The following is a 115,343-nucleotide window of genomic DNA, read 5'->3' on the forward strand; positions in this document are numbered from 1 at the left end:
ACGTTGATCATGACCAACAGGTGCTGTGCGAATTGGCAGAATTGCCTGTCATTGTCGTCGGAATCCACTTCCATCTGGATGGATATGATGCGAGTCAGCGAGTTTGCGGGATCCGAGAATCGATCCGCTGGATCCAGCGTCTTCGAGACTTGGGGCACTCGCCCTCTTTCATCGACATGGGGGGCGGTTTTCCAATCAGCTATCTGCAGTCTCAACGACAGTGGAATGATTTCTGGCAACAACACCAGCGGGCACTGCTTGGGCAACGGGACCCAGTCACCTATCGCAATCATCCCTTGGGGCGACATGTGTCGGGGAAAACCGTTGTCGGGAAACCCAACAGCTATCCCTACTACCAAACGCCAGTGCGTCAGGATTGGCTGGCCTCGATTCTAGACGCGGAGACCGACCATCGCACGATCGCGGATCAACTGCGTGAGTCCAAGATTCAGCTGCGGTGCGAGCCGGGGCGCAGTTTGATGGATGGCTGCGGCATGACGGTGGCCCGAGTCGAATTTCGCAAACAGAACGCCAACCGGGATTGGTTGATTGGCCTGTCGATGAACCGAACTCAATGCCGCACGTCTAGCGATGACTTTTTGGTCGACCCGATCGTCGTGCCGATGGAAACCTCCGAAACATCGGATCCGATCAGTGGCTATTTCGTAGGCGCGTACTGTACCGAGTCCGAACTGTTGTCGCTGCGTCGAATGGAGTTCCCCGGCGGCATCCGGCGAGGTGACCTGGTGGTGTTTCCGAACACCGCCGGATATCTGATGCACTTTCTAGAGAGCCGTTCGCATCAGTTCCCATTGGCCAAGAACGTTGTGGTTTCCGATGACGGTGAGGGGCGATTCGACCTGGACGGCATCGACCGTTGATGGATCGCGTGAGTGCATTTGCACTTCAAAGAACTGACGCTCCAACTTTCTTGTTCGCGTTGCCGATGGACGTCGCTGCGGACATTTCACGACCATGCTGGTCGACCATCGATCGCGCCGCGTCGGTGCCAGGAAGCTGGTGCACCCTTCCGAAAGGCGGCAAACCCAACGCCGCGAGGGCGAAGCTGAAACGAGTTTCCGTCAAAAGCGATTGATGGCGCAGGGATTGCGTATTCAGTTCTTGACGAAGCCTAGTAGCACCTCGACAGGAGTTGGACATGTTTGTTCTGGAAACCATTTTGACCGACGGGATCGCTCAGTTGTCGTACTTGGTGGGCGACACGGAGAGCTGCCGAGCCGCGGTGATTGATCCACGAACGGATGTATGTGTCTATTCGGATTTAGCGCGGAAGCACGGCTTATCGATCACGCACATTTTTGAAACGCATATTCATGCGGATTTCGTATCGGGTAGCCGTTCGCTGGCCGATCGTTTGGGCACTGCTGCGATCTACCTGAGCGACCACGACGCCAACTACGAATTTGACGGGAAACCGGTCCGCGATTCCGACGAATTCGACTTTGGCAGTTTTTCGCTCACCGCGCGGCACACTCCTGGTCATACACCCGAACACCTTTCCTATGAAATCTGCGAGAGGAAGAACCCCGGGTCACCTTTCGCGGTCTTCAGTGGCGATTCTTTGTTCGTCGGATCGGCGGGGCGACCTGATCTACTCGGTGACGATCAGGCGGAATCGCTTAGCGAGGCTCTGTACGAGACTCTATACGACTACTATTTGAAACTGGACGACTACGTCACGATCCACCCAGGCCACGGTGCCGGTTCCGCTTGTGGAGCGGATATCGGCGACAGACTTTCCAGCACGATTGGATACGAGCGTCGGACGAATTCGTTCTTGCGGTTTCCCGACCTGCAGGCTTTCCAAGAGTTTGTGGTCGGCGATGCCCCTCCGGTTCCGTGGCACTATCCGGAATTGAAGAAGGTCAATGCTGCGGGACCCGACATCGTGAATCGGTTGCCTACGATTGCAGCGTTGCCACCGGAAGACTTTCGCAAGGCAATGCTTCAGCCGCGTGTGACCACCATCGATACCCGGTCGATGTTGGCATTCGGTGGCGGTCACGTGCCGGGGGCGATCAATATCGGCGACCGACCCGAAATGTCTGCCTGGGTCGGGCAACTGTTCGATCTGGACCAAAAACTTCTGTTGATTGTCGATGACGATACAGATATCCAACGCGTGCAACGGTTGATCGTTCGCACCGGTCATTCCAATCATCTGGGCTATTTGGCAGGCGGGATGCGATCGTGGCAGGATGCGGGGTTGCCGCTGGATACGATCCCGCAGATCCCTGTTCAAGATCTGCAAAAACGGTTGGTCCATGATCCCGAGCTGCAGGTTCTGGATGTGCGTTCGCCCGATGAATGGATGGGCGGGCATATCCCCGGGGCACAGCATCATTTCATCGCCGATATGCGTGACCGTATCCGCGGGCTGGATAAGACACACGCTTACGTCGCCTATTGTGCCAGCGGCTATCGAGCCAGCATTGCATCTAGCTTGATGAAGGCTCGGGGATTCCAGGACGTATCCAACGTGCCCGGCAGTTGGTCGGCGTGGACCACCATGGGTTACGACATTGAACAAACGGTGGAGGCCCAGGCATGATCATGGAATCACGTGACGCCGCGTTGTTAGCCGCGGTGGACCCATTGCAGTACGCGGGGCCGGCCTGGTCGCCGTACGTCGTCGGCGCTCTGATCGGAGTGTTGTCGATGTTCACTTTCTATTTCTCGAACAAGCCGCTTGGGGCATCCACGGCGTACGCACGCATCGCTGGCATGCTCGGCGACGTGGTCGCACCCAGGCATACTCGTTCGCTGAAATACTTTAAGGACAACCCGCCCAAGATCGGCTGGGAATTGATGTTGGTGTGCGGTGTCGTTCTTGGTGCCTTCGCAGCCGCATGGACCGGTGGGGAATGGACCGGACAGTTGTTGCCGGCGATGTGGCAGGATCGGTTTGGACCCGATAGCGGATTGCTTCGCGTGATTGTCGCCTTTGCAGGGGGCTGTCTGATGGCATTCGGGGCCCGGATGGCAGGTGGCTGCACCAGCGGACATGGTATCAGTGGAACGCTGCAGTTGGCTGTCGGTTCTTGGGTGTCCGCGATCTGTTTTTTCATTGGCGGCATCGTCGTCGCAATGTTGATGTACGCCGTTTAACCGTATTGCTATCAGGTCCGCAGAGGATTCATCATGACTACGACTCTCGATCAACCGCAACCGGAGAATGTTCGCGTGCATCCGCCGGCGAAGACGGATGCTGTGTCCATGAAGACTTTGACCTTGGGGTTGGTCTTTGGCATGGTCTTCGGCTTCTTACTGCAGAAAGGTGGTGTCGCCAAATTTCATGTCTTGATCGGCCAGTTGATGCTGCAGGACTTCACGGTCGTCAAAGTGATGTTGTCGGCGGTGATTGTCGGCACCTTGGGCATTCATTGGATGCATTACCGAAGACTCGTCGAACTACATATCAAGCCCACGCGAATTGCGTCCAATGTCATCGGCGGCTTGTTGTTCGGAGCTGGTTTCGCTCTGTCGGCTTATTGTCCCGGCACAGGTGCCGCAGCGTTGGGGCAGGGGAACTTCGACGCACTTGCGATGGTGGCCGGTATGATCGTCGGTTCTTATTTCTTTGCAGAGATGTCGGGATGGATCCATCGGAATATAGATCCCATTGGCGATCTAGGAAAACGCACTCTTCATGATTTGCTGCCGGTCAATCGTGCAGTGTTGGTGCTTAGCAGTGCGGCAATCTTGGTGGTGGTCTTGCTGGTCATCGAATTCAATACCGTCCGTTGATCATCTTCTTCCTCGCGACTTCGCCGGCCCTTTGGTGGTGCGGCGACATTCACTGCATGAAACGTAAACCTTCTGCCACAGGCAAGATCCCACATGCGCGCCTATGAATGCCAGTGCGGCGGGCCGTTGTTCTTTCACAGCACTCAGTGCGAAGGTTGCGGTCAGACGGTCGGAATGTGCGCATCGTGCCTGCAGGTGACCGCGATGCGTTCCACCGCCGGTGGGCATTGGCAATGCGTTTGCTGCAACAGCGAATGGAACCTGTGCGATAATCGGTGCAATCACGGTGTCTGCAACGGTGTTGTTTCGGTTGCGAATCTGCCCGCTGAAACCACGCCATCTCAGTCGATGCAGATGGCACCCAAGCTGGTCAGCGCTGACGCCAACCTTTGCTGGTTCTGCTCACTGAACCGAGTCATCCCCGACCTTTCAATTGTCGGGAACTTACAGAAGTGGCGGCGGCTGGAATTCGCCAAGCATCGTGTTCTGCATGGTGTGCATCAGATCGGGCTGCCGATTTTTGCCGACAGCGATTCGGTACAGCCTCGTTTGACGTTCGATTTCAAGTCCTCCGAAGTCGAGTCGGTTTCGACAGGTCATCAAAACGGCGTGATCACGATCGACATTGACGAAGCGGACAGCGTTCAACGCGAGAGGATTCGCGTCAAGTTCGGCGAGCCGCAGCGGACCCTTGTGGGGCACTTTCGACACGAACTTGGTCACTACTTTTGGGATGTGTGTGTCAATCCACGGCGCCTTGACGACTACCGTCAGCTATTCGGCGACCACGTCCATCCGAACTACACCGATGCGCAGCAAGCATATTACGCCGGTGGTCCACCGATCGATTGGCAGGATCGTTTCATCAGCGAATATGCGACGATGCATCCTTGGGAAGACTTCGCTGAAACGTTCAACGCCTACCTGGATATGGCCGCGATCGTCAGCACGTCGACTCACTTCAACAAGTTAACCGTCAACGTCGACGGACACGACTTTGACCAACTGCTCGACGCTTATCAGGGCATCGGGATCGCTGTTAACGAATTGAACCGTGACATCGGGCTGTTGGATTTGGTCCCCGAGGTGTTCAACCCGTCGGTTGTCCAAAAACTTCGCTTTGTCCACTCGCTCGCCAACGGCTGTTGAACGGATCAGGCGTGCTTGGTTGCGTGCGGCGGATACTCCATGATTTCATCATCGGCGATCAGCCACAGGCGGTCCGTCTGCTTCGTTTGGATCGCGTGCGTGCCGGTGAATTCGCCGATTGCTGGAAAGACAAGGCAACCGGACGAATACCAGAAACAGGGCAGTTTTCCGAACGATTCTCGGCCCTTGCCGATTCGAACGGCCGGGTGCAAATGACCGCAAAGCAGCAGATCGGCCCCGTCGGGGACGGGGGCCGGATGGTGTCCCAACGCGAGTCCCGCTATACGCTCCCCGGGCGACACCACTTCAATCGGCCACTGGGGCGGCAGGGATCCGACGTGCGCATCGTGATTACCGCGGATCAGTGTGAATTCTAGTGATGGATGATTCCCCAAGAATTTCTCGACGGATTCGAGTGTTTCCTTGGAAAGGGATGACTTGGCGTGAAACATATCACCCAAAATGACCAGTCGATTCGCTTTCGTTTTGGTTAGGAGGCCAGAGATCGTTTGCATTGTCCCGGCACTGCTTCCCGTTGGAACCGGCAATCCGTGACGGCGAAACGTTGCGTCCTTCCCGAGATGCGTATCGGCGACGAACAAGGTTCGATGCGTCGCGCTGAAGGCGGCTCGCTGTGCGAACAGTTGAAGTTCGATTCCTGCGATCGTTGTATGGATGGAATGGGTCACTCTTTCGATTCCGCCGCCAATTCGAGGTCTTCTTGCATCCGCCGCACCCGATCGGCCAGCGTTTCGCTACTGACCCGTTCTCGCAGTTTGTCGACCAGCAGACCGAACGACAGCGGAGTGACACTCTTCGGTTCGTTCAGAATCAAGCGGCTGGATTCGATTCGGCCAAGTGCAGCTCGCATCCGGGTTGATTCAAGCTGTTGCTCTAACACTTCGCGTCGACTTTGTTCCAACAACATGTTTTCGGGATCGTATTGGCAGAATACATCGAAGAACAAATTGCTGCTGGCTTGCAGATGGCTAGCGCTTTTGCGTCGACCGGGTAGACCTGGATGGATCAGTCCGGCAACGCGAGCGATTTGGCGGAACTGACGTTTTGCCATTTCAGTGGAATTCATGCTCTCTAGAATCTCTGTGGTCAGATCGCCGATTGCGAACACCCCTGCGGTCACCGCCTGTTCAACCTGGATGACGGTCGGCGACTGCAGGACGATTCCGTGGTCATTGCACGCCATCGAAAAAGATTGCTTTCGCAGCTTGGACATGCGGTGGGCGAATAGTGCCGCCATGCCTTCGTGGACCAAACGCCCTTCGAATGGAAACAGAAACAGATGGTGCCCGCGTCGGGATTTGATCTTTTCCATCAGCAGTTCGTCACTGCGTGGTAGGGAACTCCACTTTTCTTGCAACTGGAATAGAGGTTTCAGCGACGTCATTTCGCGGCCGATGTACTTGCCCTCGGACGCTTGCTCGATTCGTCGCCTCAGCGCTTCGCTCAATTCGCTCGACAGCGGCATCCGTCCGCCCATCCACCGCGGTACAGTGTCTGGTTTGCCGGTTGCCCGCCGCACATACGCGGCATTGTCTTTCACACGAACCAGTTGAACCAAGCGGCCTGCGAACAGGAATTTGTCGCCGGGGTTCAGCTTCGACACGAAGCTCTCCTCTGCGGTTCCCAGCGTTCGACCTTTCAGGAATTTTACCTGCATCGACGCATCCGCGACGATCGTGCCAATGTTGATACGGTGATTCGTGATCGTACGCCGCTCGGTGACCTGATATCGACCGTCTTGGATTTCGACACGATGGAAGTCGGGGTAGGCTTCCAGCGATTCGCCACCGTGAACGACAAAGTTCAGCACCCATTGCCATTCGGCATCGGTCAGCGATCGATAGGCATAGGCCGTGCGCACTTCTTTCAGCAAGGCATCGCTGGTGAATCCGCCGCCGATTGCGATCGTCACAACGTGTTGGGCCAGCACATCCAGTGGTCTCTGCAACATGGGACGAGCTTCCAGACGGCCGCCACGAATCGCGTCCTGTGCGGCAGCCAGTTCGATCAGTTCAATCGCATTGGTTGGAACAAAGGCCAGTCGGCTTTGGGCATCGGGTTGATGTCCGCTACGGCCGGCACGCTGCAACAGTCGGGCGGCACCTTTGGGGCTGCCGATTTGGATGACCAAATCGACGGCGGTAAAGTCAACGCCCAAGTCCAAGCTGCTTGTGCAGACCACGGCTCGTAGCCTACCTTCGCGAAGTTCATCTTCGACCCATCGCCGCACCGACATATCCAACGATCCGTGATGGATTGCAATCCGGCCAGCCCACTGTGGCTTTTGTTTCAGAAGATGTTGGTACCAGATTTCGGTCTGGGATCGCGTGTTTGCGAACACCAACGCGCTGTTGACGGTTTCAAGCAGGCTGGCCACTTGGGGCACCATCTTGGTTCCGATGTGACCCGACCAGGGAAACCGTTCCATCTTTTCCGGGATGATCGATTCCAGTTTGACCTTCTTCTTTTTGTGCCCTTCGACAATCTTGACGCGGTCCGGTGGTGTGTCGCCCATCAGAGCCTGGCACGCTTGTGGAAGATTGCCAAGCGTCGCCGACACTCCCCAAACCCGCAGGTCGGGGTTCAGCGAACGCAACCGAGACAATGCCAGTTCAGTCTGGATTCCACGTTTAGTTCCCAGCAGTTCGTGCCATTCGTCGACGATGACACATTCAAGTTGTGACAACTGTGGCAACAGCTTTTCGTGCGTCAACATCAACGACAGACTTTCAGGCGTTGTCACCAGCGCGGTCGGCAGGCGTTTCAGTTGCCGGTTCTTGGCGCTCTGTTTGCTGTCGCCGGTTCTGGAATCGAGCGTCCACGGCAGACCGAGCGCCGAAAGCGGTGCACGCAATGAATTTTCGGTGTCACCGGCCAACGCGCGAAGCGGTGTGATCCAAAGAACGCGGGCTGCGGCAGGTCGTTTGGGATTCCATTTCGTTTGGTCAGGGTTCTCTTGCAACCACTTTAGGATCGGTCCCATCCAAACGCCCAGCGTCTTTCCCGTTCCGGTTGCGGAGTGCAACATTCCGCTAAATCCGTCGCGATACGAACGCCAAACGGTTCGCTGGAATGCAAACGGTTTCCATCCGATCGACGCAAAGTAGCGATCGATGATCTGCGAAGGCGTCTCTCGTTTCGAGGTGATCGTTGTGTTCAAGTTGCCGGTTCTTTGGACGCGTGTGGGCGAAGGGGATCGTCTGCTCTTGGGTGAATCGGGTTGCCTAAGTTAAGTGGGCAATAGTTCCAGCAGTTCGCTTAGCTGGTTGGCATCGGCGGCCTGTTTGTCATGACGCCATCGAACGATTCTTGGGAACCGCGTGGCGATGCCGCTTTTGTGTCGCGAACTTCGTTGCAAACCTTCGAACGCCAACTCCATGACCAGTTCGGGGGATACGCTTCGCACCGGTCCGAACGATTCCTGAGTATGCGTCCGAATGAAGCGATCGACCTTTCGGATTTCCGCATCCGTTAACCCGCTATACGCCTTCGCGAACGGAACCAATTTGTCATTGTCCCACAGCGCAAACGTATAGTCCGTGTACAGGCTGGCGCGTCGGCCGTGTCCTTTTTGGGCATAGATCATGACCGCGTCGATCGTGTGTGGTTCGACTTTCCATTTCCACCAAGTGCCACGAACACGACCGGTGTCGTACCCCGCGCTGCGCAGCTTCAACATCAACCCTTCGGCGTTGTTGTCGCGGCTTGTCTCGCGAACTTGTCGCCACTGCTGCCAGCTATCCGCCTGGATCAGTCGTGTGGAACGCAGATGGGGATGTTGGACCGACGACAGCAGACAATCCAGCCTGGCGCGACGCTGGTCAAATGGTTGCGATCGGATATCGGCCCCCGCGTCTTCCAACAGGTCGAACGCGTGGAACACGACGGGGACGTCGGCCAGCAGTTTCTTGCCAACCGTTTTGCGAGCGATCCGACGTTGCAGCGATGAAAACGGAAGCACGTTGCCGTCGCTGGTCGCAGCAAGAATTTCTCCGTCCAAGACGGTTCCATCCGGTAAACGCTCCGCAGCCGCCTCGACCTCTGGCCAGCGGTTCTCCATCAGTTCTTCCCCGCGTGACCAAACAAAAGTCTGTCCCGATCGGCGAATCACCTGTCCGCGGATTCCGTCCCACTTCCATTCCGCAGCATAGTCCGATGGTTCGCCCAAGGGTTCGGGACCAACGTCATTTGCAATCGCGTGTGCCAAACAAAATGGGTACGGTTGGCTGATGATCGTGTCCTGCGTATCAGGATCGATCAATCGTTGGATCAGTTCTGGCGACGGTTCCCAGTTGCCCATCAGACGGTGTGCGATCACGTCGGGGGCGATCTTGAACCGATCAGCGATTGCCCGTGTCACCAGACGCTTGCTGACACCGACGCGAAATGATCCCGTGATCAGTTTCATCACGACGAATCTTTCCTGGGGCGCGGTTTCTTCCCAGATCGTCAAGATCGCTGCCCGTTGTGCATCCGGGTCCATTCGACGCAGTGGCATCAATCGTTCGGTGATCCAGTGGGCCAGGCTGTGGTCTTCGTTGCTGCTGCCCGGTGGGACAGTCAGTGTCAACGTTTCCGCCAAGTCACCTACCGCGTGATACGATTCATCAAACAACCAATCGGGGATACCCGCAACCTCGGCCGCCCAACTTCGCAATCGCTTGGTAGGGACAAGCCGTTTCAGTTTGCTGCCGGATAAGAAATGGATCGCCCAGGCTGCGTCCAATCTGTCGGCACTGCCAAAGTAGTCTGACATCGCCGCGATTTTTTCATTGGTCTTGGTTGTCGAGTCCAGTGCGTTGTACAGCTGTGCGAACCGTTTCATGTTTCACCGTCCGTTTCCATATCCACATCCACATCGGCGGCAGCGTCTTCGTCTGATTCGCTGCGAGCCGAGGTTTCCAAGACTTCGGCACTGCGTCCCTGTTCGTTCAAATGGCGAGCCACCACGGCGCTGTATCCGTGCGTGACCCACACTGTTTCCGGGTCACACAAATCGATCGCCTGCATCAATGATGGCCAATCCACGTGGTCGCTGACCACAAATCCACGGTCCACGCTGCGCCGCCGGCGCGCGCCTCGGACCGCCATCCACCCACTGGCCATCGCGGTGCTAACGGTCCCGAACCTGCGCATCCACGGTGTGCCATGGGCGCTTGGTACAGCGACGACCATGCCGCCGGCCCAGTCATGTTTTCCAGTGATGGACCCGACGTAGGTCGTTTCGGGCATCGCAATTCCAGACTTCCGATACGCTTCGGTTCCTTTTTCGACTGCGCCGTGCGTATAGATCGGTCCGATGTCTGGATCCAAACCGGCCAGCAATCGTTGGCTCTTTCCAACTGCGTATCCGTACAACACACAGCACTTGCCTTCGTCTTGGCTTTCTCGCCACCACTGGTTGATCGACGCGGTTGTTACCGGATCAGGTTGCCAGCGATAAACGGGCAGGCCAAAGGTCGATTCCGTCACCATCAGATGACAACGAACCGGTTGCCAGCTTTCACAAGTCGGGTCGTCGCCCAGTTTGTAGTCGCCGGTCACCACTTCGACGCGACCACGATGTTCCAAGCGTACCTGTGCCGAACCAAGGATATGTCCAGCGGGATGAAAGCTGATGTTCACACCGCCAATGGAAATGGAATCGCCATATTCCAGGAACTGAAATTCGGCATCGTCGTTCATCCGCATTCGCAGCAGATGTTCGCTCGGTTTTGCGGCCAAATAGCGACGGCAACCCCAACGGGCGTGATCGGTGTGTGCATGACTCACCACGGCGCGATCGACCGGCCGGTTTGGATCGACATAGAAATCGCCCAATGAACAGTAGAGACCGGTGGTCGTAAATTCCAAGATCGTCATTCCCCCACCGCCATTCGAAGGTCGCCGACCAATTGTTCCTGCATTTGATGACGTCGGGACTGGTCAGGCATACGCAAGACGGCCGCTGGGTGCCACGTTGCGACCGTCTGTTTGCACCATTCGGTCTGCAGCCGCTTTCCTCGCGACCGGGTGATGCGGAAATCGCGTCCCAGCAGTGCTTGTGCGGGCGTTGCACCCAGGCACACGATCACATCAGGCTGGATCTCTTCCAGCTCGGCTTCCAGCCACGGACGACATGCAAAGATCTCTCGCGAATCGGGCTTCTTGTGCAAACGCCGTTTGTCAAGCCTTGTGAACTTGAAGTGTTTGACCGTGTTGGTGACATACACCGTGGTCCGGTCGATACCGGCCGCCGCCAAACATTCGTCAAGCAGTTGGCCCGCCGGACCCACGAAAGGCTTTCCCTGGATGTCTTCCAAGTCGCCCGGCTGTTCGCCAATCAGAACGATTTTGGCATTGGCGGGACCTTCGCCGAAGACCAGTTGATTGGCATCGTGGCAAAGATCACAGGCCGTGCACCGACCGGCTGCATCGGACAAGCTTTCCAGACTGCGTTCCGTCGGCATGAAGTGGGCGGCGGTCTGACCAAATCCTTCTTGGGTTTCAATCATTTGATCGACCCGCGTCGGTGCTCGCTGCAGTAGTTCCGGTATCAGGTCCGTTTCGGGAAGGGTGGCCCAATGCCGGACGGGCATTTCACGTTTCATCATCGCCACCTTCACGCGGGCTGGGTTGAACGTGGACGCGTAGTACGTCTTCCACAATTCTTCGAGGGCGTCTTCGCTAGAAACGGCACTGGCAGGCACGCCCGGTCCGTACTGCAATTCGGATTGGTCCCAAGCCACCGATTCGTCGGGTGTAAAGATCGACCAGTTCATGCCTCGGAAACGTCTCGCGAAAAAGGGGGCTGCTAATCGAACGATCCGATGATCCGGACGGTGCCATGCCATGAACGATTCGGGATTGTCAGACACTTTGCGGAACCGCACGAAAGCTTTCATTTTGTGGACGTCTCGTGTGACCGCCTTCTGCATCTGGACCAACTGGTAGACGTCGTCATCGGTGGTGATGTTCAACAGCTCGCGATGCTGGTTCAGGATTCGCCACAGAGTTCGATACAGGATCGACCAACGGGCATCACTGCGGTGGCAGGCAACATTCTTGGCCAATTCCAAGAATTTTCGTGGAACGCTGAATCCGTGTTTGCAGTCTGGTTGCGGCAGCAAGTCATCGTCGAACAAACTTGGTTGTTCGGCATTCGATTGCCACTGGACGTCTGACGGATGCACGTCCATGGTGATCAGACGTCGGGCTTCGGTCCGCCATCGATCGTAACTGTCAATGAAAATAGTCTGCATGCTGGTGCCCGTTAAACCTCGCCCGAGACTGCCGATTGTGCCGCGTCGAACAGCATCAATTGGGTCGTTTTGGGTTTTGCTTGTTTGCCAAGATCTAGCTTGTCTAGGCTGGCTAAACCCGGATTGTGGTCGGCAGCTTGTACGAACCACTTGGTTCGATTCCACGCCACACGCAGTTTTCGGAGATCGCTGCAACGCAGGCTTTGATACCGGCGGATGACTAGAATGCGATCCACACTCCGCACGCCAATCCCCGGGATCCGCAACAGTTCCTCGCGGCTGGCCCGATTCACGTCGACTGGAAAGAAGTGGCGGTTCGCGATCGCCCAAGCCAACTTGGGGTCCATGTCCAAGGATAGGTTCGAGTCGCTTTCGGTCACGATCTCGTTGGCGTCGAACCCATAGAAACGCATCAACCAATCAGCTTGATACAAGCGATGTTCACGCACCATCGGCGGCGACTGGCCAGGCAGCCTCGCGTCGGCATGCGGGATCGGGCTGTAGGCGGAATAGTAGACTCGTCGCAATCGCTGGCCCGTGTACAGTTCGGACGCCGTCTTCAAAATTTCCAAATCGGGTGTTGGCGTCGCCCCCACAATCATTTGGGTGCTCTGTCCAGCGGGTGCGAACCGCGGTGGCTTGAACCCGGACTTCTTCTCCTGAGTCGTTTCGTCGATCTTCTCGCGAATGCCGGTCATCGTGCCGACAATCTGCGGCTTGTTCTTCTCCGGTGCCAGTTGGACCAAGTCGCTTTCGGTTGGAAGTTCAATATTCACGCTCAGGCGGTCCGCCCAGCGACCAGCCTGCTCGATTAACGCGCTCGACGCATTCGGAATCGTTTTTAGATGAATGTAGCCACCGAAATGTTGATCGACTCGCAGGCGACGCGCCACTTCGATCAACTGTTCCATCGTGTAGTCGGAGGTTTGGATGATGCCCGAACTGAGGAATAGCCCTTCGATATAGTTGCGTTTATAGAACTCCATCGTCAACGAAACGACTTCATCGACCGTAAACCGAGCACGCGGCGTATCGCTTGAGATGCGATTCACACAGTACTGGCAATCGTAGATGCAGTAGTTCGTCAGCAAGATTTTTAACAGCGATACACAACGCCCGTCCGGCGTGTAGCTGTGACAGATCCCCATGCCTTCGGTGCTGCCGATTTTGCTGCCAGGTCGTGTTCCTTTGGATCCACTGCTGGCGCAGGAAGCATCGTATTTCGCGGCATCCGCGAGGATCGTCAGCTTGTCTTGCACATCCATCGCCAAGTGTCGTGTCCTGTTGGAGGTCGTTGCTCGGATGCGCCGCTGCGCAGCCCGTTTGCCGGAGGCGGTTTGTTTTCGAAGCATGGCCAGATGCAAAGGACGTACCGGGATTGCGTCCGTTGGCACAGGCTTTGCTTTGATCCTATGCACCAAAGGCGACCACGCAGGACGCCAATCACGAAGACCTTAACGGAGAACGAGTATGTACATCGGTGGCGGAATCCTAGGGACAGTCTTGGTCGTTTTGCTGATCGTCTATTTGGCCCGAAGAGTATGAACCGGGATCGGACGCAGCTATTAACCACTTACTCGGAGAATCAGTTCTATGTCGAATAAACAATCCAATGCCGCCGTCGCCCACCAATCTGGCGACGCCTCGCAATCACCATGGGCGGACGTCTACGCAGCGGTTGGCTTGCGTTGGCCGCAAATCGACCAAGGTGACCTGCGGCAGTGCGAACAATCCGTCGCCGCCATCACCGGATTTGTGTCACAGCAAGTGGGCGAGAGCCGGGAAGAAGTGGAATCAGCCGTTTCTGAATTCGCCCCGGTGGATCCTGGAATGTTGGACCCTTTGACCGACCGGCTGAAGGGATTTTCGGACAACGTTGCCGAGTCTGCCCATTCGGCGGTGGAGCGTGTTCAGTACGAGATCGACGAATCGCCTGTGAAGTTGTCGTTGGGCGCGATGGCGTTCGGGTTCGCGCTTGGCGTTTTGGCGACGACGGCCTACGTCCGTGCTCACCAAGAAGCGACTGCCTGGGACAGAGTTCGTGGTCGGTTTGGCGCCTAGCCTTTGTGGTCCGAAATCTCGCGATCGGTCTCCCTGAAAGAAACCATTCGCGAAACTGACGGACCGTTTTTTCAAGTCTCAACACGTCTAACGTTTCAGTGGAACCCTCTTGATGACGCACACTACTTTGCTTGGCCAATCACCGTCGTCCGAAATGCAGTCGCAGATCGTCGGGATGGGGCCCATCGTCCTTGACGGCGGCGTCGCATTTCGTGTCTGGGCACCCGGTGCGGACAAGGTGTGCGTCGTGGGCGATTTCAACGATTGGGATCCGGACAGTCATGTGATGCAGGCAGAGGACCACGGAAATTGGTTCGTCGTCGTCGACCATGCGAAGCCTGGCGATCAGTACAAGTACGTGCTGACCAACGGTGATCAGACCTTTGAACGAATTGATCCACGCGTTCGCGAAGTCACCAATAGTGTCGGCAACGGAATCGTCCATCAACCGGATTTCGACTGGCAAGATGACGCATTCGAAATGCCGGCCTGGAACGAATTGGTAATCTACGAAACCCATATCGGGACCTTTCACCGCAATGACGGCGCCGTGGGGACGTTCGACGACTATCAACAGAAGTTCGAACACTTGAAACAGCTTGGCGTCAACGCGCTGCAGGTGATGCCGATTGCGGAGTTCGCTGGTGACTTGTCCTGGGGCTACAACCCAGCCCACCCATTTGCAATCGAGTCTGCCTATGGCGGGCCTCTCGGTTTCAAGACCTTTGTGCGTGAGGCACACAAGGCCGGGTTCGCGGTGATTCTGGACGTCGTTTACAACCACTTTGGCCCTAGCGATCTGGACCTTTGGCAGTTCGACGGGTGGAGCGAGAACGGCAAGGGCGGGATCTATTTCTACAACGACTATCGAAGCCACACACCGTGGGGAGACACTCGCCCCGATTACGGACGCGGAGAAGTCCGCAGCTACATCCGTGACAACGCCATGATGTGGCTAGAAGACTATCGGGTGGATGGCTTGCGGTACGACATGACGCTGTACATTCGGTCGGTCGATGCGAGCGGCCAGCAAGAGATTCCTGAAGGGTGGGGGCTGACTCAATGGGTCAACCGCGAGATCCACCAATTCAAGCCTTCCGCAATCACGATCGCCGAAGACCTGCAAAACAACGAATATTTGACCAAGTCGGACATCGAGGGTGGGGCAGGGTTCTCCGCCCAATGGGATGCGAGTTTCGTTCACCCCATTCGCGAGGTCATCACGCAACCCGATGACGAATCACGTGACATGTTGAAGGTTCGCGATGCCTTGTACCACGGATACAACGGTGACGCATTTCAACGAATTGTGTATACCGAATCTCACGACGAGGTTGCCAACGGTAAATCACGCATCCCTAGCGAAGTGAACGAGGCGGACCCCGAAGATTGGTTTGCACAGAAACGGTCCGCATTGGGGATTGCGTTGGTGATGACCGCGCCGGGGATCCCAATGTTGTTCCAGGGGCAGGAACTGCTGCAAGATGGCTGGTTCCAAGATACCGAAGAGCTGGACTGGGACAAGAAAGACAGTGTTGGCGGTATCTGCCGGTTGACTCGAGATCTGATTCGATTGCGACTCAATCGTGATGGGAAAACCAAAGGGCTGACCGGGCAAAGGATCGATGTGCATCACCTGAACTGCTGTGACAAAATCGTCGCATTCCGGCGAAGTTACGATGGCGGACCTGGCGATGATGTGATCGTTGTCGCGAACTTTGCCAACAAGCACTTTGAACACTATCAGATCGGGTTGCCGGCTGATGGAGTTTGGAAACGTCGATTCAGTAGCGATCAACGGACCTATAGCGACGATTTTTCGGAAGCCGCTAGCGGCGATATCGAAGCAGTAACCGAAGGGTATGACGGCCAACCTTTCCGAGGGCATGTCGAGCTGCCGCCCTACACGGTGCTGATCTTTTCCCAAGACCGCTGACCATCGCGGGTGGCTGCCAGGCCGATCGAAAAATCAGACCTATGACCTTCAACCTGCACTGAATCATGACGACAACACTGATTACTGGAGCTTCCTCTGGCATCGGAAAAGAACTTGCGAAGCTCTTCGCACGCGACGGCGACGATCTGGTACTGGTGGCTCGCAGCAAGGGGAAGTTAGACGAACTAGCGGATCAGCTGAGCTCGGCCTATCAAATTTCCGCAACTGCCATTGAATCCGACTTGTCCAAGCACGATGCGGTGGACCGGCTGTGCGGGCAGTTGGCTGAGCGATCGCTGTCAGTGGACACGTTGGTCAACAATGCCGGTTTCGGTCAGCTTGGCGCTTTCGCTGAACTGGATGCCGATCGGCAAACCAACATGGTGATGGTCAATGTCACCGCACTGACGCGGCTGACCAGACAACTGTTGCCGCCCATGATCCACCGTGGACGTGGCGGCATTTTGAATGTCGGGTCGATTGCGGGCTACCAAGCGGGGCCCCACATGGCGGTCTACTACGCCACCAAAGCCTACGTTTTGTCGTTCACTGAGGCGCTGCGAGAAGAACTGAGCGAAAGCGGGCTGCATGTCACCCTGCTAGCGCCGGGCCCGACCAAAACAGGATTTGGGGACGACTCGGAAATGGGCAAACTAGAAATGTTCGCCTCGCAAGCGATGTCGGCCGAAGACGTCGCAAAGGCCGGGTTCGACGGTTACCGGAAAAACGAAGACATCGTGGTGCCGGGCTGGAGAAACCGGTTGATGGCAACTTCGACCAGCTTTGTCCCCCGATTCCTGACACGCAAAATTGTCGGCAAGCTTCAAAAGCCTGGCTCGCCGTAGCGTTGTGTCAGTCGATCACGTCATTCCTGTCCACCGTCGCATTCACCTCTTATCGCTATGCCATTCCTATCGGACTTCAAAAAATTTGCTCTTCGCGGCAACATGCTTGATCTAGCGATCGGGTTCACGGTCGGTGCGGCGTTCACCACTGTTGTGAAGTCCTTAGTTAGCGACATCATCATGCCGCCGATTGGTTTGGTGACCGGCAATGCCGATTTCTCGGACCTGTTCTGGGTCTTGGATGTTCCGGGTGATGGGGCGGTTCCCGCCGGCGGTTTCCAAACTCTGAAGGACGCTCAGGATGCAGGTGCCGTCACCGTTAACTATGGACAGTTCTTCAACGCGTGTATCACGCTGACGATCATCGCGTTGGCGATGTTCATCGTGATCCGGGTTATCAATCGTGTTGACGAAGAACTGGACGAACGGTTCGGCGATCCCCCACCTCGTGACGAACCGACCGAGAAGAAGTGTCCCTTTTGCCGTTCGACCATCGCTTACCGAGCGGTTCGTTGTCCGCAGTGCACTTCGGAATTGTCCCCGTCGGGCACTGAGTGAACGGGGATGAGTGATCGCAACGAATTCAGTATTTGTGGAGAGAATCGAGCCCATGTTTGAAAAATGGATTTCAGCTTCAACCGGCCAGTTGTTCATGGTGCTGGTATCGTCCGTGGTCGTCTACGCTGCGATCCTGCTGTACACGCGGTTGGCTGGGCTAAGAAGCTTTTCGAAGATGTCCGCAGCCGATTTTGCGATGACCATTGCAGTCGGTTCGTTGTTCGGCGCGACGGTTTCGGCACCTAGCCCCACACTGTTCGTCGGGCTCTTTTCGTTGTTGTGCTTGTTTGCCGCACAGTGGGCGCTGGCGTCGTTGCGAAGGAAATCGGATCGGTTCAGCAAGCTTGTCGATAACCAACCGTTGCTGTTGATGGTGGACGGCGAAATCATCCAACAGAACTTGGAACAAGCCAACATGACCGAAAGCGATTTGTTCGGAAAGCTTCGTGAAGCAAACGCGTTGAATTTCGATCAGGTCAAAGCCGTGGTGTTCGAGACGACGGGGGATGTTTCTGTCCTTCATAACGCCGATGACAATATCAAATTGGAGCCAAGATTCTTCGAGGGCGTGATCGGGGCCGATCGATTGTTCCCCTAGCTCGCGGACGATCCATGCCGCTGATCCATTTCGACGACCCATCTCGCCGATGCGTGGGCGAATGAAGGCAACCGACACACTCCGGCGATTTATCCATCCATGCGACCAGAAACCGTATCGCGACCATGATCAAGTTTGTGAAACAGACTCTATCGGAGTTCTCCAATAACAACTGCACCACATTGGCTGCTGCGCTCGCCTACTACACCGCGTTCGCGCTGCCGCCGCTGTTGTACCTGTTGCTGACAATTTTGACCTTCGGTATGTCGGTGATGTACGACAGCGATCAGGCCGAACAAGAGGCTCGGAATTTGCTAACCAGTCAAACCGCCCAGATGATGGGGAATCAGGCGATTTCGCAGCAGGTCTCGACGATCATCGAGAACAATGACCAGTCGAGCGGGAAGTGGTGGAAGACATTGCTCAGTTTTGCTGGCATCGTCATCGGTGCGACGGGAGTCGTCGCGGCATTGCAAGCCGCGCTGAATCAAGTTTGGGAAGTGCAACCGGATCCCGAACGGGCGGGGTGGAAGAACATGATTTTCAAACGACTGTTCTCGTTCGCGATGATATTGGGCCTGGGATTCCTGCTGCTGGTGTCGTTGGTGATTTCTTCGGTATTGGCCGGACTCGGCGGGCGCGTGGGGGCGATGATTGGTGCACCGGGGGTGGTGGCAGAGATCATCAATTTTGCGATCCAAGCCATCGTAGTCTTGGTTCTGTTCGCTGCGATCTTTAAATTCATGCCGGACGCCAGGGTGCAGTGGCGAGACGTTGTGGTTGGCGCATCGATCACAACGATTTTGTTTTTGGTCGGTCGCTTTGGGATGCAAGTGTACTTTTCGTACAGCGAACCAGGAGCCCAATTGGGGAGTGCCGCAGCATCGCTGGCGGTGTTGTTGGTGTGGGTTTACTACACCGCGATGATCGTCCTGTTAGGCGCCGAAGCGACCCAGGTCTACGCGGTACGATACGGTGACGGCATCCAGCCAGAGGACCACGCAGTAAGGGTCGTGCGACACATCCAACGACCATCGTAGCGGACTTCGCCAGAAATCCCCTCACCGCACCCCCTCTCCCCCAATCCCATCCAAGTGGCACTTGGATGGAACCGGGGGAGAGGGGGATGAAAGAGGTATGAGGCCCGTCGTGGACATGGCCTGAAATCCCGTCGCTCACGGTAAAGCTAGTCTCGTCGATCTTCTCAACAATTCCCGTTAGGGTTCCGACGATCGGTGGCTTCTTCTTCTTCTTCTTCTTCTTCTTCTTCGGCGTTGTTTCTTCTCGTCGTCAAACGGGTACACCAACCTTCGGCATGTGTGCTATGAAGACGCGACAAGATCCAAGTTTCCCCTTCCGCGATGTGAAGATGGTTGACGCGGGATTTTGGTGTCCAGACATCGTTACCCACTAACGCTTCTGTTGTCGGACTACCATCGCAATCCCGATCAGCATCGAATCACTCCGTTTCAATATTCAAACCGATCAAGCGCAGGAGGCATCGGCATGAACGATCCACGTCACGCCAAGCGAGACCAAGCCAACGGCCCTTCGTCGGTTGCAAGTCTGTTTGCACGACAAGGCGGGTACGCGGCGATCATTGTCCTGTTGATGGTTGCTGCTTCTGTCGTGGGAAGCTTTGTCTATGGGAAGATCGCGTCTCGACTTAATCGCGAGGGAGTGATCACCGACGCAACCGTCTTGAGTTTTGAGGAGTACACAGAGACTTGGCGCTCGCCCAACGACAATACTGACATCAACACCCTGCACACGATTGTGACGTACCAGTTCGAAACACCGGATGGGAACTCGTACACCGACAGCTTTGAGACACTGGATTTGGCCGAACCACCGCAGATTGGTTCGCTGTTTCCCATTCGATATGCAAAGTCTGACCCGATGGTCAACGAAGCCAGGGAAGGGCATTACCAACGAAATACGGATGCCATGCTTGGGATCGCAGTCGCGTTCATGGGAGTCACATTGTTGTACGTAGCGATCTGTTGGTGGAACGCTCGTAAAACCTGGCACGGTCCGGAGCAGCAGAAATTGCGACAGGAAGCGGGTATTGAATGAGTCACTTATTTCAAGCGGTTTTGGCATTGGTTGGCGGAATGGGGCTGTCCCAGTTGTTGGTTGCATGGGCACCAGCCATCGATCGGGGCGAAGCCGTGCAAATGCCGGTTTATGCCCAATTCCTACTAGCGACGCTGTCGATTTGGATCATTTTTCACAGCGTCTATTGGCCACTGTTTGATCGGTACAGCCTCTTCGGTGTGCTGCGCCAGCGATTGGCACCACAGATGTCGCGACGGTTTGGGGATAGCAACATGCCGGCATGGATCTTTCCGCCGGTTCGAATCATTCAGGCGCGAGTGATGCTGGCCGTTCTGGGGACGCTGGTCTTCTTGTTGCAAACTTTCGATCCATTTGACATTGAAATTGCGGCAATGATGATTGCCGTTTTCTCGGTCGTTGGGTTGTGGATGGCCTATCAGTTGTGGCGTGGTTTGCGAGAAGTAGCAGAACAGGTTGCGGCAGAGGAAGGCGATTGCTTGGCGTGGTGGCAGATGGATGAAGAACTCAGCCAACGCTGCCGATCATTTTTCCATCACGAGATTGCTGTCCGACTTGGCAAATTCATCGCCGCGCCCGTTCTGATCATAAGTCTGATCGGGTGGCTCGCGTCATTGTATCACTGGTACGAAGGCGTCCTCGCTTGGCATCAGTTTGGAATGCGACTGATGATCACCGCGATGGGCGTTGGCGGCATTGGTTTCATGGTTTGGGCGGTGTGGTCTTTCCCCAATCTGTGGGTGCTGCAACAGCGTTTCCTGGGGGCGTTGTTTTTGAAAGACCGTTTTTGTGTTGCCGGCTATTCAGTGCCGATGAGTTTCTTGCATTCTCGTCGTTTCGTAAGGACAGAAACCAAGGACGGGCAAACCGATTTGTGGATCACCATCGTTTCAGTGTCCACGAGGCAGTTTCGGCATCACAACAATCATCCGTTTTTTTCCCCCGAGATGATTTCACGACGCAATTACTTGATTCCGGTTCCGCCCGCCCAACAGGCCTATATCCAAAAAATAAAGTCCGCTTACCAGTTGTAAACGGACTTCGAATGTCCGAGGGAGAGGGGGCTAGGAAGGCACCAGCCTCGTTGTGGGATTCGCCGGAATTCCCTTCGGATTGAGGGAAGGAACCGATGCTATTGCACGGCGGCTTGTCAGCGTATCCGGGCAAGCGAACTAGTCGGTCGCCTGTTACTGCGACCAGCCCGCCGCCTCTTGGAGAAAGACGTTCTCCTGACAAAATCTAAAGCCGACTTCAGACTTTGGCCCAGGTCTAATCGGCGAAGGTGACGTTGGGCGCTTCTTTGGCGTCTTCGTTGGACACGTTAAAATACTCGGCTCGTTCCACTCCCGCCAGGGAGGCCCAGATCCGTCCTGGGAGCGCCCGGATGTAACCGTTCAGATCGCGTGCGGTCTCGTTGTACCGTCCTCGTTCGACAGAGATTCGGTTTTCGGTTCCCTCAAGTTGGTCCTGCAGTTTCAGGAACGACTCGTTGCTCTTCAATTCGGGGTAATCTTCCCGAACGGCAATCAGTCGTCCTAGGGCGCTCTCTAGCAGCGAGGCTGCGGCGGCTTTCTGGTTGACATTGCCGGCTTTGTTGAACTGGTTACGCGCCTCGGCAACTCCGATGAAGACGTCTTTCTCTTGAGCCGCAATTCCTTTCACCGTTTCCACGAGGTTGGGGATCAGGTCGTAACGCCGTTGCAGCTGGTTTTCCACCTGTGCCCATGCGGCTTCGACATTTTCGTCCATCGTGACGACACGGTTGTATCCCTGCAATCCGCATCCGCCGATCAGCAGCGTCAGGAATCCGAGGATGGCAACGATTGGGAGATAACGATTCATGGTGTGTCCTAGGTAAGAAGATTTCGTATGTTGATCTGTGTCTTGGCAATCTTGGTTACCAACTCGCTCCGCCACCGCCGCCGCCAAAACCGCCTCCGCCGCCAAAGCTTCCACCGCCGCCGAAGCCACCACCGCCACCAAACGAACGGCCTCCGCCACCCCAGGTGGATGTTGGCGCGATCCACCATCCTCCGCGACTGCCTGGGCCTGATCCTGGTGGCCGACGGCGGGTGGCCATCACGATAAAAAATATTACCGCCAACATGATCAAACTCCAAAAGCGGTTCCCCTTTTCACCGCCCTGTTTCGCAAAGTGGCGTGGAGCCGGAACCCCAACAAGCTGGACTCCCTTTGCCTTGGCGATTCGGTTGGCAGCCCGCAGCGATAGCTCGGTCAGGCCGCCTGAATAATCGCCCGATCGAAAGTATCGCGTCGCAACATCGCGTGATTGTGTGCCGCACCAACTATCGGGCAAGATCGGCTCGATCCCATAGCCCGTCTGGATCCGTACCTTTCGGTCTTGGACGGCCAGCACAATCAGCACGCCGTCGTCTTCCTTTCGGCCTCCCAATGCCCAGGTTTCAGCCGTACGTTGGGCAAAGGCGAAAATGTCCTCGTCGCCAGTGGTCAAGACGGTCAAGGCCTTCAGTTGTGCCCCGGTCTTCTGTTCCAGTTCGGCAAGCCATCGTTCAAGCTCGGCTTCCTGTTCATCGCTAACGACATCGGCAAGGTCGCGGACGAAAGTTCCATCATCGCGAACATCAACCTCGGCCGCCAAGGTTGGCGACAAGGCAAACAAGCATGCAAAGATGATGGCAAGCGACGCTGTGCAAATCTTCATGGATCAACCATCTGATGATCGTCGATCCAAGCCGACAAAAGTCCGATCTCCTCGAGCAGCAATCCGACCGTTTCCACGTCGTGGCGGCCGTCCACTCGAATGGCTTCACTACATCCCGGCAATGGGAATTCGACAATCTCTTGGCATCGGGTGCACAGTGCGTCGGGCAATAGAGGTAGCCGATCACCGCTCAACCAGCCAATCCCACGAAGCACGCGAATCATCGAATCGGACGCTTCCTGTTCCAGTCGGTCGATCCGTTGGGGCTTGCCGCCACTGGCCAAAATCCCTCGCTGTAACAGGATGTCAAGCGATCGCAGATCCCGTTCGCATTGCAATCGAACATGAGACGCTTGTGGTGCCAGGTCCGCCAACACGGGGTCGCCGAAAACCGTTTCATGGAACTGCGCGATATCGATCCATTCCAGCGGGAACACGTCGCAAGACTGTCGCAGTGCGCGATCCGTCACGATCAACGGGGGACCGATACGACGTTTGGAAGCACCCTTGGAATGCGCCGCCAGTGCCAATAGCCGATCCACACTTCGGCTTTCGACGACAATCAGAGGGTGGATCTGATGCTTGCGTGCATCGTAAATGGACGTCACAGCGGGACCATAGACCGTGACGTTTCGTAAATTGTCCTGAAGGCTTTCTTTCACCCTCGCAACAAACCAATCGACATTTGTTTGAACGTCAGGATTCAACATACGTGGTGTCGTGTAGTAGGTGTCGAGCGGGAAACTGTGGTCGTGGATCACTCCGCGATGCAGCTTCGAATGTCGGATCGATCCACTTGTCTGCGGCCCACTGTTGTGCGGGAGACACCGTTGGTGTGATCTGGCAAGCGTGCTGCCGCGCGGACGTGGATAGTGTAGCGATCCTGTGGATGGGGGACACCGGGTCGCTACCGCAGCAGACGCACTGCGGCGGTCAGCAGGCGGTCGACGTCCAGTGGCTTGCTGAGGTATTCGTCAAAGCCTTCTGCGATCAGTCGGCGTCGGGTGCCCTTCATCGCATCGGCGGTCAGGGCAATGACTGGCAACTCGATCCCGCGAGCACGAATTTCACGGATCGCGCCGACGCCGTCCAGTTCCGGCATCTGCATGTCCATCAAGCACAGTTCGAAGGGTTCGCCGGCTTCGATTGCTGCCACAATCATGTCGACCGCTTGCTGACCATTTTCGGCGGCTTCGACGTGGCAGTCTGCCTTTTTTAGAAAGTGCTGCGCGACGAATCGGACGTCACGCATGTCATCCGCGATCAGCACCTTGGCGTTCAGGGCCACTCGCCTCGCCTTCACGTCGGGCGACGATGCAACGTCGCTGGATTCAGCGGACGACTGTACCGAAACCGTGCCTCTGGTTCCGATGGGATCGATCGGGACACGGAATGTAAATGTGCTGCCTTTCCCCTGTTCGCTTTCGACACCAATCGAACCGCCAAGCGCACTGACCAAGCGTTTCGTAATGCTAAGTCCTAACCCAGTGCCGCCGAAGCGATTGGAGATCGATCGATCGGCCTGCACGAATGGTTCGAACAGGGTGTTGATCTTCTGTTGCGAGATCCCGATGCCGGTGTCTTGAACCGAAACCACCAACCACACCTTTCCGTCGACGTCTTCGGAATCGACCAGCACGTTGACGCGTCCCTTGGGTGCAAACTTCAATGCGTTGGCGATCAAATTGATCATGATCTGTCGCAGTCGGGCTGCGTCAGTTGTCACGGTCGTTGGCAACGGGTTCTTCAGGTCGAAGTCCAGTTGGTTGTCGTACTCGACCGTTCGCATCTGCATGGTTGCATGCACGTCGCCAAGGATGTGTCCGAGCGATACGGTTGAGTTCGACGTTTGGAACTTGTCGGATTCAATCCTAGAAAGGTCTAGCACGTCCCCCAGCAGCCTCAGCAGGTAGTCACCGTTTCGCTGGATGGTCGCTAGATTCTCTTGCAGCGATTCGTCGGTCGGTTCTTCTCGGATGATCTGAGTAAAACCAAGGATCGCCGACAATGGTGTCCGCAGTTCGTGGCTCATGTTCGCCAGGAACCGACTTTTGGCCTGGTTGGCTGCGTCGGCAATCTCCTTCGCTTCTCGCAGTTCTTGTTCGACCTCTAGGCGTTCGGCGATGTCGACGAACGTCACCACGGCCCCGATCACTTCGTCGTCTTGCTTGATGGGGTGGCACCAGTATTCAACAGGGAACACGGATCCGTCGCATCGGCAAAACACCTCGTCGCGAACGTTGTCTGCGCGTCCCTCGCGTAGTGCCGCCAAAATGCGTGATGCCGAGATCGGGAATTCGCAACCATCGGCTGTTCGCGGTTGGGTGACGGAGTGCATTTCCTGTTCGACCAGTTCATCACCGCTTTCGTACCCCAGCATGCGGGCGGCGGATTCGTTACAGAAGATGCACGCACCGTCGGCGCCGAGACCAAAGATGCCTTCCGCGGTCGAGTCCAGCAGCAAGCGAATCGTTTGCTCGTTTGATTTTGCCAGTTCCGCCGATGCGTTTCGCTCGGTGACATCGTTCTGCACGCCGACAAAGTGCGTGACGGTTCCTGCGTCGTCGCGAACGGGCGTGATGTACAGATCATTCCAAAATGGAGTGCCATCCTTGCGATAGTTCTGGATCAACGTTCGCAGTGATTCGCCGCCCTGCACAGCACGACGAATTTCGGCGACCGTTTCTGGATCGGTATCGGTGCCTTGCAGAAATCGGCAATTGCGGCCGACCACTTCCGATTCGCTGTACCCTGTCATTTTGGTGAACCCATCGTTCACGAAAGTGATGGGGCGATCCGGGTGTCGATTGTCCGTGATGATGATCCCGCCGGCGGCGGCTGCGACGGCTTTGCTAAGCAATCGCATTTCGGATTCGGTTTCCTTCCGGCGTGAAGTTTCGCGGATCGACACGAAGATGTGTCGTTGGCCGTGAAGTGAGATCGGTGTCAGCGCGACCTCGACGGGGTAGTCCGATTTGTCGTGTCGTCGATGGATGGCTTCGAACAGTTCGCCGTCGCTGGCATGGGCGGCTTCGAAACGATCGCGGAAATCGGCGATGTTGTGGTCGAATCCAAAACGCAGGATCGACATTCCTTCGAGTTCATTTGCACTCAGCCCAACTTGTTCGCCCATCTTGCGATTGGCGTACACGATCTGTGCGTTTTCGTCGATCAACACTTGGGCGTCGATGTTCTCGTCCGCCATGAACTTGAACTGGGCGACATCCCGCTGCGCTTTTCGAAGTGCTTTGATATTGATCAACGAAATCACGCAGCCCGAGGTTTGCTTTTTGGACCAATACGGCAAAGCTCGAAACAGGTAGGGTTCGTCGCGGCACACGGCCTCCCATTCCTGTTCGTCTCCGGATTCCAGGACTTGTTCGATTCGGGTCATGAAGTCCTGGCCGCCGATGACTCGGGTGAAGCCTTCGATGCTGCGTCCCAGATCGTGAGGGTCCAGCGACAGCAGTCGACCGACTTCGGGGGTAAAGCGGCGAATGTACAGTTGGTCATCCAAGAACAGCACACCAACGCGGGTCGTCGCCAACAGATTGGTCATGTCCGAATTGGCTTCATCCAGTTCGACGACGCGAGCCTGATGTTCGGCATTGACGGTGTAGAGTTCCTCGTTGACGCTGTGCAATTCTTCGTTGGTGCTTTGCAGTTCCTCGTTCGATGCAACCATTTCTTCGTTGGTCGCCTGCAGCTCTTCGTTGGACGTTTCGAGTTCCTCGATCGTCGCTTGTAGATTTTGGCGGCTGAAATTCAGTTCCTGTTCCAGTCCCTCGATGCGAGACACGCTGGCTTGGTTGAAATCAAGATCGCGGATCGCATTCTCGCTATCGGCCGTCTTCACCGATTCTGCGAATTCGAACTGGACCAAGACACAGGACGTTCGCGACTTTGGCAAATTGACCGGTCGAACGATCAGCTGCACCTGTGTGTCGGATCGTCCGTCGGGGTGGGGCAGGCCGCTGTATCGGACCGTTTTGTCGTCGTGCAACGAGTGTTGGATCGCCGCCGATACGGAGGTTCTTATTTCGTTGGGAATCATGTCCAGCAAACTGGACGACAGTCGTCCGGTGGGCACTTTCAAGAACTCTTGGGCGCCTGGGAAAATATGCAGCACCTGCAGACCTGAGTCGACCAGCACGCTGGGCGGCATCATTTTGCCCAGCAGGACGTCGTAGGCTTCCGGCAAGATATCCGTCGGCTTTTGCGTTTTGGGTTCACCCAGTTTCGACGGGCGAGCGGTTGGCATGGCGCCGGATGTTTGCCCAAACAGCGGCATCCGCAATTCGATCGGCAATCGAACGTCACGGCGTTTGCGAAATATTTTCCAATGCCCATCGATCGTGTCGAATTCGTCGCTGATATCACCCACCGCTTCGCTGGGGCCCAGGAACAGGACTCCGTTGGCTTTCAGTGCGAAGTGAAACAGGGACAGGGTTTTGCGCTGCGCGGGCGGTTGCAGATAGATCAGCATGTTGCGGCAGGTGACCAAGTTCATCTGCGTGAACGGCGGATCGTTGATCACATTCTGTGGCGCGAAGACGACCTTTCCGCGAAGTTCGTTGTTGACGCAGTAGCCGTCGCGGCGTTTGTTGAAAAAACGTTCCAAACGTTCGGGGGATACATCGGCAACGTGCGATTGGTCATAAGTTCCCGTGGACGCAAACTGCAACGATTGGCGGTGTGCGTCGGTGGCGAACATTTTGAACCCGATGTCTTTGCCCGAGTTTTCAATCGCCTCGGTCATCAACATGGCAATGGAGTAGGCTTCTTGGCCCGTCGCGCAACCGCACACCCAAATCCGGATCGTATCGTCGGCGCGGGCGACTAGATCGGGGATGACTTGATGTTCCAAAGTCGCGAAGGCGTCCGGGTCACGAAAGAACCGCGTGACACCGATCAGCAAGTCCTCGTACAGGTCATTGACCTCTGCATTGGACTGATTGATGTATTCAACGTACTGTTCCACGCCGTTCAATTTCAGCAATTCGATCCGGCGTTGGATCCGACGACCGACCGTACCGATCTTGTAGTGACTGAAATCGATACCATGCTGCTGCTTTAGCAACTGAAACACTCGTTCGAGTCCGGTTTCTTCGATGGTTTCGATTTTTTGTTCCTGCAGTGATTCGGTCGAATCGCCTTCGACGGTAAAACGACGCAACGCCTCGCCCATCGCTTCGGGAGGCAGGACCAAGTCGACCCTGCCGGTTTGTTGGGCATTCAATGGCATCGCCTCGAACCTGCATGACGTCGGTTCTTGAGCGATGACAAGCCCTTCGTTGTCGGCGATGTCGGTGATCCCACGCGACCCGTCGCTGCCAGTGCCCGAGAGGATGATCCCAATGCTGTAACGGCCCGAGTCTTGGGCCAGCGAACGAAGGAACTGGTCGATGGGATGCGCCAAGACTTGATCGGGGCTGCGTTCGGTTAGCAACAACTTGCCGTTGCTGATCACCATTTCCATTTTGGGAGGGATCAAATAGATCGTGTCGGGTTGAACCTTCACACCATCATCGACCACCTCGACTTGGATGTTGGTGACCCGTCGAAGCAACTGGTCCATGTGGCTTTTGAAATCGGGCGACAGGTGCTGGACGACGACGAACGACATGCCGCAATCTTCGGGCATCGATCGAAACAACGATTCCAGTGCTTCTAGCCCACCGGCCGATGCACCGATGCCAACGATGTAATGATGAGAATGTCGAACGCGCTTGCGAGAATCGCGATCCTGGGGGGAATCACTGGGGCGATCAGAGTCCGCCGGAGGCGATGCAGGAATCAAGCGAGAGGGGTCTGTTTTCGACATGGCGGCTTATGGGGAGAGAACGGCCTCGCAGCGCTGTGAACCACGGCATCGCATGGGAGGTCGCGGTGCACCAATTCTCCTTGCGTGGTGGATGCAAACACTCGCCGGAGAAAGCCGTCACAAAAGCAGCCGCCATGGGTGCGAGTGACCGCCAGTTAAGTATCACGACGCAACCATCTTGGTCGCGAAGTTCGCACTGAACCTGTCGTCAAACTGTATGCGGACTGCGACAATTGGTCAATCATGTTTGTGATGCTGATCGCATGCGGGAGCGAGGCTGCGCATCGCTTTCATTTTCGTCTTGGACCACGGCCAGTCGCCCATTGCCAACTCGGCGTCCCGTCGATCTCTGGCACAGGAAGTGCAGATTGATATCGGAACCGCCCCGCCCATTGGCAGGCCAAGCCGGGATCCCGGATGCCAGGTCCACAACGGCAATCGGTTCGCCAGCGCCGAAACGTCCGACCCGAAAACCGCCGGCGGTATTCGTAAACGCAGCGGCAGTGTTCCCGATCCGGCGATTTTCCCTGTCACAAACGTTCCATTTCCCGATTTTCCATTTTCGGAATTCACTGATGAACCAAATCCAAGTCGGCAGCCGCATTGTCTACCAAGTCAACGCGCCAACCACGTTCCTGTTCAATGTTTCCGTCGTCCAGAACCAGCATCAACAGATTGTAAGTGAATCGTTGGAAGTCCAGCCGTTCCACCGGATCGAAGAATGTGCCGTCGGCCCGCTTGGCAACCGCTTGGTTCGCCTATCGGTTCCACCCGGGGAAATGACAATTCAGTATCAGGCAACTGTCAACATGAATCCCGAACAGGTGGACGTGACCAACGTCGGTGAAACTCCGTACGAGCAGCTGCCCGCCGATGTGCTGACGTACTTGAACCCCAGCCGGTACTGCGAATCGGACAAGCTGCTGGAGTTTGCGATGAACCAGTTTGGCACCTTGCTGCCCGGCTACTCCCGTGTCACTGCGATCTGCAACTGGACCTACGATCAACTGTCCTATACGCCTGGCAGCACGGGGCCAACCACAACGGCCTGTGATGTCCTGCAGCAGAAAACCGGTGTTTGCCGAGATTTTGCCCACGTCGCGATCAGTCTGTGTCGTGCGATGGGAATCCCCGCCCGCTACGTCGCCGGCTACGCGGTGAACTTGAACCCACCCGATTTCCACGGATTCTTCGAAGCGTTCTTGGATGGGCGTTGGTTCTTGTTCGATGCAACCCGATTGGCACCCGTCGGTGGGTTCGTCCGGATCGGAACCGGGCGCGACGCTGCCGACGTGGCGTTCAGCACGATTCGCGGCGATGCAAAAAACACGGAAATGGAAGTCTGGGCACACGAAAAACATTCCGGGGATGAACTGCTAGATCCTAGCAACGTCGACACCGCGGTCAGTTCGGCCTAGGCGAGACATGCTGGCGATCTGGTCGCCCACGAACCAGCGTGCGTCGAAACCGTTCAGCCCGGTTTGGTTCGGTGGTCTTCATCCGAGTTTCGGCGGCAGGAATTTTGGCAGCGGGAATTAGGTGGACGGGGAATTAGGGGACGGGGAATTAGGGGACGGGGAATTAGGGGACGGGATCGCGGTGTGGAACGCTTTGGTCTGTTGCGTGGATTCTGCATTGGCGTGGCTGCCGTGTCCGCAATCAAACATCTGGGATCGGCACCCACACCTGACTGGCAATCGGTGTTGTTCATCGCATCGATTCTAAGGTGCGTCGTCACTGTCGGACCAATCCGTTCGGCAACCAGGTCTCGGCATAGCAATTGCATTGCGAGGTCTCGTCCGCCGAATTCCGCTGCGTTGGGGATTCAGGCGAGATCCGAGATCACCATGCCCACCCAAAGGACCGCCCGCATGGCAAAGAAAGCGAAAGCCAAACCCAGTTTCAAAACAACCACCGGTAACGGTGGCGAACCACACCAAATCGCAACCGACGGTGATCGACTGACCACGAACCAGGGTGTGGTGGTGGCGGATGATCAAAACACTTTAACAGTGGGCGCACGTGGCCCCCAGTTGTTGGAAGATCATATCCTGCGCGAGAAAATCACGCACTTTGACCACGAACGAATTCCGGAACGAGTGGTGCACGCGCGTGGGTACGGTGCGCATGGATATTTCCAGTGCTACAAGTCAGCGGCCAAAATTTGCAAAGCTGGTTTCTTGCAGGACCCGTCGGTCAAGACGCCGGTCTTCTGTCGCATCTCCACCGTCGCCGGCAGTGCGGGATCGCGGGACACGGCGCGGGACGTCCGTGGATTCGCCGTCAAGTTCTATACCGAAGAAGGCAACTATGACTTGGTTGGCAATAACATTCCGGTGTTCTTTATCCAGGACGCGATCAAGTTCCCCGACCTTATTCACAGTGTGAAGCCGGCCCCGGATCGCGACTTTCCGCAGGCTCAATCGGCACACGATACGTTCTGGGATTTTGTGTCGCTGAATTCCGAGTCCATGCACATGTTGATGTGGGTGATGTCGGATCGCGCCATCCCCAGGTCGTTGCGGATGATCGAAGGCTTTGGGGTCCATACCTTCCGCATGATCGACAAGAAGGGGGATTCTAGGTTCGTGAAATTCCACTGGCGTCCCAAGTACGGCGCGTTCTCGCAAATCTGGGACGAAGCGGTCATGGTCGCGGGTGCCGATCCCGACTTTCATCGCCGCGACATGTGGAACGCAATCAACGCGGGTGATTTTCCGGAATGGGAACTTTCCGTTCAAGTGTTCACCCAGGAAGAAGCGGATCAGTTCGACTTTGACCACCTGGACCCGACGAAGTTGATTCCAGAGGAGATCGTGCCACTGACACCGATTGGCAAGATGGTTCTGGATCGGAATGTCGACAACTTCTTTGCTGAAACCGAGCAGGTCGCGTTCTGTCCGTCGCATCTTGTTCCGGGAATCGACTTTTCGAACGACCCGCTGCTGCAAGGCCGTTTGTTCTCGTACCTGGATACACAGTTGTCCCGATTAGGAAGTCCCAACTTCCATCAAATCCCGATCAACAAACCGAAGTGCCCGTTCGCGAACTTCCAACGCGATGGGCACATGCAAATGGACGTCCCGGCGGGGCGAGTCGCCAATCAACCCAACTCGCTTGATAACGGTGGACCGCGCGAAGATCCCAAATCCGGCTTTCATTCGTTTCCCGCCGAAGAAAGCGGTGCGAAGGTCCGGCTGAGACCCGAGAGTTTTGCCGATCACTACACGCAGGCCAGGTTGTTTTGGAAGTCGATGACCGAACCAGAGAAACGCCACATCGTGGGTGGTTTTTCCTTTGAGTTGGGCAAATGTCAGGAAACCCACGTGCGAACACGGATGTTGGGTCATTTGAACAACATCGATCGTGAATTGGGGACCCAGGTCGCCGATTGCTTAGGAATGCAGGGAATGGCCGATGACATCACGCCCGTTGTTCCGGTGGGTGACCCTGAACCATCGAAACCGTTGTCGCAGTACGCTGTCGCACCCAAGTCGATCGCAGGTAAGAAGGTTGGTTTGTTGACGACCAATGGCGTCGATGCCAAGTTGCTAGATGCCATTCGCAAGGCGGTGGAAAGCGAGGGAGCGATGATGGAAGTGATCGCGCCGAAGATCGGGCCGATGAAGTCCAGTGACGGCCAGTCGTTGACGCCCGATCATTTCCTGGCGGGGGCACCGTCACCCTTGTTCGATGCCGTCATCATCGCACCCGCAAAATCCGAAGTCGAGACGTTGTTGTCACAGGCGGCGGCGATTGACTGGATACGCACTGCATTTGCCCATTTGAAAGTCATTGGGTTCAACGAAGCGGCAGCCCCCTTGTTCGAAAAAGCTGCTGTCAAAACGGACGCAGACGATGGCATGGTCGACGTTTCCGACGGATCGTTGAAGGCGTTCGTCCAGCAGGCAAAGCAGCATCGTGTCTGGGATCGCGAACCCACGGTGCGTTCCTGTTAGGTTCGGCCGAAGACATGCGTTGGATCATGATCCGCCAACCAGTGTGTATGGCGGATCATGGTCTTTTTCGGCGACGTGGCTATCACCGTGGTGCCGTTGGTGTATGGGGACATGGATCCCTTATGGATCCTTCCTGAATTTCTTATGCGACCGTTTCTGTCAAGGAAGTTTCTATGGCCGATGCTGAAGCTGTGAATCGCCGGGCCAGTCTGTTTTCCCGGATCAAGTCGGTTTTCTTGACATGGTTGGATCACCCCACATCCGTCGCGTCGGTGTGCCCAAGTTCCCGGGTGTTGACGCAAAAAATCGCTGATCGTTCTGCGGTGCGTGACGCATCACTTGTGATCGATCTGGGGCCCGCAACGGGCGAAACGTCGGTAGCCCTATTGGAACGAATGGGGCCGGACGCCAAGTTGTTGGCGATCGAAAAAATGGAAGAGTTCATTCAGCCGCTGAACGAAATCGACGACAAACGTTTGATCGTGCAGCACGGCGATGCCGCCTGTCTGCGCGACCTGATGGAACGGCATGGACTGGGACGCGCCGACGTGATCGTTTCGGGGGTCCCGTTTTCCACAATCGACAAACCGATTGGGCAACGAATCGTTGACGGAATCCATGATCAGCTGAAGGACGGCGGGTTGTTCATCGCCTATCAATTTCGAGACGATGTGGTCCCGTTGGCCACACCGCTATTTGGCGAACCCGATGTGGACCGAGTCCATTTGAACGTGCCGCCACTGACGATTTACACCTGGACAAAGTCGTAGCCGGCGTGTGAATCGGCACTTCGTCGATTGGGGGCCGGACACGCTGGGCGAGGCGATTTCTCGAAAGTCCAAGTGCACTTCGGTCCACCGTTTGCAGTTCTCTAGGTTCACGATGTTTATTGTTGATCTTCTAGAGAAGTGAGTTCCAAAGTGCCTACCCAAGCCCCGTTTCGTATTCAAACCGTTCACGGCGTGTCCTATCCGATCGTCGGTGCGTCAAGTCAAGCGACAGTCATCGTTCATTCGCCGACTGCGAAGCAACCAGCGACCGAGCGTGAAAAGTCGCAACCACGGCGTCACCGAAAATCTTTGCCGACTTCGAAATGATGCTTGCCTAGCCCTTTTCGGTCGCAGGCCGTCCCGTCGTCGGCCTTCAATCGGATCGTGGCTCACTCATATTTACCTACGGCGCTGCGAGTTTGATGATGACGCTACGAAGTCTTGTGGCTGACGATGTGCGACATAACCGAACGCTCGCGGTCCACTGGCTGAAAGAGCTAGGGCACGAAACTTTCGAAGCGGCCGATGGAGGCGAAGCGTGGCACATCGCCAAGGACAAACCGTTGGACCTGATCGTTACCGACATTGAAATGCCGGGACGAAGCGGTCTCGATTTCCTGCAGCAGTTACGCGGTCACGAGATCAGCACAATCGCGGATGTCCCCGTCGTCGTGATGAGCAGTCTGCAGGACGCGCTGTTAGAAAAACTAGCGCTTGGTTTTGGGGCCACGATCGTCGTCCGCAAGCCTCTCTCGAAGCTTGACTTTCAGAAAGCCGTCCAGCGGGCCATGGCATCGCCCCCTAGCGAAGGCGTTTCGCCGGAAGCCAACTCGGACCACCCTTCGGACGATCCCGGTGTAGGTCCAATCTCGCCGACGCTGCGGCGGATCGCGGATCGTGCGCGTCGCGGCTTGTAAGCGACTGCCACAGTCATTGCCCCGGGGCCCCCGTACGAGCTCGGAGCGCGAGACGGGGTCGGGTGACCGCACCTCGCATGACGTTCGGAAATCCGTATCGGGTGAAACAACCCCGCCAATTGCGGCGGAAGGACGTGACCGATCGGTTGCGGCGAACGCCAATTTGTCACCGCCGTGATATCATGGCCGAATGCGGATGAAGACGCCATGGTTTACGGAAGGTGGAACGCGATGAAGTCGAACGACGAGCACTTTTCCGAAGGGGCGGCTCCTGTACAAAATGCCAGAGGTTCTAGCGATTCTGTGTTGTCACTTTTGGCGATGCAGAGCGACCTATCGCGGTTGACCGCGGGATCGAAACATCTTCACGAGGTGCTGCAGGCGGCCTGCCAGTTGTTCGTCCAGACGCTGGGATTCGATTCAGCCAGAGTTTGGATCTACGATCCGTCGAATTCTGTTCTGCGTTTTGCCGCCTGCAACATTGCGTCCGTTGATCAGGCGGGCGTGGGAAATGAAATCGCAGTCGAGGGCACCGTGGTCGGCCAGATTGCGGCCAGTGGTCAGCCTGCATTCGATCGCAGCTTGGCGGCTGATGGTTCCATGACCTTACAGGACGCCGGGCTTTCATTGACGGGCTATCCGTTGACGGTCGACGGGCGAGTCCTTGGCGTGGTCGGGTTGTTCGCCGACCGATCGATATCGGACGAAATGTTCCAGCGGCTTCGGCCGATCGCAGAAACCCTTGCCATCTTTGTCGACCGCAAGCAGTCCGAACAACTTTACACCGACCAGCAGCACGAGTTGCAGTTGGCCTTCGATGCAGGCCGGTTGGGGATTTGGAAGTGGGACATACCGAATGACCAAATCGATTGGTCGCCGCACCTGTTTGAATTGTTTGGCTACGAACGCGCCGATCTTGTGCCAACCTGCGACGGGTTCATCTCGATCATTCATCCCGAGGATCGCGAGTATGTTCGCAACCGGATCGGGTGTGTTTTTTCGGGAAGCTGCGAAACGTACACGATGGAATTCCGGGTCATTCGCGGTGACGATGGGCGTGTTGTTTGGACGTATGGCCGTGGCGTGATCAGCCGAGACGATCAAGGTCGCCCGCGTTCGATCACGGCTGTGGCGGGCGACATTACCGAACGTAAAGAAATGGAGTTGCGTCTTGCCCACCGTGAAGCCGAGCTTCGCCGGGTGATCGACCATATGTTGGGGTTTGTCGGCGTATTGGCCGTGGACGGCACTTTGTTGGAAGCGAACGCGACCGCGTTGCAGGGCGGTGGCTTGTCGCGAGACGACGTGGTGGGAAAGAAGTTTTGGGATTGCGGTTGGTGGAGTTATGATCCCGTCATTGTCAATCGGTTGAAAGACTCGATCGCCCGCGCCGCCGCTGGTGAAGTGGTTCGTTATGACGTCCAGGTTCGGATGGCTGGGGATACACGCATCACGATCGACTTCATGCTTGTGCCAGTACGAAACAAGGCCAACGTTGTCACTCATCTGGTCCCTTCCGGTGTCGATATCTCGGATCGGGTCAAGGCCGAGCACGCACAAAAGGAAGACCAAGAACGGCTTCGAATGGCGCTACGGGCCGGCGGAATGGCAGCTTGGGAATGGACCCCCGTTCGAAGCGTCTGGACCGATTCGCTTTACGAAATGCTGCGCGTGCCACCGACCCAACAGGCATCGTGGGATAAGTTTTTGAAGCAGGTCCATCCAGCGGACCGGGCCTCTTTGGAAGCCGCCTGGTTAGCAACAACCGAGGGGAGGAAACCATTCAACCACGAGTTCCGCATCGTTCGTCCAAGCGGCCGACCGCGGTGGCTGGCCGGGATGGGAGAGTTCGAACTGGACGAGTCCGGCAAGGTGTCTCGGATCCATGGTTTGTACTGGGACGTTACCCAGCGGAAAAACGCCGATCTGGACCGAGAAAAGGCGTCTGAACGCGAGCATTTTTTGTTGCAGGCTAGCGCCGTTCTGGCTGCGTCGTTGGACTACGATCAAACGCTGGCAAACGTCACCGACTTGTGCGTGCCCGCGATGGCGGATTGGGCTTTCATTGATTTGGTTCGTGATCAAGGATCGGCACGGCGTGTCCATGTTGCCTACGCCGATTCGGATCAGCATGACTTGGCGGAACAGGTCGCTCGCTTTGCCGCCTGTCCTGACCGGCTGGATCACCCGCCGGCCAGAGGTGCGTTTCTGGGGGAAGCAGTGTTCTTGCCGGAGATCACCGAAGAAACTTTTCGCACCGCGGCCCAAGATGACGAGCACGAAGATGTGATTCGCGCCGTCGGTCCAAACTCAATGATCGTGGTGCCGCTGATTGCACGCAACAACTGTCTTGGCGCGTTGACGTTGATTGTTTCGGGATCCGGCCGGCGGTACACGGACCAGGATCTAAAGCTGGCCCAGGAACTGGCAAAGCAAGCCGCCGGTGCCGTCGACAACGCGCAGCTTTTGGACGCCGCACAACAGGCGAATATCGCCAAAAGCGAATTTCTGGCTAACATGAGTCACGAAATTCGCACCCCCATGACAGCCGTCCTGGGATACACGGAACTTTTGAAATCGCGAGTTCAAGATTCCGAGGCCAGTGACTACATCGACATCATTCGCCGCAACGGCGAGTTTCTGTTGGACATCATCAACGACATCTTGGACCTTTCGAAAATCGAAGCTGGCAAGATGGAGATCGCTTCGGAAACCTTCGATCTGGTGTCCCTGATCGAAGAGGTTCGGTCGGTGATGGACATACGAGCCAAGGAAAACAAGCTTGAATTCGACGTTCAGTATCAGGGCAAAATTCCGACCTTGATCCAAAGTGATCCCAAGTCGTTGAAACAGATCCTGATCAATTTGGTGGGTAACGCCATCAAGTTCACTCAGCAGGGACGCGTCCGAATCAACGTCCAGTTTGATTCGCATGGCACCGATACACTGCGAATCGAGGTCGCGGATACCGGTATCGGAATGACACCAGAGAAACAGCAACAGCTCTTCAAACCGTTTTCACAAGGTGACGCATCGGTTGCACGCGTGTTTGGTGGCACGGGGCTTGGGTTGGCCATCAGCCGCCGACTTGCCAACTTGTTGGGGGGCGACATCACGGTATCCAGCACCGTCGGCGAGGGTAGCGAATTCGCAGTGACTGTTTCGGTGATCGCCGTTAGCGACGCAGCGACGGTGGACCCGATCGCCATTGTTCGCCAACCAGAACCTCTCAATCGCAAGGTCGCAAAACAACTGAGCTGCCATGTGCTTGTCGTCGATGACCGCCGCGACATTCGTTTTCTTAGCAAGCGATTGCTGATCAAGGCCGGTGCAACGGTCGACGAAGCAGAGGATGGAATCTTGACGGTCCAGCATATCCGTCAATGCATCCAATCGGGACAGCTTCCGGACCTGATTTTGCTGGATATGCAGATGCCAAACTTGGACGGTTATCAGACTGCGCAAAAGGTCCGCGAAATCGGGTTCACGGGGCCCATCATCGCACTGACGGCCGACGCCATGCACGGTGACATGACGCGTTGCATCGAATCGGGATGCAACGCGTATCTAAGCAAGCCGATCGATGCGATCCGTCTGGTCGAATTGGTGGATGAATTCACCGGGAAGGATCGCTGATACCGCCGTTGTAGGATGCAGGGCGACCAACGTGGTTGTTGACGCTCCACTGCGTTTTGCGGTCTTGGAAAGTGAACCATGGTGGTGGTCGAGGGAGCCCCGCTTTTTCGTGCGCCGGATGGGGATGGCACGAAAGATGCAACCTCGCTTGGGTGTGGCGTTTCACCACTTTCCTAAGATCATTTTCGGACCACGGCGACCATGAATACTCCACTGAATCACGTCCGATGTCCAAAGTGTGGCATGGAGGTTGACGATCGCGTTCCGGCGTGTCCGCAATGCGGCGAGAAAATTTACGTCAATGTTCCCGGGGACATCACGCCGACAAAACATCCTCCGCTCGATTCCCAAGACGGCAAGTAGCACACCAATGGCAAAGTACAACGACGGTTCCAAAGTGAAATGGAAATGGGGCGACGGCTATGGGCATGGCAAAGTGCAATCGTCGTTTGCCAAGAAAGTGACGCGAACCATCGACGGATCAGAGATCACTCGGAACGGATCCGAGGATAACCCGGCGTACTACGTCGACGTTGACGACGGGAACAACGTTCTAAAGCTTGAAAGCGAACTCGAGAGCGATTCGTGATCGTTGCCCGAACGCGGGGTTGGGGTTTCAGGGAACGGTTCTGTGGTTCCGGCACGGGTGGGCTGCGGTGATGGGGCGGGCTCCACTCGGCGCAGACGAAATCGAACAGGTCTTCCGAATTCTTTCGAAAGAAATGCCCGGCCGGGTGCCCGGGGCGATGGGGCCCAAGAGGCAGCCAAACCCGTTCCGGTCTTGCATCTCGTGCATGTTGTCGGCGCAGTCACGTGACGCCAACACGGCGGCGGCCACGAAGGCATTGTTCCGGCTCGCACGCATGCCGCGAACGATGTTGCAGCTAAGCGACCAGCAGATCACCCATGCGATCAAGCCCTGCGGCCTCTATAATCTCAAAGCCAGAAACATCCGTAAGTTCTGCCAGGCCCTGCTTCGCGATTTTGATGGTGTGGTCCCTGAAACGCGCGGGCAATTGATGCAGTTGCCCGGTATCGGACGCAAGTGCGCCGATATTGTCATGCAGTTTGCGTTTGGGGTTGATACGATTGCGGTCGACACGCATGTCCACCGAGTCTGCAATCGGACAGGCATCGCGATTGGCAAAACTGCCGAACAGACCGCGATCGCACTCGAGCAGACGGCACCTGCTTGGGTGTTCAAGGAAGGCCATTTTTGGCTGATCCAGTTTGGGAAACGTGTTTGCCTCGCTCGATCGCCCAAATGCAGGACTTGTCCAATCCGGCACCTTTGTCAGAAGCGGGCGGCGGATCTGCGGCGCGGCGATGCGACGGATACCAAATGAATACGAAAGCTTTGGGCGGACGGGAAGGTAGACTTTGTCGAACTTGAAAATGAATCGTGTGTTGGTCTGTGGAGCGACTGGTTACGTCGGTGGCCGGTTGGTTCCCCGATTGTTGGACGAAGGGTTGGCGGTCCGTTGTTTGGTCCGAAGCCCAGAAAAAATTCGTGCCTTTGCTTGGGCGGATCACGAGCGGCTAGAGATTGTCCAGGGGAACCTCGATGACACCGCCGTCGTTCATCGTGCCGCGATCGATGTGGACGCGGCGTTCTATCTGGTCCATTCGATGATCAGCGCAGGCGAGGATTACGCCAAACGCGACCGCGAACTGGCCAATTCCTTTGTCGCCGGATTGGACGGCACGACATGTAAGCGAGTCATTTACCTTGGTGGGCTGGGGGAACTCGGCCCCGATCTAAGCCATCACCTGCATAGTCGGCGAGAGGTCGCCGAAATTCTGGGCCAAAGCAATCTTGATACCACGGTGTTTCGTGCCGCAATGATCGTCGGATCGGGGTCTGCGTCATTCGAAATCTTACGCTACTTGGTCGAGCGACTGCCCATCATGATCACGCCCAAATGGGTGAAGATGGAAACGCAGCCGATCGCGATCCGAGATGTCATTCGATATCTGGTGCAGTGCTTGCAGGTTCCAGAAACGGCCGGGCAAGTGATCGATATCGGGGGCAAAGACGTTTTCACCTATCAAGAATTGATGCAGGTGATGGCCAAGTCGTTGGGGCTGGCGAAACGGATCATTCTTCCCATCCCAGTGCTGACCCCGCGACTGAGTTCCGCTTGGATTTCGCTGGTAACACCCGTCAACGCTCGGATTGCCCGCCCGTTGGCCGAAGGTCTGCGAAACCGTACCGTCTGCCGTGACGACAACGCACAGCGTTTGATGCCCGGGCCATTGTTCGGGGTCGAAGAAGCAATTGACGCGGCATTGGGAAAGTGGCGGACGGGCGATGTTGAAACACGATGGTCGACCGCCGGTGCAATGCCGGGCGACCCCGAATGGTCTGGTGGGACTGTGTTTCTGGATCAACGTTCTAAAACGGTCGAAGCCTCTGCGGCACAGACGTTTGCTGCGCTCAGCCAGATTGGTGGACGCTGCGGATACTGGGGGGCGGACTGGCTGTGGTGGTTGCGAGGGCTGATGGACAAGGCGATCGGTGGTCCTGGATTACGCCGAGGCCGACGCCATCCCAAGAATCTCAGCTACGGTGAAGCCGTTGATTTCTGGCGCGTCAATGGATATCAGAAAGACGAGTGGTTGCGGTTGATCGCGGAAATGAAACTGCCCGGCGATGCCGAGCTTGAATTTCGTGTGGAGTCGATCGACGACACTCACTCGCGATTGATTCAAACCGCTCGGTTTCGACCAACTGGCTTGTTGGGGCTAGCCTACTGGTACTCGGTGCTGCCACTGCACTATTTCGTCTTTCCCCGGATGATCAATGGAATCGTCCGCGATGCCGAACGAGGCCCGGATTCAACGTCGACGGTGATGCGGCAGTAATCGGCAAGCTGGATTGAACGGCTTCACACTGCGATTTGCCTTTCAGCTTCGATGAAGCTTCCGACGCTCCGAATCATTCGACCGAATTGCCGCTTGTCGAATACCAGTTTCCGAATCATCACTCGATGAAGGTGGACAACCCCCGCGGTCTGTGCAGCGATGAAGCGTCGCGTCCCTGGACTGCGATCCTGCATCCTGGTCGATCAGCCAACATTGATGGATGCCAGGGAACCGTTGTAGGCTCGCAAGACCTGATCTTGAATCAATCATTCACGACGGAATTCGATTCGGCGCGCGGTTTGCGAACTTTGTTGGACCAACTGTTGACGGTGCGTTGGTGCACCGTGATTTTATTCTTCCAACGAACAGGCAACATAATGAACATGAAACTACAACGGCTTGCCATCGCAGTTGCACCGGCCTTGGCACTGGCATTCACGCCGATTCTGCGCGCAGATGAGCCTTCGGATCGAGGCGCCCGATACGAAGACGATGCATGGTACGACGTCAGCGAGTGGTTTGACGGGAATGACTACAATCCTACCGATGAAGCCATTGGTCGCTGGGACGATGAACGCTTCGATTATCGCGACAAGCAGACCAGCACCGACACAGACAACGATATCGAAACGGTGGACGCCGAGGAATTTTATGGCGAAGACTGGGACGATGGTTACGCGACGTTCAGCGATAAGGATCGCGATGGTCATTACGAGAGTTACTCGCGGTACCACGATACCGATGGCGACTATTTGAACGACAGCTACGCCACCTACAAGGATGACGACGGCGACGGGATGTACGAAAGTTATCAGTTCAGCGATCTGGCTGGAAATTCCGAACGCGAAGTGCACAGCAGCAATGTCGCCCAATCTACACAGAAGGGATTGGTCGGAAAGGCGCAGACGGTTTCTGGTAAGATCACCGAATCCAAGTACGTCCGTCGCTTAGGCGGCCTAGCCCTGTTGCTGCAAGTCAACGCAAACGATGGCAAATCCGTCTGGGTTGATATGGGTTCCGATCCGGCATTCCAGCTGTTCGAAGGCGATTCGTTGACGGCTACTGGCCCGATCAGCAAGGCGGGCAACAAGCAAGTGCTGGTGGCTACCGAAATCGAAACCCAGGGCAAACAAGTCCCGATTACTCGAAACGGTCGCCGATATAGCGGTAAGATCGAATCGACACGAACGGCGAAAGTGCGAGGCGAACAACGGACTGTTGCTAAAGTGAAAACGGAAGATGGAAAAACGTTGACCGTCGACATGGGCGTGCCCAGTGAAGAAAAGAAGTGGAAGAAGGGTGACGAAGTCAACGTCACGGGCGTGCCCGTAAAGATCGGCGACCGGGTCATCTTGATCGCTGATAAGACGAAACTGTAAAAATCGTCGTTCGAATCCAAACGCATTGCCCAGAAGTCTGTATAGGCCTCTGGGCATTTTTGTATCCATTGCTGTCCACTGACCCGAAGCCACCATGAACTGACAGATAGAACGCTGTGCACAGCGAATCTACTTTTCCCATGCCGATTGAAATGAACCGGCGATAAACGTTTACTACCGAGTCGCATCCATGAACGCATTCCTGACGACGTTTTGGGCCACCGTCAAAAACAGCTATTGGTTCATTCCGTCGCTGATGGTGATCGCTGCCATTGCGTTGGCGCTGGGGGCAACGACGGTCGACAGTCGAGTTGGGTCCGAGTGGATGGAAGGCATTGACTGGCTTAACGCGAACCAACCCGATGGCGCACGCGCCGTGCTTTCGACCGTCGCAGGGTCGATGATCACGGTGGCCGGAGTGACGTTTTCGATGACGATTCTTTCGATCTCCCACACCACGTCCCAAGTCGGTCCTCGACTGATGAACAACTTCATGGGGGATAAAGCCAACCAGTTCACGCTTGGCGTTTTCATTTCGACATTCATCTATTGCCTGATGGTGTTGCGGACCGTTCGGAATGCGGAATCTGGATCATCCGGAGATGCCGAAGCCGCCGACTTGGCGACCGCGTTCGTGCCGCACATCGCGGTGACGGTTGGGGTGATGTTGGCGATTGCCAGCGTGGGTGTCCTGATCTTCTTTGTCCACCATATTCCCGAATCGATCCACGTTTCCAATATTTTGGCGCGAGTCGGTCGCGGATTGAATGATCGGATCGAGGGTCAGTTTCCTGCCCGAGTTGGCGATCCGCATGAACAGGAGTCCAACCGGAATGCCGAATCGATGTTGCCGGAAACCTTTTGCCGATCGGCAAAACAGATCCGTTCGACAGGCACGGGCTATCTGGAATATGTCGATGGGGAAAGCTTGATGCGTCTGGCGATCGAACATGATTTGCTGATCCATGTGCGGCGTCAGCCCGGAGATTTTGTCTCAGAGAAAAGTCTGCTGTTGCTCGTTTCGCCGGCCGAAAAGATCGACGAATCACTGCAGCGTTCCATGAGTGCGATGTTCATCCGTGGCGCACAGCGGACAGCGACCCAAGATCTAAGGTTTCAAATCAATCAACTGGTGGAAGTCGCGATGCGGGCGCTGTCGCCGGGCGTCAACGATCCCTTCACCGCAATCTGCTGCATGGATTGGTTGCAGTCGGCGCTGGAAACCTTAGCCAACCGCCAATTGCCTGATGCACATCGATTTGACGATCAACAAACGCTGCGCGTGGTCGCCGAACCGGTCACCTTCGACTCCTTTGCGTCACTCGTGTTTGATCAATTGCGACCCTATGTGGCCGCCGATCGAAACGCGTCCGTTCAAATGATGCAGATGATGGGCAGCCTTGTTGTCCAGGTCGATCGTTCTGTCGATCGTCGGCTGCTGGCTCGGCATGCATGTGCCCTGCATCGTGAATGCAAACTGGCAATGTCGGACCGCCGGACTCTTCTGCAGGTTTCGGATTGTTACCGCCGGATCTTGCGTCTGGCGACCGACGAATCGTTCCGGCAACAGGCGAAAGAATGTGGAGAGTGGACGTCGGATCGATGACGAGTATTCCCATCTGTTCGAACGAGTCCGTCGCTATGATGGTCGGTCCCTGATCGACCGATAGTGTCACCGAGGCAAGAATAGGACCGGGCGTTCCAAAGGTGGGGCGGAATTCGCTACATTTCAGGGGGCTATCGAATCGATCGCCAAATCCTAACCGAGGAAATTTTCATGGACTATGTCCTGCTACTTACCTACCTTTCGGTCGCGATCGGATTCTCGTTCCTGTGCTCGATCGCCGAGGCGGTATTGCTGTCGATTACGCCCAGTTACATCGCCCAGCTTCGCAAAGATACATCAAAATCAGCTCAGCGGATCATTTCGCTAAAGGCTGACATTGACCGGCCGCTCTCTGCGATTCTTAGCCTGAACACGATCGCCCATACGGTCGGTGCTGCGGGGGTCGGTGCACAGGCAGCAAGCATGTACGGCGACCGGTATGTCGGCGTGATCAGCGCGATTTTGACCTTGTTGATTTTGGTGCTAAGCGAAATCATTCCGAAAACCATCGGTGCGTTGCACTGGCGAACGCTTGCGGGACCGGTCGCGCTCTTCATTCGTTGGCTGATCGTGTTGATGTATCCGCTGGTTTGGCTTTCCGAAATTCTTACCAAGTGGCTGGCCGGATCCCACAAGCAGCAATTGGTGACACGCGATGAGATATCGGCGGTGGCACAATTAGGGATCAACGAGGGACTACTGAAGAAGAACGAATCCCGCATCTTGACGAATCTGCTGAAGCTAGAATCGATTGTGGTGGAGGACGTGATGACACCCGCCTCGGTCGTGATCGCGTTGGAGCAATCTCGGCTGCTTTCCGAGGCCGCAGATGAAGTCGCGGCGCTGCCCGTGTCGCGAATCCCCCTGTTTCAAGAACGGCGTGACGCCGTCACCGGTTTTGTGCTTCGCAGTGATCTGTTGACCGCGATTGCCGCCGGTGATCTGGATCAACCGCTCGAAGCATTCTCTCGTCCGATCACGTCAGTTCACGAAGACGACAGCATCACCAAGGTCTTTGATACGCTGTTGGATACGCGTGCGCACATTGCGATCGTGATGGACAAGTTCGGTGGCGTCGAAGGAATCGTCACGTTGGAAGATGTACTGGAGACGCTGCTGGGGCTAGAAATCGTCGACGAGAAGGACAAGACCGTCGACATGCAGCAGTTGGCCCGCCAGCGCTGGAAATCCCGCTTGGAAAAGCAAGGGATCCAGACACCGGAACCACCCAAGCCCGGTAAATGATGGGCGCCGAGGGCGGCGTTTCACGATCGTTCGGAAACGAACAACGACATCAAGCGACCGCGTGACGGTTGATTACCGGCACCGCCCGTCGGCTGAAATTTTTACGAGATCAGGTTTGCTTCTTCGGTGGATTCGGCATCCTTGGCATGGTCTTGAATCGTCACGTCTTTGTTGGCCAGGTCTCCCTCGGCGTTCGATGACGCTGCTTTGTCGGAATCCTTTCCAGGCGATGGTGCTTCGCTGGGGATCGGATCTCGCTTCGGTGCACTAACATTGGCGGCAGCTTCGTCGGTCAGCATTGCTACCGGGACTCCATCGGGGAAAACCACTTCGCGAGCTTCGTCAGGCATGCTGATTTCGGCGTCGCTGAGCGCGGTCTTGGCTTGACGCATCAGTACACTGCAAACCGACGCCGCATCAAAGCGTTCGGCATCCAACCAAAATCGGGTCACCAGGTTCACGGTCGATGCACCGAGTGAATCGACAAGGACCAATGGCGCGGGATCGTCAAGCACGGCGTCGTGCTCGACAAGCACCTGATGGACGATCTGTTGTGCTTCGGTGACGGAATCGTCGTAGCCAATTCCCATCACAAATTCCCGGCGTACCCGTGGCGAGGACGAGTAGTTCGTCAGGATCGCCTTGTAGACCGTGCTGTTGGGAATTTGAATGTGGTTGCCGTCGACCGTCAAAAGCAGTGTTCCCCGAGTTGTCACGCGGCGCACGAAACCTTTCTGGCCCTCCAATTCGATCAGGTCACCAACGTTGAACGGGCGATTCAGGCTGATCAGCACACTGGCCAGATAGTTTTCAGCGATGTCGCGAAAGGCGAACCCGAGCGCCAGTCCGACCAGCCCGGTACCACCTAGGACCGTGACCGCCAACCTGCTTAGCCCAGACACTTTCAGCGCGATGTAGACTCCGACAAGCATCACAAGCACTGCCACGACGCTGGCGATCACCTGTTGCAGCAATTGGCTATCCAAACGGCGAGCGGTCAAGCGGCGAGCGATCCTGGCAGCAAGCTTCGCAATCAGGTACGCCAACGTGATCACAAACATTCCAACTGCCAATAGCGGCAGCAGTTGAACGAAGTCGCGTCCCAATTGCCGCAGTTGCACGATCGCCGGCTCGATGTCCCAGACCGGTCTGGACTTCACGTCGATTTGATTGACGACGGCGACCACGTCGGAGGTCCGTTGTGCCACGCGTTCGGCCCACTCGCGGTGGTTCTCGGTATCGGCGATGCCCGAAAGGAAGACGACGCCTTCGTCCGTCTTGACCTCTGCTGCTTCGAACCAACCGGTCGCCAGGAAAATGTTCCGTAACCGAGTCGAGATATCTTCGTCGAATGCAATCGGATCCACTTCGACCTTATCCGGTGTCTCGATTTTCTGGTCGACTTGGGCGTCAAGAATAGCCGCATCGCTGCCCGTGTCTTGGGCCAATGATAAATGGCATTGGATCGTCGTGACGAACGCGAACGCCAAAAATAGGTGCCGCGTTGTGCGATTCAACATAATAGTTTGTCCCTGTGCCAAAGTCGGTCGATGGTGAACTCCGCCACCCATCGATCGCGACGCAAACTTTGTTCCATCATCGCGTCTGTATCGAAATCGTCCGGGATACGCCGCGATTGCTCGCCAATCGGCCAGGCTGGCCGGCTGTCGATCGCAAAGCGGTGGTGCTGGATCGTCCAGTCGTGAATTGGCGGATTCACCTGTGCAGTAGCGTATTCAGGCAACGGAGTCAGGTATTGCCGCGAATACCCGGCCGGCGAACACAGGCCACCGCCACGTTGGCACATCACGTGCGTTCGTGTGCGTTTCGTAACTGGACTCACGAAAGCACAGGTGGTTTAAGCTATGCGACATACACAGATAACGTTCTCGCTGATTTTGCTCGCTGCAATCCAATCCGTTTGGGGCCTATCGGTGACCGGTCAAGATACCGAACAGGAGGGACCTCCCCGGTCAGACTTGAGAGAATGGGCAGACGCGAGTGGGACATTCAAGGTGAAGGCAGAGCTGCTAACCGCTGACGACAACCTTGTCGTGCTAGAATTAACCGATGGTGACTTAGTCGCTTTGAAACGCGAACAACTTTCGAAGGCTGATCGTCAGTATGTTCAGAAGGCGACACTCGACAGAGGGGCGGCCGCGGCCCCGGATGTTGATTCCCAGTGGCAGCTCGCCGATGGAGAGGTGGTGGCTGGCCGCCTTATGGGATTTGGTCGGCAGGAATTGAACGTCAAACGCGATCGCGGTGATCTATGGGTGAACGGGCATCGTCTTTCGGAGCTGCCTGCAGCGTACCGGAAGATTCTTCCCAGCGTTGTTTCGTCGGTGGACCAAAAGCAGGTTGGGTCACTCGACAAACTAGAACGTTACCTCGCCAGCAACGGTGGCGGTCCCTTCAAGTACACCTTGTCGGGAGTTCAGCTTGACCTAACTGAATGGGGAGTAATTACGATTCCATTGTCGCTTTTGGCGCCGGACGAAGCAAAGGAAGTGATGCCGGGATTCGAGCGTTGGACAGCTGCCCAGGCGGATGACGTTAGCGACCGAGATCGATACGACGCGGAAAGTAGGGAACGTTTGGCGCTCGATAGCCGTGATCGCCAGCGTCGACGCTACCAAGCGGCCGGCCGTCAACCTTGGAATCAGCGACAAATGCAGATGATGGAACTTAGCCTATTGGCCGCTGACTCTGGTCTGACGGACATTTGGCAAGTCGAACTACGCCCTCGCCATCGCTACGGTTACAGCAGAACGATAATGGTTTCTGCACAAAGTAGTTTGTTCGCGAGGGAAAAGGTCGCTCAAAGATTTCCGGGATGGACAATCGGTGCGATCGCGAAGCGAAGCTACTAACGCATCGCACGGAGACGAGTGACCGGTTCGACGGCTCAATCTTGCTCGTCCATCAGCGAGCATTTGGCTTTTGAAGTACTCGGTCTTCCCCTGCTGCCAAACTCAACCACAGGATGGTGACGGATCCGCCGATTGTGTGCTCCACTATATTCAGCGTTCTTCAAGTGGCGAATTAACGTGCCAGGCCCGAACATCGGAACGGAGTCGCCTGCGGTTCGGAAAGGCCAGTGCAACCTTAACAACGAACGATCGATAATTGTCGCGATGAAAATCATCTCGCCCCCGCCACGCAGCGATTTGCGGGTTTAGAGAGTTCGAGAGAGGGGGAAGAAAGGAACGATACCTATTGATCACCTTCTCGCAAAACGCAGGGATGTCGTCAGGGTTTCGGCGAGTCACCAACCCTTGATCGCAAACTCCGTTCCAGCTGTTCGCAACCGGTTGCACACCGCTGTGAATCGTCGTGTTTGTCCGCCGACTGTCCGCGATGGCCGGTTAGCGGTCGAAATTGCCAGGCTTCGATATTGCGGATGCGGCCATGGCAAGTTGGGGCGAAAGGGCAGGGTAGGGGGCTGGGTGCGGCGCCGGAGTCACTGATACGGATTGCCGTGGAGTGACCAGATGTTTCCAACGCGATGCCCACTCGGTCGCCGTCCTACGCTGAGATCCGAAGACTCTAGAACCGGTTGAAGAACCGGTTGAGTCGCAGGTTCTACTTCGGATCGAATCGAATGAATCGGTGCCGAATTCGATGGAGGCAAGAACCGTTGGGACACGCCAAAGCACTTTAACCGTAGATTCTGACCAGTTGGTTGGTCGAGAACGTTCGTATGGATCACTTGATTTGATACGCTTGTACTACAAAGCGACGACAGATCGTCTTTCACCCAGTGTCCGTGCTGGCAGTGCAGATTTCCATTGAATAGAGATCTTGATGACAGACAAACATCGCTTCATCCGCCACGATCTGCTGGAACTTGCGGCGGCCTACGCCGAGAACTCTGTGCTGGTCACAACGGCAGAATTGGATTTGCCGGGCCCACAAATACTGTACGCCAATACGGCGTTCACGCGTCTGACCGGTTACGGAGTCTCTGAATTACTTGGGAAGACACCGCGTATTCTTCAGGGACCCGAGACCGACAAAAATGTGCTGAAACGCTTGCGTTCTACCTTGCAGGACGGCAAGGACTTTGTCGGCAGAACAGTCAACTACAGGCGCGACGGAACGCCATTTGAATTGGAATGGGTGATCAGCCACCTCCGTGATTCAGACGGTCGAACCACACACTACGTGGCTGTCCAGCGAGACATTACCGCGATGCAACAGGCGGAATCCGAGTTGGGCAAATTTGACGCCGAACTTCGCAGCGCAAGTCATCAATTGACGCAGACGGTCCACAATCTGGAACTGGCCGAACAGAAACTCGCTGAACGGGAACGTTTGACGACGCTTGGCGAGATGGCTGCCGGAGTGGTGCACGACATTAGCAATGCGTTAACGCCGGTTTTTGGTTTTGTCGAACTGCTACACACCATGGACAGCATCCCAGCAGAAGTACAAACCCTTGCGTCGGATTTGGACGCTTCGGTCGAGCACGCTGTCGAAGTTCTTGCCAACTTAAAGCGGCACTACCATTCCGGTCCGTCGATTGGAACCAGCGAAGCGGTGGAACTTCCGGAACTGGTTTACCAAATTCCAGACATCACGCGAGCACGGTGTTGGTCGATGAATGGGAAGGGGAAAGGCGGAATCTGTTTCGCCTTTGATCTCCCCACGAACACGGTCGTGGCTGGCAATCGTACGGAACTGCTTCAAGTGTTCGTGAACCTTGCCTTGAACGCGATCGATGCCATGCCAGACGGCGGCACGATCACGATTTCGCTGAAGGAAGACGGCGAAGATGCAGTGCTCGCCATCTCAGATACTGGTGTCGGGATGTCAGAAGAGCTGCTGAAGACTTGCTTCGAGCCGTACGTCACGACCAGTCGTTTTGGAACGGGGCTTGGACTGTCGGTTTGCCGACGAATCATCGAGATGCATCGTGGATCGATTAGTGCGTCCCATGCATCGCCCCACGGTGTAACGTTCAAGATACGCATTCCACTGTTTGTGGCCACGGCAAACCTTGAATCGGCCGCCGACAAGAACGAACGATTACGAGTTCTATCGATCTGTGGCGGTCAGCAACGTCAGCATCAGGTCGAAACCATTCTGACCAACTTGGGTGCAGGTGTTTGGACTGCGGATAGTGGAGACGAAGGTTTGCGGCGTTTTTACGAATCTGATTTTGATCTGATCATCACGGATTCGTCGCTGCGTCCGACATCCGGTTTCGACGTCGCCCAGGCTGTGAAGCGAACATCCCCGAACGTCCCGGTCGCCATTTTCGTGACCCCCAAGGAATCAACCTACCTTGCTAGTCTGCCACAGCACTTGCAACCCGATGCCATGCTGCCAGCCCAGATCACCCAGTCGCATCTCGAAGACACCTTGGCGCAACTTCGGCTTCTGAACCGACAATCCTGATCGCGTTTGCTGACCTAGGTGCGCCTGTGCGAACCTACGCCGTCTGTTTCGCGTGCTTTCCCTCGGCGAATTCTTCGATCGCCTTTTCGCAGAACGCAGGGATGTCGTCCGGGTTTCGACTGGTCACCAACCCCTGATCGCAGACACATTCCTGGTCCACCCAATCGGCACCTGCGTTGATCAGGTCGGTTTTTAGGCTGGGCCATGATGTGACTTTGCGGCCTCGCACCACGTCGGCCTCGACCAAAGTCCAGGGACCGTGGCAGATCGCCGCGACGGGCTTGTGTTGCTGAAAGAAATCGCGAACGAAGCTGACCGCTTTGTCGCAGGTCCGAAGTGTATCCGGATTCAGGACTCCACCCGGCAGCACCAATCCGTCGAAGTCATTCGCGGAAACGCTGTCCACTGTTTGGTCGACATCGAACTGATCCCCTTCCTCGTCATGGTGCATGCCCTGGATCTTTCCCGCTTTCAGAGAGACCAGGACGACTTCGGCGCCCGCCGACCGGATGGCTTCCCATGGCTTGGTCAGTTCGACTTGTTCGAAACCGTCGGTTGCCAAAAATGCGATCTTCTTCTTCGTAAGTGATTGACTCATCTGAAAACTCTTGGTGGTTCGTGGAGAAACAAGTTGGTTGGTTGCCGATCAGTTGCCGGCATTATTGGTCGGCATCATCGGTCGGGCATCATTGGTCGGGCGTGACGCGGTTAGGCGTCGGTGGCAGCGCTAATGTTGGCCGCTTTCGGTTTGTCTTGGTCGTCGGGTTGCCGCGATTCCCATCGTTTCAAATCATTGAATTTCTGCAGCAATTTGCCGGTGATGGCGGATAACTCGCCGCCGCGGTTCATCGTGGGTTCGCGGCAGGCATCTTTGACGCGGGCCTCCAGATCGACCTGCAGGGAAACGCCTTCCTGCCTTGCATACCCGCTCATCAACAGCGACTTCAGCAAAGCTTCGGATTCGTCGTTCACCACTGCCTCTTTCCCATTCAGCGATTCGCAGATGATTTCTGCAAGTTTGTTCAGCTGTTCTTCGACTTGGGGGTTTGTGTCTTTCATAGCAGCACCTTTCTCTCGAGAGTCGATCTTGAATCCGCGTAGACAATGAAGTGATGCAAAGGCTGTGCCAGAGGAATCGAAGTGCGATCTGTGGGGGGGGCGTATTTGCGGCCGCAATCGATCATCACGTCTGTCATGGTCGAAAGGCGTTCGTATAGGTGCACCCGAGCGGATGCGAGTTTGTCGATGCGTGTATCCGTGATGCCGCCGATGGCACAAAGGTTGCTCGATACACGATTCATTCGGGACGCACGACGGACGTGATTGGAATCGACCGTCACGAGGAGATGGTGCCCCGGCGTGGTGCTTGCCACGTCAGACGACTTTCATCGGTTGAGTGCAAAAGTAGAGAGGCGTTCGTGAATCCCATCGACCTGCAAAGTTTTGGCACCGTTGCGATTGCTGCCTGTTTGGGCGCTGTGCTCGGGATCGAGCGAGAAATTCGCGGCAAGCCCGCTGGGATCCGTACCCACATCTTTGTTTGCGCTGGATCGGCACTGATGATGATTCTAGGACAAGAGATCATCGACCAGTTCCAGAAGCAGGAAGCTAGCGACGTTCTGAGTGCTGACCCCATTCGCGTGTTGCAAGCGATCGTCGTCGGCATCAGCTTCCTTGGCGCCGGGACCATCGTTCATGATTCCCGTGAGGGAGTAGAAGGACTAACGACCGCCGCCACGATCTACCTGACCGCCGGTATCGGGGTTGCTACCAGTGTCGACCGAGTTGGTTTAGCAGCGGCCGTGACCGTGTTCGCAGCCGGGGTTCTAGTGATTGTCGGTTTTGTCGAACGTCGAGTGCAACGGTGGCATCGAAGGCGAACGAAGGACCCCTCGTAACGGCACGCTGTTTGCAACTCAACTTCTATTAAACCAACCCACGTTTACCAACAACTAAGGAAGTATCATGACGAGTCATCAAGCCTGTATCGAAGCATGCCAACGTTGTGCGATCGCTTGCGAAGAATGCCTGACGGCAATGATCGATATGAACAGCGACAATGATTGCCCGCATTGTTGCCGTGAATGCATTGACATCTGCCTGCTGTGCGCCCAAGCCTCTGCTCGCGATAGTAAGTTCTCGGCTCAAATCTGCCGCCTTTGTGCGGAGGTGTGCGAGTGGTGTGCCGAGCAATGTGAATCCCATGATCACGATCACTGCCAAGCGTGTGCAAAAGCATGTCGGGACTGTGTCGCCGAGTGCACCGCCATGGCGGCCTAGTGGACGGTCACTAATTCGCGGGCGGATTGGAGATCATCTCCGAAATCATTCGCAGCATCTTGGCCTTGTCGATCGGTTTGGAGAGATAGTCGTTGCAGCCGGCTTCGATGCAGCGGCTCATGTCTCCCTGCATCGCGTCGGCAGTCAACGCGACGATTGGTCCGGTATAACCGAGTTGCCGGAGTTGTGTGGCGGTTTGATAGCCATCCAGTTTCGGCATCTGCATGTCCAGCAGCACGATGTCGGGCAGTTGCCCGGTCGCAAAGTGTTCGCGAATTCGATCCACCGCTTGCTGGCCATCCTCTGCCTCTTCGACGGTTGCACCGGCCCTGGTCAGAATGTGCTTGCTTAAGAATCGTACGTCGCGGCGGTCATCGACGATCAACGCATGGCAATGGAGGTCAATCGGTGTTTCGGTGACTGACGGCTCGGTCGGTTCTAGGACCAGCGATGGCTCGATCAACGGGATGTCATCAGCGTGGCCAGGGTCGATACACAGACTGAATCGACTACCTTTGCCCGGTTGGCTTTGCACCTGAATGCTGCCCCCAAGCACCTCGGCTAGACGGCGGCTGATCGCTAGCCCCAATCCAGTGCCACCAAATTTTCTTGAAACGCTGGCATCGGCTTGCGAAAATGGTTGGAACAGCTTCGAAAGATGGTCGTCCGAGATTCCGATACCGGTATCGATGACATCGAAGTGCAATTGTGGATCGTCGGTGTCGCGTCCCTGTTGATAACGGACTTCCAGCTTGACTTCGCCCGACTCGGTGAACTTGATCGCGTTGCCTAGTAGGTTGACCAGCACCTGTTTTAGCCGTTTAGGATCGCTTTGGATCGCCGCAGGAATACGGTTTTGGTATTTGATTTCTAGCGTCAGATCTTTCTCGGTCGCCCTAACGGACATGATGCTGCGAACGTCTTCGATCAATCGTGGCAAACTGAACGATTCTTTTTGAACGTCGAATTTTCCAGCTTCGATTTTGGACAAGTCCAAAATGTCGTTGATGATTTCCAGCAGGAAGTTGCCGTTGCGGCGGATCGTTTGGATGTGCTGCAGTGCCTCGGTGCCGGTGACGTTTTCGGTCAACAAGTCGACGTAACCCAAGACCGCTGTCATGGGCGTCCGTATCTCGTGGCTCATGTTCGCCAGGAATGCACTCTTGGACTCGTTGGCGTCTTTGGCACGCTGTTCACTTTCGCGAAGAATTTTGGCTTGCAGGTGTTCGTTGGTGGAATCCCAGTTCAAACCGTACAGGCGTACGACGTTCCCTGATGCATCACGTACGACCTCGCCCTGACCCATCATCCAACGGGTTTGGCCATCGGCACGAATGACTCGAAACTCGGCTTCGTATGGCGTCGTGCCGTCGATTGCTTCCTGCCATACACGCCTGAGTTCATCGAGGTCATCTGGGTGGACGAAGGAAAAGAACAGTTCTGATGATGCGGTTTGGTCACTTGTGATTCCAAGCAGTTCGTACAGTTCTCGGGTCCAGTAGCTTTTCAGAGGTGTCCATTCCCAGGCTGCCATGCCGCCGGCGCGAAGTGCCATTTCCATTCGCCGCGAAGCGTCTTGGATCGCCTGTTCAGCCTGCACGCGGTCAGTAATGTCTCGCACGATGCCGACGAAACGATGTTCTCCGTGCAGGGTCGTTTCGCTGACGGATAGATCCAGCGGGAATGTACTGCCGTCTTTGCGTCGCCCGGTGACCTGGCGCTGATTGCCGATGATATGTCGGTCACCGGTTTGTTCGTATTTCGTCAGATAGTCATGGTGATTGCTGTGGTCCGGTTCTGGCATCAACAGGTTCACGTTATTGCCAACCAGTTCGTGGACACCGTATCCAAACAGCTTGGATGCAGCCCGGTTGGCAGAATTGATCCTGCCATCACGGTCAATGGTGATGATGCCGTCGACCGCTGTGTTGAAGATCGCTTCCAGTCGTGTTGCGGTGTCCTTGTGTCGCTGTTCCAGCATCTTTCGATCGCGGATGTCGACACCGGATGGGATCAGGTATTCGACTTCACCATCATCGTCAAAGACAGGCGCGATCATAAAATCGATCAACACGCCGTCGGCGCCGTGCGAGAAAAGTGACACGTCGAATCGTACGACTTCCCCCGATAGGGCTTGCCGCATTGCGTCTCGCATTTGATTCGCGACGGTAGGATCGTAGTTCCACCACGGGGCATCGGCGAAGTGTTTGCCCAGGACCTCTTCGCGACCAGTTTGGGCGATTTCTAACGAACGATCGTCGACATCCAGCAGGATTCCGTCGCGATCGATCATGCCGACCAATCCCAATTGGTTGTTGATCACGCGGCGAAGATGTGCTTCGCGTTCGGTGATGTCGATCTCGCGTCGTTTGCGTTCAGTGATGTCCACCACGACGCCAAAGAACTCTTTCGTCTGGTCGTGAGTCGACAAACGAACTTGACCACGTGCACGCACGTGTCGGATCTCGCCACTTGGCCATCGAATGGGGTATTCCTGGTCGTACGTTTCGCCGGTCTGGATCGCATGGTCAATGGCCGCCGCAACTCGATCGCGAGCGGTTTCGTCCATTCGCTTGACAAACTGATCCAGGCTGGGGGTGGCGTCGTCTTCGAATCCGTACAGTCGGTTTAGCGTTGGGTTGGATGCCAAGTGGTAGGTCTCTGCGTCCAGGCTCCACGGCGCCACATCACTGACTTCCAGTGACAGTTCCAGACGCGACTTGGCATTGAACAGTTCGGCCTCGGCTTGTTTACGGTCATCAATGTCAGTGTTCATTCCGATCCAGCGCCGGATCGTGCCGTCTGCAAAACGCTGGGCGACCGCATGGACGTGCATCCAACGATAGCGACCGCTTCGGTGTCGCAGTCGGTACTCGACGGACAGCGTTTTTCCTTGTTCGACCACCGATTTCCATTCGGCTATCGTTCGTTCGCGGTCATCAGGGTGCACGACATTCAGCCAACCGAATCCGAGCCAATCTTCCTTGGATTGACCGGTGAACGCACGCCAGCTGGGCGAATCCTCTGCAGCGACACCTGCCGCGTTTGTGATCCACACAATTTGGGAGGACGCGTCGACCAGCAGCTGGAACAGTTCTTGGCTTTCTTTAACCTGCGACACATCCACAAAGGTCACCACGATCCCTTCGCACACACCGGTGTGGGATCGATAGGGCAACACGCGTCGGATGTAAGATTTCCCCGAGTCTGCAAGGATCGTGTCGTCGACGGTTTCGCCGTTCTGGATCTTCTGGGGGTCTGGCAGCGGAGGCATCTGTTGGACATGGGGCACGAACCGCTGCAGCGGGCGTCCCACGTCGGTCGGGATCAGCGAATAGATGTCAGCGATGGACGGGGTAAAGCTGCGTATGTTCAGGTCTTTGTCCAAAAAGACGGTAGCGATTTTTGTGCTGCGCAGCAGATTTTCCAAGTCCGCATTGACTCGGGCAACGGCATCGCTGCCCGCGCGGATTTCGTCTTTGGAAGTCTCCAGTTCTTCGTTGGCTGATTGCAGTTCTTCGTTCATCGACAGAAGTTCTTCGTTCGATGACTTCAGTTCCTCGTTGGCCGCTTCCATGTCCTGCAGGGTGCGTTCCAAGTCGGCACGCATGGTTTCTAGTTCGCGTTCCATCTGTGCGATGATGGCGTCGGCATTCTGGTCACCCGTCGATGCCGATTCAGGCATGTCGTCTGAATCGTCGCGGATAATGGGTTCGCCAATGTCGTGAAAGACGACCAGGAACAATTCGTTGTCGGCACCCAATTGCGGCATCGGTTGCACCGTCAACATGACCCGTTGGATGCATTCTTCGTCACGGATGGAAAGTTTATCGTGGGTGGTTTTTCGGCGAGTCTTGGTGGCTTCGTTGATCGCGGCTCGCAATCCGATCCGCAGCCCGGGAACAGCCATTTTGATGATGTTGTTGTGGAAGTCGCCGCCTGATACCGACAGGTACTTCGAAACACCATCGGAAGCATTCAGGACTTGTCCCGACTGATCGATCACGACGGCCTTCGGAGCGAATTCGTCCAGCAGGATTCGTTGGCGAATGCTGTCTAGATCAACCGTCGTATCGGGTTCGTTGACTCCCATGCGAATCGGATTTGTTTCGTTGCCTCGAAATGCCAACGATTGCGTCGATTCTGTAGCCGCGCCTTTCCGCTGGGATATCCTGAATTTGTTGTCCAACGCCCGAAACAGTTCGCCGTGCGACGAAATGGTTTCGCTGGGGCCCAGGAAGAGGAATCCGCCGGGACGCAGCGCGTAGTGGAACAGCGGGATTAGCTTTTCTTGGAGGTGAGATCCCAAGTAGATCAGCATGTTGCGGCAGGAGATCATGTCTTGCCGCGAAAACGGTGGGTCGCTGATCAGATTATGTTTCGAAAACAGAACCCGGTCGCGGATCTCTTTGGTCACCTGAAATCGCTTGCCGCGTTTGACAAAGAATCTTTTCAGTCGTTCGGCACTGATGTGTTCGGTGATGCCGGTCGGATACGATCCGTTTCTAGCGATTTGCAAGGCGCGTTCATCAATATCGGTAGCGAAGATCTGTACCTCGGGCGCGTCCGTCATGCTTTGTGCATGTTCGCGACATAGCATTGCGATCGTGTAAGCTTCTTCGCCTGTGCTGCAACCGGCGACCCAAATGCGAACAACGTCGTTTGCCCCTTTGCCCTGGAACAGGCTTGGCAAGACCGTGGTTGCGATGGCATCGAACGCTTCGGGGTCACGGAAGAAGGCTGTGACGCCGATCAACAGTTCGCGGAATAGTCGGTTGGCCTCGTCTTCATTGTTCTGCAATTCCGCCAAGTAATCACTGGCCGTTGCAATCTTCAGCACCTGCATGCGACGTTGAATGCGACGCATCAACGTGGTGATTTTGTAGTGCTGGAAATTGTGGCCGGTGACTTTCAACAAAAGTTCGGCAATGCGAGGGATGGCTTCGCCAATCTGCTTTTGCACACGAACGACCATATCATCGCCGCCAAAATCAGTGACATGCTTGGCATATCGAAGCAATTCCACCGCAATCTCGGCGGGGCGGCAAACGTGGTCGGCGGCGCCGGTCGTCGCGGCGCTGCGAGGCATGCTGTCAAATTTGGCCGACGCAGCGTCTTGTGCGAAGGTCAGGCCACTTGCGTCGCTGATTGCCTTTAGCCCGACCGTTCCATCGCTGCCGGCGCCCGACAACACGATGCCAACCGCGTGATCGCCCTGGTCTTCGGCCAGCGAATGAAAGAAATAGTCGACGGCTGTCTGAAAGCTTTCGTCGGCGTCGGAGGCGACGATCCGCGCCGCACCGTTTTTTATCTCCAATAGTTCGCTTGCGGGTGCAATGTAAACGCAGCCTGGTTTCAGCTTGGTGCGTTTGGTGACCTCGATGACCTTTGCTTCGGTTGCGCTGCGAACCAAATCACTTTCAAGCGGCACGCTGGACGGATCGGTGTGTTGCACCAGCACGATGGCAAACTGGTCGAATGGACCCAGGTGTTCCAGCAATTCAATGATTGCGTCCTGGCCGCCTGCCGATGCGCCTACACCGACAATCAGCGGGGCGACTGTCGCATCAACCTGTTCTGATCTCTTGCCCCGCATGGATCACTCGTTGTTTGAAGTCGTTTGGAAACGGTCGCGGTTCTGCCTCACCGAATGGCGTCGCTAACGGTTGTCGTCAATTTAGCTGTTCGTTGCACGATCAGTAATGAGGCACGAGGGGTGTTGTCGGAGGTCAGATCGGTCGATTTTGGTTCGGAATCGATCGGGATGGTCGGTTATTGACCTTCGCTGCACCATTGTACGTGGATGGACTGCCTTGAAGGGGGATCGGGGCACTGCTGATTGGGGATCGCTGGTCGTCGCTGGCAAACCGAACCGGACATGCGGGCCGATCTTTGCTTAGGTGATATGGTTCCTGGTTCGGGCGTCACGTTCAGGACGTAGGTCTGCACGCATGGCCGTCGGCGACCGCCCGAATTGGCGGGTAAATTGCTGAGTCAAGCTAGAACTTGAACTGAAGCCGGTTTGGAACGCGATCTGTGTGATCGTCAGGTCGGTTTGAAGCAACAGGTTGCGAATGTGTTCCATCCGTATGCGACGAATATGATCGGCCGGGGAACGCCCCAAGACGCGTTGGAAACGTAGCTCTAGCCAGCGCCGTGAAAGCGAAAACTTGCGGACGACGTCGTTGACGCTGATGCCATGCATCGCGTGGTCGTGAATGTGTCGAAGCACGTCCGTCAATTCGTTGTCGGCGACGGCGAAGGTGTCCGTCGATTGTCGTGCCAGGACATACAGCGGTTCAATCAATTTGGGCTTGGTCGGCACCGCACCGCCGTTCATCAGTTGACGTAGACGCGAAGCAGCTTCGGTGCCGATCGATTCGCAGGCAAGTTGGATGCTGGAAAGTTGGGGGGACGATACGTTGCATAGTAGGTCGTCGTTGTCGCCTGCTAGGATCGTGACGTCATCGGGAACGGTAATGTCGTTCCACTCGCAGATCTCGGCAAGTTGGCGGGCAGGGTAGGGGTCGGCGGCAAAGACTGCCAACGGACGGGGCAATCGCGACAGCCACTCGATCACATGGTCATGATCGATTTCCCATCCTTGGGTCCCTTCGGCTTCACAGAATACATCGCATTGAAAGCCTGCCTTTTCGACGGCACTGCGAAATGCGTGGGCGCGATCAATCGAATAGCGGCCGATCGACGGTGCGTAACAGGCAAAGTGTTTTAGCCGTCGTTGCCGAAAGTGTTCCAACGCCATTTCAGCTCGCGCCACATCGTCGGTCGCGACGCGTGCCAACCACTTTGCGTGTGGCATCATGATGGACACGTCCACCGCCGGCAGCCCCGACCGACGAATGTGGTCGGCCATCGATCGGTCCCGCAGGGACACGATGACGCCATCGCTGCTAGAGCGTCCCGGCATTCGCAGTCGATGTTCGTGATCGCGTGGGGCGATCAGCAGTCGCCATTTGTGCTGCCTGGCAAACTGCGCGATCGACGCCACGACACGTCGCCCCCAACTGTCGTCCGTTTCAATCAGGACGGCCACGCGCCGTTCAGGTCGTTTCATGGTGATCGCGGGGGGGAACCGGGGAATGCCGTGTTTTGCGAGGTCTGCGCATAATAGCACGAAGTATGCGCAGATGCGCACGAATTCTGGCGTTCCGTTGGCTACGATATTCACTGTACCAACCCGTTTTCCTTTCCAGGATCGACACGAACGTTTGCCGTATGTCTATCAATACAACGCCCCGATCAGCACCATCGGATGATTTGGGATCATCGCTTTCTTCGCATCGCCGGATTGCGATCATTACCGACGGATACTCCACACCGTTCCTCGCCAAAACCGCAATCAGCCTCGTGCGGTACCGAACCAAGGATGTTGCCGCGGTCATCGACACCGCAGCCGCCGGATCGACCGCACAGGAACTGTTGGGCGTTGGCGGTGCGATCCCTGTGGTCAACGGGTTGTCTGCGATTCCAGACGTCGATGCACTGTACATCGGCATCGCTCCGCCCGGGGGAAAACTGCCCGAGGAGTGGCGCCGGGTGGTGATGGAGGCTCTGCAGCGTGGGATCGATGTCGTGTCGGGGCTGCACGACTTTTTGACAAGTGACGACGACTATCTGCAGGCGGCGGCCGAATCGGGCAGCCGCTTGATCGACGTGCGACGCAATCAGTTTAAGTCGACCGCCAAGGGGCATCGTTTTCGCACCGGGTGTGCCAGGATCCATACGGTCGGGCACGACTGCAGCATTGGCAAGATGGTCACGTCCATGGAAATCCATCGTGGGTTGGTCCAGCGGGATCTGCGATCCAAGTTTCTTGCGACCGGGCAAACCGGAATCATGATCTCCGGGCATGGCTTGCCGATCGATTGCGTGGTCGCCGATTTCATCAATGGTGCGGCTGAACAGTTGGTCCAGGAAAGCGAGGACCAAGACTTTTTGCTGATCGAAGGGCAGGGCAGTATTTCGCATCCATCGTTTTCGGCGGTCACGATGGGGCTGTTGCACGGCAGCGCTCCCGACGGGCTTGTCTATTGCTACGAAGCCGGTCGGACGCAGGTAAAGGGGCTCGATGATGTTGATATCCCGCCGATGAAAGACCAGGTGGCGGCGTACCTGATGAATGCGAATCTGCGGCATCCTTGCAAATTGATCGGGATTGCGGTCAATACGCGGAGTTTGAGCGAAGTTGACGCCATCGCCGAGATCGATCGCGCGGAGGCCATGTTCGGGCTGCCTGCGTGCGATGTGTTCCGCATGGGCGCCGACAAGCTAGTCGACGCGTGCATCGCATTGCGATCCGAGGTGTTGGCAAGATGAAGTTGACTGTGACGCGAATCGACTTGCCGTTGAAGCATCCGTTCACGATTGCGCGTGAAACGACGACCATGCAAGCGAGTCTGATTGTTGAACTGCAGCATGATGGTGTCTGCGGTTACGGCGAGGTGACCGAGAATGCGTTCTATGGTCACACGTACGAATCGATCATGGGGTCGTTGCAGCGGATTCGACCCGCTTCGCTGCAGCGGTATGTCGACGAGAAGCCGTTGGATTTGTGGGCAGAGATGCGAGACGATCTTGCAGGGGACATGTTTGCGTTGTCCGCCCTGGACATGGCTGCGCACGATTTGCGAGGCAAACGGTTGGGGATACCGACCTGGCAAGATTGGGGGCTTCAGTGGAGCGGGATTCCCGATTCAAGCTTCACGATCGGGATCGATAGTATCGATCGGATGGTCGAAAAGCTGCAGGAAGAGGCTGGCTGGAGTACCTATAAAATCAAATTGGGGACGCCGCAGGATATTGAAATCGTCGCGGAATTGCGGCGCCATACCGAGGCGGCGTTTCGCGTCGATGCCAATTGTGCTTGGACCGCGGACGAGACGATCGCGAACTCTCTGCAATTGGCCGAACTGGGTGTCGAATACATCGAACAGCCGTTGCCGGTTGAATCATCCACGGCGGACAAGATCCGAGTGTTCCGTGAATCGTCGCTGCCGATTTTTGCTGACGAAGACTGTCAGGTGACATCCGATATCGACCGATGCAGCGGCATATATCACGGAGTGAATGTCAAGATCTGCAAATGTGGTGGCCTTTCGCCAGCACTGCAAATGTTGACTCATGCTCGTGACCTGGGCTTGAAGACGATGGTCGGCTGCATGGTCGAAAGCTCGATCGGGATCAGCGGCGCGGCCCAATTGTTGCCACTGTTGGACTACGCGGATCTGGATGGCGCGGTGTTGCTGGCCGATGAACCTTGCCGTGGTGTCACGGTTACCAAGGGGAAAGTTGCTTTGTCCCAGCTATCAGGCTGTGGAGGCGACTGGGACCGAGACCGATTGTCCGAGTTTGTGTCGGCCAGCCAGAAAGTCGTCCAGTGATCGGCATCGGTGCGGCGGCGATCCTGCCGGAGCGTGCAACCTACCTACAAGGATTTTCGACATGAAACCATTGCCGATCAAACTGCTGATCTTTGCCATTGCCCTTCATGCGATGGTGGTCGGTGTCCGTGCAGACGCTCTGGAAACAGGGGCTGCGGTTGGCGAACACGTGCAGCCGGATGATTCACAGACGGACTACACCGCTGCGATTGCGAAGATCCGATCTGCGGTGCAATACGAAGTTGCTGAAAAGAACTTGCCGGCGCTGTCGGTTTCGTTGGTCGACGGTGATCGTGTGGTTTGGGCCGATGGTTTCGGATTCCAGGATTCCGAGCGTAGGGTGCCTGCGACGGCCGATACGATCTATCGGGTCGGTTCCGTATCGAAGCTGTTTACCGACATGGCGCTGCTGCAGTTGGTCGAAGACGCAGCGCTAGACCTTGATGCGCCGGTCACGAAATACTTGCCCGACTTTCAACCGCAAAATGATTTCGGCATTCCGATCACTTTGCGACAGTTGATGTCGCATCAGTCTGGCTTGGTTCGCGAGTCACCGGTCGGCAACTACTTTGATCCCACCGAACCAAGTTTGTCCGAAACCGTCGCAAGTCTGAATGACACTTCGCTGGTTTATCAGCCCGAGACGAAGACAAAGTACTCCAACGCTGCGATTGCGGTGGTCGGGGCTGTCTTGGAGAAGCAGCTTGATGTTTCTCATCCACAACGTGTGCGAACCAAGATCCTGGATCCGTTGGGGATGACGGCTAGCAGTTTCGTCATCACGCCTGCGATTGAATCGTCACTTGCGACCGGGTGGATGCACACCTACGACGGGCGTCGTTTCGAAGCACCCGGGTTTCTGTTGGGCACAGGCCCGGCTGGCAACTTGTATTCCAGCGTCCAGGACCTCGCAAAGTTTCTGGTTTGCCTCTTCGATGATGGTAGATCCGATGGTGGCCAAGTCGTCAGCCCGGCGATGTTGAAACGGATGACGACCCCGGTTCAGGATGCCAATGGACGGTCCCAAGGTTTTGGCCTTGGTTTCAAGGTTCAAAACTTTGACGGAACCACCAAGATTGGGCACGGTGGAGCGGTTTACGGATTCTCGACACAGCTCGAAGCGTTGCCGGAACGTAAGCTTGGTGTCGTGGCGGCAACGTCGCTGGATGGCAGCAACGGTGTGGTCAGGCGGCTGTCGGAGTACGCACTGCGAGCGATGACCGCGGTTCAAGACAACCAACCGCTGCCCGAATACCGCAGGACGGTACCCGTGCCGGTTGCCCGCACGGCCGAATTGGTTGGGAAGTATCACAAAGTCGACGGCCAAGGGTGGGCAAGGATTGCTCCGTCCGGCGATGGCGTTTCGCTGCAGTTGGGTTCGGTTCGCCAGCAATTGCGATCGGATTCTGGAACGGGAACGCTTGTCACGGACGACACAGCCGGCTTTGGAGTCGAGGTCCAACTGGAAGGCAGCGACCGGTTGCTGATCAACGGCGTCGCTTATCAACGCGCTGCGGACGAACCGCCCGCGAAGGTTCCCGCCCGCTGGAAAGGCTTGATCGGCGAATACGGCCATGATCACAACACGCTGTACATCCTGGAGGATGACGGGCAACTCTATGCCCTGATTGAATGGTTCTATTCTTATCCGTTGACGGAAGTCAGCTCGGGCGTGTTCGAGTTCCCCGACTATGGCTTGTACCACGGCGAGGGGCTGAGGTTCAAACGTGATGCCAATGGCGATGCGATCAGCGTAGTGGCGGCGGAAGTCGAATTTTTGCGGCGTGCGGTCGGGACGAAGGATGGTGAAACGTTCAAAATCAAACCCGTCAAACCGATCGACACTCTGCGTGCGGATGCGTTGGCGGCTAGTCCGCCGATTGAATCCGGTGAATATTTGGATTCGGACCTCGTCGATCTAGTTGCTTTGGATCCAACCATCCGATTGGACATTCGATATGCGACCGAGAACAACTTTACCGGTGCGGTGTTCTACAAGCAGTCGCGTGCATTGATGCAGCGGCCGGCGGCAGAAGCCGTTGTCCGTGCAAATGCGAGGCTGAAACAGCGGGGGCTGGGACTGTTGATCCATGATGCCTATCGCCCCTGGCACGTGACCAAAATGTTTTGGGACGCCACACCGGGCAATATGAAGGATTTTGTTGCAAACCCGGCCGAAGGATCGCGGCACAATCGCGGCTGCGCGGTCGATTTGACTCTCTATGACCTGGCGTCGGGCCAGCCAATTCAGATGGTGGCTGGGTATGACGAATTTTCGCCACGGTCGTTTCCGAACTATCCGGGCGGCACTGCGAACCAACGTTGGTACCGATCTTTGCTTCGCCGCACGATGGAATCCGAGGGATTCACCGTATTCGAATTTGAATGGTGGCACTTCGATTTTCAAGGTTGGCAAGACTATCGGATCGGCAATGTCACCTTCGAACAGATTGGTTCGAACTAGTTTTGGCGGCCGGTGGCCACTGGCGAAGGGCGGCCGCACCAGCCAATACGCTCGGTCTCCGTACTCATTACAATGTTCTCTCCATTGAAACGGACTGGTTGACCTCCCACTCCCCTGGAACGAATCCCCATTGTTCTCGGTTCGACAAGTCCCGGCGACTTCCTTCCTCCATCCCACCTAAAGGCCTGTCCATGGCTTTCTATCGGACTGTCTTTGCATGTTGCGTCATCGCATCCGCATCGGCGCACGCAGATCAGTATGTGAATCATTCGTTCAACCGCCAACAGTTGACGTCCACCTATTTTTCTGAAGGTGCCAACGTTGGCGACGTCAATGGCGATGGCGCGGCGGATGTGGTTTACGGGCCGTATTGGTTTGCAGGGCCGGACCACAAGACCAAGCACGAAATCTACAAGCCTGTGCCCCAGGACATGAACCGCTACGCGGACAACTTCTTTTCGTGGGTCGACGACTTCAATGGCGATGGTTGGAACGATGTGTTCGTCGTCGGCTTTCCTAGCACCCCGGCGTACGTCTACGAGAACCCGGGAAAAGATGGCTTCGATTCCCACTGGAAGAAGCACCAAGTCTTCGATTGGGTATCCAATGAATCGCCTCAGTTGGTCGACATGTTCGGCGACGAACGGCCAGAACTCGTTTGCACACGGGATGGCTTTTTCGGGTTTGCCACCATCGATCCCAAGGATCCGTTCGGAACATGGGACTTCCATCCTGTGTCCGAACAAATCGCCGCCAAACAGTTTGGTCATGGACTTGGGATCGGCGATGTCAATGGCGATGGGCGATCGGACATTATCCATTCCAATGGCTGGTACGAACAACCCGCGGTCGACGCCGATACGACGCGTTGGCGATCTCATTCGGTAAAGCTGACCGCGGGCAGCGGTGGGGCCGAAATCTATGCATACGATGTCGACGGCGATGGTGACAATGACATCATCACCAGCGATTCGGCCCATGATTTTGGGCTGGGGTGGTACGAACAGACGTCGGATGGGAATGACATCTCGTTCAAACGCCATGACATCATGGGATCGCACGTTTCAGAGAACAAATACGGAGTTCTGTTCAGCGAACTCCACTCGGTCGCATTGGCCGACATCGATGGCGATGGCTTGAAAGACATTGTCACCGGCAAGACCTATTGGTCGCATCACAAGCAAAGTCCGATGTGGGATGCCGGCGCGGTCGTCTATTGGTTCAAGCTGGTGCGTGGCGATGATGGTGTTGACTGGGTCCCGTACCAAGCGGATGGCGAATCCGGGATCGGACGCCAAATCTCTATCGCCGATGTCAATGCGGATGGTTTGCCGGACATCGTGGTCGGCGGCATGAAGGGCGGACACGTGTTGAAGCATCAAGTGGATACGGTGACCAAACAGCAGTGGCAGGCTGCCCAGCCGAAAGTTTATCGCGGGCCGAAGTTGCCATCGGTGAAAAATGCGACCAGCAAACGGGGGCCGAAATCCAAGATCGATGACGCGACGGGGACTGCCACCGGTGCGATCGAAGGCGAATCGCTGAGCCCGCATGTGAGCGGCGGTTCAGCAAAACCTCAGGATATGTCCGGGTTCCGTGGGGATCAGTGGAGCGGCAATGCACAGCTCTGGTGGACGGGAGGTCGACCGAGTGACAAGCTGACTCTGGAACTGCCCGCGTTCACCGGAGTGGTCGATCTGGAGGTGGTTCTGACCTGTGCCGGCGACTATGCCGTGGTGCAGCTTTCGCTTGACGATCAACCGCTGGGGAAACCAGTGGATCTGTACGACCGGTCCGTTGTTACCACCGGCGTGCTTTCGTTTCCCAAGGTCAATGTCGAAGGAAGCAAGCACACGCTTGGCGTTCAAATCGTAGGTGCGAATCCAAAAGCCAAGCAGTCGTACATGTTCGCCATCGACTATCTGCGCATCAAAACGTCGGACGGGAACTGTGTCGTTGGTCCCACCGGATCGTCGAAATCGGGTGCTGCGTCGGAAGGCGAAAAGCCCAAGTCGATCGACGGCAAAGTGCTGAACCTGGATTTTGAATCGGGGACGCTCGGCGACTGGACTCCCGACGGAAACGCGTTCGACGGCCAACCGATCCAGGGTGATACGGTTCATGCGCGACGTAGCGACATGCACAGCAATCATCAGGGCGATTTTTGGATCGGCAGTTTTGAAAAGCATGGTGACAAGCCGACCGGCACGTTGACGTCGACACCGTTGGTCGTGTCGCAGCGGTATGGTTCGTTTTGGTCCAACGGCGGTGATGGCGAATCGACACGCGTCGAACTGATTCGCAAGGACAGCGGCAACGTCTTCTATCAGATCAGTGGAACCAAACGCGAAACGATGCGGCGCGTGGTCGTTGACCTAAGAGGGCACGTTGGCAAAGAGATCATCGTGCGATTGGTTGACGAAGCGACCGGCGGTTGGGGACATTTGAATTTTGATGATTTTCGCTTGCACGAAACAGCACCGGCAAAGCCGACTCCGGCAAGCGTCGCACTGAAAGCCGACGAATACCCGCACTCTGGATTGGCCGCCCAACTAGCCGCAGAAGCGATGCAGTTGCCCGCTGGGTTTGCGGTGACCGTTGGCGCGTCGGAGCCAGAGGTGAGGCAGCCCATCGCGATGGCGCTTGACGATCGAGGGCGAGTCTGGATCGCGGAGGCTTACGAGTACCCGGTGCGAGCAAAGGATGGCGAAGGACGAGACCGGATCTTGGTCTTCGAGGACACCGACGGAAACGGATCGCTTGATAAGCGAACCGTGTTTGCCGAAGGGTTGAACCTCGTCAGCGGTTTAGAGGTTGGGTTTGGCGGTGTTTGGGTCGGGGCCGCTCCGTACCTGATGTTCATTCCCGACAAAGATGGCGATGACGTTCCCGATGCCGAGCCACAGATTTTGTTGGATGGATGGGGACTGCAAGATACGCACGAGACCCTGAACGCGTTTATCTGGGGGCCGGACGGCTGGCTTTACGGTTGTCATGGCGTGTTCACTCATTCGCGTGTCGGGAAACCCGGTACCCCCGATGCCGAGCGGACCCCGCTGAACTGCGGTGTGTGGCGATACCACCCGGTCCGACATGAATTCGAAGTGTTCGCCCACGGGACCAGCAACCCGTGGGGCGTCGATTTCAATGATCGCGGTCAAGCCTTCATCACCGCATGTGTCATCCCGCACCTGTACCACATTATCCAAGGTGCCAGATACCAACGCCAAGGCGGCCAACACTTCAACAAACACACCTATCGAGACATCGTGACGGTCGCCGACCATTTGCACTATCTAGGTGCCACACCGCACGGCGGAAACAGCAAGTCGGACTCTGCCGGTGGCGGCCACGCTCACGCCGGGGCGATGATCTATCTAGGGGATCGTTGGCCCGATCGCTATCGCGACCAACTGTTCATGAACAACATTCACGGACAACGTTTGAATGTCGACATCCTAAAACCCAACGGTTCGGGATACATCGGCGGACACGGTCCCGATTTCTTGATGACCGGTGACAATGCGTCTCAGATTCTGAATCTGCGTTATGGCCCGGATGGCAATGCGTGGATGATTGATTGGTACGACATGGAAGCCTGCCATCGCCGCGAGGTGGATCGGCATGATCGAAGCAACGGCCGGATCTATAAAATCAGCTACGGCGATCGTGACGGAAGCGTCGGTGTCGACCTTGCGAAACTGTCGGACAGCGAACTCGCCGAAACGGTGTTGCACCCGAACGATTGGTATGTGCGACATGGTCGGCGGCTGCTGCAACAGCGGTCGGTTGCTGGGCCTATCGATGCCGCGGCGGTCGCAACGCTGAACGAGATCGCGACCACGCATGCGGATGATACGCGTCGATTGCGAGCGGTTTGGGCATTGCATGTGATCGGACAACTTAGCGCTGATCGAACCAAGAAATTGTTCGCCGACCCTAGCCCGTATGTTCGTGGCTGGGCGATTCAGTTGGCGATGGAATCTGCCGAAAATCAGCCTTCACCGGAAGTGTTGGGGCAATTTGGCGATCTAGCACAGTCGGATGATTCGCCGATTGTTCGGTTGTACCTTGCGTCCGCTGCACAGCGGATCCCGTTGGATTCCCGCTGGCAACTGTTGGAATCGTTGACGTCCCATGCCGAAGATAGTCGCGACCATAACTTGCCGTTGATGTATTGGTATGCGGCTGAACCGCTAGCGGACGTGGACGCCCAACGCGCACTCACCTTGGCGATGTCTGCGGGGGAAGGGATCCCGTTATTGCGAGACTTCATGTTGCGGCGGATTGGAAGCCGTGATGCTGGGGAATCGTTGGCCGTTCTGGTCAGGGGATTGGGGGATGCATCCACATCATCGCTGCAATTGACTTACCTGAAATCCATTCGATCGGCTCTGCAGGGGCAGCGCCAAGTCGAAACTCCCTCGGATTGGGCGGCGGTTTCCCAAAAGCTGCTTTCCAGTGACGACAAGAATGTGCGACTGCAATCGGTCGCTTTGGGGGTGACGTTTGGCGACGAGACCGCGTTGGATGCAATGCGTTCCCAGGTGGTCGATCCATCGTCTGCGCAGAAGTCCCGTCAAGTGGCACTGGGGGCATTGATCGATGCGAATGACGCAGGCCTGGTGCCAACGTTGACGTCGTTGTTGGGGGACGAAGCATCGCTGCGCGAGGCAGCCATTCAAGGTTTGGCGCAATACAATGATCCCCGCGTCGCGCCAGCGCTGCTTGGTTCCTATGCCGACTTCACGCCACAGCAGAAACGGATGGCATTAGGGACACTTTGTGCACGCGCCGCCTCCGGTCACGCACTGCTGGACGCGATCGAGACGCAACAGATTGCGTCCACGGATTTGACCGCCGATCTGGTTCGCCAACTTCAGTTCCTGCGTGACAAAGGCATCGATGCAAAATTAGAAAGTGTTTGGGGAACTGTTCGCGAATCAGCGGCCGACAAAATGGCGATGATCGCCGAGTACAAGGCGTTGGTGGAATCCGATTCGCATCCCGAGCCTGATATCGAACTCGGACGATCCGTGTTCGCCAAGACGTGCATGAAATGTCACCAGCTATACGGTGTCGGGTACAAGGTGGGCCCCGATTTGACGGGATCCAATCGGTCGAACCTGGATTACCTGCTTAGCAATGTGGTCGACCCCAGTGCGGTGATGGCGAAAGAGTATTTGCCGACGGTGTTGTTGACGGTCGATGGACGAGTGGTCAGCGGGTTGGTCAAAGCCGAAGACAAAAATTCCATCACGATTCAAACGACGGATGCAGTGGTGGTGCTGCCGATCGACGAAATTGAGGATCGTTCGGAAAGCACCAAGTCGATGATGCCCGATGACCAGTTGAAACAGTTCAGCCAGCACGAAGTGCGATCTTTGGTCGCCTACCTGCGCGGCAAACAACAGTCGCCGATGTTGGCGTCCCCCGAAAACGCTTCCCTGATCTTCAATGGCAAAGATTTGGCCGGATGGTCCGGGGCCGACGGACTGTGGTCTGTCGAAAACGGCGAATTGGTTGGCCGTACCGAGGGTCTGAAGCAAAACGAATGGATCGTCAGCGACCTATCGGCCGACAATTTTCGATTGACCGTCGACGTGAAGTTGGTCGATAACGCGGGCAACAGCGGAATCCAGTTTCGCAGCCGAGCCCACGATGGCCAGGTCAGTGGCTATCAGGCCGATATCGGTCAAGGATGGTGGGGCAAACTGTATGAAGAACACGGCCGTGCCCTGCTGTGGGACCAATCAGGCGAAGCCCACATTCAAGTGGGTGATTGGAACACGTATCAGGTGGTTGCCGATCATCATCACATCCGGACGTACATCAACGGTCAACTCTGTGTTGATCTGGATGACCCCCAAGGGGCGGAGCGTGGAATCATTGCATTCCAACTTCATAGCGGGGGCAAAACCGAAGTTCGTTTTCGGAACATGCGTTTAGAAGTGCTCGGGGCCGACGAACCGACGCCGTAATCGTCGAAACTGTCTTTTTGCCGTTGCCCACCGTTTGCCGCTCGTTCACCAAGGATTCACGCCGTGCTATCGCGAAACTACTTCTGGTTGGGAATCGTCACGATCATCGCGCTGGGGCTACTAGGTCGCAGTGCCACAGCGGACGGCGACCTGGACATCGTCATCAAGGGAGGGCGGATCGTCGATGGCACGGGCGCCCCTTGGTACGTTGCCGATGTTGGATTGGCCGACGGAAAGATCGTCCGGATTGGACAGATCGCAGAGTCCGATGCGGACGAGGTGATCGATGCGGATGGATTGATCGTGGCACCGGGGTTCATCGACATGATGGGGCAAACGGCTTCCCCGATGGTCGATGATCCCAAGACGGCGATGAACTTGCTGACGCAGGGGATCACCACGATCAATGCGGGCGAAGGCGGATCAGCCGCTCCACTGGGGCCGGAACAGGGTAGACGCCAGGGGTACACGACGATGGCGGAGTATTTCGCACTGGTCGAATCCAAAGGACTGCCCGTCAATTTGGTTCAAACCGTCGGTCATACACAGATTCGCAGAATCGTTCTGGGGGATGTCGATCGACGTCCCAGCGATGACGAACTGGTTCAGATGCAATCGTTGGTACAGGAGGCGATGGAAGCGGGAGCGATCGGAGTTTCGACGGCGTTGATTTATCCACCGGCGGTCTATGCGACGACGAAGGAAATTGCGGCACTGGCGTCGGCGGCAGGCCAGTACGGTGGACGCTACTACACGCACATGCGGAACGAAGGCGATCGGTTGCTAGAAGCGATCGACGAGGCTTTGGAAATCGGTCGCGAAGGCCAGACGCCGGTCCATATCTTCCACCTGAAGGCCGCTGGACAACAGAATTGGGGCAAGATGCAGTTGGCCATTGCCCGTATCAAAGCGGCTCGGTCGCAGGGGCATCAGGTGACCGCAGATATCTATCCGTACATCAACAATGGGCTTGGGATCGCTGCACTGATTCACCCCCGTCATTTCGCCGACGGTCATGCACAGTTGTTGGCCCGGTTAGACGATTCCGATTTGCGTCTTGAAATTCGCAATGAAATGGAATCGTCGGACGGATGGGAGAACTGGTTTCGGCACGCCGGCAAAGATTGGGACCGGATTGTCGTCGGCCGCTGCAAAGATTCACGCTATCGCGGGCACGAGGGAAAATCGGTTGCCAAGATCGCCGAAGCGCTCGATGAGTCGCCTTGGGATACGTTTTTTGACCTCGTGAAGAACGACGCTTTTGCATTGCCCCAGACGATGACGGACGCCAACAAGATCCTGGCCATGCAACAGGAATTTGTTTCGTTTTGTACCGACGTAGGCCCCGCCGGTGGCAGTCGATCCGCCTCGCATCCACGCGCCTTCGGTGCCTTCCCGCGTTTGTTTTCGCGGTACGTTCGCGATTTGGGTTCGATTTCTTTCGAACGCGCGGTCGCACAGGCCAGCGCCGCCGCGGCCAACAACGTGATGGCATACGACCGCGGTCGGATTGCCGTTGGCATGGCGGCTGATGTGATCGTGTTTGACTATGACGGGCTAATCGATCGCGCCGATTTCAAGGACCCCGCAGCACTTTCCGAAGGCATGAAGCACGTGCTGGTCAATGGCCAGGTCGTGTTGGCAGACGGCAAATTCACGGGCAAACGCCCCGGTCGTGTTCTGCGAGGCCCGGGATACGACGCTGGCAAGGCGCCCTATGCCGTTTCGTCAGGACCAACGGACCCGCGATTTGCCAGCTACGATTCGGGGATGAAAGAGTTCATGCGAAAGCACCGTGTTCCAGGTGCGTCCGTCGCCGTGACTGATCATGGAAAAGTTGTCTTCGCACGTGGGTACGGATACGCCGATATCGCCACCCACGAACAAGTCGACCCCGAAAGCCTATTCCGCATCGCTAGTTTGTCCAAGCCGATCACAGCGGTCGCGATTTTGCAGTTGATTGAAAATGGAAAGTTGAATGCAACCGATAAGGTCTTCGATGTTCTTGACTTCAACGATGATATCAAAGCAGCAGGCGATGCATTCGACGTCCGTTATCGGGAAATCACGATCGAACATCTGTTGCAGCATCGTGGTGGTTGGGACCGTGATCAGTCGTTCGACGCGATGTTCAAATCGGTATCGTTTGCCAACCAGATCGGCGTCCCCGCACCGGCCGATCAATCGGCCGTGATTCGAGCGATGCTTTCCCACAAACTTGACTTTGATCCGGGGGCACGCTACGCCTATTCGAACTTTGGTTACTGCTTGCTTGGTCGCGTGATCGAAAAGCTGACCGGACAAAGCTATGAAGGTTACGTCAAACAGCATGTGCTTGCACCGATCGGCGTTACGTCGATGCGGATTGGGGCGACCCGCCTAGATGGCCGAGCAAAGCATGAGGTTCGTTACTACCATCCGGGAACGACCGAGTCGGTGTTCGCCGCAGACTTGGGCGACACCGTCCCATCGCCCTACGGCGGATGGAATCTGGAAGCGATGGATTCACACGGGGCATGGATCGCATCCGCAACGGATTTGGCAAAGTTCGCTGCCGCGTTTGATGATCCCGACAACTGTCCCATCCTGAGCCGCCGCAGCATCGAAATGATGTATGGGCGGCCGCCTGGTTTGGCGGGGCACGCCGAAGATGGGGCTCCGAAGTCTCGCTACTATTCGTTCGGATGGAGCAATCGAAACGTCGGCAAGGACAAGGTCAATCATTGGCACACTGGATCGCTTTCAGGGACCGCAACCATTTTGATCCGCCGGCATGACGGCAAGAATTTTGTTGCCTTGCTGAATTCAAGGGTCAGTCCCAGTGCGTCGCATCTGGGAAGTGAAATCGACAACTTGCTGCACGTAATGGCCAATGGGGTCACCGAGTGGCCCCAGTAGAAATCGTACCGAAGCATCGAAGACGTCAGTGACTTGTGCGCGGATCCCGCGGCCTCCACGAATCCCTTTACCCTCCATGAATCAAATTGCCTTGGTGACATGATGGATGCGAATCTTGCGGATGGTGTGGCCGGGTGCTCGCGACGATCGTTCTTGGCCAGCGCGGGCGGCGGAATGGGGATGCTGGCCTATGCGGCGTTGGCTCAATCACAGGATGCTGCGGCACTGTCGCAGCCCCATTTTGCACCACGTGCCAAACGAGTGATTTGGCTGTTCATGCATGGTGGTCCAAGCCACGTCGATCTTTTGGATCCCAAGCCAGCGCTGACGAAATACGGTGGCAAGCCGTTGCCGGACAGCTTTGGCAACATCATGACGCGGCGAAATGTGGCGAATAATCCGTTGCTGGCACCGGTTCGCCGTTTCCGTCCACGCGGTCAATCGGGATTGGAGATAAGCGATTTTCTGCCGCACATTTCGAAGCACGCTGACGATCTGTGCGTGGTTCGTTCGATGCACGGCGACAGCGTGAACCATCCACAGTCGGTCTATCAAATGAACACCGGCAGCATCCTGATGGGCTGTCCAAGTGTTGGCAGTTGGGTGGCTTATGGATTGGGGACCGAAAACCAGAACATGCCAGCGTTTGTGGTGCTTCCCGATCCCGGCGGCGGTTTGAAAGGTGGACCTCCTGCATGGGGCAACGGGTATCTTTCGGCGTCGTATCAGGGGGTGACGATGCGTTCGGGAAGCTCTCCTATTCTGGACCTGCAACCCCAGGACGGCGTGACCGCCGAGCAACAGTATCGCGATCTTTCGTTAATCCAAAGTCTGAATCGACGACACCTGGAACGGCGGGACTCGGACGATCGACTATCGGCTCGGGTGAAGGCGTACGAGTTGGCGTTCCGGATGCAGTCGGAAGCACCGGAATTGGTCGACATCAGTCGAGAGACTCAGCAGACAAAATCGCTGTACGGCATCGACCAACCCGAGACTCGCGAGTTTGGGGAGCGATGCTTGTTGGCACGCCGGATGGTCGAAAGTGGTGTGCGATTCGTGCAGTTGTATTCCGGTGATACCAATGGCTGGGACGCGCATGCGGATGTGGATAAGAATCATTCGGAATACTGTCGGCGAACGGATAAGCCCGTCGCAGGTTTGCTTCAAGACCTCAAGCAACGCGGATTGCTGGAAGACACCTTGGTCATCTGGGGTGGCGAGTTCGGGAGGATGCCGATGAGCGAGCAGGGGAAAGGGCGTGATCACAATCCGTGGGGGTTCAGTGTCTGGTTGGCGGGAGCCGGAATCCGGGGCGGACGCGCCTATGGGGCGACCGACGAAATCGGACTCCGGTCGGTGACGGACAAAGTGTCGGTGACGGATTTCCACGCGACGCTGCTGCACCTGCTGGGGATCGACCACTACGACCTAACGCACTTTCACAACGGACTGGACAAGCGTTTGACGGGTCCGGATGAAGCGGAAGCCATCGACGGGATCCTGACATGATGCGAATTCAAACGAGACGAATCGCTGGCAGTGGACGGGTGACACTCGGGGGTGCGGTCACGCGTCGCCCGGCAAAGAAGTGGATCGGCCGCTGGATGATGACGGTTGGCGCGGTCATCAGTTCGGGCTTGCCCGTGCCTTTGCCGGCGTTGGCCGCCGAAGAAAGCCAGGACGAATCGGCCAAGTATGTTGAAACCGCGATTGATCCCTATGACCGCGATCACTGGGCCTTTCAGCCGATCGCGAACGTGGATGTGCCGGTCGGTGGTGGGGCGGCGTGGGGCAACCATCCAATCGATGCGTTCTTGTTCCGCGAACTGGAACGTCAGGGACTTCGCCCACAGCCGCCGGCACCTGCCCACACGTTGATCCGGCGTTTGACGTTCGACTTGACGGGACTGCCCCCGACCCCCAGCGAAATCGCCGAATTCCAGTCCGACGATGGCCGGCAAGCCTATGCACGTGTGGTCGATCGGTTGCTGGATTCGCCACGCTACGGGGAACGCTGGGCTCAACATTGGCTGGACCTGGCACGCTTTGCTGAAACCGATGGTTTCGAACACGACAAGGTCCGGGCAGATGCCTGGACGTATCGCGATTGGGTGGTGTCGGCGCTGAATGACGACATGCCATACGACGAGTTTGTCCGCAGGCAGATTGCTGGGGACGAATTGTATCCAGACGATCCCTCGGCTCGGACCGCCACTCGATTTTGCTTGTCGGGCCCCGACATGCCGGACATCAATCTTGCCAAAGAGCGACAGCACAGCGTTTTGAATGAGGTTGCGTCGGCAGTCGGGGAAGTCTTCCTGGGATTGCAGGTGGGCTGTGCGCAGTGTCATGACCACAAGTACGACGCGATCAGTCAAGCCGATTTCTATCGCCTTCGCGCTGTCTTTGAACCTGCCGTCAAGCTTCGAAAGAACCAATCGCTGTCGGTGTTGGACGAAACGTTTCCGTACGAACACGCCAGTCACCTGATGCTGCGAGGCGATTTTCGTAGGCTGGGGCCCGAGTTGGATCCGGGTGTGATCCGCGTGGTTTCAACCAAAACGAACGTCTATCTACCGCAACCGACCGATGGGTCTGCGGGCCTGCGTACCGGATTGGCGAACTGGTTGGTGTCACGCGACAACCCGCTGACTGCCCGCGTGATCGTCAACCGTGTTTGGCAGCATCATTTTGGTACGGGGCTTGTCGAGACGCCCAGCGAGTTCGGGGTGATGGGGGCGGACCCTAGCAACAGCGATCTGCTGGATTGGCTAGCCACCGAATTGGTCCGGCGTGGATGGAGTCTGAAAGACCTTCATCGCCTGATCGTGACGTCCGCAGCCTACCGCCAACACAGTCGCTTGGCGGATGACGCATCGCCAGCAGACCGAGATGCGTGGGCAGTAGGACTGAAACAGGATCCGCACAACCGACTGCTATGGCGGTATCCTCGCTGGCGTCTGGAGGGCGAAGCGATTCGCGATGCCTTGCTCGCGTCGTCCGGACAAATCAATTTCAAAATGGGCGGTCCAAGTGTGCGTCCGCCGTTGCCCAAAGAATTGGTGGGGACGCTGCTGAAGGATCAGTGGAAGGTCACGCCGGACGAATCGGAACATGATCGTCGCAGCATCTATGTCTTTGCACGACGAAATTTACGCTACCCAATCTTCGAAGTTTTTGACCGCCCCAGTGCGAATGCAAGCTGTGCCGACCGCGGCGCTTCGACGACCGCACCCCAATCACTCCACTTGCTGAATTCCCAGTTCACGTTCAGCACAGCACAGCATCTGTCCAAGCAGATCATGCAGACCGAATCGACTCAGGAATCGCAAGTCCGTGCGGCCTTTCTTCGAACGCTGGGGCGAACGCCCGTCGGTGATGAACTTGACGAGGTCAACGAATTTCTGAGTGCCGGACAACTCTCTCGTGCTGACCAACTGACGCATCTGTGTCTGTCGCTGTTCAATTGCAGCGAATTCGTTGTCATCGATTAGTTTGGAAACGGAGCACCGGATCGAGTTTCATGGAATCGGATCCACGACGGGTCGATGAGCTTGTATTTCGGCTTGAAAGTCACCCAGGCTTGGCCAATGCAGCGGTTTGCCCAGGTCAACTTCTGCGACGCAGACGCTGCCCCAGTTTTCTGCGTGTGCCAGCGTGGTTCCATCCTTTGCGTAGATGGCTGACTGCGCCCAGTTGTCGCTAAAGTCCATGTAGGTGCTGCTGATTAGATAGACATGGTTCTCGCAGGCCCTAGCCGACGCCAACAATGGATTGCAGCCCCACACTGGCCAAGCGATCACTTCGGCGCCACGATTCGATAGCTCGCGAGCCACCTCGGGAAAGAACCCGTCGTAGCAGACCATCATGCCAACCTTGCCGAAGCGAGTTTCGAACACAGGGTACTGATCCCCCGGTGTTACTCCACCTTCGATTTCGCCGCGTGGCAGAGTGACCTTGCGATACTTGCCAACGATGTTTCCGTCGGGACCGAGCAGCACGGCGACGTTATAAATCAAGTGACCGTCACGCTCGATCAATCCAGCCACGATGTACGTGTCGTGTTGCATGGCCAGCTTTGCAAAGTAGTCGGACGATGGACCGGGAATTGGCTCGGCCGCATCGGCATAGCTGCCACCCGATCCATAGAAAGTCAACGTTTCGGGTAGCACGATCAAGTCGGCGCGTTGGCCCGCGGCGTCAGCGATCAGAGTCGCAAATTGTTCTCGTTTCTGTTTCGCAGTCTTTCCATCGCGGGGCTGGAAATGAACGGTGGCCAAGCGGACGGTTCGCGGGGCAGGCGCTTGAGTCACTTCCATCTTTGGCACCGTCCACCGCACCGATGAATGCGGCTCGCCCCAGCGGAAATGCAATTCAAGTCTCACTTGTGTCGCGTTGGGGGGCGACAGGTAGACGCCTTCGATCCGATCCCAACCATCACGCGTCGAAACCAATTTGGGAAGCTCCGGCTCTGCCCGTGGTCGTTCGCCTGGGCGATAGGACAAATCACTTGGCTCGGCGTGTTTCGGCTTGCCACCCGACGCGTCAAGCCAAACCATCCGAGCGACACCCGTGCGGCGAGGCAGTGCGACGCCTTCGGTCTTGCGATCGACGGAGAATCGATAGTGATGATTGCCTTGGACCGGAATCGTTCGCGTCCAAGAACCCATCAATCCCGCACGGTGATCGGCACGGATGATCAGCGATCCCTGGTCCGGTCCACCCGAAGGATCCCACGTGAAATCGGGCCGTATTTCCCTGCGCGGAGACTCCGCCGTCCAGCCGTCGGGTACGCTCTGGTCAGCACGAACGCCACTAGACAGAACGAACCATCCCACAGCCAGAATCAACAAGTTTTTCATCGGGTGTCTCCAATGCGTACTTCGTTTCGTGGCGACTGGCGTCCAGTGCCCGGTGACTTTACGTTGCAAGCGGCACGAGCTCTCATCCGAGCTATCCCGTTTACTTCGTTTTCGACATCCCTAGATTTGTTTGCAGCTGAGCTTGGATGATTTTGTCGGATCCTACGATCGGATCGCCATCCATTCCGCTAAACATGTTTCCAACGACGACGATCGGTTCGTCTGTTTCGATCAACAACCCGGCCGCCGCGTCTGGTTCCGGCTCGTGTTTGGTTGAAACGCTGTCGCGTCGGTTTTTGTCGCCAGTGTAGGAGTTGCAGAAATTGTTTCCTGTCACGGTGACGCGACCAGAGCCTTTTCGGATGGCAAGTCCCGCATTCTTGGCCAGAGTGAAGGTGTTCGCACTGATCGCGCACCCATGAGCATCCCGCAAATCGATGCCTCCGGTGAATTCATGCGCGATCACGTTTGCGCTGATCGTGATGCCATAGCAGTCTCGGTCGATGATGATGCCCCATCCATTGCATTCTTCGATCATGTTTCCGCTAAGCACGCTGCCGTAGGTGTTTTCGATGATCACACCATCGCCAAGGTGATCGTCCAAGTTGTTTCCGTTCATGCACAAGTTGAAACTATCCAGACACTGCAGCCCAGTTTGATTTTCTTCGAAATGGTTGGCCGACACAACGATGTCGTGGTTGCCTTCTAAACGAATCCCATCGGCTTTGTTGTAGGTGATCAGGTTGTCGCTGATGCGAGGATCTTCGTAGCAACGGTCCAGGAAAATGCCGTGTCGACCATTGCGGGACACGGTCACCGAATGGATGAAGATTTCGTTGACTTCTCTGGCTAACAACCCATCTCCGCTGTTGGGGTTGCCGGTAACCTGCAGGTCAACGATTTGGACTCGCCAAAGTACATCGTCCTTGGGTGTCTTTTTGCCGTCGTAGGTTGCGGCAGCAATCTCGATCGCGGGCAATCCGTCCGCGTTATTGTTTTTTAGGTGTGTGGCAGCGCCGCTGCCTCGAATCAGTGTGTCGGAGGTGCGGATCTTTAGCGGTTCGCTCAGCTCGAAAATGCCGGGTGGGATCTGCACGATTCCGCCACTGGTCGGCAGCGAATCGATGGCAGCCTGAATGGACGGGTGATCCGAAACGCTGACCATCATCGCGGGTGCGGGGCCAGCGGTATCTTCGGCTTGTGCAACAACACCAAGCAACGTTAGGGAAACCATGGCGGTTAGATAGAATCGAAGCATCGAAGAACTCGCTAGGCGGGAGGTGGGGAGGGGCTACTTTAAGTCACGATCATACACGCTTTGGACCATCCGAATCTGGATTGTTTCAGCGAAGAATTCGGTTTGGCATCGTGGTTCATCAGGCCGCCTCGACTGCGTTAGAATATCCGGCTGCCCATGGCCTGGGTTCGACTGGGTTTCAGCCAGTCCAGCGATCCATTGCCTTTCTGCACCGACACCCCATCCATTTGCAAACGACACAATGCCTGAATTTACTGCTGAAGTCATCGGAACCATGATGCTGGTCCTCTTTGGGAACGGAGTCGTCGCGAACATGGTGTTAGCGCGGACCAAAGCGGGTGACGGCAGTTGGTTGTTGATTAGTGCCGGTTGGGGTGTTGCCGTCTTTGTTGGCGCGTTCTGTGCCAACGAAGTCAGTGGCGCGCACTTGAATCCGGCGGTTTCGATTGCCATGTTCGTGGCGGGCAAGATGGAGCTGGAATTGATGGTCCTGTACATCGCCGCTCAGTTCGTTGGGGCGATCATCGGGGCGGCTTTGGTTTACGCATTTTATCGCCCGCACTTTGACGCAACCGATGATGCGGATGCCAAACTTGCCTGCTTCAGCACGGGGCCAGCGATCCCTGGAAACATGCAAGCGTTCTTCTGTGAAGCGATCGGGACGTTTGCACTGATTCTGCCCATCTTCTTGATGGCGGCACCGTCGTTGGTGCATGGCAGCGGACCCGCGGACACTGATCCGATCCTTGGCCTGGGTTCGCTGGGACTGCTGCCGGTCGGGTTGCTTGTCTTCGGGATCGGCATGTCGCTAGGTGGAACGACGGGCTATGCCATCAACCCGGCTCGTGATCTAGGTCCACGTTTGGTTCACTTCCTGTTTCCGATCAAAGGTAAACGAGACAGCGACTGGGGATACGCTTGGGTTCCGGTTGCTGGGCCGATCGTAGGCGCCGTCCTAGCAGCAGTGGTCTATCGTTTGATGGCCTAGGTTTTAGCGGTAGCAAGCACCCAAAGTAGAACGGCCATTCCAGGCCGTCGCGAAAGGGAGTTCGTGCATCGACGGCCTGGAAAGGCCATCCTACGTCAACGTCAACTGCCGCTATTGCGTGTTGCGTTGTCGTTCATGCCCCGGCAGGGTTCTTGCTTGAGTCGTTGTTGCGTTCTTTGCTGTTCCACCAACCTTGCGCAGTGATGAAGCGTCATGGACATGGCGTCCAAATCAAGCGGGTCACGTACAGGGGTGACGTGGTTTTTGATGGCTTCTTTGATCGAACGTAGCATCGTTGATTTCATCCTGATTCGTGTTCCTGGAACCGCACGGCCGGCGGCCGACGCCGGCGTTGTGTCAGCGTCTGAATCTAGGATCGCACTGCTGGATAAGGTGACCGTGAACCGAAGATGAAATGGGGTTCATCATGCCGAGAATTACGAGACTTAGGTCTCGATCGCCACAGGTAGACGCAGGGTAAAGCAACTTCCGTGTCCCAGCGTACTTTCACATTCCAGTTTGCCACCCAGCGTGGCAGCGATGCGGCTTGCGATGGCGAGCCCAAGACCGGATCCAGCGATCCCTCGACGTCGCGCTTCGCTGGATCGAAAAAATGCGTCAAAAAGTTGTGGGAGATCGTCGGCGGCGATTCCGGGGCCCGAATCGAGGACCTGAAACAGCACTTCCTTGTCCTCTAGTGACACGCGAACGATGACGGGACTTCCAGCCTTGCTGTACTTCATCGCGTTGAACACCAGGTTGTCGACAACTCGGCCAAGCAGGGCGGTGGTCGCACGGACCATCGTGGGATCGACTAACTGATTCTCGATACAAAGATCTTGAGATCGTGTGTTGGCTGACCACGTCATGGATTGATGTTCTAGCCACCGCGTTACGTTCACGCTCCGCAGCGGCGGAGGATCCGATTCGGCATCACTGCGGGCTAGGAACAGCAGCGATTCGACGATCTCCTGCAGGGATTGAGTTTCCGACCGCAGCAATTCTAGGTTCGATTCATACTCGCTTTCGCTTCGCCGTCGACGCAAGGTCACGTCGATCTGTCCTAGCAGCACAGTGATTGGCGTTCGTAATTCATGGGCGGCATCGCCGGCGAATCGCCGCTGTTGTTCGAACGCTGTTTGTTGGCGGTCCAGCAAGCGGTTGAATGCGGTGCCCAGTTCCGTCAGTTCGTCACCGGAATCGCCGTGCGTCAGTCGCGACTGGAAGTCTGTGCCCGTGATCTGTTGAGCCTGTTTGGCCATCGCGGAAACGGGACGAAGCGCTTTGCGAATCACCCATCGGCCCAAGACAGCAGCGATCGACCAAGCTAAAAGTGGCAGCAACGTCACCAGCAGAGTCAAACGAAACAGAATGGCGTCCCGGGGTATCGTTGAACGCCCCACCGCTACCGATAGCTGGTCGAATTCGTCGAACTCACGTTGGATCCGCAATGGATGGGGGGCCGATACCTGCTGGCCCATCAGCACCCAGTTGTCCACCCTGGCCATCGTCGCGGCAGTGTTTGGGGTGATGCCGCCACTGTCCGCTAGTCGTTCGGTTCGTGATAGAAAGTCGCGGTCGGCGGACCGAGATTGCTCGACGATCAGGCCATCATCGCCGCGGACCACCCATTGGACCTCGCCAAACTCGTCGTGGACACCGATGTCGATCGAGTGTTCTAGCGGTTGCCATTTGACCTCGGTCTCTTCGACTTCGGCCGCCGCGATCAGCGAATTCAACACACCCCGCATCTCGCCGCTGAACTGGTCGTGGATATGGTCGCGTGTGACGCCGTAGAAGACCAACGAATAGATCGCCAGGATGATGCCCAACGCGGCGAGAAAGAACGTACAAACGCGATTGGTTAAACTCATGAGGTTACTGGGGCAATTCCAGGATGTAACCCTGGCCACGCTGTGTCTGGATGACACGTGGTCCCATTTTTTCCAGTTTGCGTCTTAGTTCTTTGACGTGCACTTCAAGCGTATTGGACATGCCGTCAAAGTTTTCGTCCCAAACCGTTTCGTAAATTCGTGTTCGCGAAAGCACGCGTCCAGGGTGCCGCAAGAACATCGTCAACAGAGACAGCTCTTTTGCGGTCAGGTCGATCGGCATGTCACCGCGGGTAGCTTTCTGTTGAGCCAGATCGATGCGAATGTCCTGGTATTCCAGGTGCAGCGAATCCGATTGCCCCTGGCGTCTCAGCAGCGATCGCACTCGCGCTAACAATTCTTCGAAGGCGAATGGTTTGGTCAGATAGTCGTCGGCACCGGAATCCAGCCCCGTGACACGTTCGCTGACCCCGTCGCGGGCAGTCAAAAACAGCACGGGTGTGGTGCGATTCTTTTGGCGGAACCGTTTCAGGATCTGTAGCCCGTCCTCGCCTGGCAGCCACCAATCCAAAAGCACTAGGTCCCAGGTTTCGGATTGCAATCGCAGCCAAGCATGTTGACCGTCGGCTACATGGGTAACCGCATATCCCTCTTCCGTCAGTCCGCGAACCAGGAAGTCAGCGATTCCTGGCTCGTCTTCGACGACCAATAGGCGGATACTCATCGAACGGCTCGTTGGAAAACAGAGATGTGGGATTCTGGTCCCAGTATTGTTGGCCGAAGTAAGCGAGAAATGAACCCAAGATAAAGTTTTCTTTATCAGCGAGATTTCGGCGGTGCTACCAGCGGCCACTTTGGGCCCAATCTAAAGTCGGTTTTAAGTTCGCTTTAGCTCGGGCTCACGTTTCAGTGCGATAGTTCTTGCAACGAAAGTCGTCTGTGATCCATCCGCCGGAGCCAAACATGACAAACCTAGTAACCATCGTTCACCTTACCGCTATCGCGACTGCGGTCGTATTGATGATGGCCAGTTTTGCGGGATTTCTGCGGACGCAAACCCAACGTCTGGGGGAATCCAGCGAACCGGTGGGGCAAAACCACTACGATCCGCAGTCGCGTCGTTCGAGCGATCCGAATCATGGTCGTCGAATCATCAATCCTTCCGCACGGGTGCCAGATCGATGTCTTTGAATTTGACGACGGTGGGGTCTGCCGGCAGATCGATCGGGTCTCGCTTAGCCAGCGATTCGTCTTCATGTTCAAGCGAGCGGGGCGACGGTTTCGGTGCCAAGACACTCGATTGAACAAAGAACGTTCAGGTTCAATGTGCTGGCTACTGGATCACAATCTTTCGCGACGAGAACGACGGCGAGTGAATTTCGTAAATCCGTCCGTCTTCGCTTTCGACAACAAAAACATTCCCGATGCGTGCCTGGAAGGTTGCACGAAGCGACGCTTTGATTCGTTTGACGCGGCCTCGTCTACCCGAGGGTGTGATCGGATACACCCTCAGTTCTGTTTGCGTTTGGTTGCTGATGATCATTTCCGCACGCCACCTGCCCGGGTTCGGGTTCGAATGGATGGCGGGGGTCATCCGCAGTTCTTGGGGTGGATGGGACTGGACCAATTGTTGCGTCAAGCGATCGATCAGGTCGGTCGACGCGGTGGGAAAGATGTTTTCGCTTTCGATATCGATCGTTCGATGATCGTAGAGTTCGTGGTCGGTCACCTGACCGGTGTCGAAGTCACGCCACTGGACGAATCGATAGTCGCGCGTCCGCATCGAATAGCCCATGTATTGGCGACCATCGAACTTCCGATAGTACTGACTTGTCGCTGCATCACGCACCGCGGTTTGGGGATCTTTCAAGACTGGCACCAGACTGCGGCCGTCGATAAAGTCAGGGGTTTCGATCCCCGCGAGTTCACAGAGGGTGGGGTAAATGTCCAGCAATTCAGCCAGTTGATTGGTCGTCTGACCTGCCGTTGGTAGCGTGGGGGCAGCGATGATCAACGGCACCCGGGCATCGATTTCGTAGTTCGTCATCTTCCCCCAACCGCGATTCTCGCCGAGCTTCCAACCATGGTCGCTCCACAGCACAACGATCGTGTTTTCGGCCAGTCCTTCGTCGTCCAAGGCTTTCAGCAGTCGGCCGATCTGTGCGTCCACGTAGCTGACGCAGGCGTAATAGCCGTGCATCAAATGACGCCGTTTTTCAGTCGACAGTTCCGTTTCGTCCCACGGTTTCGGCATGTCGATCAGGTCAACGTAGTGTGACAGTTCACTGTTATTGCTTGGTGCGTAGCCAGGCGTGTCAGCAATCACCTGTTGATCCTCCAAGACCGGCAACGTGGTCGGATCGTGCATCTGCCAGTATTTCTCGGGGGCGACCCAAGCCAGGTGCGGTCGGATGTATCCCATCGCCAAGAAGAAGGGTTCGGGTTGTTTGCCCAGGCGACGCAAGTCGTCGATCGCCATGTCGGTCCTAGCCCCGTCAAGCAATTGGTTGTCGGCAAGATCAGCCGCAGCGGTGCTAGGGTTTCGCAGGTTGTTCTTTCGCCAGTCGTTGGCAGGCAGATTCGTCATCGCTGCCTGGACGATGGAACGGGTGCCTTCGGGATACGGATTGGGAAGGAACCCCAACGCGCGAATCGGCTCGCTCCATGATTGTGGATCGGGCGTTGGGTTGTGATAGATTTTTCCGTGGCTGACCGCGGTATAGCCGAACTGCCGAAACCATTGTGGCATCGTTACGGCGTCCGGTTTGGCCTCGCGAAAGTGGATGGGCAATGTCCACACGCCCAGGTTGTCCGGACGGATGCCTGTCATCAAACTGGCTCGTGACGGATTGCACACCGCGACCTGGCAATAGGCACGATTGAACTGCACGCCTCGGGACGCCAATCCATCCATGTTCGGGGTGATCGCATGGGGGTCGCCATAACATCCCATCGACGGACGCAAGTCATCGACAGCGATGAACAAGACGTTCGGGCGTCCATGGGACGAGGTTTGGGATGTTGATTCAGATGTCGGCTGATCCGCAAACCCGGTCGCGAATAGGCATGCAGCGAAGGCCAATGCTGCCGCTGGGGTGGTCGTGTGGGTCATGGATTGCTTTCGGGCCGATGGAGGAACACATCGATGGATGCCATCGGAATTGGCGACTGCAATGTCCGCTCAGTCCTGCCTACCTGCTTAGAGGTTCAAGAACTTAAACTCGAACTCGAACTCGAACTCGAACTTAAACTCGAACTCGAACTCGAACTCGAACTCGAACTCGAACTCGAACTCGAACTCGAACTTTTTTTTTCGGCGCAACATCAACAGACGCAGCGCCGACCGTTCGATTGGCATCACGCCTGCGGACGCAGGGCGGTGCGGCGTTCTCGCATCTTCCGAGCATGGAGAAGAAGTTCGAGTTTAAGTTCGAGTTCGAGTTTAAGTTGGGGGCAGGGATAAGCAGGTGGCTAGGAGTCTTTCGGTTGATTAGCCGTTGGCGATCTGTTGCATCAGGACCGATACGTCGGGGTCGGCGTAGATCTGGTTGACCAGCCGCTGATACGATTCGGCAAATCGTGCGTTTTCGGCCAAGTCGCCGAACACCGATTCGATTCGGATGAACGCCAGCGGGTCGGTGGGAGTCTTCTTGGCTGCGGATTGCAGTTCGGCTTGTTGTCCGTCGACGACTTCCAGGGCGTTGCCGTGTCGGTCCGCGTGGCGATCGCTGTAATAGCACCAGGCGGCGATTACCAACGCCGCGTGATCCACCGACTTGCCTCGTTTCAAGTTCTCGCGGACCGTGGGGATTAGGAACACCGGCAGTTTGCTGGAACTTTCCAGACAGATGCGTTCTAGGCGATCTTTGATGTTGGGATTGCCGAATCGTTCGATCAAGGTGTCCTTGTACTGATCCAGGTCAATCCCGTCGACGGGATCCAAAACAGGGGTCGCCTCGTTGTCCAGAAAACTGCGTAGGAAGATCGCAAACAGTGGGTCGCCGATCGTTTCGTCGATGGTGGCGTACCCATAGACCGATCCCAGCAAGCCTAGGACGGAATGGCCGGCGTTTAGCAGACGCAGCTTCATTTTTTCGTACGGCGTGACATCCGAGACGAACTGCGCACCCACTTGTTCCCACTCGGGACGACCATTGGAAAAGTTGTCTTCGATGATCCATTGGCAGAACGGTTCACAAGTGACCGGCCAATCGTCACGCAGTCCGAACTGTTGGTCCAGGGATTCGATGTCCGACGGAGATGTCACCGGCGTGATCCGGTCGACCATCGCGTTGGGGAAACGTACCTCGGCCTCGATCCAATCCGCGAGCGCCGCGTCTTGCATGCGAGCGAATTCGATCACCATGCGGCGGGTCAGGTCACCATTGTGTTGGATGTTGTCGCAGGATTGGATGGTAAAGGCGGGCTGCCCGCGGTCACGCCGCAGTTTGAGTGCTGCCGTCAGGTAGCCAAACACCAGGCGAGGTTGTTGTGGGCTGGACACATCATGCTGTGCATCGGGATTGGTGGCGTCGAAACCGCCTGTCTTGGGATCGACGTTGTAGCCGCCTTCGGTGATCGTCAGTGATACGATCTTGGTGTCCGGGCTGGCCATCTGCTGGATCACCGCGGCCGGATCGTCACAACCAAGCAGGAAATCGACAATGGATCCGATCACGCGATGTTCGACACCGCCGCCGGGTTCCTTCACGATCAGCGTATAGAGGTAGTCCTGTTCTTGAAGCACGGTGGCAATCTTGCGATCGGCTTCCCGCAATCCGATCCCGCAGATCCCCCACTGCGACGCATCCCCCGGTTCGGTCCCTTCGCCCAATCGCATCCATTGATCGGTGTAATACGCTTCGTGGGACCGATGGAAACCACCGATGCCGACATGCACAATCCCGGGTTTGATCCGCGATCGGTCATAGTTGGGCGGGTGCAGTTCGGCGGGCAGTTCAGACAGGTTCTGTTGGTTCAATCGCATCGGATGTTCCTTGGGTTCAAACGGCAGAGGCCGGGATGACAGCAGTGTTTTGGACAGCCTTGCGTCGGTGCAACGCCCAGTAAGACGAACTGAAGTAAGTGATCGTGAAAATGAATGCCCAGGTGCGGAAGAAGGCAACGTTCTTGTCATAGGTTGCCATGTCCGGACTTCGGAACATCACGATTGTCGCTAGGATCGCCGTCAATCCCAAGCTCGTCCACGCTACCGCCCGCAACGCCTTGGTCAACAGCGACGTGTCGATGGCAGGTTCGCCATCGTCGATCGCTTGTTGATCCTGCATCGCCTTGATCGCGTCACTTAGCTCTCGATCAGCCGCTCGTTCGGCAGTGTAACTCTGTGCGGCCCCGTACCGGCGAGCCAAGAATGTGTAGAGAACAATCGTAAAGATCCAGGTCGGCAGGAACAGATAGAAGAACGACATCACCTGCATCGCTTGCAGGCCAAATGCGAAAACCAAACCGGCTGCCCAAGATGCCACCGCAGGCGTGCTGTGGGTCAGGTTGCGGTAGTGTGCCCAATATCGAGTCAGCCCGATGCGTGGGAAAATGAAGTGTTCGGTGAACACGATCGCGCCCACGGGAACCACCAACAATCCCGCATACGTCAGCAGTGGCAGAATTTGACTGAACACAAACGGGAAACAAGCGACCAAGACCGTGATCACACCCACCGTGGCAGTCACTTGCATCCGCGAATGATTATGGAAAATGGCTTGGGCTGCTAAGCCGGCCCGGTACAGGTTGGCGTTTGCGGTGGTCCATCCAGCAACAATCACGATGACATAGCCCGAGTAACCCAGGGCTTGAAACGCGACATCGCCGGGGTCCAGTTGCACGATCGTCGACTTCAGCAGCACGGCGGTTCCGGCGCCCATGATCCCAGCGGCAATCCAAGCCACGTAGTGTCCGAACAGCATTCCGGCGCTCGTGCACAATCCATAGATCGGGCGTTTGGCATAACGCAGCAGCGCCATGTCGATCAAGCCAAAGTGAGTGATCGTGTTGGCCGCCCATGCAAAACCTACGACTTCCCAAAGGCCGATGCCAGGTTCACCCTGGCTGTTGACGCCCGTCCAAATCAGTTGATCGCCAATCGTGATGAACTCAGAAAAATGATCCAGCCAGGGGCGTCCCAGCACCGATTCGGCCAGCGCTGGGAAAAGAGCAAATGCACCGCTGACAAACATGACGACCAACCAGGGTCCACAAAGTCCCGAAAACTCTGCGACCGCATCGAATCCATACATCGCAACGACGACCACGATCGCCCCCACGGCCAAGACCACCATCACGAACAGACTGTTGGTGGGATACCATTCCAGTTGCGATGGTATGTTGAACAGCAATCGTACCGCCGTGCAGGAAACCGTAATCATCGCTGCGGAAATGACGGTGAAAATCAGCACGTTGGCCCAGTTGTACAGCTGGGTCATCGAGTCGCCGGCGATCTTGTCCAAGTATGTGTAGAGACTCAGACGCGTTTGGACTGCGATCGGCGCGGTGATCAGTGTCCAGCTTAGAACCGCCAACACATTTCCGATCAGCAGCCCGATCAAAATGTCAGTCGTGGTGGCCCCCAACGCGACGAAGGTCGCACCGATCACAAATTCGGTCGCCGCGACATGTTCGCCAGCGTACAGTCCGGCAAAGTGCGTCCAGCGATGCAGCTTGTGTTGCGGGATCGGCAACTGCTCGGGCTTCATCCCTGCAATGATCTTCTGTGTCGCTTCAGTGCTCATGATGGAAGCTCGCGAAAAGTGTTCGAAAAGAACCCGTGACACGCCGGTCAATCGCAGATCTTGGGCCGTCCAGGTCTTTGATTGTAGCAATGAGGGGCAAGCACGTTGGCCGCGTGTGAACACGCAATTTGATGGTGGCACCAGCTAGTCATTCATCGACGATCGCGATGAACGGCGAATGTCTCTGGATATTCGGTAGCCCATCACAACCGCAATCAAGCAGCCTGCGAAACCTGGTAGCGAAAAACCGCCGATCATCGGGGGGACCTGGTTGCTCCACAAGGATGCCGAACCAACGAACAGGGCCGCCGCTAAGATTCCCATGACCAGTCGGTTGACGATCGGTTCGAGTCGGCGGTGTTGCAGATGGATGTCGAACTTCCCGCGTTTCAGATTGGTCAGGATGTCGGCGACGTCCTTCGGAAGAATGCCGAACAAATTCTGCCAGTCATCCGCGTTGGACTTCAGCCGACTGTACAGATGCCTGGGCGAGAAGCGTCGCAACATCGCCTTCTTGGCGTACGGCGTAATCAATTCAACCAAGTTGAATCGCGGGCTTAGTTGGTGCGCGGTTCCTTCCAGCATCACCAACAGTTTCAACAGCATCGCAACCTTGGCCGGCAGATAGACCCGGTGATCGCGGATGATCGCGACGATGTCTCGCAAACAACCGCTGAGGTCAAAGTCTTGCAGCGACTGTTGGCCATAGTCATCGATCAAGTCTTCGATCGCCGACAACATCGCCGGTTCATCAAAATCGCTGGGGACCTCGCCTACTCGGGCAACCACCTCCGCAATCTTTTTGGCGTCTCGCCCGACCGATGCGATCAGCGATAGTTCTAGGTCTTCGCGCAATTGATCATCAATTCGACCCACCATCCCGCAATCCAAAATCCCGATTGTGGGCAGGGGCACCGTCGGGTCCGCTGAATCCTGCGGGGCGGTCGATTCCTGGTCCAGCAAGATCATCAGGTTGCCCGGATGCGGGTCGGCGTGATAGAAGCCGTCGCGGAAAATCATGTCCAAGAATACATTGGCGCCACGGCACGCGATCTGGTCCAGATCGAATCCGGTTGCATCTAGTTGGGGCTTCTCTGAAACGCTGATCCCTTCGAAACACTCCATCGTCAGCACGCGCCGCGAACTAAGTTCGGGATACGGTTGGGCGAATCGGATCCCTTCCGCAGTTTCAAAGTTGCGCCGAAACCGCTGCATGTTTTTCAGTTCTCGCCCAAAGTCCAGTTCATTGGAAAGCGATTTGCTGAATTCACGTACCGTCTTCACCGGGCGATACTGTTGCAGTTGATTGGACTGTTGTTCGGCGATTTCGCAAAGCTTTTCGATGATCTCCAAATCATTCACGATCCGGCGTTCGATACCGGCGTGCTGAACCTTGACGACCACGTGTTTTCCCTGCAGTGTCCGTGCGTGGTGAACCTGTCCAATGGATGCCGATGCAAAGGCGACCGGATCAAACTCGCCGAACAGTTCTTCGATGGGGGCGCCCAGTTCCGACTGGACCATGCTGATCACCGTTTCGGGACGGTCGGCAGGTGTGTTGGCACGCAGTTGGGCGAGTTCTAGCGAAAGCGGTTCGCCAATCAGGTCGGGGCGCGTGCTAAGCACCTGGCCCAGTTTTATGAACGTCGTCCCCAGTTCCGTCATCGCCACGCGGATCCGGGCGTGCGTCGTCAAACCGTCGTCACCGAGGGGGCCGCGAAAACGATCCAACCATGACACCGGAACATTGGCCAGCCAATCGGCCAGTCCATGTTTGCCCAGCACGGTTACCACTTCGCGGAATCGATCCGCGTTGCGAACCAGTTGAGGAACGTCCGTCAGGTCCATGGGGGGGCCAGGTGATCGGGGGGCAGTGAGAATCGGATGCAGCGGTGGTCAATATTTCGTCCCAAGCCGGTGCGGAAGGACGCATGATACAATATCACGGCGATCGCTTAACCATCGTCGAAGTGGCGCCCGAACACGCTTCACACCGGGGACCTCGGTGCGCGTGCCGGTTGTCACATCCGTCGGTGGGGTGTATCAGTTCAGGTGATTGAGAAGCGGTTCATCGCGACCGTTGTGCGTTTCATGTACTTGGGAAGCGGTTGCAGAGAACCGTTCGAAGATGGTTGATGCTGATGCAAAGTGAAAACTCTCGCACCCAATTTGCGATCGCCATTCTGGCGATCGTTGCGATCATCGTGCACGTGACGCTGCGATTTGGCATTTCGGCGCCAGAATCCTGGCTTGTGGTGCCGCTATGGGTCGCACTGGTTTTGGGGGGGATCCCGCTGGTTTGGGACCTGTTGATCAAGCTGCTGCACGGTGAGTTCGGATCCGACCTGTTGGCTGGGATTTCGATTGTCACCGCCGCTTGGTTGGGGGAGTATCTTGCCGGGGTCCTGGTCGTGCTGATGCTCTCCGGCGGTCAGACGTTGGAAAGCTATGCCGTGCGAAGCGCTTCGTCTGTTCTGGAAGCCTTGTCCAAACGCATGCCCTCGGTCGCCCATCGTAAAGTGGGGACCCAAGTCGACGATGTTCCGCTCACTGAGATCGGCATCGGCGATGACTTGATCGTGTTCCCGCATGAGGTCTGTCCGATCGACGGAACGGTCACCGATGGGCACGGCACGATGGACGAATCGTACTTAACTGGCGAACCGTACATGATGTCCAAGGCTCCGGGATCCACGGTGTTGTCGGGTGCGATCAACGGCGAAGCCGCGCTGACGATCCGCGCCGACAAACTGGCTGGCGATTCGCGTTACGCCCAAATCATGGCCGTCATGCAATCCTCACAGCAGCACCGGCCGCGAATTCGTCGACTCGGTGACCAATTGGGGGCCATCTACACACCGGTGGCGGTTTCACTTGCCGCTGCGGCTTGGCTTATCAGCGGTGATCCGATCCGATTTTTGGCCGTCTTGGTGGTCGCGACGCCCTGTCCGCTGCTGATCGCCATCCCCGTTGCCATCATCGGTTCGATTTCGTTGGCGGCCAAGCGAGCGATCGTGATCCGCGACCCGACTGTCCTGGAAAAACTAGACGGTTGTCGAACAGCGATCTTCGACAAAACCGGTACGTTGACATACGGCCAACCGGAATTGATCGGCAGTTTTGTTGCCGACGGGTTGGACGATCACGAAGTGTTGTCGCTTGTCAGCAGCGTCGAACGTTATTCCAAGCATCCGCTGGCCGAAGCGGTGATTCGCGCGGGCGAACAACAGGGGGTGGCATCGGCCCAAGCAACTCAGATCGTTGAAAAGCCGGGCCAGGGGTTGTTTGGGACCGTCGCGGGCAAAGCCGTTCGGATCACCAACCGCAAAACACTGCTGGCCGAACAGCCCCAACTTCGTGAATCATTGCCGCCGCCGTCCGCAGGATTGGAATGTGTAGTGCTGGTCGGCGATGTTTATGCGGCGACCTATCAGTTTCGTGATGCACCACGGCGCGAGGGAGCGTCGTTCATCGACCACCTGGGGCCGATGCACAAGATCAACCGAGTGATGCTGCTATCCGGCGATCGGGAATCCGAAGTGCGATACTTGGCCGATCAGGTCGGTGTCACCGAAATTTATGCCGACAAGAGTCCAGAGCAGAAGGTCGAAATCGTTCGTCAGGAAACCAAGCTCGCAGACACGCTGTTTGTGGGAGACGGCATCAACGATGCGCCCGCCTTGATGGCTGCGACGGTGGGAATCGCGTTTGGCCAAAACAGCGACGTGACGACCGAGGCGGCGGGGGCCGTGATCTTGGATTCTTCGCTGCAAAAAGTCGACGAGTTGATGCACATCAGTCGTCGCATGCGACGCATTGCACTGCAAAGTGCGGTGGGGGGCATGGGGCTAAGCGTGATCGCGATGTTCGTGGCGGCCGCGGGGTACTTGCCGCCGGTGGCCGGAGCGATCACGCAAGAAGTGATCGATGTCCTAGCGGTCGTCAACGCACTGCGCGTCGCTGTGAACCCGGGCCTGTTGTCCGACTATGAATCGAAGCCACCCGCCGCCGGGGCCGACACACCGGCAAGCGGTTGATTCGCAGGACCGGCCCGTCGGTCGCCCCGCCTTTTCCATCGGGAACGCGGACTTCCCCATCGGTCGCCGTTGCGCTGTACGAACACGCGGGCAAAACGTGTGGTCAAAACGTGTGGTCAAAACGTGTGGGATACGGATCATCGCGGGGGCAGAAAGGCAGGGTTTGTGGCTTGGCGACCTTCCATAGGCGCGCCGGTTGCATAGGAACCTCTGACGGATGTTTTTCCGTTTTTTACAAGGAACCTATGCATGACTGTCAGCCTACATTCCGCTGCTGCAACGCACGCCGATCACCGTCAATGGAAGAACGATCTCGAAACTTGGGAAAACGACATCGCCAACTGGCGTCGCGAACACGAAGATGCTCTCGCCGCGTTGGAACAAGTCGCAGATTGCATTCGGCTGCACAATGAATCGCTGGACGATCACGAACAGGCACTGCAAAAGACGGCGTTTGGTCTCACCGCGCATGAGAAGAAGCTGGCGGATCTCTTGCAGTCCAGCGGTCCATTGGATCTGGATGATGATCTGCAGCAGCAACATCAGCAGGAAGCGGCGCAGCACCAGTTGAACAAAGCTGCCCATGAACGGATCAAACGCCACCATCATCGTGCGATGGCACAGGTCGCAATTTTGAAAGCCTCGGTCGAAGCAGCGCTGTAGAGGGAGCGTGAGCCAACGTGCGTTGACGCCCACTTTGTCGTGCGAACAAGCACGGTAGTCGGCGCAAATGGTCAAAGTGATCGCAATTCTGCAGCGGTATCCGCTTTGCGAACTCTGTTCATCGACCGGTTCATCCATCGCAGCAAAGGGAAAGTACTATGCGAGTTTTATTGGCAAACGACGCGTCGAGTCATAGTCACGCGGCGGCGGAGTATCTGTTGGCGATGCCGTTTCGCAAACCCATTGATTTGGACATCGTGTCTGCGATTGCCCCACCGATCTGGATCGATGGTTCCACGGGCGGGATGGCACTGGACTTGACCGAGTTCATGGAGGAAGAGCGCGGGGTGGCCCAGCAGCGCGTCGATGAAGCGGCCACCAGTTTTCGCGATGGTGCTCGTGGCAAGTCTCTGCATGCGGTTCACACGCATGTGCCTGTCGGGCCGCCGTCCAGCGAACTGTTGAACTTGGCGTCGCAAACCGATTGTGATCTGGTTGTCCTGGGGGCCGTCGGCCATTCGGCTCTCGGCCGCGTGCTACTGGGAAGCGTTTCGGACTATGTGGCGACGCACAGCGACGTATCGACCTTGGTCGTTCGTCCCAATCAGGATTCGGATCAGCCGCCTTCGCTGGAAAAGATCGTGATTGCACTCTCGGGCAGCCGCGAAGACCAACGGATGATTGATTGGCTAGGGAATTTGCACCTGCGGCCAAGCGTGGAAGTTCACCTGATTCGCATTCTGCGGATCGACACGCTTTACCGACAAGATATTCGGCAAAGGGCGGCCGCGTCGTGGGGTGTCTTTGTCAAGGAAGCTCAGCAACAGATCCTGGACATGGAAACTCAGCTTCAGGCGATGGACCTGAATACCGAAACGCATCTGGTCGAAAGCGGCCATGTCGGCGAGGCACTGATCGACTACGCCGAGATGCACGGCTGTGACCTGATGATGACCGGCGACAGCGACAGTGGATTGCTGACGCGAGTTTTCATGGGCAGCACGTCCCGCTACGTCCTGCGTCATGCGATGTGCAGCGTGCTGGTGGTCCGAGACAAAGAGGAACGGGCCAAAGCAAAGCAAGAGATCGCTGCTGGTTTTCAGACCAATCCGATGATGATCTAACACTCCGCTGCCCCATCGACTCGCGCAAGCAGGGCGTTGGCTCGGCAAGAACCATCGCCAGGTATCCATTGTCAGAATCGGCGATCACGGATTGCTGTGCCAGAGGCCTGCAGGCGAAACTTTCTTGCCTGCTGGAATCCGTTTTCCGCCGGTGTGGGAAACACTGGCTGGTCGGATTCGTGATCATCATGGCACCGACGTTGGTTGGGGGTGAACACGAAGTTGGTTTGGGTTGAACATCTAGGGGCGGGCAGCAAATGAGAGGGGCGTACCATGCGATTCTGATCTCGGGTCAGTTCGTCTCGTCGGCGATTCTGGTGATGTCGGCCACTTGGTCGCCATTTCCGTTCCACGCGTTGCTGATTGCCAGCCCGGGCATCGTTTTGGCCGTGTGGGCGTGGTTCACGATGGGGCTGCTGCGGCTTCGTGTGGGTCCAGGCACAACGCAGCAGACTCGGCTGGTTCGCAGTGGCCCGTATGCCGTTGTTCGTCACCCGATGTATGTGGGACTGCTTTGGTTCACGGCGGCATGGTTGCCCTTCCCATTGGCGTGGTGGCGATCTGCGACGTGGTTGATGTTGCTGATCATTCTGATCGCGAAGACACGGGAAGAGGAAAAAGCAATGTGCGATCGTTTTGACCAGTACCCGAGCTACCGCGATCAGGTGGGCGGTTTGTTTCCGAAACTGCCCACCGCCACCCGATCTGGCTAGTGCCGTACGGCTTGGGATAGCGTTCGCAATCGCACGCCTTGGTGGTGTGGACTGTGCGGTCACGCTCGGATGGATGCGGCGCTGGGGCCCATTTTGTGCCGATCGGGTGGCAAATGGAAACGAATGCATTCGGCCCGATCTTTGCTTGAATCAATGATGGCAAAAGCGATTTGTTTTTGCGGTCCACGTTCCTCCCGTTAGAGGCAATTCGATGTATGAAAAAGACGTTCTCCATAGGCGAGGGCAAGCACTTGAAGACGAGTTCTTCCGACGGGTGGACCATAAGCTTGGCGAAGAACTACGAGCCAAGATGGACCGCGACGAAGCACGGATTCAATTGGCGTCCGCGACGGGGTTCCAGGACGAAGAACTGTTGGACCACTTGATCGACGCAGGATTTTCTCAGGCTTCCATCGCTGCACTCGCGTTGGTTCCCGCTGTGTTTGTCGCTTGGGCCGATGGAAACGTGACGCCTGCTGAACGCCAAGTCATCTTGCACGCCGCCCTTCGCCGTGGCGTCAAGCAAGAGCCGTCTGCGTTTGCGATGCTAGAAGACTGGCTTCACGTACAACCAAGTGATCTGCTGTGGAGTCTTTGGACCGAGTATTCGCGTGCCGTGTACCAATCGGTAAAGCCCGCCTTCGCAGCCATCCTGCAGAACGAGATTTTGCGATTGGCGACGGTCGTTGCCGAGGCGTCGGGCGGCACTTTCGGGCGCGGGCAGATTTCGCCTGCCGAAAAAACGATTCTGGACCAGATTGCCGCCGGTCTGTTGGTCGACGATTAGCCAGAGACGTCGCCCAAATCATGCGAACATCCTAGCTCCCCGCGGTTGGAAAATCGTGGGGAGCCAGGCCCGAGCCGAACCGGGCCGTGGATGTCAGACCCAGGGCCGGGTGAATGAGGGCCGGGCGAACGAGGTCCGGGCGAACCAGGTCCGGGCGAACCAGGGCCGGGCGAACCAGGTCCGGGCGAACGAGGTCCGGGCGAACGAGGGTCACCCGAGGCTGTCCTGGTCGAGGTCGGCCCAGCGGCAACGAACCTGCGTGCCGTTCGTCGCTACTCGGTTTCACGCAGCGATTGGTGGCATCGAACGCAACTGACCGTCAACTGGTGATAGGCCAGCGTGACGCCTTCGATGTTTTCTTTCTTTGCTTGGCGAATCACTTCGTCGGTCATGCGTTCAAACGACCGTAGATGTCCTCGGTAGCCTTCGAATCGACTTCGTGCGAAGCCTTCCACCTTGTTCAGCACACGCATCTTGTTCGCGTTGGCTTCGATCTCTGCAAAATCACCCATCGAAAGTCCTCGCAAGATTCCGGTGGAGTAGTCCAGTTTCTTTTTCATCCAGAAGTCCAGCGGTTTATCGCTGGTATCGGAGTGGTCCGAATCCGCGGTCGCTGCTGCTGGCGTTGTGGATTCCTCTTGCGCCACTGCAGCGCTGCAAAACATGATCGAAAACGTCAGCAAGAAAAGACTTCGCATCACAAAATTCCTGGTCATCAAGGTTCGGGTTGAAACGGTCGCTCGCTGACTTAGGCAAAGGTCATGCCGATGTTCCAATCCCGGGTATGCGACATTGCCTGCGTGCCTGACGGCACAGCGTGCAGATGTGCACGACATCGTGAGCGAAACGTCGGTCTGGTGGTCTTCGTTTCGATTGGTCCGGGGATTGCGAACGCTGCGTCCCTGGTTGCGAGATCGGGAATGATCGAGCCAAGGAAGTAGCCTCGCTGCGGAAGTACGCCACCATGACCAATATTGCTTCGGACAATCCAACCTTGGCTGCCCCGCCGAAGCCACCTCACGCCGAATCCGTGTCCTCGATTCTGGCGACGATCAAGACATCCACCAATACCGGCCTCGACAGTGCCGAAGTCTCTCGGCGATTAGCGAAGTTTGGTCCCAACACGATCCCGTCGTCCGATACGGTTCGCTGGCATCAAGTTCTGTTGCGGCAATTCACCGACGTATTGATCGTGATCTTGGTGGTGGCTGGGTTGGTGTCTGTGGCGGTTGGCGAGGTCACCGATGCGATCGTGATCTTTGCGATCGTCTTGCTAAACGGATTGTTGGGGTTTGTTCAAGAGTGGAAAGCGGAGCGATCGTTGGCTGCACTGCGCCAAATGTTGGCACCACGTTGCCGCGTGATACGCGACGCAAGCGAAATGGAGATCGACGCTGCCGAATTGGTCCCTGGCGACATCGTGCAGATTGAAACGGGCGATCGTGTTCCAGCCGACCTGCGACTGACGCGATGCATGAACTTGCAGATCGACGAATCGGCGTTGACCGGCGAATCGGTAGCGGTCGATAAGTCGACGGATTCCATCGAAGCGACGACCGATTTGGCCGAACGGACCAACATGGCGTGGACGGGAACCGCCGCCACCGCTGGGCGAGGCATCGGAGTCGTTGTGGCCACGGGCCAGAACACTGAATTTGGTCGGATCGCCAAGCTGACCGAAACCATCGGACGCGACGCGACTCCGCTGCAACAGAAATTAAGTGTCCTTGGCAGGCAGCTTGGCGTCGCCGCCATCGTGATATCGATCGTCGTCGCCGTGACCGGTTGGGTGATGGGCAAGCCGATGACGGAGATGTTCTTTACGGCTGTGTCGTTGGCGGTGGCCGTCGTCCCCGAAGGATTGCCCGCCGTGGTTACCCTGACGCTGGCACTTGGCGTGCGCGAGATGGTGCGTCGCAAGGCCCTGTTGCGTCGCTTGCGGGCGGCCGAGTCGCTCGGGTCGGCGACCGTCATCTGCACTGACAAAACGGGCACGCTGACGCAAAATCAAATGACAGTCCAACGAATCTGGTTGGCGGCTGGTGAAGTCGACGTGACAGGGGTCGGCTATGACCCCGCGGGGCACTTCGAATCGGCAGGACAAAAGATCGATTTTCGTGACCGCAGTGATTTGTTGGCTCTGTTGCATTCCGGCCTGCGATGCAACCACGCCCGGCTAGTCAAGAACGCCGATGGATGGCAACCGATCGGCGAACCGACCGAGTCAGCGATCGTCGTCGCGGCGCACAAAGCCTGGATTGATCCGCGTCAATGCGTCGAGCCAGTGGCCGAATTTTCGTTCACATCCAATCGAAAACGGATGACGGTGATCACGCAGGATCAAGGGCAGATGATCGCCGATGCAAAAGGGGCCCCCGAGATACTGTTGCCGCTGTGCACTGACATTTTGGAGGGCCAGTCCCGTCGTCCCTTGACCGACCAGGATCATCAGAACATCACCGCGGCGATCGAAACGATGGCCGGGCGCGGACTGCGGACTCTGGCGATCGCCCGGCGAGAACTATCCGCCAGTGATCCGTGTGACGAAAGTGCCGTCGAGGACAGCATGACGCTGCTGGGGATCGTTGGCATGATGGACCCGCCTCGGGCAGAGGTCCCCGACGCGATATCGCTGGCCAAGGCCGCGGGCATTCGGGTCTTCATGATTACCGGCGATTCGCCTGTGACCGCGACCGCCATCGCTCGGCAAATCGGTTTGCCAGTCGACCAAGCCGTGGTCGGCGGCGAACTGGATGCGATGGACGATCAGGCGTTGGGGACCGCACTGGCTGGCGACGTCGTCTTCGCTCGCACCACGCCGGAACACAAGCTGCGGATCGTAAAACTGTTGCAGTCCCAAGGTCATATCGTCGGCATGACCGGCGACGGAGTGAACGATGCGCCGGCGCTGAAGAAGGCTGATATCGGAATCGCGATGGGAAAACGGGGCACCGATGTTGCCAAGGGAGCCGCGGATATCGTGCTGACCGACGACAACTTCAGTTCAATCATCGGTGCGGTCGAAGAGGGACGTCGGCAATATGACAACATTCAAAAGTTTGTTCGATACCTGTTGTCGTCCAATACCGGTGAAGTCGTCGCAATCTTTCTGAACATCTTGATGGGCGGACCACTGTTGTTTTTGCCTGTGCAAATTCTGTGGATGAACTTGGTCACCGATGGGTTGACGGCCGTGGCGCTCGGATTGGAACCGTCTGAAAAGAACACCATGTACCGGCCTCCTCGACGACCCGATGAACCGGTGCTGACGAAGTCTGGGATGGCAATGATCGCGGCATTAGGAACCTACGTCGGACTGGCATCGCTATGGCTGTTTCATCACTACTTGGACGATGCCGATCCGAGTTCGATCGCGATTGCCCAGACCGTCGCATTCACTGGCATCATCGTGGTTGAAAAAATCAACGTCCTGAATTTCCGTTCGTTAGGGGCACCGATTTGGACGGTCGGATTTTTGTCGAATCCTTGGGTGTTGTTGGCGATTGGAACCACGATCTCGCTTCAAATCGCGGCGGTCTATGTCCCTGTGATGCAGTCGGTCCTGCATACCGTTCCACTATCGCTTGCCGATTGGGGGCTGATCGTCGTGGTCGCGATGCCGATCTTTGTGTTGGTGGAGATCATCAAAACATTCGCGTGGATGCGATCATCCACCGAGTCATCTTGAACCACGGGGTTGGCTGGGTTGTGCGTTACCGCACATCCACGTGGTGACTTTGCCGACATTTCCGGACTGGATCAAAAATTGCATTGTACGGCTGGCAACACTACTTTCAACCGAGGGGAACGAATCATGTCGCAATCCATCACTGAACTGCTTGGCGAAGACGCCGACCGCTTGTTGTCGCACCAATGCCAAACGATTCCACAGGAACACCTGCACATTCCCGGACCGGATTTTATGGAGCGTGTGGTTATTGACAGCGATCGCAATCAACGAGTGGTCAACAATTTGGCTAGGTTGTTCGGGCATGGGCGATTGGCGGGAACCGGATACGTTTCGATCTTGCCGGTGGATCAGGGCATCGAGCACTCGGCGGGAGCTTCGTTTGCACCCAATCCTGAATACTTTGATCCCGCGAACATCGTACGCTTGGCGATCGAAGGCGGCTGCAATGCGGTGGCTTCGACGATCGGTGTTCTAGGGGCAGTGTCACGGCGGTATGCACACCGGATTCCGTTCTTGGTGAAGATCAATCACAACGAATTGCTTAGCTACCCCAATTCGTACGACCAAGTGATGTTTGCCAGCGTGGATCGGGCTTTCGATTTGGGGGCAGCCGCGGTTGGGGCAACGATCTATTTTGGATCGCCAGAATCACGTCGACAGATCGTCGAGGTCGCCGAAGCGTTCGAACGGGCTCATGAATTGGGCATGGCGACGGTGTTGTGGTGCTATTTGCGAAACCCTGGGTTCAAAACCGACCAAGACTATCACGCGTCGGCGGACCTGACCGGCCAAGCCAACCACCTAGGCGTGACATTGCAGGCCGACATCATCAAACAGAAGCTGCCTACCAACAACGGTGGGTACGTCGCGATCCAGTTCGGAAAGACTTCGTCATTGGTCTACAAGAAACTGACCACGGACCATCCGATCGATCTGTGTCGCTATCAGGTGGCCAATTGCTATATGGGACGTGTGGGGATGATCAATTCAGGCGGGGCGTCCTCGGGGGCATCCGATCTAGCGGATGCTGTGAAGACCGCTGTGATCAACAAACGGGCTGGCGGCACCGGATTGATTTCAGGTCGCAAGGCGTTTCAACGTCCGATGACCGAAGGCATCGAACTGCTAAACCAGATCCAAAACGTGTACCTGGATTCATCGATCACGATCGCATGACCGACGCTCTGGAATTTTGACGAATTTCACCGCGGCGCAGGTTCGATCGCTGTCAGGACGGATCGGTGGCTTCTGTCCACCACGACACGCATTTCCCGTGCGTTGCTAAGCCGTCGGATGTCCCCATCGGTCGGATTGTTGGTTGGGTGGCGTGACCATGGATTCGGCGGTGTCGATGTGTGCAGTCAAAGCGGTGATGTAGGCCGCCCGTTCTTCGTCGCTGTTGAATTGCAGCGGTCGCTGAGTCCGCAAATCCAGCATGGATTGCATATGATGCGATTCCATGAATCGCGTCAGCCCGTCCAGCAGGTTACGAATGACGTTGGGACCTTCGCGGTAGATCGCCGAGGTGACCATCGCGACATCGGCTCCCGACAGCAGCGTCTTGATCAAGTGATCGGCATGACCGATGCCACCGCTAGCAGCTAACGGCATCGCCGGGCAATAGCTGTGGACTTGCATCAACATGTCCAACGATTCGGGTTCTTCGTCCGAACGGGTCAAACGCCATCGGCTGGCCAATTTTAGCGTGTCCAAACATAGGTCCACCGTCGGGGCGCGGCCGTGCAGCACCAACCCGGATGCTCCGGAAAGCAACTGACGGGCGACGTGCGGGATGCTGGTGAAGTTGCGGCTGACTTTGACGAACAGGGGAATCTGAATCGCTGCGTTGATATCACGGACCGCATCCCGAATGGTCGCCTCGATTTCGCCCGAACTTTCGTAATCCTCTGCGCGGCCATGGTGCACGTTCAATTCGATCGCCGCGGCGCCAGCAGCTTGCAGTTCGCCAGCAAAGTCCATCCAGCCGCCTGCGGTGAACCCATTCAAACTGGCGATGATCGGGATGTCTTGCAGCGTGCTTGCTCGGTTGACCAGTGCCAGATACGAGTCCGCGTCAGGGCAGGCCCAGTTGTGTTTGGTGCGTTGCGAATTGGCCATGATCGTCTTTTCATGATCCGTCACTGGGCGGCCAATCTTCAGACTCCAAGGTATCACCTGTTCTTCAAACAGTGACGGCAAGACGATTGCACCGGCGCCCGCGTTCTGCATCGCCAATCGAGTGTGCTCGTTCATCGACATCGGGCAAGCACCGACAATGACGGGCGAAGCTAAGCGTAGGCCGCCAAAGTTTGTGTTCAGCTGAAAGGGCATGACGAGATTCCTTGATCGGAGAAGAATAGGGGAGGTTAAAGCTGATCGGCGATTTGGTTTGATTGGGGGATTTCGATGACATGCTCGCGTTCGGAATCCGAAAGCGGCTGTTGATGGGACAGTTGATATTGAAGAACGCTTGGATCGGCATCCGAAGCGTCATCGCCGCGGGCGGACCGATCGGCAACACGTTGGAAAAGCGTTCGTCGATCGCTGCGGCAATCCAGGATCGCAAAGTCAACGCCCTGCCTTCGAGCCAGATCGTGAAATCGGTTGCGGTCGGCCTGCTTTAGAAACGTTGCGTCGATGATGACGCTGTAGCCGGCTTGCAAGATCGGGCCTGTCAGATCGATCAGCCTTGCGTAAGTCCGGGCGTTGGCATCATCCGAGTACATGGTCGTGGCCAGTTCGGCGGATGGCCGTTCGGTCGGGGAAAGCCCGAACAGGCGTTTGCGTTCGACGTCGCTGCGAAGCCGAAACGCGTCGTGACGTTGAACCACGAATTCGCTGAGCGTCGTTTTTCCGCTGCCACTGACGCCATGGGTGATCCACAACCGCGGCGCTTCACGCAACGTAAATCGGTAGGCGAGATCGACATGATCCGACAGGTCGTCGGCGTCGGATCGCATCGACGCCGCCAATGCTCGTACCAGCGATCGGTAAAACAAAAAAAGTCGCAGCAAGTTGGGCGACCCATAATCGCCCGTCTGTTCCAGATAGGCGTTCAGGAAAGACCGAGACAGGTCGAGATGCCCTCTGGCAGCTAGGTCCATCGCCAAGAAAGTGGCGTCGCTTAACACGTCGATCCAGCGAAGCTGATCGTTGAATTCGATTCCGTCAAATGGCACCAGCGAATTTTGCCAAAGGACGACGTTGTCCAGATGAAGATCGCCGTGGCATTCGCGAATGAAGCCACCGTCGACCCGATCGGTGAGTTCCTGCAGATGGCGTGCGAAGAAATCGTTGGACCAGGTGTGCAGTCCTTTTAACGTGGCTTTGGTTTTGGAATCCGCTGTGGTTTCCAGCGTGGCAATGATTTGATGGACATTCTTGACGATGAAATCTGGCCACTGGGATGCAACGGCGTCCCCGCAAACGCTGGCGTCGCGATGAAACTTGGCGATCACTTGGGCAAGTTGAAAAACTTCTGCGGTGGTCAGTCGGCCGCTGTCGATACGTTCGCTCAACAAATCGCCCGCTGGGAATCGCCGCATTTTGACGGCATATTCGACGGCGTCGCCTTCGCCGCCGATCGCAAACGTGCCACCGACACGATGGATCGGAACGACGCCAAGGTACAAGTCCTGGGCATAGCGGCGATCCAGACGCACTTCTTCTTCGCAAAAATGCTTGCGCTGATGAAGCGTGCTGTAGTCCAAGAAATTTGTCTTGATAGGCTTTTTGATTTTGTAGGCGTATTGGCCAGCCAAGAATACGACCGAAATGTGTGTCTCGTGCACGACGACGTCCCCGCCGACATCATGTGGGTACGCCGCCGGGTTTCGCAGCGCCGCGATCAATGCGTTGGTCGTGATCGAGTCGTCGGTTTGTGTTTTCATAAGACTTCGACTCTATGAAAAACAACGCCAGCGGGCGCGGGCAGAGTCAATGGGGCACATTTGATTCTAACCGACTCTCCCGCTGACGTTGAAGTTCTGGTTCGGAAAACGCCTGTTCACGAACGCGTCACTTGGCACTCGGTTTTGTCGGCGTGCTGCGGTGTTTCCGCATGTAGGAATGGCATTCGACGCAGCGGACCGTCAACGACACGTAACCCATGGTGGCTCGGTGAATGTCCTTTTCTTTGGCCGCTTCGGCGATCAAGTCGGCGGCGCGTTGGAAATCGCGGCTTTGGGCGGCGTACTCGGGTGTTTGAATCACGTTCCAGCCGGATTCCATGCTTAGTAATCTTAGCGAACGAGCGTTGACGGCGATCTTGTCAAAATCTTCCAACGACAGCCCCTCTAAGATCGCCTTCGATTTGTCCAGCTTCATACGCATTAGGGGCGTCAGCTTCGTGGGCGGATCCGGTGATTCGTTCGAAGACGGTGGATCCGCTTGAAGCGTGGACGCCAAGATTGCCACAACCAGCACGGACGCGAAAATGTTTTTCATAGTTTTCAATCACAGCAAAGGGAGAGGTTCGTCGTCTTCGATCAACAAGGTGTGTGACGCTTCGACGGGCGAAACGAAGCCGTCCGGTTTGAGCGCAAGTAGCGAGCACGTCAGGTCGGGAATGACAGTCTCGGCAGTGTTTCCGATCAGGAATCCTGCGACACCGGTGCGGCATACCGTTCCCATCACCATCAGGTCGGCTTGCACTTCGTCGGCGACGCTACGTATGACCGCGGCCGGGGATCCGTGACGCAGATGCAAGTGCACATCGTCTGCTTCGGCATAAGGTGTTTGCAGCAGTTCGTCCAACGCACTGTGGACCTTGGCTTGGTGATCCTTGCGGATCGAATCGACTGCTTCATCACCCGCGTGACGTCGGATCGAATCTTCCATCCACAATTGCCAGGCCGCGACGACGTGAAGTTGAGCCTTGTCGCGCTGGGCAATCGTATACGCCAGTTCCAGGATCTTGCGATTGAGATCGACGTGCTGTTGATCTTCAGAGTTGACGTCAATCGCTGCTAAGACTTGATCAAAGTCGCCATGAGCCTGGGGTTTCAGCAACCAAACTGGACAGGGGCAGATTCGTAGGATTGATCTGGCGATGCTGCCGAACAGACGGTTGGCGGGGGAACTGCCATCCGCCATTTTGATGACGAGGTCATGTTCATCGTTGATCACCTGCCGTGTGATCTCGGTGGCCGGGTCACCGATCGCGACCACCACGTCCATTGGAACGTTGGCGTTGGAAAAGCTTTCGGCGATTTCCAGCAACCGTCGGCGTCGGTCGGCAGCAACCAGCCGTTCGAGTTCCTCGGGCTTGGCGACGTCGGTCATCATCCCCAACGCTTTGGGGATGGGTTTGACGACATCCATCAACGTTAGCCGAGCCTTGTTTTCGACGGCCAATTCGATCGCTGCTGGGACCGTCGTTTCATGTTGCTCGGTTCCCGCGTAGACAAGAATCTTTTGGAACGCACGCATGGGTCTTTCCCTGGCTATTGGGTTGCTGTTTCAACATGCGATGCATGCTTATCGATTCCGTGAATCATTCGATTGCGAGTGATCCAGACGCTGCAGGGTGCGTGACGCAGCACAAACCGTGTCATGCTGCCCATCAGGATGCGGCCGAGCCGAGTTCGTGGCGTTTCGCCAACGACGATCAAGTCGATATCCTCGGACGTGATGTAACGAATCAACCCTTCGCCGATGTGATCGCTGTGAATCAGTTCGCCCTTCACGTCCGTGGCGACCTTTCGCAATTGATCCACTGCCGCATCGACGAACTTGGTCGACGGACCTTCACGTGGCACGTCGTAGAAACCGAGTTGGTAGGTCACCGAGACGACGCGTAGGTCCGTTTGCCCCGCCCAACCGAATTCAGAGAATTCTTCGAGTGCTGCCTGAGCCGGGCCGTTGTCCTCGTATCCGATCGCGACTCGCAGTCGATGCGTCTTCGCTCGGTCTGGGTTGGGCCGCACGACCAAGACGCTGCACGGTGCATGTGTGGCGACATAGTCGCTGGTGCTGCCCAGCAAGACGCGAGCGATCGCCGATTGTCCGGTCGCGCCGATCACCAGCAGTTCAGGTTGGACTTCCTGCGAGACTAGGATGATGGTTTCGCCCGGATTCCCCTCACGAACGATGTGGTTCAGCGAGACGTTGGCTCCGGCAAAGATCGATTGGATCCTGGCGAAGGCTTCGTCAGCCCTTTTTCGTTCCTGAGCCATACAGGTTTCGAACCAATCGCCTACCAAATAGGTTTTTTGGGTGCCCGGAACGTACAGCACCGAAACAATCGTCAGTTCGATCTTTTCGTCGTGCGGCAGGTGGGCCAGGAACTTGGCTGCGTCTTCGGCGACAGAGGAACCATCGGTCGCCAGCATGATCTTTTTCATCGTGAGTCTCCTTCGTTAAGGGAACTCTTAACGCAGCTACAGTGCCAAGGCGGAAATCGCGTTAAAATCAGCTGTCCTGAGTTGGACAAGTGTGCTCGGATGCACAGGCGTGCGATGGGGCCCGGTTCCGCCGGACGTCGGCATGGTTGTGTTGGATCCGTGGTCGCTGGCACGCACTTTGCGATCAGCATTGGATCGATTCGGCTCCCCTCTTGATTGAAATGACTTTGATGACCGCCACCAATAAACTTTCTGATTCTGCCCGCAAAGCCCAGACTGAAAAGTTCTTTCAACAACTGGAACAGCAAATCCTGCAGCGACTGCGTAACGAGGCCAGCAGCCCACAGGGACGCGAGGAGTTGCTTCGTGCGACGGGGATTCACGACGAGCATCTGCTTGATGAATTGGGCCAACTGGGGGTCACGGCCGATGGCTTGATGGCGCTTCGTTTGTTCCCGCTGGTGTTGGTCGCTTGGGCGGAAGAGAAGGCGGATGAAAGCGAGCGGAATGCCGTCATGACTCAGGCCGTCCGCCTGGGGATTCGCGAAGACACCACCGCGTGGGTTTTGCTGGACCAATGGCTGACCAAACGTCCGCCGGGATTGGGTGTGGATGCCTGGAAGCAATACACCCACGAAGTGTTTTTGACGATGTCGGAAGTGGCTCGGAACAGGCTGATCCAGTTGACGGAGACGCAGATGACCGAAGTCGCCAAGGCGTCCGGCGGACACTTTGGATTCGGCAAGGTATCCAAGAAAGAACAAGCGGTGATCCAACAGATCGTGCTGTCGATGAAAAGATGTTGATCAGGCCATGACTGCACTCGGCGCCTGTTTGGGGGGACGCCGCGTCGGTCGATGCTGGCTTGGTCAGAGGCCGCGATTCATTGGGAATGCCTTAACCGTGGACGCCCCGTTGGCGTTCGTCTTCGTTCCACGCTGGCGTCAATTCGGAATAGGGGGCGTGGCGAGCTTGCGGTTGGTGATAAGCGTTGTGTCGTCGGTAATAGTCTTGGCAATCGTCTTCGCGGCCACGGACGATGCGCAACCCTTTCAACTTGCCAAATTTGGACGTGATGATTGTCCAGCGTCCGTGCGCGTTGGCATCGTCTCGGTAAACAACAACCCAGTCATGGGTGGCGTGTTGCTGATTGGCATTGGCGGTGTGCGAAAACATCGCGGTATAGTGCCGGCCATTGCGCTGGGCATGCACGATGGGCGTCTTTTCGGTATGCACAGAACCGGTTTTGGCCAAGCTGTCGTCGTTGGCGCGTTCACGGTATTCCCGATCGATGTCCAGCAGTTCGTCCACCGAAATCCATTCGTTGGTTGTGTTCGCCGCCACGGACGCAGTGGGTTGATCGGTGCGATGTGCAAGGCAGGCCCGGATGGCTTCGATTCGTTTTCGGCCGATTCCAGGGACGTGTGCGAGTCGGCCGTCGGCGGCAGCTGCCTTCAGTTCCGCAAGCGTTTCGAGGTGCAGATGTTCATGGATTCGGTGGGACAGATGGGGCCCAATGCCAGGCAGTGTTGCGAAGAAATGCTCGGCTTTGGCTTGGCCTCGCAAGCGGTCCAACAGCGGCATTCGTTCGATCCGAAGCGCCGATTCGATCAGGTTTGCAATCGAATGACCGATGGTCGGAAGGGCGACCAGTCCCGGCACGCCATCCTGTTCCAGGGTCTCGCGAATGGGAGCCTGCCGATGGGCGATCGTTTCGGCGGCCGCCCGGTATGCTTGGACACGGAACTCGCTCGCTTTTTGCTCTTCCAATAAATCTGCGATCTCTCGCAACTGACTGGAAATCTTTTGGTTCTCTCGTACACCTTCTATTTGCTCGACCGCAGAGATTGGGTCGCAGGATTCGATGATCACCATGGCTATTTCCTACTGGGTGCGGTGGCCGTATGAATCGCCGGTCTGCTGGGGGACGGCCGGCGTGGGGTCAAAGTAGCTATCGCCTCGTGTCAGCGGGTCGACGTATTCCAGACGCATCGTTCGCTCGGAACCGACGTCGGCCCGTGGCATCGCCGCTTGGAATTCTCGCAGCGTCGTGTGAGGACTGATTTGGATGTGCCTGGCGATGCCATCGACCATGTTGCGAACGACATCGGGGCCCTCGCGATAGACCGCCGAGGTCACCATTGCGACATTGGCGCCCGCAATCATCGCTTTGATCGCATCTTCGCTGGTCGCTACACCGCCGCTGGCAGCGATGGACACGTTCTCGTCACCGGCGCGGACCCGAACGATGCCTTCCAAGATCCCGCCCATTGAATCGGCCGGTGACAGTTCCCATCGAATCGTCCAGTGTTGTCGGTCGGTACACACGTCCCATTGGGGAAGGTGCGTGAACAGCACGATCCCCTTGGCTCCCGCCTGCGTCAATTGACCGGTCATGGACGCAAGATTCGTGTACCGCTGGCTGATCTTTACCGCGACCGGAATGGACACTCGTTCACAAACGTCGCGAATCATGTCAGCCAATCTGGCTTCGATCGCACCGGCCGGTTCTCGGCCTTGGGGAACCCCCGCCTGCAAGTTGAATTCCAGCGCGTCGGCACCGGCTGACTGCAGGTCGCCTGCATACGACAGCCAGTCGCCGGGGGATGATCCGTTCATGCTGGCGATGATCGGCACACCCGCGGTGTCCTTCAAAAGCTGGATCGTCTGCAGGTACGCTTCCACGCCGCCGTTGTAGCGGTCTTGCTGAGGTTGATAGCCGCTGTTTGCGATCGCGCCGAGCGGATCGTCCTGCTTCATTTGGTGATGCACGATTTGTTCCTGAAGCATCGACGGCAGCACGATCGCGCCAGCACCGGCACCCACAAGCTGTCGGACGGTTTCCGGTTCCTTCGTCAATGGGCAGGCTCCCACGACGATCGGTGATGCCAGTTCAAGCCCAAGATAATCGACCGCAAGTTCACCTGACATCACTTAGCTCCGGAAAGAAAAGATTGCATTTGCACCACTCAACGAAAGGCAAACTTCATGCCCCCACCTTTTGTGCCCTCGTTTGCTCCCAGGGGCGCGCCGTTGTGACAAGGTGGACCACCGCGGTGGTCATCCATGGGGCAACGCATCCGGAAACGGACGCATTTCGGGATCGGCACAAACGTTGCCTTTGATCCCTATCGAACGACGGCGGTTGGTTGACCGTCGGACATGCCTTGGACATTTCGACTGAAGCGAAGGAGAAAAATGATGGCGAACACAATGACCAAACGCGGCACTCGCGGATTGTCGCTTCCTGCGATGGAACTGTTTCCCCAATTCCGGTCGATGGAAAACATGATGTCGCGGATGTTCGATGACACCGATGACAGTTGGCTGGGCGGAACTTTGACACCGACTTTGGACGTCTCCGAAACCGATAGCGAAGTGGACGTGAAAATGGACTTGCCCGGTATGAAGCCCGAGCAAATTGACATCCAGGTCCACAACAATGTGCTGAGCATCCGCGGCGAACGATCCGAAGAATCTGAAAAGAAGGGACGCAAGTTCCATCGGGTGGAACGGCGTATCGGCAGCTTTGCAAGATCGGTTTCGCTACCGTCGATCGTTGACGAAGACAATGTCGATGCCAACTACAACGACGGTGTATTGACGATTCGCATGCCAAAAACCAAGGAAGCCCAAGCCAAAAAGATCGCTGTCAACCAGCGTCCATGATCAGGGGATTCCTTTTCGATTCGTGTCGACGCAGTGCCGCCCCGGTGCGGCAGTGCGTCGATCGCCCGCGTTTGCAACATTCCATTTGAACACCTCGTAAAGGAATCTTCCCATGCCTGTTTCCGCTCGACGCCTGATCTCGAACATGCTCGACGACCTGAAAGAAGAACGCGATGAACTGGCTTTGCAGATTCATCTCGGAAAGCAGGACGCGAAAAGCGAACTGAATAGGTTGGGGCAAAAGCTTGACGAACTGGACCAACGCTACCAGCCGTTGAAAAATGCTGTTGAAGAAACAGGCGGAGACGTCTGGGATGCATTGCAGCTTGTCGGCGACGAAGTCAAAGATGGCTTTCACCGCATCCGCAAATCAATCACGTAAATCTGATGTTTTCTGTTCTCGAGGAGCTTTCCATGCGTCGTGTCATCCCACTCGGTTTCTTGGCCGTTTTTGTAGCCGTCTTCACTTCGTCCCATTCCGGTGTTTCCGCAGAGGACGCGGTCGTCGATGGCAAGGGCCAAAAGGTCGTGGTTCACCTTTCGCATTTCACCGATGATCTGCATCGCTGTTTCATGGCGGTCAAAGTCGCCAATCTGATGCAGGAGTACGGTGCCGACGTGACCATGTTCGTTGATTTGGAAGGTGTTCGTATTGCCGAGCGAAGGGAGCATTTGAAGTTCACCTGGGGCGAAGATTCCCCCACGCTTGCGGAGTTGTACGAGAAGTTCGCAGCCGGCGGCGGCAAAGTCATGGTCTGCCCGCACTGCGCCCATTCGGCTCACATCACCGATCCTGGGCTGAAACGAAATGCGGAAATTGCTACGACCGCGATGCTCGGAAAGCTACTGATCGAAGCCGATAAAGTCATGGACTATTGATGCGAATCGGAGTTCTATGCAGCGGTGGTGACGCACCGGGAATGAATGCCTGTCTACGATCGGTCGTCCGTGCGGCGACGTCCGACGGGCACGAAGTGATCGGGATTCGGCGTGGCTATCAGGGGCTGATCGACGAGGATTTCTTTGCCGGCGGAGCGGACTCTGGATGCATGTCGGCACGCAGTGTTTCACACATCCTGGAACGTGGTGGAACGGTTCTGCACTCGTCCCGTTGCCAAGCGTTCACGACGCCGCAAGGATTGCAGACGGCCGCTGCCGCATTGCGACGAAACGGTATCGATGCGTTGATCCCGATTGGCGGTGACGGAACCTTTCGAGGCGCCGTCGCGCTGGGGAAAGTTTGGAGCGGTCAGATCATCGGTTGTCCCGCGACGATCGATAACGACCTGGTCGGAACAGATTTGACGATCGGATTTGCTACTGCTGTCGCAACCGCGGTCGACTGTATCGACAAGCTTCGCGATACCGCCGAAAGCCACGAACGAATGTTCTTGGTCGAAGTCATGGGCCGAAATTCGGGACACCTGGCACTGGCGACCGCATTGGCAGGCAGCGCCGAAATCGCTTGTGTTCCCGAAGTGAATGTCGATGCGGATTCGATCGCCAAACATGTTCGAGAACTACGATCCCTAGGCAAGCAGTCGATCATCATCGTGGTGGCCGAAGGCGATGAACAGGGCGGCGCGGTGGCGCTGAATCAGAAGCTTGCCCAAGCCGGATGTCCCTACGGCACGCGGACCGTGATCCTGGGGCACGTCCAACGCGGTGGTAGCCCGTCGCCACCGGACCGGATCTTAGCGACACGCTTGGGCGATTTCGCGGTGCGATCGCTGGCCGCAGGGGCCACCGGAATGATGGCCGGTGATTCGGCAGGCCGATGTCGGCTGGTGACACTGGCCGAAACGTTCGCCACCCACAAACCGTTGCCGGAACATGAAGTGGAATTGCTGGAACGGATGTCGTGCTGAGTGAAATGGAATCGGGACAACGCAGGTTTTGGTCCCATCGCTAGAAGCGATCAGCACCCATGTTCACAGCGCCCATGTTCACAGCACCGATTCGCAGGCAGACGATTCGTCCGACGACGTGGCATCGGATTTCCCGGTGAACCGGTCTAGCAGTCGGTACAGTTTGCGGCGGTGAATTCCTAGTTTACGAGCCGCGCCAGCCTTGTTCCCCTTTTCCTTCTCCAAGACCTCTAGCACGTGCACGCGGGCGATGTCGTCCAGTTTGAAATCGGGATCACCCAGCATATCCCGGGGATGGGCGGACCGGACTTCGATCGCGGCGGTGGGATCGGTTGGTGTTGCAATGGGGAACGGAGTTGCCGAAGTGTGGCCGAAGCCCACGATTTCAGTGGGCAAATCGTCGAGCGTGATCTCGAACTCGTCTGCCAAGATCGTGGCCCGGTCGATCACGTTGATCAGTTGTCGGATGTTGCCTGGCCACGGATAAGCATTCAACGCTCGCCGAGCGGCATCGTCGATGTGAAACGAGGTTGGCAAAAAGTGGTCGATCAATCGGTTGATGTCGCCTTCACGTTCACGCAGTGGGGGCAACAGGATCGACAACACATTGATGCGATAGAACAAGTCTTCGCGAAAATTGCCATTGTCAACTTCGGTCTGCAGATCACGGTTGGTTGCCGCAATGATGCGCACCTTGACCTTGCGCTGCCGATGGCAACCGACACGGCGAAGCGACCCGTCCTCCAACACCCGCAGTAACTTCGGCTGTAACGACGGCGGCAGTTCGCCGATTTCGTCGATGAACAAGGTTCCGCCATCCGCAATTTCAAACAACCCGGGCTTCTCGGCTGTCGCACCCGTGAAGGATCCTTTTTGGTGTCCGAACAGTTCGCTTTCGACCAAGTTCTCTGGCAATGCAGCGCAGTTGACCGTGACGAACGGCTTGTCGGCGACCCGGCTGGCCTGCTGAATTGCTTGGGCGACGACCTCTTTACCAGTGCCGCTTTCGCCTTGAATCAAGACCGGTTTGTTGGTCGGTGCAACCTTGCCGATCAGCTTTGCGACCTCACGCAGCGATTTCGATTCACCGATCAACTTCGCCGCCGGTCGCACCCGCGAAATGACGGCTTTTAGTTGCTTGTTTTCTTTCTTCAATTCGTGCCGTTCGCGAGCCCGAAAGCAATGATGTTCTAGATCGCCCAACGCACAGGGTTTGCTAAGGAAATCGCAAGCACCCATCTTCATCGCCGAGACCGCCGTTTCGACGGTGCCCTGTCCGGTCAACATGATGACTTCGATGTCGATGTTGTCTTGGTGAACGCGTTGCAGAAGTTCCAGGCCCGACATGCCCGGCATATTCATGTCGAAGACGCCAACGTCGAACGATTCACGCTCTAGCAAGCTCATCGCTTCGGCGGCGTTGGACACATCGGTGACGTCGTGACCTTTGCGGGTCATCCATTTCGCCGATGAACGACGTGAATCTTCCTCGTCGTCGACGAGCAGAAGTTTGATTGGCATATCCGTCATGGGGATTCCTGGAGCAGTGGACTTTTCCATCGCGACAGTGCGATCGGCGTGCCTCTCGGAATTGTCACGGATTTGCGTGCATATCCGCACGCTCGTGCAGCGATGCACCAAGTTTACTCTCTTTCGGTGCTTGCCAGATCCGACCATGCGGGACTGTGATCACGAAATCGCAAAAGCCTGCGAAGGGCTTGGCTTTGCTCGTCGTCGGGGAGCGCCTTCAGGTGGCTCAGCAGCGATCCGCACGCGGCCGCGTGATCGAGGCCGTGGTGCAGCCTGTCTTTCAGGCTCTCAATGGCCGAATCGTCCAAGTTGGCGTCTGGTTTCAATTGGCGTATTTCCACCAATGCATTCAGGATTTCGGCATGTTCCTGGTACAGCTTTCCGGTGTATTCGTCGCCGCGTGATTCGCCGACTTTGGGATACAGGAACGATTCTTCGAACGCGATGTGGGGACCGGCCAATTCGTCCAATCGCTTGGCTTCGCTGGCCGCACCGGTAAAGTCGCGTTCGTCTAACAGCTTCAATAGGCTGACGTAGCCTCGAGTCAAAGTGCGATGGTCTTCGATAAACGCCCGCTGCAACTGTTTCCAAGCCTTGTTCATGGGATGACCTCCTGAGTTGCTTTTTAGGATTGCAAACACCGTTCCTGGCCAGTGGTTGTCATGCAATTCGGCGGTATTGGAACGCGGCATGCAACCAGATCGTTCCATGTGCCGACTTTATGGATTTCGATCGAACGAACCAACCAAAGTGGAGTGCACCTTGGTTCACGCTCAGAATGCGCTCTTGATCCAAAGTCGGTCTGACGAGATCGGGCGATCGCATTCCGACGGTTGGGGGATCGGGTACTACGAGGATGGTTTGGCGTGCGTCGAACGCAGTGCTGCCGCCGCTCACCACGGATTGCATTTCAGCAACACCGCCGAACGGGTGTATTCGTCGACGGTCATTTCGCACGTTCGTCTGGCAACCGTCGGCACGCCCGCGATCGAAAATTGCCATCCGTTTCACTGGGGCAATTGGGTCTTTGCGCACAACGGCACCGTGCAGGGGATCGAAACTTTGCGTCCCGCCATGTTAGGCGAACTGTCACCGACCCATCGCAGTGCGATCCAGGGCAGCACCGATAGTGAGCTGTTGTTTCACTGGTTGATGCAGCGGTTGACCGACAGCGGCGTCGTGTCCGAAACGATTTGCAAGTCGCTTGACGAATCGGCTAGCGTGATCGCCGAGAACTTGTCGCGGCTCGATTCGCGATGCCGCAGCGTGATGCCAGAAAAACCGGCACGGTTGAACACCGTTCTAACCGACGGCCACGTCATGATTGCATCGCGGCTTCGAAACTCGCTTCACTGGACGCACCGCGACGGAGTTCGTGATTGTGAAATCTGTGGCATTCCTCACGTCGATCATCAGATTGGATTTCATTACCGCGCGGTGGTGTTAGCTTCGGAGCCACTGTCACACGAAAAATGGGTGCCCATCCCTGATGGCACGGTCATTTCGATCGACGATGATATCCGGACGCATTCGATCCCGATTCTGGGCATCGAACCGATCCGATCGGAGGCCACATGAACGACTGGTTTCCGATTGTGGATCATGCCTGCTGCCAAATGAGTTCGGATGAACGTGAGTTTGCCGATCGCGTCGCTGTCGATGTC

The 115,343-nt window shown here is 56.5% G+C and carries 88 protein-coding genes (2 of these 88 only partly in view); 52 read left to right on the forward strand and 36 right to left on the reverse strand.

Annotated features, from left to right (window positions below):
• From K227x_RS01820 to K227x_RS01840, 5 genes are all read left to right on the forward strand, one after another.
• Positions 1-881 carry the 3' portion of a Y4yA family PLP-dependent enzyme gene (locus K227x_RS01820; RefSeq protein WP_145167804.1) on the forward strand. Its footprint begins 580 nt before the window's first position, so only the last 881 of its 1,461 coding nucleotides appear in the window; its start codon lies beyond the left edge, outside the window; it ends in the stop codon at positions 879-881.
• A 278-nt stretch (positions 882-1,159) separates the two neighbouring features.
• Entirely contained in the window at positions 1,160-2,572 is a 1,413-nt protein-coding gene (locus tag K227x_RS01825) for an MBL fold metallo-hydrolase (protein WP_145167805.1), read from the forward strand.
• A complete protein-coding gene (locus K227x_RS01830; protein ID WP_145167806.1) occupies positions 2,569-3,129 on the forward strand; it encodes a YeeE/YedE thiosulfate transporter family protein in 561 nt (186 codons plus the stop codon). Before K227x_RS01825 ends, K227x_RS01830 begins: the two co-directional genes overlap by 4 nt.
• Before the next feature lie 33 nt (positions 3,130-3,162).
• On the forward strand, positions 3,163-3,768 hold the full coding sequence (locus tag K227x_RS01835) for a DUF6691 family protein (RefSeq protein WP_145167807.1): 606 nt from the start codon (positions 3,163-3,165) through the stop codon (positions 3,766-3,768).
• Positions 3,769-3,861: 93 nt separating this feature from the next.
• Positions 3,862-4,917, forward strand: coding sequence for a zinc-binding metallopeptidase family protein (locus tag K227x_RS01840; RefSeq protein ID WP_145167808.1), 1,056 nt, complete (start codon positions 3,862-3,864; stop codon positions 4,915-4,917).
• Between the two features lie 5 nt (positions 4,918-4,922).
• On the opposite strand, the gene pdeM is transcribed toward K227x_RS01840, so the two are convergent.
• The 6 genes from pdeM to K227x_RS01870 form a co-directional block, all read right to left on the reverse strand.
• Positions 4,923-5,606 carry a ligase-associated DNA damage response endonuclease PdeM gene (pdeM, locus tag K227x_RS01845; RefSeq protein WP_145167809.1) on the reverse strand — a complete coding sequence of 228 codons (684 nt, stop codon included), beginning with the start codon at positions 5,604-5,606 and terminating at the stop codon, positions 4,923-4,925.
• Positions 5,603-8,098: a ligase-associated DNA damage response DEXH box helicase gene (locus K227x_RS01850; RefSeq protein ID WP_145167810.1), complete on the reverse strand. Its 2,496-nt coding sequence runs from the start codon at positions 8,096-8,098 to the stop codon at positions 5,603-5,605. Before K227x_RS01850 ends, pdeM begins: the two co-directional genes overlap by 4 nt.
• A 69-nt stretch (positions 8,099-8,167) precedes the next feature.
• Positions 8,168-9,763, reverse strand: coding sequence for an ATP-dependent DNA ligase (locus K227x_RS01855; protein ID WP_145167811.1), 1,596 nt, complete (start codon positions 9,761-9,763; stop codon positions 8,168-8,170).
• Positions 9,760-10,800 (reverse strand): ligase-associated DNA damage response exonuclease, encoded by a 1,041-nt coding sequence (locus tag K227x_RS01860; protein ID WP_145167812.1) that lies wholly within the window; start codon positions 10,798-10,800, stop codon positions 9,760-9,762. Before K227x_RS01860 ends, K227x_RS01855 begins: the two co-directional genes overlap by 4 nt.
• Complete coding sequence (locus tag K227x_RS01865; RefSeq protein ID WP_145167813.1) at positions 10,797-12,179, reverse strand: UdgX family uracil-DNA binding protein; 1,383 nt, start codon at positions 12,177-12,179, stop codon at positions 10,797-10,799. The genes K227x_RS01860 and K227x_RS01865 overlap by 4 nt, the downstream gene beginning before the upstream one ends.
• Before the next feature lie 11 nt (positions 12,180-12,190).
• Positions 12,191-13,531 (reverse strand): putative DNA modification/repair radical SAM protein, encoded by a 1,341-nt coding sequence (locus K227x_RS01870; protein WP_246146442.1) that lies wholly within the window; start codon positions 13,529-13,531, stop codon positions 12,191-12,193.
• Positions 13,532-13,772: 241 nt separating this feature from the next.
• Between K227x_RS01870 and K227x_RS01875 the strand changes: the two genes are divergently transcribed.
• The 8 genes from K227x_RS01875 (at position 13,773) to K227x_RS01910 (ending at position 21,287) form a co-directional block, all read left to right on the forward strand.
• Positions 13,773-14,240, forward strand: coding sequence for a hypothetical protein (locus tag K227x_RS01875; protein WP_145167814.1), 468 nt, complete (start codon positions 13,773-13,775; stop codon positions 14,238-14,240).
• Positions 14,241-14,352: 112 nt separating this feature from the next.
• Entirely contained in the window at positions 14,353-16,176 is a 1,824-nt protein-coding gene (locus K227x_RS01880) for an alpha-amylase family glycosyl hydrolase (protein ID WP_145167815.1), read from the forward strand.
• Between the two features lie 65 nt (positions 16,177-16,241).
• Entirely contained in the window at positions 16,242-17,021 is a 780-nt protein-coding gene (locus K227x_RS01885) for an SDR family NAD(P)-dependent oxidoreductase (RefSeq protein WP_145167816.1), read from the forward strand.
• 57 nt (positions 17,022-17,078) lie between these two features.
• A complete protein-coding gene (gene mscL, locus K227x_RS01890) occupies positions 17,079-17,579 on the forward strand; it encodes a large conductance mechanosensitive channel protein MscL (protein ID WP_145167817.1) in 501 nt (166 codons plus the stop codon).
• Positions 17,580-17,631: 52 nt separating this feature from the next.
• Entirely contained in the window at positions 17,632-18,177 is a 546-nt protein-coding gene (locus K227x_RS01895; protein ID WP_145167818.1) for a DUF421 domain-containing protein, read from the forward strand.
• Between the two features lie 125 nt (positions 18,178-18,302).
• A complete protein-coding gene (locus tag K227x_RS01900; RefSeq protein WP_449314265.1) occupies positions 18,303-19,217 on the forward strand; it encodes a YihY/virulence factor BrkB family protein in 915 nt (304 codons plus the stop codon).
• 466 nt (positions 19,218-19,683) lie between these two features.
• Entirely contained in the window at positions 19,684-20,253 is a 570-nt protein-coding gene (locus K227x_RS01905; protein WP_145167819.1) for a DUF3592 domain-containing protein, read from the forward strand.
• On the forward strand, positions 20,250-21,287 hold the full coding sequence (locus K227x_RS01910; RefSeq protein ID WP_145167820.1) for a hypothetical protein: 1,038 nt from the start codon (positions 20,250-20,252) through the stop codon (positions 21,285-21,287). Before K227x_RS01905 ends, K227x_RS01910 begins: the two co-directional genes overlap by 4 nt.
• Positions 21,288-21,522: 235 nt before the next feature.
• Here the strand turns inward: K227x_RS01910 and K227x_RS01915 are convergent, their stop codons facing one another.
• The 4 genes from K227x_RS01915 to K227x_RS01930 form a co-directional block, all read right to left on the reverse strand.
• Positions 21,523-22,095, reverse strand: coding sequence for a LemA family protein (locus tag K227x_RS01915; RefSeq protein ID WP_145167821.1), 573 nt, complete (start codon positions 22,093-22,095; stop codon positions 21,523-21,525).
• Positions 22,096-22,150: 55 nt separating this feature from the next.
• The gene (locus K227x_RS01920; RefSeq protein ID WP_145167822.1) at positions 22,151-22,936 is read right to left on the reverse strand and encodes a TPM domain-containing protein; all 786 of its coding nucleotides are present in this window, start codon (positions 22,934-22,936) and stop codon (positions 22,151-22,153) included.
• A complete protein-coding gene (locus K227x_RS01925) occupies positions 22,933-23,646 on the reverse strand; it encodes a hypothetical protein (protein ID WP_218933700.1) in 714 nt (237 codons plus the stop codon). Before K227x_RS01925 ends, K227x_RS01920 begins: the two co-directional genes overlap by 4 nt.
• A gap of 197 nt (positions 23,647-23,843) precedes the next feature.
• A complete protein-coding gene (locus K227x_RS01930) occupies positions 23,844-28,760 on the reverse strand; it encodes a chemotaxis protein CheB (RefSeq protein WP_145167824.1) in 4,917 nt (1,638 codons plus the stop codon).
• Positions 28,761-29,335: 575 nt separating this feature from the next.
• Here K227x_RS01930 and K227x_RS01935 point away from each other — a divergent pair.
• The 12 genes from K227x_RS01935 to K227x_RS01990 all read left to right on the forward strand — a co-directional run bounded on the left by K227x_RS01935 (position 29,336) and on the right by K227x_RS01990 (position 45,137).
• Complete coding sequence (locus K227x_RS01935; protein WP_145167825.1) at positions 29,336-30,178, forward strand: transglutaminase-like domain-containing protein; 843 nt, start codon at positions 29,336-29,338, stop codon at positions 30,176-30,178.
• A gap of 453 nt (positions 30,179-30,631) precedes the next feature.
• Positions 30,632-32,719, forward strand: coding sequence for a catalase (locus K227x_RS01940; RefSeq protein WP_145167826.1), 2,088 nt, complete (start codon positions 30,632-30,634; stop codon positions 32,717-32,719).
• 173 nt (positions 32,720-32,892) lie between these two features.
• Positions 32,893-33,489 carry a class I SAM-dependent methyltransferase gene (locus tag K227x_RS01945; protein ID WP_145167827.1) on the forward strand — a complete coding sequence of 199 codons (597 nt, stop codon included), beginning with the start codon at positions 32,893-32,895 and terminating at the stop codon, positions 33,487-33,489.
• A 422-nt stretch (positions 33,490-33,911) separates the two neighbouring features.
• The gene (locus tag K227x_RS01950; RefSeq protein ID WP_145167828.1) at positions 33,912-34,406 is read left to right on the forward strand and encodes a response regulator; all 495 of its coding nucleotides are present in this window, start codon (positions 33,912-33,914) and stop codon (positions 34,404-34,406) included.
• A 231-nt stretch (positions 34,407-34,637) separates the two neighbouring features.
• Positions 34,638-38,042, forward strand: coding sequence for a PAS domain-containing protein (locus K227x_RS01955; protein WP_218933702.1), 3,405 nt, complete (start codon positions 34,638-34,640; stop codon positions 38,040-38,042).
• 201 nt (positions 38,043-38,243) lie between these two features.
• Positions 38,244-38,405, forward strand: coding sequence for a zinc ribbon domain-containing protein (locus K227x_RS01960; protein WP_145167830.1), 162 nt, complete (start codon positions 38,244-38,246; stop codon positions 38,403-38,405).
• A 7-nt stretch (positions 38,406-38,412) separates the two neighbouring features.
• Positions 38,413-38,631: a hypervirulence associated TUDOR domain-containing protein gene (locus tag K227x_RS01965; protein ID WP_145167831.1), complete on the forward strand. Its 219-nt coding sequence runs from the start codon at positions 38,413-38,415 to the stop codon at positions 38,629-38,631.
• A gap of 205 nt (positions 38,632-38,836) precedes the next feature.
• Positions 38,837-39,388 carry an endonuclease III domain-containing protein gene (locus K227x_RS31555; protein WP_218933703.1) on the forward strand — a complete coding sequence of 184 codons (552 nt, stop codon included), beginning with the start codon at positions 38,837-38,839 and terminating at the stop codon, positions 39,386-39,388.
• A gap of 34 nt (positions 39,389-39,422) precedes the next feature.
• Positions 39,423-40,907 carry an SDR family oxidoreductase gene (locus tag K227x_RS01975; RefSeq protein ID WP_246146444.1) on the forward strand — a complete coding sequence of 495 codons (1,485 nt, stop codon included), beginning with the start codon at positions 39,423-39,425 and terminating at the stop codon, positions 40,905-40,907.
• Between the two features lie 125 nt (positions 40,908-41,032).
• Entirely contained in the window at positions 41,033-42,286 is a 1,254-nt protein-coding gene (locus K227x_RS01980) for a hypothetical protein (protein WP_246146445.1), read from the forward strand.
• A 190-nt stretch (positions 42,287-42,476) separates the two neighbouring features.
• Positions 42,477-43,892: a DUF2254 domain-containing protein gene (locus tag K227x_RS01985; protein ID WP_145167834.1), complete on the forward strand. Its 1,416-nt coding sequence runs from the start codon at positions 42,477-42,479 to the stop codon at positions 43,890-43,892.
• A gap of 171 nt (positions 43,893-44,063) precedes the next feature.
• A complete protein-coding gene (locus tag K227x_RS01990) occupies positions 44,064-45,137 on the forward strand; it encodes a CNNM domain-containing protein (protein WP_145167835.1) in 1,074 nt (357 codons plus the stop codon).
• A gap of 101 nt (positions 45,138-45,238) precedes the next feature.
• Here K227x_RS01990 and K227x_RS01995 read toward each other — a convergent pair whose 3' ends face one another.
• Entirely contained in the window at positions 45,239-46,657 is a 1,419-nt protein-coding gene (locus tag K227x_RS01995; RefSeq protein ID WP_145167836.1) for a mechanosensitive ion channel family protein, read from the reverse strand.
• Positions 46,651-46,980, reverse strand: a complete 330-nt coding sequence (locus K227x_RS02000; protein WP_218933704.1) for a hypothetical protein — start codon at positions 46,978-46,980, stop codon at positions 46,651-46,653. Before K227x_RS02000 ends, K227x_RS01995 begins: the two co-directional genes overlap by 7 nt.
• Positions 46,981-47,002: 22 nt before the next feature.
• On the opposite strand from K227x_RS02000, the gene K227x_RS02005 reads away from it, so the two are divergent.
• Together K227x_RS02005 and K227x_RS02010 are read left to right on the forward strand one after the other, a co-directional pair.
• Positions 47,003-48,010: an SHD1 domain-containing protein gene (locus K227x_RS02005; protein ID WP_145167838.1), complete on the forward strand. Its 1,008-nt coding sequence runs from the start codon at positions 47,003-47,005 to the stop codon at positions 48,008-48,010.
• Positions 48,011-48,944: 934 nt separating this feature from the next.
• Positions 48,945-50,540: a hybrid sensor histidine kinase/response regulator gene (locus K227x_RS02010; RefSeq protein ID WP_145167839.1), complete on the forward strand. Its 1,596-nt coding sequence runs from the start codon at positions 48,945-48,947 to the stop codon at positions 50,538-50,540.
• Positions 50,541-50,574: 34 nt separating this feature from the next.
• On the opposite strand, the gene K227x_RS02015 is transcribed toward K227x_RS02010, so the two are convergent.
• Positions 50,575-51,138, reverse strand: coding sequence for a type 1 glutamine amidotransferase domain-containing protein (locus tag K227x_RS02015; protein WP_145167840.1), 564 nt, complete (start codon positions 51,136-51,138; stop codon positions 50,575-50,577).
• Positions 51,139-51,248: 110 nt separating this feature from the next.
• Complete coding sequence (locus tag K227x_RS02020; protein ID WP_145167841.1) at positions 51,249-51,599, reverse strand: hypothetical protein; 351 nt, start codon at positions 51,597-51,599, stop codon at positions 51,249-51,251.
• 359 nt (positions 51,600-51,958) lie between these two features.
• On the opposite strand from K227x_RS02020, the gene K227x_RS02025 reads away from it, so the two are divergent.
• The gene (locus tag K227x_RS02025) at positions 51,959-52,438 is read left to right on the forward strand and encodes an MgtC/SapB family protein (protein ID WP_246146446.1); all 480 of its coding nucleotides are present in this window, start codon (positions 51,959-51,961) and stop codon (positions 52,436-52,438) included.
• Positions 52,439-52,505: 67 nt separating this feature from the next.
• Positions 52,506-52,820 carry a four-helix bundle copper-binding protein gene (locus K227x_RS02030; RefSeq protein WP_145167842.1) on the forward strand — a complete coding sequence of 105 codons (315 nt, stop codon included), beginning with the start codon at positions 52,506-52,508 and terminating at the stop codon, positions 52,818-52,820.
• A 10-nt stretch (positions 52,821-52,830) separates the two neighbouring features.
• Here K227x_RS02030 and K227x_RS02035 read toward each other — a convergent pair whose 3' ends face one another.
• Positions 52,831-58,416 (reverse strand): PAS domain S-box protein, encoded by a 5,586-nt coding sequence (locus K227x_RS02035; RefSeq protein ID WP_145167843.1) that lies wholly within the window; start codon positions 58,414-58,416, stop codon positions 52,831-52,833.
• 300 nt (positions 58,417-58,716) lie between these two features.
• Positions 58,717-59,895 carry an AraC family transcriptional regulator gene (locus tag K227x_RS02040; RefSeq protein ID WP_145167844.1) on the reverse strand — a complete coding sequence of 393 codons (1,179 nt, stop codon included), beginning with the start codon at positions 59,893-59,895 and terminating at the stop codon, positions 58,717-58,719.
• A gap of 161 nt (positions 59,896-60,056) precedes the next feature.
• Here K227x_RS02040 and K227x_RS02045 point away from each other — a divergent pair, with 161 nt between their 5' ends.
• The 7 genes from K227x_RS02045 (at position 60,057) to K227x_RS02075 (ending at position 77,061) form a co-directional block, all read left to right on the forward strand.
• Positions 60,057-61,157, forward strand: a complete 1,101-nt coding sequence (locus tag K227x_RS02045; protein ID WP_145167845.1) for a DUF1611 domain-containing protein — start codon at positions 60,057-60,059, stop codon at positions 61,155-61,157.
• Positions 61,154-62,221 carry a dipeptide epimerase gene (locus K227x_RS02050; protein WP_145167846.1) on the forward strand — a complete coding sequence of 356 codons (1,068 nt, stop codon included), beginning with the start codon at positions 61,154-61,156 and terminating at the stop codon, positions 62,219-62,221. The genes K227x_RS02045 and K227x_RS02050 overlap by 4 nt, the downstream gene beginning before the upstream one ends.
• 61 nt (positions 62,222-62,282) lie before the next feature.
• Complete coding sequence (locus K227x_RS02055; protein ID WP_218933705.1) at positions 62,283-64,685, forward strand: serine hydrolase; 2,403 nt, start codon at positions 62,283-62,285, stop codon at positions 64,683-64,685.
• 191 nt (positions 64,686-64,876) lie between these two features.
• Complete coding sequence (locus tag K227x_RS02060; RefSeq protein ID WP_246146447.1) at positions 64,877-70,666, forward strand: PVC-type heme-binding CxxCH protein; 5,790 nt, start codon at positions 64,877-64,879, stop codon at positions 70,664-70,666.
• Between the two features lie 63 nt (positions 70,667-70,729).
• Positions 70,730-73,564, forward strand: a complete 2,835-nt coding sequence (locus K227x_RS02065; protein ID WP_246146448.1) for a serine hydrolase — start codon at positions 70,730-70,732, stop codon at positions 73,562-73,564.
• Positions 73,565-73,666: 102 nt separating this feature from the next.
• Positions 73,667-75,076 carry a DUF1501 domain-containing protein gene (locus K227x_RS02070; RefSeq protein ID WP_145177114.1) on the forward strand — a complete coding sequence of 470 codons (1,410 nt, stop codon included), beginning with the start codon at positions 73,667-73,669 and terminating at the stop codon, positions 75,074-75,076.
• Positions 75,073-77,061, forward strand: a complete 1,989-nt coding sequence (locus K227x_RS02075; RefSeq protein ID WP_246146449.1) for a DUF1549 and DUF1553 domain-containing protein — start codon at positions 75,073-75,075, stop codon at positions 77,059-77,061. The genes K227x_RS02070 and K227x_RS02075 overlap by 4 nt, the downstream gene beginning before the upstream one ends.
• 27 nt (positions 77,062-77,088) lie before the next feature.
• Here K227x_RS02075 and K227x_RS02080 read toward each other — a convergent pair whose 3' ends face one another.
• Together K227x_RS02080 and K227x_RS02085 are read right to left on the reverse strand one after the other, a co-directional pair.
• A complete protein-coding gene (locus K227x_RS02080; protein WP_145167848.1) occupies positions 77,089-78,429 on the reverse strand; it encodes a carbon-nitrogen hydrolase family protein in 1,341 nt (446 codons plus the stop codon).
• 100 nt (positions 78,430-78,529) lie between these two features.
• Positions 78,530-79,687, reverse strand: a complete 1,158-nt coding sequence (locus K227x_RS02085) for a right-handed parallel beta-helix repeat-containing protein (protein ID WP_145167849.1) — start codon at positions 79,685-79,687, stop codon at positions 78,530-78,532.
• Between the two features lie 241 nt (positions 79,688-79,928).
• Between K227x_RS02085 and K227x_RS02090 the strand changes: the two genes are divergently transcribed.
• On the forward strand, positions 79,929-80,675 hold the full coding sequence (locus K227x_RS02090; RefSeq protein ID WP_145167850.1) for an MIP/aquaporin family protein: 747 nt from the start codon (positions 79,929-79,931) through the stop codon (positions 80,673-80,675).
• Between the two features lie 101 nt (positions 80,676-80,776).
• Here the strand turns inward: K227x_RS02090 and K227x_RS02095 are convergent, their stop codons facing one another.
• The 3 genes from K227x_RS02095 to K227x_RS02105 all read right to left on the reverse strand — a co-directional run bounded on the left by K227x_RS02095 (position 80,777) and on the right by K227x_RS02105 (position 83,231).
• Positions 80,777-80,968 (reverse strand): hypothetical protein, encoded by a 192-nt coding sequence (locus tag K227x_RS02095; protein ID WP_145167851.1) that lies wholly within the window; start codon positions 80,966-80,968, stop codon positions 80,777-80,779.
• A gap of 153 nt (positions 80,969-81,121) precedes the next feature.
• Complete coding sequence (locus tag K227x_RS02100; RefSeq protein ID WP_145167852.1) at positions 81,122-82,549, reverse strand: sensor histidine kinase; 1,428 nt, start codon at positions 82,547-82,549, stop codon at positions 81,122-81,124.
• Positions 82,550-82,553: 4 nt separating this feature from the next.
• The gene (locus K227x_RS02105) at positions 82,554-83,231 is read right to left on the reverse strand and encodes a response regulator transcription factor (protein WP_145167853.1); all 678 of its coding nucleotides are present in this window, start codon (positions 83,229-83,231) and stop codon (positions 82,554-82,556) included.
• Between the two features lie 239 nt (positions 83,232-83,470).
• Here K227x_RS02105 and K227x_RS02110 point away from each other — a divergent pair, with 239 nt between their 5' ends.
• Complete coding sequence (locus K227x_RS02110) at positions 83,471-83,698, forward strand: hypothetical protein (RefSeq protein ID WP_145167854.1); 228 nt, start codon at positions 83,471-83,473, stop codon at positions 83,696-83,698.
• Between the two features lie 142 nt (positions 83,699-83,840).
• Here K227x_RS02110 and K227x_RS02115 read toward each other — a convergent pair whose 3' ends face one another.
• Positions 83,841-85,619, reverse strand: coding sequence for a sulfatase (locus K227x_RS02115; RefSeq protein ID WP_145167855.1), 1,779 nt, complete (start codon positions 85,617-85,619; stop codon positions 83,841-83,843).
• 33 nt (positions 85,620-85,652) lie between these two features.
• Between K227x_RS02115 and K227x_RS30180 the strand changes: the two genes are divergently transcribed.
• Complete coding sequence (locus tag K227x_RS30180; RefSeq protein ID WP_218933706.1) at positions 85,653-85,970, forward strand: hypothetical protein; 318 nt, start codon at positions 85,653-85,655, stop codon at positions 85,968-85,970.
• A 27-nt stretch (positions 85,971-85,997) separates the two neighbouring features.
• On the opposite strand, the gene K227x_RS02125 is transcribed toward K227x_RS30180, so the two are convergent.
• From K227x_RS02125 to K227x_RS02135, 3 genes are all read right to left on the reverse strand, one after another.
• Positions 85,998-87,494: a mannitol dehydrogenase family protein gene (locus K227x_RS02125; RefSeq protein WP_145167856.1), complete on the reverse strand. Its 1,497-nt coding sequence runs from the start codon at positions 87,492-87,494 to the stop codon at positions 85,998-86,000.
• A gap of 16 nt (positions 87,495-87,510) precedes the next feature.
• Positions 87,511-89,253, reverse strand: a complete 1,743-nt coding sequence (locus K227x_RS02130) for a purine-cytosine permease family protein (RefSeq protein WP_145167857.1) — start codon at positions 89,251-89,253, stop codon at positions 87,511-87,513.
• Positions 89,254-89,397: 144 nt separating this feature from the next.
• On the reverse strand, positions 89,398-91,101 hold the full coding sequence (locus K227x_RS02135; RefSeq protein ID WP_145167858.1) for an ABC1 kinase family protein: 1,704 nt from the start codon (positions 91,099-91,101) through the stop codon (positions 89,398-89,400).
• 287 nt (positions 91,102-91,388) lie between these two features.
• Here K227x_RS02135 and K227x_RS02140 point away from each other — a divergent pair, with 287 nt between their 5' ends.
• Entirely contained in the window at positions 91,389-93,290 is a 1,902-nt protein-coding gene (locus tag K227x_RS02140; protein WP_218933707.1) for a heavy metal translocating P-type ATPase, read from the forward strand.
• A gap of 261 nt (positions 93,291-93,551) precedes the next feature.
• Here K227x_RS02140 and K227x_RS02145 read toward each other — a convergent pair whose 3' ends face one another.
• The gene (locus K227x_RS02145; RefSeq protein WP_145167859.1) at positions 93,552-94,028 is read right to left on the reverse strand and encodes a hypothetical protein; all 477 of its coding nucleotides are present in this window, start codon (positions 94,026-94,028) and stop codon (positions 93,552-93,554) included.
• Positions 94,029-94,111: 83 nt separating this feature from the next.
• On the opposite strand from K227x_RS02145, the gene K227x_RS02150 reads away from it, so the two are divergent.
• From K227x_RS02150 to K227x_RS02160, 3 genes are all read left to right on the forward strand, one after another.
• Complete coding sequence (locus K227x_RS02150; RefSeq protein ID WP_145167860.1) at positions 94,112-95,077, forward strand: universal stress protein; 966 nt, start codon at positions 94,112-94,114, stop codon at positions 95,075-95,077.
• Positions 95,078-95,334: 257 nt separating this feature from the next.
• Positions 95,335-95,790 (forward strand): methyltransferase family protein, encoded by a 456-nt coding sequence (locus K227x_RS02155; RefSeq protein ID WP_145167861.1) that lies wholly within the window; start codon positions 95,335-95,337, stop codon positions 95,788-95,790.
• A 211-nt stretch (positions 95,791-96,001) separates the two neighbouring features.
• Complete coding sequence (locus K227x_RS02160; protein WP_218933708.1) at positions 96,002-96,577, forward strand: hypothetical protein; 576 nt, start codon at positions 96,002-96,004, stop codon at positions 96,575-96,577.
• Between the two features lie 272 nt (positions 96,578-96,849).
• On the opposite strand, the gene K227x_RS02170 is transcribed toward K227x_RS02160, so the two are convergent.
• On the reverse strand, positions 96,850-97,275 hold the full coding sequence (locus K227x_RS02170) for a hypothetical protein (protein ID WP_246146450.1): 426 nt from the start codon (positions 97,273-97,275) through the stop codon (positions 96,850-96,852).
• A gap of 266 nt (positions 97,276-97,541) precedes the next feature.
• On the opposite strand from K227x_RS02170, the gene K227x_RS02175 reads away from it, so the two are divergent.
• Together K227x_RS02175 and K227x_RS02180 are read left to right on the forward strand one after the other, a co-directional pair.
• On the forward strand, positions 97,542-100,265 hold the full coding sequence (locus K227x_RS02175) for a cation-translocating P-type ATPase (protein ID WP_145167863.1): 2,724 nt from the start codon (positions 97,542-97,544) through the stop codon (positions 100,263-100,265).
• 126 nt (positions 100,266-100,391) lie between these two features.
• Positions 100,392-101,444, forward strand: coding sequence for a class I fructose-bisphosphate aldolase (locus tag K227x_RS02180; RefSeq protein WP_145167864.1), 1,053 nt, complete (start codon positions 100,392-100,394; stop codon positions 101,442-101,444).
• A gap of 105 nt (positions 101,445-101,549) precedes the next feature.
• Here the strand turns inward: K227x_RS02180 and K227x_RS02185 are convergent, their stop codons facing one another.
• The 5 genes from K227x_RS02185 to K227x_RS02205 all read right to left on the reverse strand — a co-directional run bounded on the left by K227x_RS02185 (position 101,550) and on the right by K227x_RS02205 (position 106,612).
• Entirely contained in the window at positions 101,550-102,599 is a 1,050-nt protein-coding gene (locus tag K227x_RS02185) for a dihydroorotate dehydrogenase-like protein (RefSeq protein WP_145167865.1), read from the reverse strand.
• Positions 102,600-102,634: 35 nt separating this feature from the next.
• Positions 102,635-104,158 carry a bifunctional aminoglycoside phosphotransferase/ATP-binding protein gene (locus K227x_RS02190; protein ID WP_145167866.1) on the reverse strand — a complete coding sequence of 508 codons (1,524 nt, stop codon included), beginning with the start codon at positions 104,156-104,158 and terminating at the stop codon, positions 102,635-102,637.
• Positions 104,159-104,285: 127 nt separating this feature from the next.
• Entirely contained in the window at positions 104,286-104,714 is a 429-nt protein-coding gene (locus tag K227x_RS02195) for a hypothetical protein (protein WP_145167867.1), read from the reverse strand.
• Between the two features lie 9 nt (positions 104,715-104,723).
• Positions 104,724-105,698: a universal stress protein gene (locus tag K227x_RS02200; RefSeq protein WP_145167868.1), complete on the reverse strand. Its 975-nt coding sequence runs from the start codon at positions 105,696-105,698 to the stop codon at positions 104,724-104,726.
• 14 nt (positions 105,699-105,712) lie between these two features.
• The gene (locus K227x_RS02205; RefSeq protein WP_145167869.1) at positions 105,713-106,612 is read right to left on the reverse strand and encodes a universal stress protein; all 900 of its coding nucleotides are present in this window, start codon (positions 106,610-106,612) and stop codon (positions 105,713-105,715) included.
• A gap of 230 nt (positions 106,613-106,842) precedes the next feature.
• Here K227x_RS02205 and K227x_RS02210 point away from each other — a divergent pair, with 230 nt between their 5' ends.
• Positions 106,843-107,418, forward strand: coding sequence for a hypothetical protein (locus tag K227x_RS02210; protein ID WP_145167870.1), 576 nt, complete (start codon positions 106,843-106,845; stop codon positions 107,416-107,418).
• A gap of 91 nt (positions 107,419-107,509) precedes the next feature.
• Here the strand turns inward: K227x_RS02210 and K227x_RS02215 are convergent, their stop codons facing one another.
• Both K227x_RS02215 and K227x_RS02220 read right to left on the reverse strand, forming a co-directional pair.
• On the reverse strand, positions 107,510-108,487 hold the full coding sequence (locus tag K227x_RS02215) for a helix-hairpin-helix domain-containing protein (RefSeq protein ID WP_145167871.1): 978 nt from the start codon (positions 108,485-108,487) through the stop codon (positions 107,510-107,512).
• A 9-nt stretch (positions 108,488-108,496) separates the two neighbouring features.
• On the reverse strand, positions 108,497-109,543 hold the full coding sequence (locus K227x_RS02220) for a dihydroorotate dehydrogenase-like protein (RefSeq protein WP_145167872.1): 1,047 nt from the start codon (positions 109,541-109,543) through the stop codon (positions 108,497-108,499).
• 267 nt (positions 109,544-109,810) lie between these two features.
• Between K227x_RS02220 and K227x_RS02225 the strand changes: the two genes are divergently transcribed.
• The 4 genes from K227x_RS02225 (at position 109,811) to K227x_RS02240 (ending at position 112,149) form a co-directional block, all read left to right on the forward strand.
• A complete protein-coding gene (locus K227x_RS02225; protein WP_218933709.1) occupies positions 109,811-110,281 on the forward strand; it encodes an Hsp20/alpha crystallin family protein in 471 nt (156 codons plus the stop codon).
• Positions 110,282-110,393: 112 nt separating this feature from the next.
• The gene (locus K227x_RS02230) at positions 110,394-110,663 is read left to right on the forward strand and encodes a hypothetical protein (protein ID WP_145167874.1); all 270 of its coding nucleotides are present in this window, start codon (positions 110,394-110,396) and stop codon (positions 110,661-110,663) included.
• 32 nt (positions 110,664-110,695) lie between these two features.
• Complete coding sequence (locus K227x_RS02235) at positions 110,696-111,160, forward strand: DsrE family protein (RefSeq protein ID WP_145167875.1); 465 nt, start codon at positions 110,696-110,698, stop codon at positions 111,158-111,160.
• Positions 111,160-112,149, forward strand: a complete 990-nt coding sequence (locus K227x_RS02240; RefSeq protein WP_145167876.1) for an ATP-dependent 6-phosphofructokinase — start codon at positions 111,160-111,162, stop codon at positions 112,147-112,149. Before K227x_RS02235 ends, K227x_RS02240 begins: the two co-directional genes overlap by 1 nt.
• A gap of 78 nt (positions 112,150-112,227) precedes the next feature.
• Here K227x_RS02240 and K227x_RS02245 read toward each other — a convergent pair whose 3' ends face one another.
• Together K227x_RS02245 and K227x_RS02250 are read right to left on the reverse strand one after the other, a co-directional pair.
• Complete coding sequence (locus tag K227x_RS02245; RefSeq protein WP_145167877.1) at positions 112,228-113,679, reverse strand: sigma-54-dependent transcriptional regulator; 1,452 nt, start codon at positions 113,677-113,679, stop codon at positions 112,228-112,230.
• A gap of 113 nt (positions 113,680-113,792) precedes the next feature.
• Positions 113,793-114,281: a hemerythrin domain-containing protein gene (locus K227x_RS02250; RefSeq protein WP_218933710.1), complete on the reverse strand. Its 489-nt coding sequence runs from the start codon at positions 114,279-114,281 to the stop codon at positions 113,793-113,795.
• An 88-nt stretch (positions 114,282-114,369) separates the two neighbouring features.
• Between K227x_RS02250 and K227x_RS02255 the strand changes: the two genes are divergently transcribed.
• Positions 114,370-115,257: a class II glutamine amidotransferase gene (locus K227x_RS02255; RefSeq protein WP_218933711.1), complete on the forward strand. Its 888-nt coding sequence runs from the start codon at positions 114,370-114,372 to the stop codon at positions 115,255-115,257.
• Positions 115,254-115,343, forward strand: the beginning of a protein-coding gene (locus K227x_RS02260; RefSeq protein ID WP_145167879.1) for a hypothetical protein. It continues 1,443 nt past the right edge of the window; only the first 90 of its 1,533 coding nucleotides appear in the window; it begins with the start codon at positions 115,254-115,256; its stop codon lies beyond the right edge, outside the window. The genes K227x_RS02255 and K227x_RS02260 overlap by 4 nt, the downstream gene beginning before the upstream one ends.

The organism is Rubripirellula lacrimiformis, from assembly GCF_007741535.1.
GTDB lineage: Bacteria > Planctomycetota > Planctomycetia > Pirellulales > Pirellulaceae > Rubripirellula > Rubripirellula lacrimiformis.

Coding starts and splice junctions, on each gene's coding strand:
- K227x_RS02250 (WP_218933710.1), bottom strand. CDS start 114,281: ATGAACAAGGCTTGGAAACAGTTGCAGCGGGCGTTTATCGAAGACCAT.
- K227x_RS01895 (WP_145167818.1), top strand. CDS start 17,632: ATGTTTGAAAAATGGATTTCAGCTTCAACCGGCCAGTTGTTCATGGTG.
- K227x_RS02075 (WP_246146449.1), top strand. CDS start 75,073: ATGATGCGAATTCAAACGAGACGAATCGCTGGCAGTGGACGGGTGACA.
- K227x_RS02170 (WP_246146450.1), bottom strand. CDS start 97,275: ATGCGAAGTCTTTTCTTGCTGACGTTTTCGATCATGTTTTGCAGCGCT.
- K227x_RS02200 (WP_145167868.1), bottom strand. CDS start 105,698: ATGCGTGCGTTCCAAAAGATTCTTGTCTACGCGGGAACCGAGCAACAT.
- K227x_RS02095 (WP_145167851.1), bottom strand. CDS start 80,968: ATGCTACGTTCGATCAAAGAAGCCATCAAAAACCACGTCACCCCTGTA.
- K227x_RS02150 (WP_145167860.1), top strand. CDS start 94,112: ATGCGAGTTTTATTGGCAAACGACGCGTCGAGTCATAGTCACGCGGCG.
- K227x_RS01880 (WP_145167815.1), top strand. CDS start 14,353: ATGACGCACACTACTTTGCTTGGCCAATCACCGTCGTCCGAAATGCAG.
- K227x_RS31555 (WP_218933703.1), top strand. CDS start 38,837: ATGTTGTCGGCGCAGTCACGTGACGCCAACACGGCGGCGGCCACGAAG.
- K227x_RS01995 (WP_145167836.1), bottom strand. CDS start 46,657: ATGTTGAATCGCACAACGCGGCACCTATTTTTGGCGTTCGCGTTCGTC.
- K227x_RS01855 (WP_145167811.1), bottom strand. CDS start 9,763: ATGAAACGGTTCGCACAGCTGTACAACGCACTGGACTCGACAACCAAG.
- K227x_RS02240 (WP_145167876.1), top strand. CDS start 111,160: ATGCGAATCGGAGTTCTATGCAGCGGTGGTGACGCACCGGGAATGAAT.
- K227x_RS01910 (WP_145167820.1), top strand. CDS start 20,250: ATGAGTCACTTATTTCAAGCGGTTTTGGCATTGGTTGGCGGAATGGGG.
- K227x_RS02080 (WP_145167848.1), bottom strand. CDS start 78,429: ATGAAAAACTTGTTGATTCTGGCTGTGGGATGGTTCGTTCTGTCTAGT.
- K227x_RS01840 (WP_145167808.1), top strand. CDS start 3,862: ATGCGCGCCTATGAATGCCAGTGCGGCGGGCCGTTGTTCTTTCACAGC.
- K227x_RS01965 (WP_145167831.1), top strand. CDS start 38,413: ATGGCAAAGTACAACGACGGTTCCAAAGTGAAATGGAAATGGGGCGAC.
- K227x_RS01960 (WP_145167830.1), top strand. CDS start 38,244: ATGAATACTCCACTGAATCACGTCCGATGTCCAAAGTGTGGCATGGAG.
- K227x_RS01940 (WP_145167826.1), top strand. CDS start 30,632: ATGGCAAAGAAAGCGAAAGCCAAACCCAGTTTCAAAACAACCACCGGT.
- K227x_RS02005 (WP_145167838.1), top strand. CDS start 47,003: ATGCGACATACACAGATAACGTTCTCGCTGATTTTGCTCGCTGCAATC.
- K227x_RS02130 (WP_145167857.1), bottom strand. CDS start 89,253: ATGAGCACTGAAGCGACACAGAAGATCATTGCAGGGATGAAGCCCGAG.
- K227x_RS02215 (WP_145167871.1), bottom strand. CDS start 108,487: ATGGTGATCATCGAATCCTGCGACCCAATCTCTGCGGTCGAGCAAATA.
- K227x_RS01945 (WP_145167827.1), top strand. CDS start 32,893: ATGGCCGATGCTGAAGCTGTGAATCGCCGGGCCAGTCTGTTTTCCCGG.
- K227x_RS02205 (WP_145167869.1), bottom strand. CDS start 106,612: ATGAAAAAGATCATGCTGGCGACCGATGGTTCCTCTGTCGCCGAAGAC.
- K227x_RS02230 (WP_145167874.1), top strand. CDS start 110,394: ATGCCTGTTTCCGCTCGACGCCTGATCTCGAACATGCTCGACGACCTG.
- K227x_RS02040 (WP_145167844.1), bottom strand. CDS start 59,895: ATGAAACGACCTGAACGGCGCGTGGCCGTCCTGATTGAAACGGACGAC.
- K227x_RS02180 (WP_145167864.1), top strand. CDS start 100,392: ATGTCGCAATCCATCACTGAACTGCTTGGCGAAGACGCCGACCGCTTG.
- K227x_RS01985 (WP_145167834.1), top strand. CDS start 42,477: ATGAACGCATTCCTGACGACGTTTTGGGCCACCGTCAAAAACAGCTAT.
- K227x_RS01835 (WP_145167807.1), top strand. CDS start 3,163: ATGACTACGACTCTCGATCAACCGCAACCGGAGAATGTTCGCGTGCAT.
- K227x_RS02015 (WP_145167840.1), bottom strand. CDS start 51,138: ATGAGTCAATCACTTACGAAGAAGAAGATCGCATTTTTGGCAACCGAC.
- K227x_RS02160 (WP_218933708.1), top strand. CDS start 96,002: ATGTATGAAAAAGACGTTCTCCATAGGCGAGGGCAAGCACTTGAAGAC.
- K227x_RS02020 (WP_145167841.1), bottom strand. CDS start 51,599: ATGAAAGACACAAACCCCCAAGTCGAAGAACAGCTGAACAAACTTGCA.
- K227x_RS02105 (WP_145167853.1), bottom strand. CDS start 83,231: ATGAGTATCCGCCTATTGGTCGTCGAAGACGAGCCAGGAATCGCTGAC.
- K227x_RS02045 (WP_145167845.1), top strand. CDS start 60,057: ATGTCTATCAATACAACGCCCCGATCAGCACCATCGGATGATTTGGGA.
- K227x_RS02070 (WP_145177114.1), top strand. CDS start 73,667: ATGGATGCGAATCTTGCGGATGGTGTGGCCGGGTGCTCGCGACGATCG.
- K227x_RS02055 (WP_218933705.1), top strand. CDS start 62,283: ATGAAACCATTGCCGATCAAACTGCTGATCTTTGCCATTGCCCTTCAT.
- K227x_RS02060 (WP_246146447.1), top strand. CDS start 64,877: ATGGCTTTCTATCGGACTGTCTTTGCATGTTGCGTCATCGCATCCGCA.
- K227x_RS02195 (WP_145167867.1), bottom strand. CDS start 104,714: ATGAAAAACATTTTCGCGTCCGTGCTGGTTGTGGCAATCTTGGCGTCC.
- K227x_RS01955 (WP_218933702.1), top strand. CDS start 34,638: ATGAAGTCGAACGACGAGCACTTTTCCGAAGGGGCGGCTCCTGTACAA.
- K227x_RS01935 (WP_145167825.1), top strand. CDS start 29,336: ATGAACCAAATCCAAGTCGGCAGCCGCATTGTCTACCAAGTCAACGCG.
- K227x_RS01870 (WP_246146442.1), bottom strand. CDS start 13,531: ATGCTTCGAAAACAAACCGCCTCCGGCAAACGGGCTGCGCAGCGGCGC.
- K227x_RS02035 (WP_145167843.1), bottom strand. CDS start 58,416: ATGCGGGGCAAGAGATCAGAACAGGTTGATGCGACAGTCGCCCCGCTG.
- K227x_RS02100 (WP_145167852.1), bottom strand. CDS start 82,549: ATGAGTTTAACCAATCGCGTTTGTACGTTCTTTCTCGCCGCGTTGGGC.
- K227x_RS02140 (WP_218933707.1), top strand. CDS start 91,389: ATGCTGATGCAAAGTGAAAACTCTCGCACCCAATTTGCGATCGCCATT.
- K227x_RS02235 (WP_145167875.1), top strand. CDS start 110,696: ATGCGTCGTGTCATCCCACTCGGTTTCTTGGCCGTTTTTGTAGCCGTC.
- K227x_RS02135 (WP_145167858.1), bottom strand. CDS start 91,101: ATGGACCTGACGGACGTTCCTCAACTGGTTCGCAACGCGGATCGATTC.
- K227x_RS01860 (WP_145167812.1), bottom strand. CDS start 10,800: ATGACGATCTTGGAATTTACGACCACCGGTCTCTACTGTTCATTGGGC.
- K227x_RS01875 (WP_145167814.1), top strand. CDS start 13,773: ATGTCGAATAAACAATCCAATGCCGCCGTCGCCCACCAATCTGGCGAC.
- K227x_RS01950 (WP_145167828.1), top strand. CDS start 33,912: ATGATGACGCTACGAAGTCTTGTGGCTGACGATGTGCGACATAACCGA.
- K227x_RS02175 (WP_145167863.1), top strand. CDS start 97,542: ATGACCAATATTGCTTCGGACAATCCAACCTTGGCTGCCCCGCCGAAG.
- K227x_RS01865 (WP_145167813.1), bottom strand. CDS start 12,179: ATGCAGACTATTTTCATTGACAGTTACGATCGATGGCGGACCGAAGCC.
- K227x_RS02110 (WP_145167854.1), top strand. CDS start 83,471: ATGACAAACCTAGTAACCATCGTTCACCTTACCGCTATCGCGACTGCG.
- K227x_RS01925 (WP_218933700.1), bottom strand. CDS start 23,646: ATGTTGAATCCTGACGTTCAAACAAATGTCGATTGGTTTGTTGCGAGG.
- K227x_RS01930 (WP_145167824.1), bottom strand. CDS start 28,760: ATGTCGAAAACAGACCCCTCTCGCTTGATTCCTGCATCGCCTCCGGCG.
- K227x_RS30180 (WP_218933706.1), top strand. CDS start 85,653: ATGGATGCCATCGGAATTGGCGACTGCAATGTCCGCTCAGTCCTGCCT.
- K227x_RS02245 (WP_145167877.1), bottom strand. CDS start 113,679: ATGACGGATATGCCAATCAAACTTCTGCTCGTCGACGACGAGGAAGAT.
- mscL (WP_145167817.1), top strand. CDS start 17,079: ATGCCATTCCTATCGGACTTCAAAAAATTTGCTCTTCGCGGCAACATG.
- K227x_RS01830 (WP_145167806.1), top strand. CDS start 2,569: ATGATCATGGAATCACGTGACGCCGCGTTGTTAGCCGCGGTGGACCCA.
- K227x_RS02050 (WP_145167846.1), top strand. CDS start 61,154: ATGAAGTTGACTGTGACGCGAATCGACTTGCCGTTGAAGCATCCGTTC.
- K227x_RS02225 (WP_218933709.1), top strand. CDS start 109,811: ATGATGGCGAACACAATGACCAAACGCGGCACTCGCGGATTGTCGCTT.
- K227x_RS02115 (WP_145167855.1), bottom strand. CDS start 85,619: ATGACCCACACGACCACCCCAGCGGCAGCATTGGCCTTCGCTGCATGC.
- K227x_RS01885 (WP_145167816.1), top strand. CDS start 16,242: ATGACGACAACACTGATTACTGGAGCTTCCTCTGGCATCGGAAAAGAA.
- K227x_RS02030 (WP_145167842.1), top strand. CDS start 52,506: ATGACGAGTCATCAAGCCTGTATCGAAGCATGCCAACGTTGTGCGATC.
- K227x_RS02010 (WP_145167839.1), top strand. CDS start 48,945: ATGACAGACAAACATCGCTTCATCCGCCACGATCTGCTGGAACTTGCG.
- K227x_RS02220 (WP_145167872.1), bottom strand. CDS start 109,543: ATGTCAGGTGAACTTGCGGTCGATTATCTTGGGCTTGAACTGGCATCA.
- K227x_RS01980 (WP_246146445.1), top strand. CDS start 41,033: ATGAAGGTGGACAACCCCCGCGGTCTGTGCAGCGATGAAGCGTCGCGT.
- K227x_RS02085 (WP_145167849.1), bottom strand. CDS start 79,687: ATGCTTCGATTCTATCTAACCGCCATGGTTTCCCTAACGTTGCTTGGT.
- K227x_RS01825 (WP_145167805.1), top strand. CDS start 1,160: ATGTTTGTTCTGGAAACCATTTTGACCGACGGGATCGCTCAGTTGTCG.
- K227x_RS02185 (WP_145167865.1), bottom strand. CDS start 102,599: ATGCCCTTTCAGCTGAACACAAACTTTGGCGGCCTACGCTTAGCTTCG.
- K227x_RS01990 (WP_145167835.1), top strand. CDS start 44,064: ATGGACTATGTCCTGCTACTTACCTACCTTTCGGTCGCGATCGGATTC.
- K227x_RS01905 (WP_145167819.1), top strand. CDS start 19,684: ATGAACGATCCACGTCACGCCAAGCGAGACCAAGCCAACGGCCCTTCG.
- K227x_RS02255 (WP_218933711.1), top strand. CDS start 114,370: ATGCAACCAGATCGTTCCATGTGCCGACTTTATGGATTTCGATCGAAC.
- K227x_RS02155 (WP_145167861.1), top strand. CDS start 95,335: ATGAGAGGGGCGTACCATGCGATTCTGATCTCGGGTCAGTTCGTCTCG.
- K227x_RS01920 (WP_145167822.1), bottom strand. CDS start 22,936: ATGAAGATTTGCACAGCGTCGCTTGCCATCATCTTTGCATGCTTGTTT.
- K227x_RS01900 (WP_449314265.1), top strand. CDS start 18,303: ATGATCAAGTTTGTGAAACAGACTCTATCGGAGTTCTCCAATAACAAC.
- K227x_RS02090 (WP_145167850.1), top strand. CDS start 79,929: ATGCCTGAATTTACTGCTGAAGTCATCGGAACCATGATGCTGGTCCTC.
- K227x_RS01915 (WP_145167821.1), bottom strand. CDS start 22,095: ATGAATCGTTATCTCCCAATCGTTGCCATCCTCGGATTCCTGACGCTG.
- K227x_RS02125 (WP_145167856.1), bottom strand. CDS start 87,494: ATGCGATTGAACCAACAGAACCTGTCTGAACTGCCCGCCGAACTGCAC.
- K227x_RS02210 (WP_145167870.1), top strand. CDS start 106,843: ATGACCGCCACCAATAAACTTTCTGATTCTGCCCGCAAAGCCCAGACT.
- K227x_RS02190 (WP_145167866.1), bottom strand. CDS start 104,158: ATGAAAACACAAACCGACGACTCGATCACGACCAACGCATTGATCGCG.